92 protein-coding genes, 2 pseudogenes and 1 riboswitch (2 of these 95 cut by a window edge) are annotated in these 115,343 nt (G+C 56.4%); of the genes and pseudogenes, 52 read left to right on the top strand and 42 right to left on the bottom strand.

What is annotated here, in order from left to right; genetic code table 11:
- A protein-coding gene (locus M3223_RS10435; protein ID WP_251561241.1) for an NAD(P)H-dependent oxidoreductase crosses the window boundary here: on the bottom strand, positions 1 to 42 show its start. It extends 540 nt beyond the left edge of the window; the window shows 42 of its 582 coding nt (coding positions 1-42); the start codon lies at positions 40 to 42; its stop codon lies off the left edge, out of view.
- Between the two features lie 130 nt (positions 43 to 172).
- Here M3223_RS10435 and M3223_RS10430 point away from each other — a divergent pair, with 130 nt between their 5' ends.
- The 3 genes from M3223_RS10430 (at position 173) to M3223_RS10420 (ending at position 3,478) form a co-directional block, all read left to right on the top strand.
- Positions 173 to 1,201 (top strand): AraC family transcriptional regulator, encoded by a 1,029-nt coding sequence (locus M3223_RS10430; RefSeq protein ID WP_251561240.1) that lies wholly within the window; start codon positions 173 to 175, stop codon positions 1,199 to 1,201.
- 76 nt (positions 1,202 to 1,277) lie between these two features.
- A riboswitch (purine riboswitch) is annotated at positions 1,278 to 1,381 on the top strand.
- 179 nt (positions 1,382 to 1,560) lie between these two features.
- On the top strand, positions 1,561 to 2,166 hold the full coding sequence (locus M3223_RS10425) for a xanthine phosphoribosyltransferase (RefSeq protein WP_251561239.1): 606 nt from the start codon (positions 1,561 to 1,563) through the stop codon (positions 2,164 to 2,166).
- Positions 2,159 to 3,478, top strand: coding sequence for a nucleobase:cation symporter-2 family protein (locus M3223_RS10420; protein ID WP_251561238.1), 1,320 nt, complete (start codon positions 2,159 to 2,161; stop codon positions 3,476 to 3,478). The genes M3223_RS10425 and M3223_RS10420 overlap by 8 nt, the downstream gene beginning before the upstream one ends.
- 129 nt (positions 3,479 to 3,607) lie before the next feature.
- Here M3223_RS10420 and M3223_RS10415 read toward each other — a convergent pair whose 3' ends face one another.
- Positions 3,608 to 4,417 carry a general stress protein gene (locus M3223_RS10415; RefSeq protein WP_251561237.1) on the bottom strand — a complete coding sequence of 270 codons (810 nt, stop codon included), beginning with the start codon at positions 4,415 to 4,417 and terminating at the stop codon, positions 3,608 to 3,610.
- 341 nt (positions 4,418 to 4,758) lie between these two features.
- On the opposite strand from M3223_RS10415, the gene M3223_RS10410 reads away from it, so the two are divergent.
- The 4 genes from M3223_RS10410 to lepB all read left to right on the top strand — a co-directional run bounded on the left by M3223_RS10410 (position 4,759) and on the right by lepB (position 7,217).
- Positions 4,759 to 5,235 (top strand): hypothetical protein, encoded by a 477-nt coding sequence (locus M3223_RS10410; protein WP_251561236.1) that lies wholly within the window; start codon positions 4,759 to 4,761, stop codon positions 5,233 to 5,235.
- Positions 5,236 to 5,314: 79 nt separating this feature from the next.
- Positions 5,315 to 6,079 (top strand): hypothetical protein, encoded by a 765-nt coding sequence (locus M3223_RS10405; RefSeq protein ID WP_251561235.1) that lies wholly within the window; start codon positions 5,315 to 5,317, stop codon positions 6,077 to 6,079.
- 125 nt (positions 6,080 to 6,204) lie between these two features.
- Positions 6,205 to 6,708 carry a hypothetical protein gene (locus tag M3223_RS10400; protein WP_251561234.1) on the top strand — a complete coding sequence of 168 codons (504 nt, stop codon included), beginning with the start codon at positions 6,205 to 6,207 and terminating at the stop codon, positions 6,706 to 6,708.
- Complete coding sequence (lepB, locus tag M3223_RS10395; RefSeq protein WP_251561233.1) at positions 6,705 to 7,217, top strand: signal peptidase I; 513 nt, start codon at positions 6,705 to 6,707, stop codon at positions 7,215 to 7,217. Before M3223_RS10400 ends, lepB begins: the two co-directional genes overlap by 4 nt.
- A 63-nt stretch (positions 7,218 to 7,280) precedes the next feature.
- Here lepB and M3223_RS10390 read toward each other — a convergent pair whose 3' ends face one another.
- Together M3223_RS10390 and M3223_RS10385 are read right to left on the bottom strand one after the other, a co-directional pair.
- Positions 7,281 to 7,907 (bottom strand): LuxR C-terminal-related transcriptional regulator, encoded by a 627-nt coding sequence (locus tag M3223_RS10390; protein ID WP_251561232.1) that lies wholly within the window; start codon positions 7,905 to 7,907, stop codon positions 7,281 to 7,283.
- A 213-nt stretch (positions 7,908 to 8,120) separates the two neighbouring features.
- Entirely contained in the window at positions 8,121 to 9,140 is a 1,020-nt protein-coding gene (locus M3223_RS10385) for an LLM class flavin-dependent oxidoreductase (RefSeq protein WP_251561231.1), read from the bottom strand.
- Between the two features lie 261 nt (positions 9,141 to 9,401).
- Here M3223_RS10385 and M3223_RS10380 point away from each other — a divergent pair, with 261 nt between their 5' ends.
- Positions 9,402 to 11,495: a catalase gene (locus tag M3223_RS10380; protein ID WP_251561230.1), complete on the top strand. Its 2,094-nt coding sequence runs from the start codon at positions 9,402 to 9,404 to the stop codon at positions 11,493 to 11,495.
- Positions 11,496 to 11,591: 96 nt separating this feature from the next.
- Here M3223_RS10380 and M3223_RS10375 read toward each other — a convergent pair whose 3' ends face one another.
- Complete coding sequence (locus M3223_RS10375) at positions 11,592 to 12,734, bottom strand: GerAB/ArcD/ProY family transporter (RefSeq protein ID WP_251561229.1); 1,143 nt, start codon at positions 12,732 to 12,734, stop codon at positions 11,592 to 11,594.
- A gap of 33 nt (positions 12,735 to 12,767) precedes the next feature.
- Positions 12,768 to 13,952 carry a GerAB/ArcD/ProY family transporter gene (locus tag M3223_RS10370; protein ID WP_251561228.1) on the bottom strand — a complete coding sequence of 395 codons (1,185 nt, stop codon included), beginning with the start codon at positions 13,950 to 13,952 and terminating at the stop codon, positions 12,768 to 12,770.
- A 182-nt stretch (positions 13,953 to 14,134) separates the two neighbouring features.
- Between M3223_RS10370 and M3223_RS10365 the strand changes: the two genes are divergently transcribed.
- The 3 genes from M3223_RS10365 (at position 14,135) to M3223_RS10355 (ending at position 20,751) form a co-directional block, all read left to right on the top strand.
- Positions 14,135 to 15,046 (top strand): LysR family transcriptional regulator, encoded by a 912-nt coding sequence (locus tag M3223_RS10365; protein ID WP_251561227.1) that lies wholly within the window; start codon positions 14,135 to 14,137, stop codon positions 15,044 to 15,046.
- Between the two features lie 294 nt (positions 15,047 to 15,340).
- A complete protein-coding gene (locus M3223_RS10360; RefSeq protein WP_251561226.1) occupies positions 15,341 to 18,397 on the top strand; it encodes an efflux RND transporter permease subunit in 3,057 nt (1,018 codons plus the stop codon).
- A gap of 398 nt (positions 18,398 to 18,795) precedes the next feature.
- Positions 18,796 to 20,751 (top strand): RICIN domain-containing protein, encoded by a 1,956-nt coding sequence (locus tag M3223_RS10355; RefSeq protein WP_251561225.1) that lies wholly within the window; start codon positions 18,796 to 18,798, stop codon positions 20,749 to 20,751.
- Positions 20,752 to 21,148: 397 nt separating this feature from the next.
- Here the strand turns inward: M3223_RS10355 and pepT are convergent, their stop codons facing one another.
- Complete coding sequence (pepT, locus tag M3223_RS10350) at positions 21,149 to 22,387, bottom strand: peptidase T (RefSeq protein WP_251561224.1); 1,239 nt, start codon at positions 22,385 to 22,387, stop codon at positions 21,149 to 21,151.
- 323 nt (positions 22,388 to 22,710) lie between these two features.
- Here pepT and M3223_RS10345 point away from each other — a divergent pair, with 323 nt between their 5' ends.
- Genes M3223_RS10345 through M3223_RS10335 form a run of 3 tightly spaced genes read left to right on the top strand, consistent with a single transcriptional unit; the run spans position 22,711 to position 26,232 of the window.
- The gene (locus M3223_RS10345; RefSeq protein ID WP_251561223.1) at positions 22,711 to 23,544 is read left to right on the top strand and encodes a DUF6492 family protein; all 834 of its coding nucleotides are present in this window, start codon (positions 22,711 to 22,713) and stop codon (positions 23,542 to 23,544) included.
- Complete coding sequence (locus tag M3223_RS10340) at positions 23,541 to 24,797, top strand: glycosyltransferase (RefSeq protein ID WP_251561222.1); 1,257 nt, start codon at positions 23,541 to 23,543, stop codon at positions 24,795 to 24,797. Before M3223_RS10345 ends, M3223_RS10340 begins: the two co-directional genes overlap by 4 nt.
- 43 nt (positions 24,798 to 24,840) lie before the next feature.
- Positions 24,841 to 26,232 carry a sugar phosphate nucleotidyltransferase gene (locus M3223_RS10335; protein ID WP_251561221.1) on the top strand — a complete coding sequence of 464 codons (1,392 nt, stop codon included), beginning with the start codon at positions 24,841 to 24,843 and terminating at the stop codon, positions 26,230 to 26,232.
- Positions 26,233 to 26,239: 7 nt separating this feature from the next.
- Here the strand turns inward: M3223_RS10335 and M3223_RS10330 are convergent, their stop codons facing one another.
- Together M3223_RS10330 and M3223_RS10325 are read right to left on the bottom strand one after the other, a co-directional pair.
- Positions 26,240 to 28,036, bottom strand: coding sequence for a sigma-54 interaction domain-containing protein (locus M3223_RS10330; protein ID WP_251561220.1), 1,797 nt, complete (start codon positions 28,034 to 28,036; stop codon positions 26,240 to 26,242).
- Positions 28,037 to 28,268: 232 nt separating this feature from the next.
- The gene (locus M3223_RS10325; protein ID WP_251561219.1) at positions 28,269 to 29,192 is read right to left on the bottom strand and encodes a proline dehydrogenase family protein; all 924 of its coding nucleotides are present in this window, start codon (positions 29,190 to 29,192) and stop codon (positions 28,269 to 28,271) included.
- A gap of 228 nt (positions 29,193 to 29,420) precedes the next feature.
- On the opposite strand from M3223_RS10325, the gene pruA reads away from it, so the two are divergent.
- The 3 genes from pruA to M3223_RS10310 all read left to right on the top strand — a co-directional run bounded on the left by pruA (position 29,421) and on the right by M3223_RS10310 (position 34,081).
- Positions 29,421 to 30,968: an L-glutamate gamma-semialdehyde dehydrogenase gene (pruA, locus tag M3223_RS10320; RefSeq protein ID WP_251561218.1), complete on the top strand. Its 1,548-nt coding sequence runs from the start codon at positions 29,421 to 29,423 to the stop codon at positions 30,966 to 30,968.
- Between the two features lie 193 nt (positions 30,969 to 31,161).
- Positions 31,162 to 32,565, top strand: a complete 1,404-nt coding sequence (rpoN, locus tag M3223_RS10315; RefSeq protein WP_251561217.1) for an RNA polymerase factor sigma-54 — start codon at positions 31,162 to 31,164, stop codon at positions 32,563 to 32,565.
- A gap of 661 nt (positions 32,566 to 33,226) precedes the next feature.
- Positions 33,227 to 34,081 (top strand): AraC family transcriptional regulator, encoded by an 855-nt coding sequence (locus M3223_RS10310; RefSeq protein WP_251561216.1) that lies wholly within the window; start codon positions 33,227 to 33,229, stop codon positions 34,079 to 34,081.
- A 90-nt stretch (positions 34,082 to 34,171) separates the two neighbouring features.
- On the opposite strand, the gene M3223_RS10305 is transcribed toward M3223_RS10310, so the two are convergent.
- Both M3223_RS10305 and M3223_RS10300 read right to left on the bottom strand, forming a co-directional pair.
- Positions 34,172 to 34,789, bottom strand: a complete 618-nt coding sequence (locus M3223_RS10305; protein ID WP_251561215.1) for a DedA family protein — start codon at positions 34,787 to 34,789, stop codon at positions 34,172 to 34,174.
- A gap of 252 nt (positions 34,790 to 35,041) precedes the next feature.
- Positions 35,042 to 36,502 (bottom strand): catalase, encoded by a 1,461-nt coding sequence (locus M3223_RS10300; protein WP_251561214.1) that lies wholly within the window; start codon positions 36,500 to 36,502, stop codon positions 35,042 to 35,044.
- 378 nt (positions 36,503 to 36,880) lie between these two features.
- On the opposite strand from M3223_RS10300, the gene M3223_RS10295 reads away from it, so the two are divergent.
- The 5 genes from M3223_RS10295 to M3223_RS10275 all read left to right on the top strand — a co-directional run bounded on the left by M3223_RS10295 (position 36,881) and on the right by M3223_RS10275 (position 42,994).
- Positions 36,881 to 38,188 carry an MFS transporter gene (locus tag M3223_RS10295; protein WP_251561213.1) on the top strand — a complete coding sequence of 436 codons (1,308 nt, stop codon included), beginning with the start codon at positions 36,881 to 36,883 and terminating at the stop codon, positions 38,186 to 38,188.
- Entirely contained in the window at positions 38,160 to 39,077 is a 918-nt protein-coding gene (locus M3223_RS10290; protein WP_251561212.1) for a polysaccharide deacetylase family protein, read from the top strand. The genes M3223_RS10295 and M3223_RS10290 overlap by 29 nt, the downstream gene beginning before the upstream one ends.
- Positions 39,078 to 39,273: 196 nt before the next feature.
- Complete coding sequence (locus M3223_RS10285) at positions 39,274 to 40,752, top strand: HD domain-containing phosphohydrolase (RefSeq protein ID WP_353057686.1); 1,479 nt, start codon at positions 39,274 to 39,276, stop codon at positions 40,750 to 40,752.
- 182 nt (positions 40,753 to 40,934) lie between these two features.
- A complete protein-coding gene (locus M3223_RS10280; protein ID WP_251561210.1) occupies positions 40,935 to 41,846 on the top strand; it encodes a hypothetical protein in 912 nt (303 codons plus the stop codon).
- A 62-nt stretch (positions 41,847 to 41,908) separates the two neighbouring features.
- Positions 41,909 to 42,994, top strand: a complete 1,086-nt coding sequence (locus M3223_RS10275; RefSeq protein ID WP_251561209.1) for a DNA alkylation repair protein — start codon at positions 41,909 to 41,911, stop codon at positions 42,992 to 42,994.
- 360 nt (positions 42,995 to 43,354) lie between these two features.
- On the opposite strand, the gene M3223_RS10270 is transcribed toward M3223_RS10275, so the two are convergent.
- The 7 genes from M3223_RS10270 to M3223_RS10240 form a co-directional block, all read right to left on the bottom strand.
- On the bottom strand, positions 43,355 to 44,326 hold the full coding sequence (locus M3223_RS10270; RefSeq protein WP_251561208.1) for a methylenetetrahydrofolate reductase: 972 nt from the start codon (positions 44,324 to 44,326) through the stop codon (positions 43,355 to 43,357).
- A gap of 251 nt (positions 44,327 to 44,577) precedes the next feature.
- Positions 44,578 to 45,087, bottom strand: a complete 510-nt coding sequence (locus tag M3223_RS10265) for a DinB family protein (RefSeq protein WP_251561207.1) — start codon at positions 45,085 to 45,087, stop codon at positions 44,578 to 44,580.
- A 54-nt stretch (positions 45,088 to 45,141) separates the two neighbouring features.
- A complete protein-coding gene (locus M3223_RS10260) occupies positions 45,142 to 46,668 on the bottom strand; it encodes an alpha-amylase (protein ID WP_251561206.1) in 1,527 nt (508 codons plus the stop codon).
- 139 nt (positions 46,669 to 46,807) lie between these two features.
- Positions 46,808 to 47,476, bottom strand: a complete 669-nt coding sequence (locus M3223_RS10255) for a TetR/AcrR family transcriptional regulator (RefSeq protein WP_251561205.1) — start codon at positions 47,474 to 47,476, stop codon at positions 46,808 to 46,810.
- A gap of 48 nt (positions 47,477 to 47,524) precedes the next feature.
- A complete protein-coding gene (locus M3223_RS10250) occupies positions 47,525 to 48,634 on the bottom strand; it encodes an ABC transporter permease (RefSeq protein ID WP_251561204.1) in 1,110 nt (369 codons plus the stop codon).
- Positions 48,631 to 49,413 carry an ABC transporter ATP-binding protein gene (locus M3223_RS10245; protein WP_251561203.1) on the bottom strand — a complete coding sequence of 261 codons (783 nt, stop codon included), beginning with the start codon at positions 49,411 to 49,413 and terminating at the stop codon, positions 48,631 to 48,633. The genes M3223_RS10250 and M3223_RS10245 overlap by 4 nt, the downstream gene beginning before the upstream one ends.
- Before the next feature lie 172 nt (positions 49,414 to 49,585).
- Positions 49,586 to 50,104: a cupin domain-containing protein gene (locus M3223_RS10240; RefSeq protein ID WP_251561202.1), complete on the bottom strand. Its 519-nt coding sequence runs from the start codon at positions 50,102 to 50,104 to the stop codon at positions 49,586 to 49,588.
- A 407-nt stretch (positions 50,105 to 50,511) separates the two neighbouring features.
- Here M3223_RS10240 and M3223_RS10235 point away from each other — a divergent pair, with 407 nt between their 5' ends.
- The gene (locus tag M3223_RS10235; RefSeq protein ID WP_251561201.1) at positions 50,512 to 51,834 is read left to right on the top strand and encodes a GTPase; all 1,323 of its coding nucleotides are present in this window, start codon (positions 50,512 to 50,514) and stop codon (positions 51,832 to 51,834) included.
- Between the two features lie 57 nt (positions 51,835 to 51,891).
- The gene (locus tag M3223_RS10230; protein ID WP_251561200.1) at positions 51,892 to 52,047 is read left to right on the top strand and encodes a hypothetical protein; all 156 of its coding nucleotides are present in this window, start codon (positions 51,892 to 51,894) and stop codon (positions 52,045 to 52,047) included.
- A 77-nt stretch (positions 52,048 to 52,124) separates the two neighbouring features.
- On the opposite strand, the gene M3223_RS10225 is transcribed toward M3223_RS10230, so the two are convergent.
- Together M3223_RS10225 and M3223_RS10220 are read right to left on the bottom strand one after the other, a co-directional pair.
- Positions 52,125 to 52,487, bottom strand: a complete 363-nt coding sequence (locus tag M3223_RS10225; RefSeq protein ID WP_251561199.1) for a hypothetical protein — start codon at positions 52,485 to 52,487, stop codon at positions 52,125 to 52,127.
- 250 nt (positions 52,488 to 52,737) lie between these two features.
- Positions 52,738 to 54,306, bottom strand: coding sequence for a histidine kinase N-terminal 7TM domain-containing diguanylate cyclase (locus M3223_RS10220; protein WP_251561198.1), 1,569 nt, complete (start codon positions 54,304 to 54,306; stop codon positions 52,738 to 52,740).
- 265 nt (positions 54,307 to 54,571) lie between these two features.
- On the opposite strand from M3223_RS10220, the gene M3223_RS10215 reads away from it, so the two are divergent.
- From M3223_RS10215 to M3223_RS10175, 9 genes are all read left to right on the top strand, one after another.
- On the top strand, positions 54,572 to 57,145 hold the full coding sequence (locus M3223_RS10215; RefSeq protein WP_251561197.1) for an ATP-dependent DNA helicase: 2,574 nt from the start codon (positions 54,572 to 54,574) through the stop codon (positions 57,143 to 57,145).
- Positions 57,146 to 57,533: 388 nt separating this feature from the next.
- The gene (locus tag M3223_RS10210; RefSeq protein ID WP_251561196.1) at positions 57,534 to 59,162 is read left to right on the top strand and encodes a phytoene desaturase family protein; all 1,629 of its coding nucleotides are present in this window, start codon (positions 57,534 to 57,536) and stop codon (positions 59,160 to 59,162) included.
- A complete protein-coding gene (locus tag M3223_RS10205; RefSeq protein ID WP_251561195.1) occupies positions 59,159 to 60,652 on the top strand; it encodes a phytoene desaturase family protein in 1,494 nt (497 codons plus the stop codon). Before M3223_RS10210 ends, M3223_RS10205 begins: the two co-directional genes overlap by 4 nt.
- Positions 60,610 to 61,560, top strand: a complete 951-nt coding sequence (locus tag M3223_RS10200) for a phytoene/squalene synthase family protein (protein WP_251561194.1) — start codon at positions 60,610 to 60,612, stop codon at positions 61,558 to 61,560. The genes M3223_RS10205 and M3223_RS10200 overlap by 43 nt, the downstream gene beginning before the upstream one ends.
- Positions 61,557 to 62,423, top strand: a complete 867-nt coding sequence (locus tag M3223_RS10195) for a carotenoid biosynthesis protein (protein ID WP_251561193.1) — start codon at positions 61,557 to 61,559, stop codon at positions 62,421 to 62,423. Before M3223_RS10200 ends, M3223_RS10195 begins: the two co-directional genes overlap by 4 nt.
- Positions 62,407 to 63,222: a lysophospholipid acyltransferase family protein gene (locus tag M3223_RS10190; protein ID WP_251561192.1), complete on the top strand. Its 816-nt coding sequence runs from the start codon at positions 62,407 to 62,409 to the stop codon at positions 63,220 to 63,222. Before M3223_RS10195 ends, M3223_RS10190 begins: the two co-directional genes overlap by 17 nt.
- Positions 63,219 to 64,469: a glycosyltransferase gene (locus M3223_RS10185; protein WP_251561191.1), complete on the top strand. Its 1,251-nt coding sequence runs from the start codon at positions 63,219 to 63,221 to the stop codon at positions 64,467 to 64,469. Before M3223_RS10190 ends, M3223_RS10185 begins: the two co-directional genes overlap by 4 nt.
- Entirely contained in the window at positions 64,466 to 66,031 is a 1,566-nt protein-coding gene (locus M3223_RS10180) for a phytoene desaturase family protein (protein ID WP_251561190.1), read from the top strand. The genes M3223_RS10185 and M3223_RS10180 overlap by 4 nt, the downstream gene beginning before the upstream one ends.
- A gap of 155 nt (positions 66,032 to 66,186) precedes the next feature.
- On the top strand, positions 66,187 to 66,954 hold the full coding sequence (locus M3223_RS10175; protein WP_251561189.1) for a sporulation protein: 768 nt from the start codon (positions 66,187 to 66,189) through the stop codon (positions 66,952 to 66,954).
- A 295-nt stretch (positions 66,955 to 67,249) separates the two neighbouring features.
- Here M3223_RS10175 and dat read toward each other — a convergent pair whose 3' ends face one another.
- The gene (gene dat / locus M3223_RS10170; RefSeq protein WP_251561188.1) at positions 67,250 to 68,092 is read right to left on the bottom strand and encodes a D-amino-acid transaminase; all 843 of its coding nucleotides are present in this window, start codon (positions 68,090 to 68,092) and stop codon (positions 67,250 to 67,252) included.
- Positions 68,093 to 68,621: 529 nt separating this feature from the next.
- Between dat and M3223_RS10165 the strand changes: the two genes are divergently transcribed.
- The 7 genes from M3223_RS10165 (at position 68,622) to M3223_RS10135 (ending at position 74,782) form a co-directional block, all read left to right on the top strand.
- Positions 68,622 to 68,876, top strand: coding sequence for a hypothetical protein (locus M3223_RS10165; RefSeq protein WP_251561187.1), 255 nt, complete (start codon positions 68,622 to 68,624; stop codon positions 68,874 to 68,876).
- A 321-nt stretch (positions 68,877 to 69,197) separates the two neighbouring features.
- Positions 69,198 to 70,400 (top strand): ParM/StbA family protein, encoded by a 1,203-nt coding sequence (locus M3223_RS10160; protein WP_251561186.1) that lies wholly within the window; start codon positions 69,198 to 69,200, stop codon positions 70,398 to 70,400.
- Between the two features lie 194 nt (positions 70,401 to 70,594).
- Entirely contained in the window at positions 70,595 to 71,116 is a 522-nt protein-coding gene (locus tag M3223_RS10155; protein ID WP_251561185.1) for a hypothetical protein, read from the top strand.
- A 466-nt stretch (positions 71,117 to 71,582) separates the two neighbouring features.
- Positions 71,583 to 72,020, top strand: coding sequence for a DUF1641 domain-containing protein (locus M3223_RS10150; RefSeq protein ID WP_251561184.1), 438 nt, complete (start codon positions 71,583 to 71,585; stop codon positions 72,018 to 72,020).
- 48 nt (positions 72,021 to 72,068) lie between these two features.
- Positions 72,069 to 73,247 (top strand): NAD(P)/FAD-dependent oxidoreductase, encoded by a 1,179-nt coding sequence (locus M3223_RS10145; protein WP_251561183.1) that lies wholly within the window; start codon positions 72,069 to 72,071, stop codon positions 73,245 to 73,247.
- A 199-nt stretch (positions 73,248 to 73,446) separates the two neighbouring features.
- On the top strand, positions 73,447 to 73,620 hold the full coding sequence (locus M3223_RS10140) for a CsbD family protein (RefSeq protein WP_251561182.1): 174 nt from the start codon (positions 73,447 to 73,449) through the stop codon (positions 73,618 to 73,620).
- A 181-nt stretch (positions 73,621 to 73,801) separates the two neighbouring features.
- Positions 73,802 to 74,782, top strand: coding sequence for an ROK family protein (locus M3223_RS10135; RefSeq protein WP_251561181.1), 981 nt, complete (start codon positions 73,802 to 73,804; stop codon positions 74,780 to 74,782).
- A gap of 686 nt (positions 74,783 to 75,468) precedes the next feature.
- Here the strand turns inward: M3223_RS10135 and M3223_RS10130 are convergent.
- The 4 genes and pseudogenes from M3223_RS10130 to M3223_RS10115 form a co-directional block, all read right to left on the bottom strand.
- Positions 75,469 to 75,612 carry a hypothetical protein gene (locus tag M3223_RS10130; RefSeq protein ID WP_251561180.1) on the bottom strand — a complete coding sequence of 48 codons (144 nt, stop codon included), beginning with the start codon at positions 75,610 to 75,612 and terminating at the stop codon, positions 75,469 to 75,471.
- A 118-nt stretch (positions 75,613 to 75,730) separates the two neighbouring features.
- Positions 75,731 to 75,832: pseudogene (locus M3223_RS10125) on the bottom strand (sporulation protein YjcZ); the annotation flags it as partial.
- Between the two features lie 263 nt (positions 75,833 to 76,095).
- On the bottom strand, positions 76,096 to 76,389 hold the full coding sequence (locus M3223_RS10120; protein ID WP_251561178.1) for a hypothetical protein: 294 nt from the start codon (positions 76,387 to 76,389) through the stop codon (positions 76,096 to 76,098).
- 196 nt (positions 76,390 to 76,585) lie between these two features.
- Positions 76,586 to 76,756 carry a hypothetical protein gene (locus tag M3223_RS10115; RefSeq protein ID WP_251561177.1) on the bottom strand — a complete coding sequence of 57 codons (171 nt, stop codon included), beginning with the start codon at positions 76,754 to 76,756 and terminating at the stop codon, positions 76,586 to 76,588.
- Positions 76,757 to 77,013: 257 nt separating this feature from the next.
- On the opposite strand from M3223_RS10115, the gene M3223_RS10110 reads away from it, so the two are divergent.
- The gene (locus tag M3223_RS10110) at positions 77,014 to 78,093 is read left to right on the top strand and encodes a Leu/Phe/Val dehydrogenase (RefSeq protein ID WP_251561176.1); all 1,080 of its coding nucleotides are present in this window, start codon (positions 77,014 to 77,016) and stop codon (positions 78,091 to 78,093) included.
- A 92-nt stretch (positions 78,094 to 78,185) separates the two neighbouring features.
- Here the strand turns inward: M3223_RS10110 and M3223_RS10105 are convergent, their stop codons facing one another.
- The 3 genes from M3223_RS10105 to M3223_RS10095 all read right to left on the bottom strand — a co-directional run bounded on the left by M3223_RS10105 (position 78,186) and on the right by M3223_RS10095 (position 81,638).
- On the bottom strand, positions 78,186 to 79,226 hold the full coding sequence (locus tag M3223_RS10105; RefSeq protein WP_251561175.1) for a glycoside hydrolase family 18 protein: 1,041 nt from the start codon (positions 79,224 to 79,226) through the stop codon (positions 78,186 to 78,188).
- Positions 79,217 to 80,092 (bottom strand): sugar phosphate isomerase/epimerase family protein, encoded by an 876-nt coding sequence (locus M3223_RS10100; RefSeq protein WP_251561174.1) that lies wholly within the window; start codon positions 80,090 to 80,092, stop codon positions 79,217 to 79,219. Before M3223_RS10100 ends, M3223_RS10105 begins: the two co-directional genes overlap by 10 nt.
- Before the next feature lie 103 nt (positions 80,093 to 80,195).
- A complete protein-coding gene (locus M3223_RS10095) occupies positions 80,196 to 81,638 on the bottom strand; it encodes an alpha-L-fucosidase (RefSeq protein WP_251561173.1) in 1,443 nt (480 codons plus the stop codon).
- 180 nt (positions 81,639 to 81,818) lie between these two features.
- Here M3223_RS10095 and M3223_RS10090 point away from each other — a divergent pair, with 180 nt between their 5' ends.
- Positions 81,819 to 84,068, top strand: a complete 2,250-nt coding sequence (locus tag M3223_RS10090) for a helix-turn-helix domain-containing protein (RefSeq protein ID WP_251561172.1) — start codon at positions 81,819 to 81,821, stop codon at positions 84,066 to 84,068.
- Positions 84,069 to 84,146: 78 nt separating this feature from the next.
- On the opposite strand, the gene M3223_RS10085 is transcribed toward M3223_RS10090, so the two are convergent.
- From M3223_RS10085 to M3223_RS10065, 5 genes are all read right to left on the bottom strand, one after another.
- Positions 84,147 to 85,772, bottom strand: coding sequence for an extracellular solute-binding protein (locus M3223_RS10085; protein WP_251561171.1), 1,626 nt, complete (start codon positions 85,770 to 85,772; stop codon positions 84,147 to 84,149).
- A gap of 41 nt (positions 85,773 to 85,813) precedes the next feature.
- On the bottom strand, positions 85,814 to 86,725 hold the full coding sequence (locus M3223_RS10080; protein WP_251561170.1) for a carbohydrate ABC transporter permease: 912 nt from the start codon (positions 86,723 to 86,725) through the stop codon (positions 85,814 to 85,816).
- 60 nt (positions 86,726 to 86,785) lie between these two features.
- Positions 86,786 to 87,763, bottom strand: coding sequence for an ABC transporter permease (locus M3223_RS10075; protein WP_251561169.1), 978 nt, complete (start codon positions 87,761 to 87,763; stop codon positions 86,786 to 86,788).
- Positions 87,764 to 88,299: 536 nt separating this feature from the next.
- Positions 88,300 to 88,773 carry an Lrp/AsnC family transcriptional regulator gene (locus M3223_RS10070; protein WP_251561168.1) on the bottom strand — a complete coding sequence of 158 codons (474 nt, stop codon included), beginning with the start codon at positions 88,771 to 88,773 and terminating at the stop codon, positions 88,300 to 88,302.
- Positions 88,774 to 88,885: 112 nt separating this feature from the next.
- Positions 88,886 to 90,139: a glycosyltransferase gene (locus M3223_RS10065; protein ID WP_251561167.1), complete on the bottom strand. Its 1,254-nt coding sequence runs from the start codon at positions 90,137 to 90,139 to the stop codon at positions 88,886 to 88,888.
- Between the two features lie 164 nt (positions 90,140 to 90,303).
- Between M3223_RS10065 and M3223_RS10060 the strand changes: the two genes are divergently transcribed.
- From M3223_RS10060 to M3223_RS10040, 5 genes are all read left to right on the top strand, one after another.
- Positions 90,304 to 90,882 (top strand): class I SAM-dependent methyltransferase, encoded by a 579-nt coding sequence (locus M3223_RS10060; protein ID WP_251561166.1) that lies wholly within the window; start codon positions 90,304 to 90,306, stop codon positions 90,880 to 90,882.
- Between the two features lie 182 nt (positions 90,883 to 91,064).
- Complete coding sequence (locus M3223_RS10055) at positions 91,065 to 93,527, top strand: exosporium glycoprotein BclB-related protein (protein ID WP_285891214.1); 2,463 nt, start codon at positions 91,065 to 91,067, stop codon at positions 93,525 to 93,527.
- 145 nt (positions 93,528 to 93,672) lie between these two features.
- Positions 93,673 to 94,344, top strand: a complete 672-nt coding sequence (locus M3223_RS10050; protein ID WP_251561165.1) for a hypothetical protein — start codon at positions 93,673 to 93,675, stop codon at positions 94,342 to 94,344.
- A 228-nt stretch (positions 94,345 to 94,572) separates the two neighbouring features.
- Positions 94,573 to 95,259 (top strand): queuosine precursor transporter, encoded by a 687-nt coding sequence (locus tag M3223_RS10045; RefSeq protein WP_251561164.1) that lies wholly within the window; start codon positions 94,573 to 94,575, stop codon positions 95,257 to 95,259.
- Between the two features lie 79 nt (positions 95,260 to 95,338).
- Positions 95,339 to 95,872, top strand: coding sequence for a DinB family protein (locus tag M3223_RS10040; protein WP_251561163.1), 534 nt, complete (start codon positions 95,339 to 95,341; stop codon positions 95,870 to 95,872).
- 35 nt (positions 95,873 to 95,907) lie between these two features.
- Here the strand turns inward: M3223_RS10040 and M3223_RS10035 are convergent, their stop codons facing one another.
- The 3 genes from M3223_RS10035 to M3223_RS10025 all read right to left on the bottom strand — a co-directional run bounded on the left by M3223_RS10035 (position 95,908) and on the right by M3223_RS10025 (position 97,779).
- Positions 95,908 to 96,666, bottom strand: a complete 759-nt coding sequence (locus M3223_RS10035; RefSeq protein WP_251561416.1) for a DUF817 domain-containing protein — start codon at positions 96,664 to 96,666, stop codon at positions 95,908 to 95,910.
- 111 nt (positions 96,667 to 96,777) lie between these two features.
- On the bottom strand, positions 96,778 to 97,185 hold the full coding sequence (locus M3223_RS10030; protein ID WP_251561162.1) for a hypothetical protein: 408 nt from the start codon (positions 97,183 to 97,185) through the stop codon (positions 96,778 to 96,780).
- 111 nt (positions 97,186 to 97,296) lie between these two features.
- Positions 97,297 to 97,779 (bottom strand): GAF domain-containing protein, encoded by a 483-nt coding sequence (locus tag M3223_RS10025; RefSeq protein WP_251561161.1) that lies wholly within the window; start codon positions 97,777 to 97,779, stop codon positions 97,297 to 97,299.
- A gap of 278 nt (positions 97,780 to 98,057) precedes the next feature.
- Here M3223_RS10025 and M3223_RS10020 point away from each other — a divergent pair.
- Positions 98,058 to 99,780 (top strand): annotated as a pseudogene (locus M3223_RS10020) (ABC transporter ATP-binding protein).
- Complete coding sequence (locus tag M3223_RS10015; protein ID WP_251561160.1) at positions 99,777 to 101,636, top strand: ABC transporter ATP-binding protein; 1,860 nt, start codon at positions 99,777 to 99,779, stop codon at positions 101,634 to 101,636. Before M3223_RS10020 ends, M3223_RS10015 begins: the two are co-directional and overlap by 4 nt.
- 144 nt (positions 101,637 to 101,780) lie before the next feature.
- On the opposite strand, the gene M3223_RS10010 is transcribed toward M3223_RS10015, so the two are convergent.
- Positions 101,781 to 101,969 (bottom strand): hypothetical protein, encoded by a 189-nt coding sequence (locus M3223_RS10010; protein ID WP_251561159.1) that lies wholly within the window; start codon positions 101,967 to 101,969, stop codon positions 101,781 to 101,783.
- 54 nt (positions 101,970 to 102,023) lie between these two features.
- The gene (locus tag M3223_RS10005) at positions 102,024 to 102,878 is read right to left on the bottom strand and encodes a phosphotransferase family protein (RefSeq protein ID WP_251561158.1); all 855 of its coding nucleotides are present in this window, start codon (positions 102,876 to 102,878) and stop codon (positions 102,024 to 102,026) included.
- A gap of 206 nt (positions 102,879 to 103,084) precedes the next feature.
- On the opposite strand from M3223_RS10005, the gene M3223_RS10000 reads away from it, so the two are divergent.
- Both M3223_RS10000 and yidC read left to right on the top strand, forming a co-directional pair.
- Positions 103,085 to 103,420: a hypothetical protein gene (locus M3223_RS10000; RefSeq protein ID WP_251561157.1), complete on the top strand. Its 336-nt coding sequence runs from the start codon at positions 103,085 to 103,087 to the stop codon at positions 103,418 to 103,420.
- Positions 103,372 to 104,238 carry a membrane protein insertase YidC gene (gene yidC, locus M3223_RS09995; protein WP_251561156.1) on the top strand — a complete coding sequence of 289 codons (867 nt, stop codon included), beginning with the start codon at positions 103,372 to 103,374 and terminating at the stop codon, positions 104,236 to 104,238. Before M3223_RS10000 ends, yidC begins: the two co-directional genes overlap by 49 nt.
- Positions 104,239 to 104,377: 139 nt before the next feature.
- Here yidC and M3223_RS09990 read toward each other — a convergent pair whose 3' ends face one another.
- The gene (locus tag M3223_RS09990) at positions 104,378 to 104,833 is read right to left on the bottom strand and encodes a hypothetical protein (RefSeq protein WP_251561155.1); all 456 of its coding nucleotides are present in this window, start codon (positions 104,831 to 104,833) and stop codon (positions 104,378 to 104,380) included.
- Between the two features lie 165 nt (positions 104,834 to 104,998).
- Positions 104,999 to 105,769: an ABC transporter ATP-binding protein gene (locus M3223_RS09985; protein ID WP_251561154.1), complete on the bottom strand. Its 771-nt coding sequence runs from the start codon at positions 105,767 to 105,769 to the stop codon at positions 104,999 to 105,001.
- Between the two features lie 199 nt (positions 105,770 to 105,968).
- On the opposite strand from M3223_RS09985, the gene M3223_RS09980 reads away from it, so the two are divergent.
- On the top strand, positions 105,969 to 109,187 hold the full coding sequence (locus M3223_RS09980; RefSeq protein WP_251561153.1) for a choice-of-anchor I family protein: 3,219 nt from the start codon (positions 105,969 to 105,971) through the stop codon (positions 109,185 to 109,187).
- 110 nt (positions 109,188 to 109,297) lie between these two features.
- Here the strand turns inward: M3223_RS09980 and M3223_RS09975 are convergent, their stop codons facing one another.
- Both M3223_RS09975 and M3223_RS09970 read right to left on the bottom strand, forming a co-directional pair.
- Positions 109,298 to 110,089, bottom strand: a complete 792-nt coding sequence (locus M3223_RS09975) for a helix-turn-helix domain-containing protein (protein WP_251561415.1) — start codon at positions 110,087 to 110,089, stop codon at positions 109,298 to 109,300.
- 431 nt (positions 110,090 to 110,520) lie between these two features.
- Positions 110,521 to 115,343, bottom strand: partial view of a DEAD/DEAH box helicase gene (locus M3223_RS09970; protein ID WP_251561414.1) — the 3' portion only. 298 nt of this gene lie beyond the right edge of the window; only the last 4,823 of its 5,121 coding nucleotides appear in the window; the start codon falls outside the window, past its right edge — the gene reads right to left on this strand; the stop codon is at positions 110,521 to 110,523.

Raw genomic sequence — 115,343 nt, 5'->3', positions numbered from 1 at the left:
GCTGTCCGGGTGGCCGATGATAAGCGTGATTTTTTTGTTCATGGGAATAATCTCCTTTTTTTACCGTTCTGGGTTATACATTCATGATAAACTGGCAGTAAGCATAAGACAGTGAGTGAAGGCGCGCCGTTCATGATGAAAGGCGCAGTCATGGAATCGGGGGCGTGAAAACATGCAGATGAGCGGGATTACGATTGCGCTGCTGGCGGCTTCCATTCGGAGCATGGCTGCCCGCGGTTATGATACAGAACGGTTTTGCCGCGAGGCGGGAGTGGATCAAGAGCAGCTGCGGCGTGGAGACGTCCGGGTGTCCCATGTGGAAATGGTCCGGTTAATGGACGAGGCGAGCCGTTATACCGGCGACCCGTTGTTCGGGCTGCATCAAGGGGCGTCGATGGAGTTCTCGGATCTGGGTATCCCCGGTTATGTCATGCAGCATTGCGCGACAATCAGAGAGGCTATAGCCTCTCTCAACCGTTATCACCAAATGATTTGCAGCGGGTACGATCTGGAGTTGGCCGCGCTGCCTAACGGGGCAACCGCGCTGCGGTTCCGGGTATGGGATCCGTCGATTCCCGTATCGCGCCATTGCATCGAGGAAATGGTGGCCTCGCTTTACCGCGCCGTATCCCGCCTTGGCGGCCGCTCGTTCCAGCCAATCGGCGCATCGTTTCCGCATAATGCCGCTGCCGAGCCGGAGGCTTACCGCGAAGTGTTTGGCGTGATGCCGGAGTTTGGCACGGATACAATTGAGCTGGTAATTGTGGCCGAGGTGATGGAATGGCCGGTGCTGGCTCGCGATGAACGGCTTTTGCAGGAATTCCGGACGGTCGCCGACCGGGTGTTTGAAACGATGCAGGACGGGCGGAAAATATCACTGTTGCTTTCGCGGTATTTGCTTGATCACACGGGATCGGCGCTGCCGCCGCTGGCCGATGCGGCCCGGGCGCTCGGCATGAGCACGCGCAGCTTGCAGGAGCGGCTGAAGCAGGAGGGCAGCACGTACAACCGAATTGTGACGGGTCTGCGCCGCGAGCTGGCGCTGCGCTACCTGTCGCGTGAGGAGAACAGCGTGGCGGAGGTCGCGTATTTGCTGCATTTCTCCGAGCCAAGCGCCTTTCATAGCGCCTTCAAAAAGTGGACCGGCCTGACGCCGGGCCAATACAGGTTAAACCGGGAGCAGGGACGGGCAAGCGTGTAGGCTTTAGGAGAGGCGAAACTTCCAACTGGTGGCTTTTTGCATCTTGCAAACGTTTGTCGAAGCGTGTAGGATGACAAAAGACAATTGAATGACAGCTCGTATAATCATGGGGATATGGCCCATAAGTTTCTACCGGATGACCAAAGCAATCATCCGACTATGAGTGAGAAGCGCCTGCAACGGCAGCGCCTCGTCTGAACGCGATCAGACGCAGAGCGTGCCGCATGCGGGCGCAGACCGGACTTTTTGAACAAAGACAGATCTCACTTGGGAGCAACAGCCAGGGGGTTCTGTCTTTTTTGCATTCACAGTCCGTTCGATGTCGGAACAATCCAAGGGGAAAAGGGGCGCTGTACAACATGAAAAAGCTAGAGGACCGCATCCGTGAGGAAGGGCGAATTCTTTCCGACAAGGTGCTGAAGGTAGACTCGTTTCTTAATCATCAGGTCGATACGGAATTGGCGCTGGAGATTGGACAGGAGTTCGCTAAAATATTCGCAGGACGCGGGATTACGAAGGTGCTGACGATCGAAGCCAGCGGCATTCAATTCGCCATGGCCGCAGGCATTGCGCTGAAGGCGCCTTTTATTTATGCGAAAAAGAAAAAGGCCGTCACGCTGACGGAGCAGCTGTACACGTCCGAGGTGACTTCCTTCACGCGCGGAGAGACGTATCAGGTTAGCGTTTCGCAATCTTATTTGTCCCCGCAGGACCGCATTCTTATTGTAGACGACTTCCTGGCAACGGGGGCGGCGCTCGTCGGACTGGTTGATATCGTGAAACAATCCGGGGCGGAGCTGTGCGGCGTAGGCTGCGTCATCGAAAAGAGCTTTCAGGAAGGACGCGGCTTAATGGAGCAGCTCGGCGTCGAGGTGCATTCCTTGGCCCGCATCGCATCGATGCGTCCGGGAGAAGTGACGTACGTGCATGAGCTGGAGAACGCCGGGGCGAACGTCCATGTCTAAACCACTTGCTCCGACCAAAATAGCTGCGCTCGGCTTGCAGCATGTGCTGGCGATGTATGCGGGAGCTGTCGTTGTGCCGCTGATCGTCGGCGGGGCGCTCGGCTTGACTCCTGCTCAGATGGCTTATCTGATCGCCGCCGATCTGTTCACCTGCGGAATTGCAACGCTGCTGCAGGTGTTCGGCACCCGCTGGTTTGGCAGCCGGTTGCCCGTTGTGCTGGGCTGCACGTTCACGGCGGTCGGCCCGATGATTATTATCGGGCAGCAGTATAATATGGCGACCGTTTACGGAGCAATTATTTTGTCCGGCCTGTTTGTTGTGCTGGCAGCGCCGCTGTACGGGAAGCTGCTGCGCTTTTTCCCGACTGTGGTCACCGGCTCGGTCGTGACAATAATCGGTCTTACGCTCATTCCGGCAGCGATGAACAACGCAGCCGGCGGCCAAGGAGCGGTGGACTTCGGCGAGCCGCGCAATCTGCTGTTAGCGCTGCTGACGCTGGTCGTCATTTTGCTCGTGAGCCGTTTCGCCAAAGGCTTTCTTCGTGCCGTCTCCGTGCTTGCCGGACTTGTCGTCGGTACGGCTGCCGCTTATGCGATGGGCATGGTCAGCTTTGCCGGCGTTGCGGAAGCCTCCTGGCTCAGCGTGCCGCAGCCGTTCTATTTTGGAACGCCGCAGATCAGTCTTATCGCGGTCGGCACGATGATTCTCGTCAACATTGTCAGCATGGTGGAATCGACCGGCGTTTATCTGGCTGTCGGCAAAGCGACGGACCAGAAGGTCGAGCAGCGCCAGATCGTCAACGGCCTGCGCTCCGAGGGAGCGGCCATTATGCTTGGCGGCGTGTTAAACGCCTTTCCTTACACGGCATTTTCGCAAAATGTGGGCTTGATTACGCTGACTAAAGTGAAAACGCGCAACGTCATTTTTGCCGCTGGCGGCATTATGGTTCTGCTTGGCCTGCTGCCAAAGCTGGCCGCGCTCACGACGGTTGTGCCGAATGCGGTGCTCGGCGGAGCGATGATTGTGATGTTCGGCTCCGTTGCCGCGGCGGGCATGAATATTTTGTCCGAGGTGGATCTGCGCAAGGAGGGCAATCTGATGATAGTTGCTTGCAGCATTGCCGTCGGCCTTGGCTCGGCGACTGTACCCGCTATGTTCGGCAAGCTGCCGTCCGAGCTTTCCATGCTGCTGCAGAGCGGCATCGTCACGGGATCGCTTACGGCGATTGCGCTTAATATTTTGATGAGCCGCCGGCGGGAAGCTTCCGGCGTTTACAAGGAAACGCATAAGGCTGCCGATGCAGCCGGTTAATAGAAAAGGCGGCGCCCGGCCTGATGGACAGGCAGTGCGCCGCAGCAAAAGCAGCCTAATACTATGAAGAGCCACTCCGGACATTCCTGAAACCAGGACGCCGGAGTGGCTCTTTTCATCTTCTAATGGTTATCGCGAACGGTCCCCAGGTCTCATATCGCCGTCGCCGCCGCTCCGCTCAAACTGCGGTCCAGCCGGATGGTTCAAGCTGGAATCGTCGTTATCGTAATAACGGCTGTCCCTTGTGCGCTCCGGCTCGGCGAAGCCGTCGGCGGCCCGATAACTTCCGTCCACTGGATCGCGGTCGCTGCCCATAACGCGCCCGTCCCTGTCGCGCTCCAACGTGCGGTCCGTGCCGGATAAAACATCCCGGACCGGAACAGCGCCCGCGTCTACCGGCAAATCGCTTGCCGGAGTCTGGTTGTACGGCTGCACATCCCGCTCATAAGACGGGGAGTTGATGGAGCCCGTTTTGCGGAAGGCGTCATACACCTTATGGTCCCGTTCCACCCTCGACTCTACAAGCACGAGGATGTTACCGTCCTGCACATATTCATTGTAGAGAGAAGCCTCGTTTTCCGGGATGCCCAGGCCGATCAGCCCGCCGACCAGTCCGCCTGCTCCTGCTCCTACGGCCGCTCCGGTAAGCGCCGCCGCAATCGGTCCCGCCGCCACGAGCGGCCCGATGCCTGGAATGGCAAGCGCTCCGACGCCAACGAGCAAGCCGGTCAGCCCTCCAAGCACGCCGCCTCCAGCGGCTCCAGCCGCTGCGCCTTCCGGCGCCCGCGTCCCGGTTTCCTCCTGAATCGCCGAGACATCCCCTTTATCCCTTGCCAGGATGGAAATATCATCGTTGTCGATTCCCCGCTGCTTCAGCTGTTCAATCGCATGAATCGCCGCCTGCTCCGTATCGTACACGCCAACAATCTTTTTACTCATCGTTCCAGCCTCCCTTTCGCTTAAAGGATATCGTGGACGTTATTAACCTTGTCTTCGCTGCTATAAACGCCGATTTTGGCTGTATTCCCGGCTTGGTGCGGTATCGTATGGCACTTTATGCTACCCCGATATTCTACTTGAGTTAATAAAAATGCTACCTGTTTAGCGATAATTTTCATCGCCGGAGTAACCCGGAGCGTTCCTGTCTGCCAACAAAAATGGGTCTAACTGGAATAGGGAAAAGTATCCTAACGAATGAAGCGTCAACCGGGTTATTCCATCTATACTAATCTCAGACAGCAGGACGAAAGTCCCTAGACAAAAGACGGGGGTGAAACGGAATGAAACGCGCAAGCTTGGCTGCGGGAGCAGCAGCGCTTTTGCTGGCGGCGGCGGTTGGCTCGGGAACAGTCAGTGGAGCCGCAAATGTAAAGGCAACCTTGCACACCTGGTATTTGGACGCTTTCGGGGAGAAAGCCGACGAACTCCGCGGGGGGGCGGAGGCCGAGTCTCGCGAATCAATCCATTCCGCCGCCGACTTGCTGGTCAAGGATTGGCAGCTGACCTTAGGGGAGCAGGCGGACGAGGCCGTTCAACTAGCCCGTCAGGGGACTTTCGAAACTATCGCAGGAAAATACGAGCTGTACGTTAAGGAACTGGATGATTCGGGAACGGAAGCGGCAGATTCAATCGAAAGCCGATTCTCCGAGGCGGTCCATGCCGAAAAAGCGCAGGCTGATGCGGAGCTTGAGCAGGTGCTGGACGAGCTGCTGACGGAGCTGACGCAGCAGGAAAACCCGCCGGAACCGGCGGAATAGCCGGGAAGGCAGCTTACATATTGCAGTAGAATGCAGAGCTTTAACCAACCAAAACCCATTTGAAGAGGAGAAATCAATCATGAAATCTTTGAAAACGAAAATCGCAGTAGGCGTACTGGCAACGGGTATCGTAGCAAGCATGGGCACGGCTTTTGCAGGAGTAGACATTGCAGGCCAATTCAACAGCTGGTACCAAGCGAAGTTCAACCAAGCGACCGGTAAAGTGGTTGCGGACACGACGAAGGACTATGCCAGCAAGCTGAACAGCTACAACAACGAGTACAACACGCTGAAAAACGGCACCGTCAATGAAGTTGTTGTTTCCCAGCAAGAAGAGTCCAAAAACTCCATGCTGAAGCTGAATCAGCAAAAAAATGAGTACATCAGCCAAGTTAACGCTGCAGCTGACGGCCTGCAAGCAAATACAGCGCCTAAATTCGAGCAGTTCGTAAACGACGTGAACGGCGTTGTTAACGGTGTGAAGGACCAAGCTAAAGCTTACGGCGAAAACGACCTGAAAAAATCGGTTGATTCCCAAACGCAAAAAAGCGTAACGCAAACGGGTAAAGACGTTGCCGCTTACCAAAAATCCGCTGTCGACAATCTGACGGCTAAAATTCAAGAGCGCCAAGCTCAGCTCGACCAGCTGATTAAAGATAAAGCAGCAACTTCCGATTCGGAAATCCGTGCACACATCGAAGCCAAAATTGCTGAGCTGCGCGCTGAGCTGACGGCTTACGCCAAACAACAAGCAGACCTGGCTAAAGCAGCGGTTAAAGCTGAAGCTGACACCAAAACGGCGGCAGCTCTGAAAGCTCTGGAAGCAGCAGCAACGATTAAGTAATTGCCTCTTGGCGTGTAGAACGGTTAAGGCAGGAGGGCGGGAGCATAGCGGAAATTCCGGGCAGCAGTTTGGAATTTATGCGATGCTCCTCCTTCTATGTAATAATGAGGGGAGTGATATGGGTGATGAGGAAACAGAGAGGCGGCAGCAGATCGGCCGTGCGCAGCGTATGGAGGCGGCGGGTGCTTGTTGGAGCTGTCGCAATCGGGATTGCAACGGCAGCGACCACAGGAGCGGCTTATGCCGACACCGGCTTGAAAGGCAAAATTCTGGCTTGGATCGGCATTCAGACCGATGCCGCCATCAGCAGCCTGGACACGGCAATCGCGGAAGAGACGGAGCTCCAAAAGCAGCGCATCCAATCGGAGCTTCGGGAAAACCTGCGCCAGCAAGCTGCGGACATGCGGCAGTTCACGGAGCAGGAAAAAACAGCCCGTTTGCAGGAAATTAGAAGCTATGCCGATGAGCTGCTGCGTTCACGCAGCTTCGACAGCGCGGAACAGAAGCAGGAGTATGCTTCCCGCTTGAACGGGATTGTGGATTCAGCACTTTCTGCCATGGACGGGCTTGATGTGCCAGCCGCCGCTCCGACTGTAACAGGAGACGTATATAACGGCGGACAGCCATGAACCGCCGGCTGCTCGGATGGATCCGTTATATCGCCGGACTTGCTCTGTCCCTGTTCCTTCTCACTCATGCGGGAGGTTTGAGCCGTGTTTCGGGCGAATCGATGCTCCCCTCGCTGAACCATACCGATATTTTGCTCGTCAACAAGCTGTCTACGTACATCAATAAGCCGAAGTATGGCGATGTCGTAGTCATTCGCAGCGAGTCTTTAGGTTATAGTCTTGTTAAACGGGTCATTGCGGCTGAGGGAGATTCCGTCGCTATTTCCGATGGGATTGTTTATGTGAACCACAATCCGCTTACGGAGCTTTACTCCATCGGCACACCCGCCGACATGGCTCCTCAACAGGTAGCGGCGGGATATGTGTTCGTGCTTGGCGACAATCGCGACCCCGGAGCCAGTCTCGACAGCCGCAGCCCGCAGCTTGGCCAGGTTCCCGTCAGCCATATTACCGGTTATGCGCTGGTAAAGCTCCTGCCCTGGGGCGCTATTGCATCGCCGCTTTCCTGAACAGGCAATCAAATAAGCCGCTGGACAATTGTCCAGCGGCTTATTTTGGTTTGCTTTTGAAAATTAGCTGCCAAACCGGCTCTGCTGATGATAGAAGAGCGCGGCTTTTGTGCGGTCCGGCAGATCAAGCTTGGACAGCACCTGGCTGACATGTTTCTTGACCGTATATTCCGTAACGACGAGCCGTGCTGCAATCTCCTTGTTTGACAACCCTTCGCTGAGCATTTGCAGCACTTCCTGCTCCTTGGGCGTCAAGTTGGAGGACTTGTCCATCGGCTGATCCGTAAGCCGCGACTCCAGCAGCTCTACATCGTAATATTTGCGTCCGCGGGAGATCATGCGAATAGCGTGTATGAGCTCCTCGGGCAGCGCTTCTTTCAGCACCAGGCCCTCTACTTGCAGCTCCAGCGCCTGCTTCAGCTCAGCTGGACGCATGGACGATGTGAGATAGACGAACCGGCAGGCGGCTCCGGCCTGCTTGAGCTTGCCGATGACGTCGAGTCCGCTCTGCTGGTTAATGCGGTTGTTCATAATGCAGATATCCGGCTTCAAGCTGCCGATTAAAGTTTGAGCCTCTTTGCGGTCCGAAGCTTCGCCGACCACTTGAATGGCCTCGACACCGGATAAGATGGATGTGATGCCTCTTCGCACCAGCTGATAGGGGTCCACGACTAGAATTGAAATTGACATCGGACTGCTTCCCCTCTCCGTGTATAAAGCCTGCCTGCCCCTTAATCCGATCTTAATTAGCAGTAAACATTATACAGTTGCCGCAAAGCCAGTTCAATACCGGATTGCGCGGTTTAAGAGATAGTCGCGAAATGAATGTCGAGCTAATGCCGGATTAATCGACTGAATCATCCGCTGCAGTCCGGATGTTCCATCCGCATCTATCGATTATCTTTATGCAAGCTCCTGTAAGGCTTCAGCCGTCAGACGGCAGGATTGCAAGCGCGCTTCATGATCAAAAATCTGGCTGGCAATAATAAACTCTTGAGCGCCGGTCGCTTGCTGGATTTCCTGCATACGCTGGCGGATCGTGTCCTTCGTGCCGACGATGGAATAGCGCAGCGTGTTCATCAGCGCGGCTTGCTCCTGCGGCGACAGCAGTCCGTCCATGGAGTCCACTGGCGGCTGAAGCTTGCCGGTGCGTCCGCGGATAATGTTTAAAAATTGCTGTTGCTGCGAGGTAGCAAGCCATGCTGCTTCACTTTCCGTATCCGCAGCTATGATGTTGATGCCGACCATCGCATGCGGCTTGTCCAAATGGGCAGAGGGCTTAAAGCTGCTGCGGTACAGCGTAAGCGCAGGCAGCAGATAATCCGGCGCAAAATGGCTGGCAAAGGCAAACGGAAGCCCAAGCTCTCCGGCCAATTGGGCGCTGAAGCCGCTGGAGCCGAGCAGCCAGATCGGAATGTCCAGCCCCTCGCCAGGAACGGCGCGCACGCCGGGGGCCCCGGTGCCAAGCGAAGGATCAAAATATCCGCGCAGCTCGCTGAGCAGCTCCGGGAAATCCTGCCCGCCAGCGGTCAGGCCGCGGCGCAAAGCGCGTGAGGCAGGCTGGTCTGACCCTGGAGCGCGGCCCAGGCCCAGATCGATCCGGCCCGGATACAGCGATTCCAGCGTGCCGAACTGCTCGGCAATCGCGAGCGGAGCGTGATTGGGCAGCATGATGCCGCCGGAGCCGACGCGGATTCGGCTCGTTCCGCTTGCAACATGCGAGATAATGATGGAGGTTGCCGAGCTGGATACGCCGGGCATATTGTGATGCTCCGCCAGCCAGTAGCGGTAATAGCCGAGCTCCTCCGCCAATTGGGCGAGCTCCAGCGTGCGGCGGTACGACTCCGAAGCGTCCGAGCCCTCTGTAACGGGGGCGAGATCCAGGATGGAGTAGCGAATTGATGATGGGTCAGATGTTGTCATCCAGGTTTCCTCCTTAAATTATAAATAACCGGACTGGTCTAGTCCGGGGGAATTTCATTGATGTCTCAATTCGGATCATAGAACGTATGCTGGGGGTATTCTAATATACCCCTCCCCACTATATGAATCATCCGTTGGACTATTCTAACATACCCCTCCCCACTATGCTAGTCTCCGCCCCGACTCGTTGATTGGCGATGATTTCCTGCGGTTAATAAGGACAAGAGTATGTCCATCAACGTCAACAGGAGGAATGATTCCATGAGCGAAAAGCCGGGCGATTCCCGCATCGGAACAGCCAAGGAGGAGCAGCTGCAGCCGTTCACCGTTGACAACGACGGAAAGAAGCTGACGACAAACACAGGCCTGCACGTAGCCGAGGATGAGCATTCACTGAAAGCGGGCGTGCGCGGTCCGACGCTGATGGAGGATTTTCATTTCCGTGAGAAAATGACGCACTTCGACCATGAACGCATACCGGAGCGGATTGTACATGCCAGAGGGTTTGGCGCGCACGGTTACTTTCAGGTGTACAAGTCGATGGCGGAGTATACGGAGGCAGGTTTTCTCCAGAACCCGGAGAAAGAAACTCCGGTGTTTGTCCGCTTTTCGACCGTAGCGGGCTCGCGCGGATCGGCGGATACGGTGCGCGACGTTCGCGGCTTTGCCGTCAAGTTTTATACCGACGAGGGCAACTACGATTTGGTCGGCAACAATATACCGGTGTTTTTCATTCAGGATGCGATGAAATTTCCGGACTTCATCCATGCGGTTAAGCCGGAGCCGCATAATGAAATTCCGCAGGCTGCGTCGGCCCACGATACGTTCTGGGATTTTGTCACGATGAATACGGAGACGGCGCATATGGTTATGTGGGCGATGTCCGACCGTGCCCTGCCCCGCAGCTTCAGCATGATGGAAGGTTTCGGCGTCCATACCTTCCGCTTCATTAACTCGCAGGGCAAAGCCCGGTTTGTGAAGTTCCACTGGAAGCCTGTGCTCGGCGTTCACTCCATGGTATGGGACGAGGTGCAGAAGCTGGGCGGCAAGGACCCGGATTTTCAGCGCCGGGCGATGTGGGAAGCAATTGAGAACGGCGATTACCCGGAGTTTGAGCTTGGCGTACAGCTTTTGGAGGAGGAAGACGAGTTCAAATTCGGCTTCGACGTCCTTGATCCGACCAAGCTATGGCCGGAGGAGCTTATTCCGGTGCAGATCGTCGGCAAAATGACGCTTAACCGCAATACCGACAACTTTTTTGCGGAAACGGAGCAGATTGCCTTTCACCCGGGACATCTGGTCAAGGGCATCGACTTTACGAACGATCCGCTGCTGCAGGGACGCTTGTTCTCTTACACCGATACTCAGCTCTCCCGGCTTGGCGGACCGAACTTCAACGAAATTCCGATCAACCGGCCGATGTGCCCGGTGCATAACAATCAGCGAGACGGCATGCACCGCATGACGATTAACCGAGGGACGACCGCCTATCACAAAAATAGCATCGCCGGCAATTCTCCGGCTCCTTCGCCGGACGGCTATCGTCATTATCAGGAGAAGGTTGATGGGCGCGTCGTCCAGGAGCGCAGCGACAGCTTTAAGGATCATTACAGCCAGGCGGCGCTGTTTTGGAACAGCATGTCCGAGGTCGAAAAGGCCCATATCGTGTCCGCCTTTCAGTTCGAGCTCGGCAAGGTGAAGGACAAGGTGATCCGCCAGCGGGCGGTGGATATGTTTGCAAATGTCAGCCGGCGGCTGGCTGCCGAGATCGCAGATGCAATTGGCGCAACTCCCCCTTTAGAAGCAAAGGGTACTGACGGAACGGAAGCGGCTGGCGGCAAAATGGATCCCGGCGGCATGAGCGGAGCTTCTCCAGCACTCAGTATGATGAATTCCGTGAAAACGGCCCGGACGCGCAAGGTCGCCGTTCTGGCTGGAGACGGCTTTTGCGGTCCGGAAGTACGGGCGACGATGGATGCGCTGCGGGCAGCCGGAGCACAGCCGGAAGTGGTCAGCTTAAAGCTCGGGACGTTAAGCGGCGATGACGGAAGCCCTCTAGAGGCGGCGCACAGCTTCTTGACGAGCGACTCCGTGCTGTTCGACGCCATCTATGTTGCCGGAGGCGCGGTTAGCATCGGCACGTTGGCGAAGGACAAGCGGGCAGCAGCCTTTTTACAGGAAGCGTTCCAGCATTACAAGGCGATTGGCTTCTCGAAGCCGGAGGAAGCGGAACCGCTGCTGCAGCTGGCCGGCCTTCCGGCGGCAGGTCCCGGCCTCATAAGCGGCGGGGATGATTTTGGGAAAGCGTTGACGGAGGCGGTTGCCGCTCACCGTCACTGGGAGCGAAGCTGCTAGAAATCGAATGAACTAACAGGGACCGCCGGGAAGCCGGCGGTCCCTGTTTGCCGGAATGGCTTCCTTTGAAGAAGGCATGCGCCAGGAAAGTGCCCGCTATGTGCCGCCCGGGCCGGCATTTTGCCCGCTGCCGGCCGACAGTCTCTTTTTGACGGCGGGCAGCCCAAGCAGCAGACTCTGCGCGAACGGGAGGAGCAGGCAAGAGACGACATCATAATTAGGGAATATAGCAAGGATGTAGTGGTACTCCGCTATATTTGGCATATTGATGTGGGTGCCGGCAAGCAGAAGGAGCATGAATGGCATGACCATAATTCGGTCATTGCTGAGGCGGAACACCTCGCTTAAACCTTTAGTCGCAGAGTAGCTGAACAGGAGGGCTTTGAAAAACACGGTAATGATCCAGAGAAAGGCGAGTGCGGCTTCCATCCGTTGCAAAAACCCGCCTATCTCAACCAGCTGAGCCAGGTAGAAGGTCGAAAAGTATTTGTGCTTCATCATATCCGCCCCAAGGACAAAAATGCAGAGACTGACAACGACTAGAATAATCAAGCTTCCCATCAAAAAAGCGCTCCGGATCGCCCTGCCCAGAGCTTTGCGGTCCTGATCGACATGCGGAATCAGCATCAGCAGCACAACGCCTTCCAAAAAGCCATAAGCAAATGCGGGATAAGCCCCCTTGATAGGCGGAGCAAATCCGTTTCCGAGAAAAGGAAGCATGTTGTTCAAGTTAATGTGAGGAACGAGACAAATAAACAGCGCCACAAAAATAAAAAGATAGACCGGGTAGAGCAGCTCGCTTACCCGCACAAAGCTCTCCACTCCGTACCGCAGGGCTGCTGTAATGACAATCAGAAATGCCAGGATGATAGCCTCGGAAGGCGTGCCCACCATCAGTTGAGTCGTCATGAACTGGCTGATTTCACTTAATAGCGTGAGAATAACGATGTAGAAAAAAAAGATATGCACCAGTCCGAGGAGGCCGCCTATCCATTTTCCTCCGATTGCAATTGCGCATCCGACAAGACTTTGCCCTGCTTGGCGGCTGGCAATCCAGGCGTAGAGCGAGCCGAGCGCCAGGCCTCCTACAGGAGCAAGCAGAGAGGATATCCATGCATCCTCATTAGCCAAAGTTCCCGTAATGAAAGGCATAATTAGAATTGAATCTCCGATGACACTGAAGAAGAGTATAATTTTGAATTGGCGCATCGTAATATGAAGCTTGTTCGCCAAAAGCATTATTCCGCCACCCAATTTCAAAAGTTAGTTATGCTATTTGCTGCCGGCGCTCTGATTGGAGCCAGTCGCGGCGGCGACGGAGGAGCTTCCGCTGTTTTCGCTGCCTCCGCCTCCGTTGAGCCGTTTTTTAACTGCAGGCAGCCCAAGCAGCAGCGATTGCACTAGCGGAAAGAGCAGATAAGCCACGACATCGTAATTTGTAAAAATGCTCAGAATATAGTTGTAATCCGCGACGTTCGGGACACTGATCTGGCTGCCCGCAAGAATGAGGAGCGTGACCGGCATGGCCATAATGCGCTCGTCTTTTAGCTGGAAAATCTCCCTCAATCCGCTCATCATGGAGAAGCTGTATAAAAGAGTTTTGAAAAATACGGTGACGATCCAGAGAAAAGCAAGCGCCGCTTCTATGCGTTCTAAAAACTCTCCGATTTCAATCTGCTGGGCGAGCTGGAAGGTCGGGTAATACTTATGCTCCATCATGTCCGAGCCGAGTACGAGCAAGCAGAGGACAACGACGGTAAAGAGCAGTAAGCCTCCCATAAAAAAGGCGTTCCGAATCGATTTGGAGATCGCTTTACGGTCCTGATCAACATATGGAATCAGCATGAGAAGACCGACTGATTCTAGAAAACCGAACGTAAAGGCCGGGTAAGTGCCTTTAACGATAGGGAAGATGCCATTCCCGAAAAAGGGGAGCAGGTAATGAAAATCGATTTGCGGGACCAAACATACAAAAAGAAACAGGAAAACAAGCAAAAAGACGGGATAGAGGAGCTCGCTTAGACGAGCAAAGCTTTCAACTCCGTACCTCATGGCGGTAGTTATTGCTATGAGGAAAACAAGGACGATGGCCTCGGAAGGAGTATTCACCATCATCTGCGAGGTCATGAACAGACTAATCTCGCATACAAGCGTAAGAATAACCAAATAGAAGAAAAAAACATGAATTAAGCCAAGAAAGCCGCCAAACCATTTCCCGCCAAGCGCAATCGAACCGCCAATGAGGCTTTGTCCCGCTTGGCGTTCGGCCATCCAGGAATATAGCAAGCCGATCAGAATCCCTCCGGCTAGCGCAAGCAGGCTGGAAATCCAGGCGTCTTCTTTCGCTGAGTTGCCCATAATATGCGGCAGAATCAGGATGGAGTCCCCGATGACAGTGAAGAAGAGAATGATTTTGAACTGGCGCATCGTTATATGAATTTTTCCGGCTGCGGGCATGAGGCATTCACCTGCCTTTCTCAAAAAAGAAACTCTATCGCTCTATGCAGAGGTAGTCTTTCCCAATCATTGGTCATATTATCCAACACGCATCAATCAGACTTTCGTTTACGGCCTGCTCCGCCTGCCCTATACTGGGTCTAACCGGTTGTAGACTTTACCTACTGAGAGGAGGCTTGTCCATGACGCTGCAGCAGCTGCGCTATGTCATTGAGGTGGCGGCGAGAGGCTCGATGAATGAAGCGGCCCGGCGCTTGTTCATTTCTCAGCCAAGCCTCTCCAAAGCCGTGCAGGAGCTGGAGCAGGAGCTTCAGATTACGATTTTCCGGCGGACGAACAAGGGCATCGAGCTTTCCCTGGAAGGAACGGAATTTCTCGCTTATGCACGGCAGGTCGTCGAGCAGGCGGATCTGCTGGAGAGCCGTTACCGCAGCTCACGCCAGGCGCCTCAGCATTTTTCCGTATCAACCCAGCATTATGCGTTTGCGGTTAACGCATTTGTACAGCTCGTGCAACGGCACGGGCAGGAGGAATACGAGCTGGCGCTGCGAGAGACAAAAACGCATGAGATCATTGAGGATGTGCGCCTGCTGCGCAGCGAGATCGGCATTTTGTACCGCAATGAGTTCAACGCGCAGGTCATACAAAAGCTGCTTGTTTCCGCCAGCCTGGAGTTCAACAGCCTGTTTACCGCAGAGCCGCATGTGTTTATCAGCATCCGCAATCCGCTGGCGCGAAAGTCCAGCGTCACGATTGAAGATTTGGAGCCATTCCCGTACTTGTCGTTTGATCAAGGGGAGTACAACTCGTTTCATTTTGCGGAAGAAATTATGAGCACGCTGGCACATCCTAAGAGCATCCGTGTGAGCGACCGGGCGACGCTGTTCAACCTGCTTATCGGCCTTAACGGCTACACGATCTCTACGGGCGTTCTCAGCGCAGATTTGAACGGCAATGAAATCATACCTGTGCCTCTGGAATGCGAGGAATCCATTGAGGTGGGCTGGATCTCACATCGCCAGCGCAATTTGTCCCGGCTGGGGGCGGCCTATGTGGAGGAATTGGAACGGGCGGTTGCCGGGCGCAGGGACTAAATAGAGGAGCGCCGGATTGAGCCGGGCTGCCGGTGTGTGCTACATTCCAGCGCTCTCCCAGTGTCACATCTTCGTTTCTGCAAAATCCCCGTTCGCTCAGCAGCGAGCGGGGATTTTGTTGAGTTTTGGCGTTCCTGTTTTGTTCTCGGTCTGCAGTCCGAGCCGCCCCCCTGCCGCAGTCTGGCCTCAAGACCATTCCCGAGGCGATTACCGAGCTGCTCCGGGCCGATGTACACTTTGTTTGCTAAAGAATTCAGACAGAGACGATACGGACAATTCGGGAGGAGTATGGGGATGAGGTCGTTTATTGAGGGGGCTTTCCGCAACAAGGCGGCGGTATGGCTCTGCGTCGTGCTGGTGCTCGGCATGGGCGTTGCCAGCTATTTTAAGCTGCCTATGGAGTTTATGCCGGAGGCGGATAACCCGCAGGTTACGATTACGGCAATCGGGCCGGGGTACGACGCGGCTTCCATGGAGACGCTCGTTACGAAGCCGCTGCAGGAAGCGACGGCGGGCATAGCCGGAAAGACAGCTTCATTTGCTTCATCGGGAGACAGCTATTCGCAGGTAAATCTCTCTTTTGATGCAAAGACGGATATGAAGCAGGCCAGAACGGATGTGGAGCGTGCGGTCGCATCGGTTCAAATGCCGGAGCGGGTAGCGCCGCCTTACATTATTCAGCTAAATACGTCGATGATTCCGATCAGCTGGGTCACGCTGACGTTCGACGACGCTGTTACCTCTGCTGAGCGCGAGGATGCGGAAAAACAAGTGCTGGAAACGTTCCAGGGCCTGGAGGGCGTAGGTTCGGCCCAGCTGTCGGGACGCCCGTCCCCGGCTGTGACCATTACGCCGGACTCTGCGGCGCTCGCGCAAAAGGGCGTTCCGCTCCAAGCGTTGTACGGCGTGCTGCAGGGCCGTTCCGGCTCCGCATCCGTTGGAGAAAGCATGCTGGACGGCAGCTCCGTCAATTTGAACGTGGCATCCACCCTGCATGATCTGGAGACGCTGCGCAAGCTGCCCGTAGCACCGGGCGTGACGCTTGGCGATGTAGCCAAACTAGAGGAGAATACCAGCAGCGAGGGTGTCAGCCGTCTGGACGGCAAGGACGCTATGGTGCTTGTGATTACAAAAGCGGCCGGGGCCAATGCGGTCACGGTAGGCAACGGGGTTGACGACACGGTTGAGCGCCTGAACGGGGAAATGCCGGGAGCCGAGCTGAAAGTGCTGATGAGCACCTCCAAGCAGGTTGTTCATTCCGTAAACAGCATGATGCGCGAGGTTCTGCTTGGCGCGCTGTTCGCAACGCTCGTTATTTTGGTATTCATGCGCAATATCCGTGCGACGCTGGTCACGATCGTATCGATCCCGCTGTCGCTTGGGCTGACGCTGTATTTGCTGGATCTTTCCGGCGTTACGTTGAACATTTTGACGCTCGGCGGCGTGGCGGTTGCGGTCGGCCGGCTGGTTGACGACAGCATCGTCGTCATCGAGAATATTTTCCGGAGATTGCAAAAAGAGAAGTTTTCCGCTTCGCTCGTCATCGACGCGACGCGTGAGGTCGCTACCGCTATTACGGCCTCGACACTGACTACGGTCGCCGTTTTCCTGCCAATGGGGCTGCTGCGCGGCTCGCTGCAGGACTTCCTGCTGCCGTTTGCGCTGACGGTTACGTATTCGCTGTTATCCTCGCTGCTCGTTGCGTTGACCGTCATTCCGCTGCTTGGAGCTAAGCTGTTCCGCGGCGTGAAGATGACCGAGCATGAGCCGTCGCGCCGTTTCCAGCGTTTCCTGGAATGGAATTTGCGCCGCAAATGGCTGCCGCTGACCGTCGCAGTTCTGCTGCTGGCCGGTTCTATCGGAGCCTATGCGGTTATGCCTAAAGGCGCGATTGATTCCTCCGACGCTTCGAACCTGACCGTAACGCTCGGTTTTAAAGCCGATGCGTCACCGGAAAAAATCGAAACGGAAGGCAAGAAGCTGGAAGCTTACCTGAAGGAGCTGGACGGACAGGATTACGTCTATATGCAGGCGGGCGGCAACCGGGAATCGGCGCAATACGGCGCAGTGACCTCCCGGACTGAGGTTACCTATATGATAGGCGTGAAAAAAGGCACGGACGCAGAGGCTCTGTCCGAGCAGATCAAGGAGCAGGCTCCGTCCTATCCGGACGCGGAGCTGGTTGCCCAGACTGCCAGCATGATGGGCGGCGGAGGCGGCTCGCAAGTGTTTATTGATGTAACGGGACCGAACCTGGCTTCTGTAACCGAGGCGGCGGAGAAGGTCATGACGGACGTCAAGCCGATCAAGGACGTGCTTAAGGTTGAGAGCAACCAGCAGGAGCTCAAACCTGTGTATACGCTGCAGGTGGATGCAACCCGCGCTAAGGCGACCGATCTGGCCCAGCAGCTGCAAGGCATGCTGAACCCCGTTCCGGTCGGCCAGCTGACACAGGAGGACGGGCGCCAAGTGCCGGTTATTTTGCAGCCGGTGTTGAAGCCGCAAAAAGCGGCCGACCTGGATGCGCTGACCGTTATGACCGATAACGGACCGCAGAAAGTGTCCGCCGTAGCTAAATGGGTCAAGGAAGACAAACCGGCCATATACTATTTAAAGGACGGCAAGCCTTACGTGCGCATTACGGTATCCGCTGAGCCGAGCCAGCTGTCGGTTGTCGGTGCGGATATTAACAAAGCCGTTGCCGGATTGAAGCTGCAGGAAGGCGTAAAAGCGCATGTGGGCGGCGCTTCAGCCGATATGTCGCAGGATTTTGCCGATCTGGGCATGATTGCGCTCATCTCCATCGGCATCGTATATCTGATTATGGTGCTGACGTTCAAAACGCTGCGCGCGCCTCTGGCCATTCTGTTCACGCTGCCTCTCGCCGCGATCGGAGCGGTATTAGGTCTGATTGTGACGGGAGTAACGCCGGACTTCACCGCTATGTTCGGCGCGCTGATGCTCATCGGCATCGTTGTCACCAACGCGATCGTATTGATTGACCGGGTAAAACAGAACGAGGAGACGATGACAATCCGCGAGGCGCTGCTGGAAGCAGCCGGCACACGGATGCGGCCGATTCTCATGACCGCTATCGCGACCGTCTGCGCGATGCTGCCGCTGGTGTTCGGCTCTGCTGAGAGCGGAAGCATCGTGTCGCAAAGTTTGGCTATCGTCGTTATCGGCGGTCTCGTCGTCGCTACCGTGCTGACGCTCATTATCGTGCCGTGCATTTACGAGCTGCTGTTCTTCCGCAAGTCGGCCCTCCAGCGGCGGGAAGCTGCAGCAGGAGCAGCGAACGGCAAGGGGCGGGGCAAGGCAGGCGCGACGGAGGCGCCGGGAGCGGGTTAACCGGGATAACGATTATAGACGGGCACGGCTCGCGTTGTTGCGAACCGCCTTATTGCAGACAAAGCCGCCTTTAAATACAAGAAGATCGCCAATCCCGCCTGTCCCGGGGGATCGGCGATCTTCTTCCCGTTTTGGCAGCAAAATCTCGCTTTCTTGTTATGAAATTCGCACCATTCAATATAAAATGTTTAGTTTTCGTTGTTTCGCTATCTGTTAAATCTTTCAAATCTTGTATTAAGCTGATAAATGTAAGCGCTTCATAATTGTTCTCTAGGAGGGATGTGCAGCATTTAGCTTTGCTGTTTACTAAATCTGCTTGAGGAGAGGTGTCGTTTCTTATGTCACACGCGCATGGTCGTTCTTTGCCCTACGTATCAAAAAAGGTATTTTCTGTTTTTATGGCTGCACTGATTGCATTGTCATCCATGCTTTTGCTCGCTCAACCGGCCCATGCAGCGTCCGGTCTAATCGTGAATAATGCGGACCGGTTTGACACCGGCAGCAATCCGATTTGGGCGCAGGGCGGTTGGATAATGCAGGAGGGAAGCATGTTTTACTGGTACGGCATGGACTACTCCGTTCCCAACCGCAAAAAAGTAAACGTATATACATCTACCGACTTTGTGAACTGGACGTCGCACCAGGCTATTGTTGATTTTACTTCCATTAACGCGAAGCTCGATGCGGATGGAAATACAACGACGGGCCGTTTTGCCGACACACAGTGGATTGGAAGACCGCTGGTCAAGTACAACGCGGTTCAGAACAAGTATGTCATGCTGGCCGAATGGGGAGGCAACGGGGACGGAGACCGGAATAAAATAACGATTTTTACAAGCGCTTCCGCAACGGGGCCGTTCACGTACGAAAAATATATATCGAAACCGGCCGGCTGGGGAATGGGCGATCTTGGCTCCATTCTCACGGACGACGACGGCAGCACGTACATTACTTATTCGGACGATAACAACGGCGATACGAACAGCGCAATCCGAATCAGCAAGCTGGCAGCGGACTTTATGAGCATCTCGCAGCATGTGTATATGATTCCGCATAATTTTATACCGACGAATGCTCCTAAAAAGGAAGCCTCCGCGCTGTTTAAAAAGGGCTCTAAGTATATTCTGTTAGCCTCAAGAACGAACGGCTGGACCGCTACGGAAAGCTACTGCTACTCGGCCAGCAGTTTATCCGGTCCATGGTCTGGCGGCAACGGATGCGCAACAAATCCCAACTCCAACGATTCCTTTGATAATCAGGTGGATCAGGTGCTTCCAATTCAAGGAGCGCAAGGAACCGTTTATATGTTTATCGGGGACCGCTGGAACAATATGAAAAACAACCAGGGCCAGCCTGCAAGCAATCAAGCCGGACGCAACAATTGGTATCCTTTGACCTTTGACAGCAATGACAACCCTACCATCAACGGGCATGTCCAATGGTTCCTGGACCCTGTGAACGGCACTTGGAGCGCACCGCCAGCGGCCTCTCCACTGCAATCGTACGCGCTGGTGAACGGCAACTCAGGCAAAGCGATGGGGATTGCTGCTAACTCGTTAACGGACGGTGCAACGGCCGAGCAACGGTCCTATACCGGAGGAATCAGCCAATATTGGAAGCTGATAGACGCGGGTTCCGGTTATTACAAGATTCAGAATACAAACAGCGGCTTGTACCTGGATATGACAAACGCTTCCACGGCGAACGGGGAAAACGCCATCCAGACAGCTGCCAGCGCAGCTGCAAGCCAGCAATGGCAGCTCGTTGATGCGGGAGGCGGCTACTTCAAGCTGAAAAACCGCAACAGCGGCAAGGTTCTCTGCCTTGGCGCTGGCTCGACAGCCGACGGTGCGCTTGTGATGCAGTGGGCGGAAACGGGCACGACGAATCAAACCTGGCGTTTCGATAAGGTTATACAGCTTGATTTGAGCAAAACCTATTCCATTAAAAACAGCAACAGCGGCAAAGCGCTTGGCACGGTTGGCGGTGCTGCCGCTAACGGTACAACGATTGAGCAGCGGACATTTAACGGAGCTGCCAGCCAGTCCTGGCAGTTCGAGTATTCCAACGGCTTCTACCGGATCAAACATGTAAACAGCGGCATGTACATGGATATCTCGGGTGCCTCTGCGGCTAACGGGGCCAACAGCGTCATCGGGACATCTACAGCATCCAGCAGCCAACAGTGGCAGTTGGTTGATGCGGGAGGCGGCTACTTTAAGCTCAAAAACGTGAACAGCGGCAAAGTGCTTGGCATTGGCGCCGGCAGCACGGATGACGGGGCGGCAGGCATCCAGTGGACGGACTTTAACGTAGCGGATCAGAAATGGAGCTTTACGGTGCTCAATCCTTAAAGTCTGGATAGGCGTTGGCACAAAAAAGTTACCTGTTGAAAGTTCTTAACAGGCTGGCGGCTCGCATGGTTGCGAGCCGCTTTTTGCTTTTGGGCAGTAGAGGGTGAATGACACGCAAGACTGGAGCAACAACAGCAAGCAGCAGTCAGCAGAGGAAAGACGTTGGAGGGCGGCAGGGGATATCCGCAAAGCAACGTAGTAATACAAAGTAATTCTAGATAATACTGCTCTTGGTCAAGCTCCGCGGGGAGCGTTCGTTTGGCTGAGAGTATGTTTACGCAGCATCAGCCCCATGTGGAAACGATATGAAGCTGTGTCGATTTCCTGTCGGATTATCGCGCAGCGGCGCGAAAAAAAGACCGCCGAAGCGTTGGCATCGGCGGTCGGGGAAAACAGGTCACGCTTGCTCTTCGGCTAGAGTAGCAATGCGTACAATAACTTCAGCGGCCTTGACCATCGTGTCGGCGGACACATACTCGTAGCGGCCATGGAAATTCTCGCCGCCTGCAAAAATATTCGGCGTTGGCAGCCCCATATAGCTGAGCTGGGAGCCGTCCGTGCCGCCGCGGATCGGCTTTATATCCGGCTTTACGCCGCATTGCTCCATTGCCTGTCGGGCCAGCTCAACGACGCCGAATACCGGCTCGATTTTCTCCCGCATGTTGTAGTATTGATCCTTCAGCTCCAGCTGTACGCTGCCTTCGCCGTAGGTTTGGCGGAACTCTTCCGCAATCGACCGCATCAGATTTTTACGGTGTTCAAAGCTGTCCCGGTCAAAGTCGCGGATAATATAGCGCATCCGGGTCAGATCGACGCTGCCCTCGAAGGAAATCAGGTGGAAAAATCCCTCGTAGCCCGAAGTAAACTCCGGCACCTCGCCTGCTGGAAGCCGGCCGTGCAGCGCCATGCCGACGGCTTGGGCGTTAATCATCTTGCCCTTGGCATAACCGGGGTGGACGTTTTTGCCTTGGATCGTCACAACCGCTCCGGCAGCGTTGAAGCTTTCGTACTCCAGCTCTCCAAGCGCCCCGCCATCCATCGTGTAGGCGAACTCGGCGCCAAAAGCGGCTACGTCGAAACGGTCCGGTCCGCGCCCGATTTCCTCATCCGGCAAAAAACCGATGCGAATGCGTCCATGCTTAATATCCGGTCTGGAGGCTAAATAAGCCATGGCGGTCATAATTTCGGCAATGCCCGCTTTGTCGTCGGCGCCGAGCAGCGTCGTCCCGTCCGTTGTAATCAGCGTCTGTCCCGCGTATCCGGCAAGCTCCGGAAATTCCTTGGGCGACAGCACAACGCCCAGCTCCCGGTTCAGCACAATGTCGCCGCCGTCATAGGACTCGATCAGCTGCGGCTTGACGTTTGTTCCGGTAAAATCGGATGCCGTATCCATGTGGGCGAGGAAGCCGATGGTCGGGACAGCCTTGTCCGTCGTAGCCGGAAGAGTCGCCATGACATATCCGTTTTCATCGAGCGTGATTTCCGTCAGGCCGATTTCTCTCAGCTCGTCTGCAAGCAGGCGGGCCAATTCCAGCTGGCCCGGCGTGGAGGGACAGCTGGCGCTGTTATCGTCCGAGCGGGTGTCCACAGCCGTATAGGCGGTAAAGCGGCGAATCAGTTCTTGTTTTAACTCCATGGGCAGGCTCCTTTAAGTTAAGTGTTCTATCGCTAGTTCAATGGAAAAATCCGTATATACCGTTCACTATACCAGCTGTGCAAACTGGAAATCCAGCGGGAGGGGACTGCCAGGCTCGCACAAACGGCAATGGCAAGAACGGCGCTTCTCCCGTGGCCGTCGTCCGCCGCTGGTTGGCTGGCCGGAACAGGCCGACTCTATCAAAACAGCTCCATTAATAGTGGCGGGAGCCTTTTCGGAGAGCTTGCCCAACCGGGGAACGTCTTTCCGGCATATGTTGTTGCAGAAGCCTGACGAAAACCATACAGGAGATGACATGCCCCATGCCTCTTAAGACCAGCTCTGGAGCTGGCGCGCTCCCCCGTATCGACGTGCTTGTGCCCGCGATTGAGAAGGACCTGCGCACGCTGCCTCATGTAATCCGTTCCGTCCGCACTCATGTGCGGCATCCTATCGGCGATATTGTTATCGTAGCTCCGCGCAAAGACGCCATCGTCTCGTTATGCCGCTCCAACGGCTGGCGATTTGTCGATGAGAACAGCGTACTGCCGTTGACCAAATCCGATATTCATTACCGTTCGGCTCGTTGGGAGCGCTCCGGCTGGCTGTTCCAGCAGCTGCTCAAGCTGAGCGGCGACACGCTTTGCCGGGCGGACTATTTTCTCGTTATCGACGCCGACACGGTGCTGCTCCGACCCCACACGTTCCATGCCGAAGGCCGAACGACGTTTTACACGCGCAGCTGGACGCAGCCGGAATATATGCGCATGTACACCCGCCTGATGGGACGCAAGGCCTCTTCGCCGCGCTCGCTTGTCACGCATTATATGCTGTTCGAAAAAGACCGTCTTCGTGCGATGAAACGGGATATTGAGGCGCGTCACGGGATGAGCTGGCATAAAGCGATTCTTGCCAAGCTCAACCGGAGCCGGCAGTTCGGCTTCAGCGAGTATGAGACGTACGGCAATTTTGTGTACAGCCAAAATCCGGGAGCGGTGCAGCTGAAGCCGGCGCTCAACCGTGCGCTGCATACGGGCGTTGCGAGTCTGACGGCGGAGCGTGCGGGCAAGCTTGCCGCGAAACACCGCTCGGTCAGCTTCCATGAGCGAAAAGGCTACGTGCGCCTAAAGCGGCGCGAGGAAGCGGGGCGGAAATGATTCAAGCGGCGCCGCATCAAAGCTTGCTTGTTGACTGGCGGGGACCGATTCAGCGTCCAGGCGGGCTTGGCGGCGCAAGCCGGGAATATGTGAAGGCGTTAAGAGGCGCGGGGGTTCACGTTACCGCCCGATCAGGCCACAAACTGCCAGCCGGGCAGGAAAGCGGCTCGAAAGCGGAACGTATTCTTGTATATCACTATCTGCCTAATCAGCTTGATTTGGACCTGGCGCGCCGCCGTTATGCCAGGGTGGTGTTGAATACGGTTTGGGAGACGACAAAAATTCCGAGGCAATGGCGGAAAGCGATAAACGGTTTCGATGCGGTAATCGTGCCCTCCAGCCATAACGTCCGCGCGATGCGGGAGAGCGGAATAGCCGTGCCGGTTTACAAAGTGCCCCACGGTGTGGATACGCGGCGTTTTAGGCCCAGCCATCCTCCTTCGTTCATTCCGGGGAGTGAAGGGCGCTTTGTGTTCCTGTCCGTATTCAGCTTTCAGCATCGTAAAAACCCCGAAGCGCTCCTGCGCGCCTATTGGGAGGAGTTCAACGAACAGGATCCGGTGCTGCTCGTCATCAAAACGAACGGATGGGCTGGCGAAGTTCGGCGCAGCATTTCCAACTACCGGAGCTCATTGCGTCTGCCGCATCGTCCTGCACCGATTCATTTGATTTCTGGACAAATTAGCGACAGCAAATTAAGAGGGCTTTATACAGCGGCTAACGCTTTTGTGCTGCCGACACGGGGAGAGGGAGTCGGCATGCCGTTCATGGAAGCGCTGGCCAGCGGCATTCCAGTTATTGCGACGCGCTGGGGAGGGCAAAGTGATTTTCTGAACGACGGCAATTCCTTTGCCGTTCCTTACCGCTTGGCCAGACCTGCGGATACGATGAAACGCAGCAGAGCGATTTCGCGCACCTTCAGTCATTTATTCGCTCAGCCGGACCAGCTGTGGGCGGAAGCGGATCTGAACGGTTTGAAGCGGCAAATGAGAAGCGCAAGCCTGAATCCCGGCCTGTGCCGGATTAAAGGAAGACAAGGGCGGCTGGATATGACGGGCTGTTCCTGGGTGAGGGCAGGGCGCGAGCTCCGCATCGTGCTGGAAGCAGTAATGCGCGGCAGGAAGCGGCGGGAAGGAATGCTGCTCCCGAAGCTTTCCCGGCATCTGCCGCTGGAAGATAGGAGCTTGAAAGAGATGTCGGGAAGAACGGTTCCCGGCCATCCGTCGAAGGTGCTTTTGTTAGGCGGGTCTTGAGCGCAACAGATGCTTTACCGGTTTTAGAGGAGGATGAGGAAATTTGCGAATAATTTTGATGTCGGGAGGTTCAGGCAAGCGGCTGTGGCCGCTGTCCAACGATATTCGCTCCAAGCTGTTTCTGAAGCTGCTGCCCGGTCCGGACGGAACGAGGGAATCGATGATGCAGCGCCTGTGCCGTCAGCTGAGCGAAGCGAATTTGCTGGACGGGGCTATTATTGTGACCCATGACAGTCAGGCGGAAATAACGCTCGCTCATGCCGGGAGCGGCGTCCCGATTGTGAAGGAGCCTGAAAAGCGCGGCACGTTTATGGCCGCGGCGCTTGGCGCGGCGTATTTGAGCGGTCCGGGCGGAGCGGAGCCGGACGAGACGGTATGCCTGCTGCCGGTGGACTTGTTCGTGCAGCCGGATTTTTTTGAGCTGCTGCGCAGGCTGCCGGAGGCGCTCGATCAAGGCGCCGATCTGGCGATGATCGGTACGGAGCCGACATATCCGAGCAGCCAGTACGGCTATATCGTACCGGGACGGACGCGGCGAAGGGGCAGTCAGGCCAAGCGTTCAATGGGCGGGAACGGGGACGCTGCGGCTGCCCGCGGATGGACGGCGGTGGAGCGGTTCGCCGAAAAGCCCGACCCGCCAATGGCGGCGCGGCTCATGAAACAGGGGGCGCTCTGGAACTGCGGCGTGTTTGCATTCCGCTTGGGCTGGCTCTTGGGGCAGCTTGAAGGCAAAGGATGTCCGTCCCAGATGGGGCGGCTGTCGGAGCTCTATGCGGAATTGGCCGACCGGAGCTTTGACCAGGAGATTGCGGAACAAACGGAGCGGCGCATGGTGCTGCGATACAGCGGGGAATGGCATGATCTCGGCAGCTGGAGCACCTTTCTCCGCCAGCTCGGCGACGTACAGCTGGGACCGGGCAGCGTGTCCGGTGAAGCAAGCAACACCCATTTGATTAACGAGCTGGATAGCCCAATCCATATTATCGGGCTGCCGGATGCGATTGTGGCGGCGAGCCCGGACGGCATTCTGGTCGCCAGCAAAGAGAAGTCGGATTGGATTAAGGGAGTGCTGTCCGGTGAGCGGAGACCGCCTATGCAGGAGGAGAAACGCTGGGGAAGCAGCCGCACGCTTGAGCTTGCGAGCCTGGAGAGCGGCGAAGAGATTGCGGTAAGGCGAATCGTTATTCATGCAGGCAAATGTACGAGTTATCATCTGCATCAGCATAAGGGAGAGATATGGACGGTGATTTCCGGAAGCGGACAGTTCATGCTGGAGGATGAGATTGATGTAATCGCTCCAGGCGACGTGATGCGTTTTCCCGCTGGCTCGCGCCATGGCGTCAAGGCAGCGGCCGAGCTGCATTGCATGCTGGTGGAAATCGGCCGCTTGCCTGTCGGCGGCAAGGATATCGAGCGTCTGCTGATGAGCTGGTGACATCCCCCTATAACGGTATGCCGAGCTTTTTCATCCGGTTGTACAGGGTTGCCCGGGAAATGCCGAGCTGCTTGGCAACCGCTTTTTTGTTGCCTCGCTCCGCTTCCAGCAGACGGCGGATCTGCTCCCGCTCATACGCTTCCGCTCCGGCGCGTAAACGATTCCCTGCTCCTGAGTGAAGAGGCGGCGGACTCGCTGCTGATTCTTTGTTGGCCGCAACGTTTAGCGCAGGCGTCGATATAGGAGCAGCAGATACAGTTGCAGACATAGAAGCAACACGTCCGTCCGCCGTGTTTTGCAGCAGCCTTGGCGGCAAATAATCCGCTCGGATGATGCCGTCGGCGGCCAGCAGAACGAGCCGCTCCGCTGCATTGCGCAGCTCGCGGATGTTGCCGGGCCAATCGTACGCGGCCATCCGCTGCACAATCTCATGCGGACAAGCCTCCAGATATCTCCCGTACAGCAGGGCGAACTCGCTGAGAAACAGCGGCAGCAGCTCGTACACGTCTCCCGTGCGCTCCCGCAGCGGCGGAATATCCAAGATGACTACGCTGAGCCGGTAGTAGAGATCCTCACGGAAGCGGCCGGTCTCCATCATTTCCAGCAGATTGCGGTTGGTCGCCGCCAAAATCCGGCAGTCCGCTTTACGCAGGACGGAGCCGCCTACGGCGTAGTAGCTTTTCTCCTGCAGCACGCGCAGCAGCTTCACCTGCAGCTCCAGCGGCATTTCGCCGATCTCGTCGAGAAACAGCGTGCCTCCGGCGGCCAAATCAATTTTCCCCTTCCGTCCCCGGGGGTCCGCGCCGGAGAAGGCGCCCTTTTCATAGCCAAACAGCTCGCTTTCAAACAGCGCCGGTGAAATTGCGCCGCAATTAATTGCGACAAACGGAGTGTCCGGGCCGGATCCGGCATCGTGAATCGCCCGGGCGTACAGCTCCTTGCCGACGCCGCTTTCGCCTAGAATGAGCACTGGAGCTTTGGCGGAGCTGATTTTGCGGGCGGTGTCGATTGTAGCGCGAACAGCAGCGCTTGAGCCTTTAATTGCCGCGAACGGATCGGCAGCCGGGCTTAGCTTGGCGACCTCGCGTTCAAGATGCTGCATTTTGGCTGTCATTTGGAACAGCTGCTGGTTCAGGCGGATTTGCGAAGTCACATCCATCTCGGCGGCAACCGCTCCGATGCGCTCGCCGTCCAGCTCGACCGGCCGCGCATTGATAATCGCATGCATGTCCGGCCTTGGCTGATGCTGGGCTCCGCGCACCGTTTCCCCCGTCGCCAGCGTGCGCAGCACTTGAAGACGCTCCTTTTGAAAAAACTCGTCCGCAGCGCGTCCCATAATCTCCTCGCGGCGAATGCCAAACATGCGCTCTGCGTCGCTTGTCCAGGCGATAACCTCGTTCTGCGCGTTAATGACCGTCACCGCGCTGTCGGTTGTCTCAAGCGTCGCTTCGAAGCCCGCCCGGAGGCTGCGGAACGCTTGCCTCAGCTGAGCAGCAGTCTGGGACAAGCTCAAGCATCCAACCGGACGGCCGTTGTCGTCGAGCAGCAGCGCCCAGGGGCAGCCGCTCGGCAGCTCCGGCAGCTCATCCAGCCGCATGGATGCGGGCAAAGCCGCCGCGGGCAGAAGCTCCTCTTCACCCGTTGCTGTATAATACAGCCAGCCCCAGCCGCCGGAGGTTAGCTCGGAGAACACGGGTACAGCTGCGGCAGCTTCGTCGGGGCCGTTTTGCTGCAACTGATCTGCGTTCCCAATTACAAACGGATGGGAAGGGAGCTGATCGAGACAGGGCAAATTGAGCTTCATGGAATTGCCTCCTTATAGGTGAAATCGGGCTGGAAGAGGTGTAAGCTGCACTGTCTACCTAGTGTATAACAACTTTTACATATGTGTCTAAATGTGTTTAGAAAATTAGACATCCGGCTCTGGCGGGGCCCTCTCGTTATGAGTTTCGTTCCACGCCAAAAAACCGCGCCCGCCCTGGCGCGGAGAGAGCTCTCTCAGCGTCAAGGCAGGCGCGGCGGCAGAGTGATTCAGCTTAGCGGAACATATTTTGCAGCACCATCATCAGGTTGGCTGGTTTCTCCGCCAGACGCCGGGTGTAATAGGGGTACCACATTTTCCCATACGGAACATAACAGCGGACGCGGTAGCCGTCGGTTGCCAGCCGGGCTTGCTCGTTCATCCGCAGCCCATAGAGCATTTGAAATTCAAATTTTTCAGGAGAAATTCCCTTTTCCGCCGCATAGGCTTTTACCCAGCCGATTATATTGTCGTCATGCGAAGCAATGGCCGTGTAGATGCCGCGATCCAGATGCATGCGGATGATTGTTTTAAAGTTGTCGATGACCTCCGATTTTTTCTGAAAAGCGACCTCGGCCGGCTCTTTGTAAGCTCCTTTCACAAGCCGCAAATTAACGCCGCTCGCGATCAGGTCCTCCACGTCGGCGCGGGTGCGGTGCAGGTAAGCCTGGATAACGGTCCCGACGTTGGTCAGCCTTTCCGCATGCAGCCGTTTTACCATATCAATCGTCGCCTGCGTATAAGGAGTGTCCTCCATATCAATCCGCACAAAATTGTTCGATGCCGACGCCTCGCGCACAACCGCCCGAATGTTGCTGTAACAGGCCGCCGCATCAAGCGCCAGCCCCATCTGCGTCGGTTTGAGCGACACGTTGGCGTTTACGCCCGCATCCGCGATGCCGCGCACGAGACGGATGTACTCCTCCCGGTATCCGGACGCCTCGGACAGCGCCTTGATCCCTTCGCCAAGGTGGTCGAGGGTGACCATAATGCCCTTGCGGTTCAGCTCCCGAATGACCTCCAGCGCTGGCTGCAGCTCCTGGCTGGCAATGAATTTTGCGGCAAGTTTGCCGCCATATTTAACGGTAAGCCTCTCCACAAGCGTGTTGCCGGAAATGGTCAGCAGCGTTTTGCGGTACAGCTCGGATCCGATGTCCATAGTGATCTCTTCCCCTCATGAATAGGAATAAAATGATTTCTCGGAGAAATAAGGTAGCAAATTTCATGCCAACTGTGTAGGCTATTACATCCGGCGCGTGCAGGAGCCCAAGAGTTTTTATGGCGAAAAGGAAATCGCAATCCGAGTTGGCACGCTTCTTGCTTTACTATATGAGCGAAGCGCCCCGGGATGCAGCAGGGGAGAACGACAATCCGAGGAGGATGTACGATGAGAATCGATTTTGCCAACGAGCCGTTTACGGATTTTACAAAAGAGCAGGAGAGCGCCGCTTACGAGGCCGCGCTTGAGCTTATATCGGGCCAGCTGGGCCGCACTTATCCTATCGTCATTGGCGGCAAGACCATCGAAACCGGGCGTACGCTGGATTCCATTAATCCGGCGGACAAAAGCCAGGTCATCGGCGTTGTGCATCAAGCCGGCCGCGAGCTGGCGGAGCAGGCGGTCCAGACTGCGTATGAAACTTTCCAGAACTGGCGAGGCACAAGCGCCAAGGAGCGCTCGGGCTACTTGTTTAAGGCAGCCGCAATCATGCGCCGCCGCAAGCACGAATTTTCCGCCTGGCTGACTCTCGAGTCCGGTAAAAACCGCGCCGAAGCGGACGCCGACACTGCCGAAGCAATCGACTTCATGGAATTTTACGCCCGCGAGATGCTGCGTCTCAGCGAGCCTCAGCCGTTAACGCGTCTTCCGGAGGAAGACAACGAGCTGTATTATATTCCGCTCGGCGTCGGCATCGTTATTCCCCCTTGGAACTTTCCGCTGGCGATTATGGCCGGCATGACGACGGCGTCGCTCGTGTCCGGCAATACGGTTGTGCTGAAGCCGGCCAGCCCGACGGCGGTTATCGCGGCTAAATTTGTGGAGCTGCTGGAGGAGGCCGGCGTTCCGGCTGGCGTCGTGAACTTCCTGCCGGGTCCGGGCGGCGAGGTGGGCGACTTCCTCGTCGAGCATCCTCTGACTCGATTTATCAGCTTCACCGGCTCCCGCGACGTCGGCCTGCGCATCAACGAACGAGCCGCCAAAACCGCTCCGGGCCAAAAATGGATCAAACGTGTTATCGCCGAAATGGGCGGCAAGGATTCCATCGTCGTTGACGCCGATGCTGATCTGGAGCTGGCTGCGGATGCGATCACCGCCTCCGCTTTTGGTTTTTCCGGCCAAAAATGCTCCGCTTGCTCGCGTGCGATCATCCATGAGGATGTTTACGACAAGGTTCTGGAAATGGTCGTGGAGCGTACGGGCAAGCTGCGCCTCGGCAACCCAGCCGAACGCGGCACGAACGTTGGTCCGGTCGTCGACGAGAAGGCTTACGCCAAAATTTTGGAATATATCGAGATCGGCAAAGACGAGGGCAGGCTTGCATACGGTGGAGGCACGGGCGATGAGCGCGGCTTTTTTATCGAGCCGACGATTTTTGCGGATGTTAATTCCAAGGCGCGAATCGCTCAGGAGGAGATTTTTGGTCCGGTCGTGGCTTTTATTAAGGCGTCCTCGTTCGAAGAAGCGCTTGAGTTCGCAAACAACACCGACTACGGATTGACCGGAGCCGTTATTTCCCGCAGCCGCGCTCATCTGGAGAAGGCGCGCCGCGAGTTTTTTGCCGGCAACCTGTACTTCAACCGCAAATGCACCGGCGCGCTTGTCGGCGTTCATCCGTTCGGGGGCTTCAACATGTCCGGCACCGATTCCAAGGCCGGCGGACGGGACTATTTGCTGCTGTTTACGCAGGCGAAGCTGGTGTCGGAGAAAATGTAACGTTAGTTGTGTAGTGCAGCAAGCTGCGATTAAATCGCGGCCGAGGGGCTAAGCCTTGAGGCCGCGTATTTTCTCAACCCGATTTCCAATGTAAGCGTTATAATAAGGTGAGAACGATATTCGAAATAAGCAGCGCATTGCGAAGGGACAGCGGCCCGGCCGTCATTCCCGGTCGGCAAAGGAGGCGGCAGTGATGAACGTTCCCGCACTTGTACAGCAAGGAGCGCTCCGTCAGGAGCAGCGCCAGCGCCTCGCGCTGACGGTCCAGATGCGCCAGTCGCTTGCTCTGCTCGCTCTGCCTGTTACGCAGCTGGAGGAGCGCGTGCGGGAGCTCGCGGCGGATAATCCGCTGCTGGAGGTGCGGTCAGCTCCGGCTTTAAGCGGCTTGGGACGGCGCAGCGCCGCCGGCTTCCGGTCCGCTCCGGACCCGCTGCAAAAGGCTGCGTCAGCGCCCCCATCGCTGGAGGGCGAGCTGCTTGGGCAGCTCGGTCAGCTGAGGCTGCCGATGAAGCTGCGCCAAGCGGCTGCTTACCTCGCCGGAAACCTGGACGAGAGCGGATATTTGGAGCTGTCGCTGGAGGAGGCGGCTGTGCAGCTCGGCATCGGAGCCGAACTTGCGGAGGATGCGCTGAAGCTGCTGCAATCGCTGGAGCCGGCAGGCATCGGCGCTCGAGATTTGCGCGAATGCCTGCTGCTGCAGCTGGATCGTCAGCGGCAGGGTGCGCATGTGCCTCAGTCCGCGAACCGAGCAGAGCAGCAGCGGAGTGAGGAGCTGGTTGCATCGCTGGATATCCGGCATATGGCGCAGGTGCGGGAGTTAGCCGACCGATGGCTGCCGCAGCTGGCGGCTCGCCGCTGGGAGGAGATTGCCGCAGGGACGGGCATAGGCAGGACGGAGCTGGAGGAAGCGGCCCGTCAGCTGCGGCGGCTTAATCCGCGCCCTGGTTTGAGCCTGGGAGAAGCGCGGGCGGAAACGCTCATCGCGGATGCCCGGGTCGGTTTGACGGCAGATGGTGAGCTGCAGGTGGAGCTTAATGCTGCCTGGGAGCCGAGGCTGCTTGTGACGGAAAGTACCGCAGGGCTGTTTGCCGGAATCGGCAAACAGCATGAGGCTTATGCGTACGCGGTGAGCTGCCGCCGCTCCGCCCGTTTGCTGTTAGACAGCCTGAGCCTGCGTCGCCAGACGCTGGAAAAGGTCGTGCGTACCATTTTCAACGAGCAGCAGCCGTTCCTGGCGGAGGGCTGGCCTGCTTTGCGGCCGCTCACGATGGCGGATGTCGCCATGACGCTTGGCGTTCACGAGTCTACGGTTAGCCGTGCTGTTGCCCATAAGTATGTTCAAACTCCGTATGGCACTTATGGGTTAAAGTCGTTCTTCAGCGCAACGCTTGGCCGGGACAGCGGGGAGGCAGTGTCGGCTGCTGCAGCCAAGCAGCGGCTTGCGGTGCTTGTTGCGGCGGAGAGTGGAGGCCGGCCGCTGTCAGATCGCGAACTGGCGGCGAGGCTTGCCCAGGATGGAGTTCCGCTGTCCCGCCGAACTGTGGCCAAATACCGGGAGGAGCTGCACATTCCCTGCTCCTCCCTTCGCCGCCGTTAGCCTGCGGAAATTGCGCGCCAATAAGGCGCGCTGAAGGCCGTCTCTGCCGTCATCATATGACGGAGGGGCGGCCTTTCTCTACCTGATCGTTACCGCAAAGCAGAACCAATCTTCTGCTTGAAGCTCTGCATCGCTCAAACAACCGAATCCTGCCACACGGTATCTCTAAGACGCCGACAGGCTGCCCTCCATTAAACAAACTAAACCGCTTCTTCTCCTCTAACGCAGCTGAGACGCCTTAATCACCGAAAAACCCGCCATATTAAACTCTAACGCAGCTGAGAGGTCTTATTCGATGTTTTTAGCGGCTTTAGAGGAGAATTTGGCGCCAATAAGGCGTCTGAGTTGCGTTAGAAGTAGAAAACATGCCATTTACCCGAAATAAGGCGTCTGAGTTGCGTTAGCGCGCCAGTCCTCTGAGCCCTCTTCAGCTTATCGGCATCCGTACATTTGCCGATTGGGCTTAGTCTCATCGGTCTAGACAAAATAGAGCCCCCCAGAAGATAATGGGTGGTATTGGAAATTGCTAATGGCCGCATTTCTGAGCCGGTGGCGACTTTTCCCCGGAGGCGCACGCCTACTATTAGCTGCGGCGCTCTGCCGCGTAACATATCACCGATTTCGCAACAGACAAAGCTTCACTCTGGAGGTGCTTCCCTTAATGAGCGAATCCGATTCGTCCGCTCAGCTTGGACTAAACAACCGCGGCATTTTGGCCGCGAATGGACTGGCGCCGCGATTTCGCGTCGAGCGCCTGCTGCCGAACGGTCCGGCTGCCGCGCTCATCCGCCATTATTGGCTCATCGAGTGGGAGCTGCCGTCCGGCCTGTCCCATGTGCAGGAGGTGCTGGAGCACCCGACCGTCAATGTTGTGCTGGAGCCAGGCTGCTCTGTCGTCAGCTTTCCCAGCCCCGGGCGGTCCAGCCAAAGGCTGGAGGGCAAAGGCCAAGTGATGGGCATGCTGTTTCGGCCGGGAGCGTTTCGAGCTTGGCTGGACGGCGATCCCGGCCAGCTTGCGGGCAGGCGGCTGCCGGCGGATCGGGCGCTCGGACCCGAGGTGCTGGAGCTGGAACATGCTGTTTTTGCCGAAGACAAGCCGGAGCGCCGCGCGCAGTTGGCGGATGCGTTTTGGGCGGAGCGGATGCCGAAGCCGGATCCGAACGCGCAGCTTGTTGACCGGATCGTCACGTCCATTCAGCTCGACCGCAGCCAGCGGCATGTGGAGGGAGTTGCAGACCGATGGGGAATGTCCGTCCGCAGCCTGCAGCGTCTCTTCCGAACCTATCTTGGCGTGAGTCCAAAGGGAGTGATCAGCCGGTACCGGCTGCATGAAACGGTGGAGCTGGCCGCGCAAGACGGCGGGGCTGAGCCCGATTGGGCTGCTCTGGCGCTGGAGCTCGGTTATTTTGATCAGGCGCATCTAATCCGCGACTTCAAAGCTACGTTGGGCATGACGCCGGGCATGTATCGGAAAGCCGCCGCAGCAAAAATGGAACCAGACAATAAGGACTTGTGATCGCAGCGACCGGAAGGCTCTGACGCACGGCATAACCGCAGCAAAAGAAAAAGCCCGGCTGTCCGCAAGGACAATCGGGCTTTTTGCGATTTATTTTCTCTTGGCTTTGAGGCGGCTGCGGTAAAACCAGAACACTCCTCCGAGAACGCCGACCGCGAGCAGTACGTAAACAACGTTGGAGTAGACGTCCATGTAGCCGACAATCGTTTCCCACGATGCTCCGACCGTTGCGCCGACATAGACCAGAACGGTGTTCCAGACTAGGGACCCGATCGTTGTCAGCAGCAGGAACAGCGGAAAGTTCATGCCGGATATACCGGCTGGTATGGAGATGAGACTGCGCACGAGCGGCACAAGCCGGCACAGCAGCACGGCCCAAGGACCATAACGGTCAAACCAGGTGTCCGCCTTGCGCACATCCTCCGGCTTCAGCCGCAAAATATGCCCCCAACGCTCCACGATGCGTTCCAGTCGGTCCGCATGCAGCCAGGCTCCGATGCCGTACAGCACAACCGCACCCAGCACCGATCCGAGTGTCGCGGCAATGATGACGCCGACAATAGTCATGCCCGTATTGATAGTCATAAAGCCGCCGAACGTCAGGATGACCTCAGACGGAATAGGCGGGAAAAGATTTTCGAGCGCAATCAAAATGAACACGCCGGCATAACCGAACTTGTCCATGATGTCTGTAATCCAGGCTTCCAACTTGACTGGCACCTACCTCTCACGGGAGTCCGCATGCGGACATAGCTTCCTCTTATACGATTGAGAGGGTGTCTAGGTTTCAAAAAAATAATCCGCTACAGCATTTTTTTCTAAACATATTAAGCCCTATGAAAAAGCCGTCCGAATATCCATTCTCCGCAAGGGTGAAATGGGATTCGGACGGCGGTATAATAACGCTCCGGCAACCGGGTGGCGGCGGCCGGAAACGGGATTATTACAAGGGCGCTGTCACTAGCTCAGGTGTTTCAGATACGGCGTCAAATCAACGCCCAGCGCGGCAGCCAGCCGCTTGCCAAGATCGGCGTCGGCGCGGTAGAAGTTACAGATGGCGCGCAGCTGCGTGCCAGATTCAACCTGAGCCAGGTCGCCGGACAGATTGCGGATGACGGCATCCTGCTCAGAAGCGGAGTAGCGGCGCCATACTTGACCCGCCTGGCCAAAATCGTTTGGCTTGGCGATGCGCTGGCGTCCAGCCTCCGTGCCAGCCCCTAGCGGCGCTGGCGGCTCCGCATAAGCAGGGTCCTGCTGCGGAGCGTCCTTATGGCGGGTCGGCTCGTAGTTGACAGAGCCGCTCGCCTGCTGCTGCGACATCGCCCCGTCGCGCTGATTGTTGCTTACTTTGGCGAACGGGCAGTTGATCGGAAGCTGCAAGTAATTGGCGCCGATCCGGTACCGCTGCGTGTCGGAGTAGGAGAAGAGGCGGCCCTGCAGCAGCTTATCCTCGGAGGGCTCAATGCCAGGCACAACAACGCCGGGATTGAAGCCAACCTGCTCCGTATCCGCAAAAACATTATCCGGGTTGCGGTTCAGCTGCATTGTGCCGACATGCACGTAAGGAATATCCTCCTCAAACCAGTCCTTCGTCGGATCGAGCGGGTCAAAGTCAAAAGAATCCAGATCGGCAGGATCGAGAATTTGCACATACAGATCCCATTCCGGGAAGTCTCCCCGATTAATTGCCTCCTGCAAATCCCGGGTGGCATGGTTGAAGTCGTTCGCTTGAATGGCCGACGCCTGCTCAGGGGTCAGATTCCGCACGCCTTGCTTCGGCACCCAGCGCAGCTTTGTATAAACGCGGTTGCCGTGCTCGTTAACCCATTTGAACGCATGCACGCTTGAGCCGCGCATCTCGCGGTAGTTGGCCGGTATTCCCTCATCCGAGAACAGATGCAGCAGCATGTTCGTCGATTCCGGCGTCAGCGACATAAAGTCCCAGTAGCGGTCCGGATGCTGAATATTCGTGCTTGGATCAGGTTTAAGAGAGTGCACCATGTCGGGAAACTTCATCGCATCGCGAATGAAGAATATCGGCAGGTTGTTGCCGACAAAGTCATAATTGCCCTCCATCGTATAAAACTTAATCGCAAAGCCCCGGGGATCGCGCAGCGTTTCCGGGGAGTGCTGGCCGTGGATGACGGTGCTGAAGCGGGCGAACACCTTGGTTTCAATGCCGGCATCCTGCAAGAAGGCTGCCTTCGTCCAGCGTTTCATGCTGGCAGCCGTCGTAAATACGCCATGTGCGCCAGCGCCGCGCGCATGCACGACACGCTCCGGCACCCGCTCACGGTCGAAGTGGGCGAGCTTTTCCAGCAGTTGATAGTCCTCCAGCAGCGTGGGACCGTGCTGGCCGGCAGTACGGGAATTTTGATTGTCGCCGATTGGGACTCCCTGGTTCGTGGTTAGTCGGTTCATCGATTCGTTCCCCTTTCTTCCGGATCTCCGGGATAAAATAGTTATGGTTAAGGATATGAGTTTAGTATGAGAATTAGTTTCACTTTACATTTATATTCTATCAATAGTCAATACTTATTTATAATAATTATAATTAATTAGGAAGGTTAAGTACTGTGCCAAAGAGAAAATGCTTAGCAACTGGGACGATCTTCGGAAATAGGCTTTAACAAGGGCGGCTATGCGGCGCGGCAGGCCCTGACGCCAACGTTGGAATTTCAATTGCCGATGAACAAAGCTCAGAGCCAAAGGCCGAGTCTAACCAACCATTCGCAGCTCCGGCGCAGCATTCCATTGGACCTTAGAGCCTTCCGGGCAAAGGAAAGCGGGGAGAACGCCATGCCTTCAACCAGAATGAATTCCAGCTGGATCTACGGGCTGGGCATGTTTGCGATGATGGTTCCCAGCCAGGCCTTTATGTCGTTCTACAGCTTTTATTACGTCGACAAGCTTGGTTTGAGCATTGGACTGGCTACGCTGGCACGCAGCATTTATCTGATCTGGGATGCGGTGAACCAGCCGCTGCTCGGCTACTTTTCCGACCGCACGCGCACCCGCTGGGGAAGGCGAAAACCATGGTTGTACGGAGCGCTGCCCGCGTTCGCCGCGGTGTTCATCCTCCTCTTCTCTGTACCGGGTTCCGTTGCCGACGGCGGGGGATTAGAGTTGTTCTACTGGTTTTTGACAGCGCTCATTTTGTTTGAAACCGCCTCCTCGATTATTTGGGTCAATTACGGAGCGCTGCTGCCGGAGCTTTACAGCGGAGCGGCCCAGCGGGCAAAAGCCTCCGCTATTCAGCAGGGCTTTCAAATTGCTGCCATTCTCATCGGCACGGCCGGAACGCCGCTGCTGTTCCGCCAGCTCGGCTTCGGCGGCATGTCCTATGCCTATGCGGCGATTTTTCTGCTCTGCATGCTGATCTTCCTTCGCCGTCTGCACGAGCAGCCTCAGGCGAGCGCCAAACCGCCGCTTCCTTTCCTTGAGGCATTTCGGGAAACGCTGCGCAACCGGAATTTCTGGATGTTCAATCTGGCAAATTCCTTTGCTCAAACCGTCAACGGCCTGCTCAGTTCCATGATTCCGTTTTATGCCAAGTATGCGCTCGGTATTCCCGATGGAAATGTTTCTCTTCTGCTGGCTTCTATCTTTGTTCCTATTATTCCGCTCGTCGTAGTATGGTATGCTATAGCTAAACGTCTGGGAGGCTTAAAAAGCTGGAGGCTGGCGCTCGCCGTGTACGGGTTAAGCGTAATCCCGCTTTGGTTCGCAGAGGGGCTGGGCGGAGGCATAACGGCTGGAATTGCAGTCGGTTTTGGACTCGCCGGTTTTCTCGTGACGCCGGCTGTATTAAGCGGAAGAATCATTGACCTGGACGCCGAGAGGACCGGACGCCGCCGCGAGGGGGTTTACACCGCGGTCGGCGGGTTCATTACCCGCTCCAGCGGCCTTATTTCGGCGCTAGCATTTTGGATTATCGGCATGCTGCTGGGGTATTCCAGCGGTGCGAACCCAGGACCGAATCCGGAGCTTGCTTTCCGCTTGCTTGTCAGCCTCGTGCCGGCCTGCCTGCTTGTAATTTCGTTCGTTATTTCGTTTCTGTATCGGGAGGAAAGCGTGAATGAGCAGAAAACTGATTCTAAACTGTGACGATTTCGGGCAGTGCCGCGCCGCCAATGAAGCGATTATGGGGCTGCTTGAGGAGGGGCTCGCCAGCTCCGCCTCCATTATGGCCCCTGCGCCAGCGTTCCGCGAGGCGGCGGAATGGTGCCGCAAGATGGGCGAAGGAATCAGCATCGGAGCGCATTTGACGTTAACGAGCGAATTTCCGGGCTGGCGCTGGGGAGCGCTCACCGGGGCGGCATCGCTATGCGACAGCGAAGGGTTTCTCCCGCCCGATCTGGACTTCTTTGAGCAAAATGCCGACGCGCACGATGTGCGGCGTGAACTAAACGCGCAGTTTCGCGCCATTCGCGAGGCTGGCGTGAACGTCACGCATGCCGACAATCATATGGGCAGCCTATACGGGCTGGCGACCGGGCGCAGCTTTTTGCCGCTTGTGCTGTGGCAGTGCTCGCGGCGCGGGATTCCTTTCCGGCTGTTCCGGAGCATCTGGGAAAAGGATGCGTTTCTCGCCTCCATTCCGAATGCGTCCCGCACGCTGTCCAAAATCGTGGCGGTAGCGGACCTGCTCGCAGTTCCGCTGCCGGATTATTTGGTAAGCCATCCCTACTTGCTGGAGGAAGGGGAGACTTACTCCGCTTTCAAGGCTATGATGGTAGCCAAGCTTTACGAGCTTCCTGCGGGCATTACGGAGACGTATGTACATCCCGCGCTCCCAGACCGTGAGATGGAGCGGGTTATTCCGTCCTGGGAAAAAAGAACGTGGGAGCACCGTCTGCTCCGGGACGAGGATTTCCGGTATGCGCTGCGGGATGCTGACATCCGGCTGGCGACTTACCGGGATGTGGCAATCGAGCAAAAACGCTCCCGCTGGCAAGCGGTCCGCCGCCTGCCTCAGCTGTTTTGGTCCAAATAATAGACATCACAATTCGACAAATATATATTTTTTTCGGCAAAATCTAACAAAAAACAGGTGTAAGGGCGATAATATACGAAAAAGCACGAATAGAGGTAATATGCCAACATATCGTTCCTTTATATATCGATTGTTGCGTAATTATATAGCCGGTTCCGGTCTGGCGGTTATCGGAGTAGGCGGCGCCATCGTTGGCATGAGCCTGGATCTGAGGCCGGGCCAACCGGCTGTAATTGCGTTTATCCTGCTGCTGTCGGCCATCTGCATGGCGGCCATTGAGGGCGTCGTAATGTACCGGCACCTCAAGCCGATCCGGCAGCTGTTTCGGATGGCGCAGCCGGATGCCGCTGCCGTAAGGCATGCTTATTATCGGACGCATCGCCTGCCTGGGCTGGCAGTCGGACGTATTATGGGCCCGCATTTGCTCGGCTTCGCCCTGCCGGCTGTCATTTTAACGCTGACCTTTCGGCATCTTGAATGGATTCATATCCCGACAAGCCAACTGATTATTGCCTGTATTGCTTCTGTTTTGATTGCGAGCCTGCACGCGTTGGTCGAATTTTTTCTGACGGCGCAAGCCATCCGGCCGCTGCTGCTGACCATCCAGTCCTATGCCGATACCGGTTCGCGCATTGACTTGTCGCTCAAAGGAAAGGTATTGGTGCCGATACCGATCAAGTTCCAATGGAGTATTTTTGTTATCGGCACGCTTCCGGTCATTCTATTTGTGCTGTCGACGCAGGTTCGATTGTCGGCAAGAGGGGAAAGCAGTACCGGGTACTGGGCCTGGAGCGCTCTTGTGCTTATCGTCAGCCTCGGCTTCGCTTCGTTTGCCGCTTGGCTGCTCGGAAGAAATGTGAAGCAGCCCATCGAGGAGCTGTACGGGATGATGAAGTTTGTGCGTAAAGGAAATCTGAGCGTTGCGGTGCCGGATCTTTATTCGGACGAGTTCTCCCGCCTCGTAGACGGCTTCAACCATATGGTGCACGGGCTCGCCGAACGGGAGCGGATGAACGAGCAGCTGCTGCAAAGCTATTTCTCGACGCTGGCGGCGGCGCTTGACGCGCGCGATCCCTATACGGCGGGCCATTCGCAGCGGGTGGCGGCCTACGCCCTGATGATCGGACGCGCGGAAGGGCTGGGCAGCGCCGATCTGGATGTGCTGCACAAGACCGCGCTGCTGCATGATATCGGCAAAATCGGAGTCCGGGACAGCGTGCTGCTTAAAGAGGGCAAGCTGACCGAGGAGGAATTCGGCCAAATCAAGCTGCATACGGTCATGGGCGAAAATATTTTAAGGCAGATCGAGCCGCAGGAAGCGATGGCTGTTTTCCTGCCCGGCGTTCGCTCTCATCATGAACGTTACGATGGAAAAGGATATCCTGACGGACTGAGCGGAGAGGAAATTCCGCTGATGGGGCGCATCATAGCCGTTGCCGACGCCTACGATGCCATGACCTCGGATCGTCCTTACCGAAAAGGCATGCCTGCAAGCCGGGCGCTGGCAATTTTGGAGGAAGGCTGCGGAACGCAGTGGGACCCGCAGTTTGCGCAAACGTTTATCCGTTCTATGGGCGGTCTGGAGCAAGCGTTTCCGGCAGCAGACCTGGCTGATCGGGGCGGAGCGGAAGCCAGCCGAGAGTCTGACACGGTTAAATTCAGCAAGAGAGCATGAACGGCAGACTGAACAACCGGCGAATTGCATGAATAGAAGGGGTTTGGAAATGGCGGCTGGCCGCGATTGTCCGAACGCCTTTTTTTTGTTGCGTATGGAATGGAGCGGACTGCTTTCCTGACAGACTGTTGTCAGTAATTGCGGTTATACTTATGCTATAAAGCTTGCAGGAGGACGGAGCAATGGGGCTAGGCGGTACGCGGCAGACGAATAGGGCTGCACCTTCCGAATCAGAGAGTGCTGGAGCGGAGAATGACAGGAACGCCGTTCCAGGCCGGTATAACACGTCCGATCTGGCGAATCTTCGCCATCCGGAGCGTTTTTTACGGGCTGCGTCTTATATGGCGGAATTGCCGGATAAACCGTTGTACAGCAGGGAGGAGCTGCTTGTGCCGGAGCTTCTGCTGGAGCGCTCCGGTCCTCTGGAAATGTATTATGCGCCTCATAATGAGCTTGCCGGCGGTGCGGCTCGAATTGTTGTAGCCGGACTGACGCCCGGCTGGCGGCAGATGGAGATTTCCTTAAGAGTAATGAGACGATGCCTGGTCTCCGGCGGTACGCCGCTGGAGGCGTGCCGGGAAGCGAAGCGGCAGGCCCGTTTTGCAGGATCGATGCGGACAGGCTTGCTTGATATGCTGGAGAAGCTGGGCCTGCGGGAGCAGCTTGGGAGAGTTATGCCTTGGCCCGATGAGGCATATGACGAGGGCTTGTCCGGCCCAGCCGATTTGCTGGATCATCCGATGCTGCATACGACATCTGTGCTGCCCTGCCCGGTATTTCGGAATGGCGCTAATTACAGCGGCCATCAGCCGCCGCTCCGGCGCGATTCATGGCTTTGGAACATCTCGCTTAACCATATGAGAGATGAGCTTGGACATATGGCTTCAAGCCCTTTGCTGGTGCCGCTTGGAAAAGCTGTGGAGGAGGTCGTGCAGCAGCTTGTACATGATGGTGAACTGACGGATGAGCAGGTGCTTTGGGGGTTTCCCCATCCGTCTGGAGCCAACGGTCACCGCCATCGCCAGTTTGAACAAGCTTTCCCGGAGCTGAAGCGCCGGTTGAAAAGCTTTACGGGGAGCGTTGAATCGAATTAAAAACGGAGCAGCTGCTGAACCCGGGAAGAATGAGATGAGTTATTGCAGGAGGAATGACAAGAATGGAGCCTCTCCGATTTTTATATCATGAAGAAATGCTGTTGAAAGTAGGGAAGGTTTTTCAAGAGCTGGATGCGCAATTTGATCCCGAGGTTTTTGCCGCTCATGCGATGCGGGAGCCATGGGATGACGCTTCCTTTAAAGAAAGGATGCGCCTGGTCACGCTGGCTCTAGGCGAGATGCTTCCTCAGGCATACGAGGCCGCAGTTGAATTTGTGTGCCGGGCGGGGGAACGTTTTCGGGGCATTGAGTATATCTTTTTCCCGGATTATATCGAGGTATATGGCAGGGAGAATCCGGAGTTGTCTCTGGAGGCATTAACAAGACTTACACGCTACTCCACATCGGAATATGCCATTCGCCCTTTTATCGAGCGGGAGCCGGAAGCGGTCATGCAAAAATTGCGCAAGTGGTCCCTCTTTTCCGATGAGCATATCCGGCGCCTTGCGAGCGAGGGCTGCCGCCCTCGATTGCCTTGGGGACAGCGGCTTCCTGTATTTGTGCGGGACCCTCGGCCGGTGCTGGAGCTTTTGGAGCCGATGCTGCAGGATGAGAGCGAATATGTCCGCCGCAGCGTCGCCAACAACCTCAATGATATTGCCAAGGATCATCCCGAGCTTGTCATGGACTTGGCTGAGCGGACGTACGGCCGGGACAGCCGGACGGATTGGATTCTGCGGCACGGCTGCCGCACGCTGCTCAAGCAGGCTCATCCCAGAGCGATGGCGTTGTTCGGTCTAGGTCCGGCTGCCGGGGCTTCGGCGCAGGAGCTGAAGCTGTTAACGCCTGTTGTACCCTTTGGGGAGCGTCTGGAGTTTTCATTTAATATCGTCAACGAAGAGAAGCCGATGATGCTTCGGCTGGAATATGAGATCGGGTTTGTGAAAGCGAACGGCACTCTGGCCGGCAAACGCTTTAAGCTGTCCGAGCGGGAATATCCGCATGGCCGAACCTCTGTCACGCGCTCCCATGCGATTAAGCCGATTACGACCCGCCGCTATTATCCCGGTATGCACAGTTTGACCGTGCTTGTGAACGGTGTGGAACAGGCTTCTCTTTCCTTTGAATTGACAATGGATCTCGATTAATAGCAATCATAAGCTGATTTCGAACAGATTTCGGAATCAGCTTTTTTTAGTTTTAGTTTAAATAAGTCTGATACAAATGAACATTCTCTTATTTCGGTTTGGTACTTGATGAAATTTAAAGTTTTTTTTGGATAAAAATAAACAAAATCTGCAAGAGGGGTTTTTTCTAAAAAAGTTTAAATTGCGCAATGATAATTGCGGGTGTCCTCTTCTGCAGAGCTTCAGATAACGGAAAAATCCAATATTTTAGGGGTTTTCATGTGTGGAGGAACAATTTCTCTATATAGAAAAAGGTTTAAAATAAGAAAAACCTGCGGAGAAATACCTCCGCAGGTTCGCTTATACTAACGCTATCACAAGCTACAGGACAGCTGGTTGGGCCGTCTCGTTTAGCTGCGCCGAGAGTTCATCCATATCGCTGCGAATGTCCTTCAAGAGCTGAATCGAAGCTTCTATCTCAACCTTGCGGGTCGATACGCTTTCGACGCTGCAGCCGATTGGAATGCCTTTTTCCACGCCAAAACGGTACAGCTCCCGAAATACTTTGCGGGAAAGCTCAACGGACTTGTCGAGAATATCCTGCGAATGAACCAGCTCGTTCTCCAGCCATTTCGGAATGCTGATGCCGAGCCATTTCATGAACTCAAGCGTTTTGGCGGAGCCGCATGGAGCGATGTTGAACAGAATCGGCACCATGTCCAAGCCGTTCTCGCGGCTGTGGTAGTAATAGTCGGACAGAAAGCTTTTGGAGGCTTCCACGTCGTAAGTGGCTTGAGAGATAAAAAATCCGCAGCCCGATTCCTGCTTCGCCCGCGCCCGCAGATGCTCGTCGCCTTTGCTGCGATGCCGCTCAGGAATAACAACGCCGCCCGGAAGCAGCTGCTCGTTCAAAATGCCGCTCATCCGGTACGCTTCCGGCAGGCGGATCTGCACCTGCTGCCGGCTGGAGGATGCTCCAACATACACCGTAAAGCGCTGTTCGTCGCGGTCCTGCAAAATCCACTGCGCCAGCTTGTCCGGGCCCTCATTCGCCACGCAGTGATAAATAATGGCCGGAATGCCGAGCTCCTGCTTCAAATAGTCGCGGTAATACTCAGTAGGATCAAGCGCTTTTAAATAGGGAAACGGGCGGTCCTTATCGGTCCGCTCGGCCTCGTCCTGCACATCGTACAGAACAAGCCCGTCAATGCCGATGTCCTTCAGCCGCTCGATCTGTTTGTCGGCGATTTCGCGGATCTTCTCAGGCGTATGGCTGCTTTTGGGCGGGGTCATGCCGTAGGTTATAATGCCGCTCTGTTTATGGAACAATTTATCTTTAAGGGTTGAGCTCATAAAGCCTCCTAGCCGGTTCGCGAGCTGATGCCGTCCCGTTGGGTGTTTTCCCTAGTATACCACTTTGGATTTGACTCCTGCATCGCTTTTCCGTGAAACAGCTATAAGGATATGTTAGAGCTGGCTATGGCTTGTTGTTATAGGCACATAGATTTTTCCTGCGCGAAAGAGGCTGCCGGAATGTCCCGACAGCCTCCAGGGGGTTCTAATTCAGCTCTGCAAAAGCCACAAGGCAGGGACGTTGCTCGGTTCTAGGCTTGTTCAACCTGCCGCAACGTTTCCCGAATTTGCCCCAGATGCCTCAATTCATGCAGCGGAATGAGCTCAACCCACTGGTCCGCGCTCACAGGGCCGAACATGGGATGCGTAAAGCCGTGTTTATCCATTCTTTCGGTTCCGAGATCGGAGGCGACAGCTTCCAGCAGTTTTTGCCGTGCAGCAGCTAACGCCTGCTCCGCCTCAGCCAGCGTGCTGACCGCTCCGGACGGATGGACTTGTGGCGGTGCCTGCGCTTTGCGGGAGCGGTCCCGCACCAGCTCAAGCGGGGCGCGCACCAAGTCGGCGCGCTCTGGTCCCTGCAAAGCAGCGGAGAGCCGGTCGGCAATCGCGCTTTCCATTGCCGCCAGATGCTCGAGAATTTCCAGGACGGACCAGCCGCCGTCTGCGGGCTCCGCCTGAAGTGTTTCAGGGGGTAATCCCCGAACCGTTTCCAGCAGCTCCGAGCGGGTCAATTCCAACTGATTCAGCACATGCTCTTTCATCTGCTCATCTCCAATCTTTAAATTGAACTGTTCGTTTTCAGCTGCGGCACGGCTTCAGTCCGTCTGTTCCTCATTCATTTGGTCGACGCCGGCGTCATCGCCATCCTCGGCTTCCGGTTCTAAGTCGAACTCCGGCAGTGCCCAGACGGACACACTGCCGCCGTTAACCGGGAAGTCGGCAAAGCCGTCCTCGCCGATTACGATCCGCTCTTCGCGCGTATTGGTCAGATCGACCCACACTTCGCCGGATCGTTCCTCCCCGACAAACATGCGTTTGGCGCCCTCATCGGCATTGCAAACGACAACGGCGCAGCCGGAGCGCTCAAATTCCGGTACGCCCCGGCGCACCCAGCCGATCAGGTTCGAGTCGTCGAAATAGTCGTCCTGATCGCCGTAAGCGCGATGATAGCGGGCGTACAGCAGCGGGTCAATCGCAATTTTTTTGCCCTCGATTGGCTCCGGGCCTTCAATTCCGTAATAATCGCCGTAAAAAACGACGGGATAACCGTCCCGGCGCAGCAGAATGAGCGAATACGCGATTTGTTTGAACCAGTCGCCGACCCATGATTCCAGCGCTTCTCCGGGCTGAGTGTCGTGATTGTCAACAATTGTTACCGCATGCTGCGGACGCTCCATGACAAGAGAGCCGTCGAAAACCGTACGCAAATCGAATTCCCTTCCGGCGTCCGCCGCTTCCTTGAGCCGGTAGTGGAGCGGGACGTCGAACAGGCTGAGCTGATGCTCCGTCGCCTCCAGAAATGCTGTGCACTCCTCCGTAATGCTGTTCCAAAACTCGCCGACGATATAAAAATGCTCCGGCGCTTCCTCTTTCACCGCTTGGCAAAAGTCCCGGATAAACGTGTGGTCGATATGTTTAATCGCATCGAGCCGGAAGCCGTCCACGCCGGTTTCCTGGATCAGCCAGCGGCCCCAGGAGATCATTTCCTCGCGGACAGCGGGGTTGTTATAGTCGATGTTGGCAAACATCAAATAATCGAAGTTGCCGAACTGGTCGTCGACGTTTTCGTTCCACTGTTTATTTTCGCCGATGATCCGGTATACGCCCGTTTCATCCCGCTTGGCGTCAAAATCCGTTCCGTTGAAATGGGTGTAATTCCACTTGAACGCCGAGTAACGATCGCCCCGGCCCGGAAAGTGGAACCGTGTCCAGCCCTCGATTGTGTGGGGATCGGATATTTCCTCCTGGCGGTTGTCGCCCTCTACCTCAATGACCTTAAATTTCTCTTTTTCGTCGGCTCCGGCTTTATGATTCATGACCAGATCGGCGTAAACGGCAATTTCATGCTCACGGCAGGCTGCGATTGCCTCCTGCAGCTGCTGTTTGGTGCCGTACTTGGTCCGCACGGCGCCTTTCTGCTCGAACTCGCCTAGATCGTACAAATCGTATACGCTGTAGCCGTTGTCTTCCGGAGAAAAGGCCTTCGTAGCTGGAGGAATCCAGACGGCATCGATGCCGGCGGCCTTCAGCTCGGCGGCCCGTTCCTTGAGCCGCTGCCAGTGGCGGCCGTCTGCCGGCACATGCCATTCAAAAAACTGCATCATCGTATGATTGCGTTCCATCTCTCCGGAATCATCCTTTGCCTTCGTAGTTGACTCTCTATTACCCGCAAGGGGTGGGGAGCCAATCACGGGGGAAACCAAACAGCCCGGCGGATGCCGGGCTGCTTGAAGGCAAGCTATTGAATTGCTGCGCAAAGTCTCAAGGGCGCAGCCCTTTGACGATGAAATCGATCGTAGCTGAAAGCTCGCGCTCATCATTCCACTTCGTCGACGCGCTCTCCTGCGCGATGTAACGTGCGGCGGCGTAGCCGAGCAGGGAGGAGGCGGAGAGCCGCAGCACGGTTGCCGGCGGCAGCGGGATAATTTCTCCCTGCTGCTGAAACCGGATGACAATTGCTTCCGCTTGCGCGATGACGCGGCTGAACACATGCTCCCGGAACTGCTGCTGCAGCTCGGGGTGGAAAGGCAGCTCTTGAATCAGTATTCGGACCAGCCGTTTGTTCCGGTCGAGAAATTGGATGCGGTTCGCGGCTAACGCGCGCAAAAAGTCGCCGTAACTGCTGTAGCTGCTGCTCAGCACATCCTTGAACTCCTTAAGCATAAACGGCGCCAGCAGCTTAATCATCGCCGGACGGACGATGGTGAGCAGCAGCTCTTTTTTCGTTTTGTAATGGCGAAAAATCGTGCCTTCCGCAACTCCGGCCATGGCGGCGATTTCGCTTGTGGAGGCGGACGCGTACCCTTTGCCCGCGAACAGCTCAACCGACGCTTCCAAAATCCGGATCTGCTTGTCGGTCATCCTTTTGTCCGCCGCTTCTCCAATCAGTTCAGCCAGCCAAGGCTCCCTGGGCTCGTTGGTTTGGCTCATGCTGCACACTCCTTTGTGCCGTCATCGTACCATAACAGCGCTGTTGAATTAAATGGAACGCTGTTTCTTGAGCGCCAGCACGTTCAGCAGGGCAAAAACAGCCGAAAAGCCAAACAGCACCGACAATCCGGGAAGGCTTTCCGTCCAGCCTTCTCCCCGCAGCATGACGCCGCGCAGCACATCGGCCCCGTAATAGATTGGCATAACGGACTGGAGCAGCTGCAGCCAATCTGGCATGCCGTCGAGCCGGAACAGGCCGGAGAAAAAAACCTGCGGCACGATGACGACAGGAATGAACTGAATGATCTGGAACTCGCTTCCCGCGTATGTGGACAGCAGAGTGCCGAGCGTCAGCGCTGTAAAGCTCAGCATAATATTAACGAGCAAGAGCAGCCAGATGGAACCTTCCAGCCTCAGGCCGAGCACCGATGTGGCAAAAGCGGCGATCAGCGCAGCCTGAACGGCGGCAAACAGGCCGAAGCCGGCCAAGTAGCCGAGCACAACCTCCGTACGGCGCACCGGGGTAGCCAGCAGCCGCTCCAAAGTGCCGGTTGTCCGTTCCCGCAGAAAGGAGACTCCAGCGAGCAGGAATACGAAGAAAAAGGAGAACAGGCCGATTAATACCGGCCCGATGGAGTCAAACAGCGTCATGCTGCCATCTCCGTGCAGGTAGCTTATATGCGGTGAAGGCGCGTTTCCGTTCGAATGGTCGGTCTCGGCGTGGGTATTGCCGTTGGACGAATCGGTTGGTGTAGCAGTGCTGCCGCTCAGCACTCCCTGAAGCAGCGACATGGCTGCCCGGCTGCGGGACGGGTCGGTGCCTTCAAGCACAATCTCGGACGGCCCTCCTGGCGGCTTAACGATAACCAGCGCGTCCAGAGATCCGTCCGCAAGTGCGGTGCGGCCAGCATCTTCGTCCTTGTAGGAGAGAGTTCGCGCTCCGGCCTGCTGCAGCCGCTGTTCGGCCTGCTGGAGCTGCTGTGCAGAGCTTGCCGTTTCACCAACGGTTAACCCGATGACCGGTTTGGCTGGCTGATCCTTAAAAATGAAAAAGAAAAGACTTAGTATGAACAGCGGTGCGACAAACAGCAGCGCCAGCGTGCGCCGGTCGTTGCGGAACTGGCGCGCGATGCGCAGAGCGATGGAGCGGATTCTCATCGTACGTCTCCCCCTCCGAGCGAAATGAACGCTTCTTCAATGTCGGCTGCGCCGCTGCGCTCCAGCAGCTCGGCCGGAGAGCCTTGCGCGGTGAGCCTGCCGTCGCGGATAAAGGCGATGCGGTCGCATTTTTGCGCCTCGTCCATCGCATGGGTTGTCAGCAGAATCGAGACGCCGGAATCCCGCAGCCGCAGCAGCTCCTGCCAAATAATGCGGCGCAGCGCGGGATCAATGCCGACAGTAGGCTCGTCGAGCAGCAGCAGCTCCGGTTCATGCAGCAGCGCAATCGCGAGCGACAGGCGCCGCTTCATGCCGCCGGAGTAGGCGGATACCCGTTTGCGAAGATGGCTTTCCAGGTCGGTAAGCTTCATGACGGCGTCAATCCGCTCCTTGAGCCTTGCGCCGGACAATCCATACAGCGAGCCGAAAAATACCAGATTGTCTCTGGCGCTGAGCTCGGTATACAGAGCGTCGTTCTGGGCCATATATCCGCAGCGGAGCAGCACGTTTCGCTCCGGCATGGAGCGGCCGAGCATGGTAACCGTACCGCTGTCCGGGCGGGACATGCCTGTAAGCAGCTTGACGAGCGTCGTTTTGCCGGAGCCGGAAGGGCCGAGCAGTCCGAGCAGCTCACCGCGGCGAAGCTGCAGGCTAAGCTCGTGAAGTACGGTTTTTCCTCCGAGCAGGCGTGTCACGGAATCCAGGCTGGTGGCGGGTCCGGCCTGCGAAACGGCATCGTTTGCAGCGGGGGAGGCGTCAGAGGAGAGCTGCTTCAACATCGATCATCTCCGTTCAAAAAAAGTAAGTGATCACTCATTTTTCATCATACGCTCGCCGCTTCACTTTGAACACAGGCAAATTTCGCTGGAGATGCCGCATAATAAAGCGGCATCTCTGCGGGCGGGCGGAACAATTGACCTGCCGAGAGGTCTGGTCATTGCAGCTGAGCCGTTACCTGTTTCCAGAGATATCCGCTTTGCGCCACAGCTTCGTTAAAGGGCCGCTTTTGCCGTAAACCGGATCGTTCTCCGGGAGCGGAACTCGATTGATTTCTTTAAGAGACAGCTTCCTTTCTTCGGGAGTAGCGCGCCGGGTATTGTAGTTCATTCCGCCGGGATATCCGCCCGCGATCCGAAAGTCTCCGCTTGCCGACAATCGCATATGGCCGGTTCCGGCAGGCAGTACAAGCACGTCCCCCGCTCTTGCCGTGACGGCTTCCCCTTCCGGTCCGCCAAGCTTCAGAATCGCGCTGCCGCTAACAACTCCTAGCACCTCGTGCGTATTGCTGTGATAGTGGTGATAGTTATAAACGCCGTCTGTCCATGTATTTCCCCAGCCGTTAGAGGCGAACGACTGCTCCATGTCCAACGGGTTGTCCGCTGCCGAACGGTACACAAGCACAGGAAGAAAAGGGTGGTTCGGAATCAGGCCGTCGTCATGAAAATAAAAAGCTTTTGGTTCCGTTTGCATCTCTAACCTCTCCTCACGTTTGAAGACGGATGAAAAAGTGCGGAGCCAAAGATCGAGCTCGGAGAAGCGCCAGCGTTCGCCTTTGACGTCGGATTTCTACCACTATCGTGCTATAAATTCATAGAAATCTGAGGTCAACAGCGATCGGAGGGCCGATCTTTGGCGCAGCATGCATTGTTCACCAGTCTTTCATTATCTATGCAAGTCGATACCCGAATCCTCGTCCCGGGTAACGCCCGGGAAAGAAGCGAGACGAGATTCAGAGCGCGCCCCGGCGAGGTAAGTACTATTCAAACAGCTATACGGAACATCCCGGAGTATCGGGAACGGCTGCGGTGTAAGAGCCGCGGCAATTCCGCATCCCGTATGGCGAATCTGGCGCCGGAAGGCGGAAGGAGCGGGGAACGGTGGAGCAGAAAACGCGCGACAAAGGCAGGCATGGCGGAAGTCCGGAGTGGCTTGGAGCGGAGCAGTCGGGATTGCCGGTTGCAGTGGAGGCCGTATCCATGGCAGAACCAAACTCGATGACGGAGGCGGGTGTGACGGGGAATCTAGAGTTAGAGTCATACCCGGTAACACTGCTGAAGGACCGGATTTCGCCTTCAGGGCCAAAGGAGGGATTACCGGGTAATTCCGAACCTGAGGTTCAGCCCGTAACGGCACGGGCCGCACAAACGCTCCCGGCCGAACACGGCAGCCGTTTGGACGCAATACTCCCAGCCGGAGCCGGATGGGAGAAGGAGTGGCGCCGATCGGCAGAAGCCCAGTACGACCAGCATATGGCGGATATTTCGCGGGAGCTGGACCAGGATATTCTAATTGCGCTGGTCGGTGATGTGAACGCTGGCAAGTCCTCTACGCTCAACCGAATCGTTGGGGAGGAAGTGGCGGGCGTCGGAGCGGAGCCCGGGGAAACGACGGAGGTACGGCCGTATCTGTTTAAGGACCGGATCTTTTTTGTCGATACGCCTGGATTAAATGACGTGCGGCTCGAAAACTCGCAGACTACGATGGACTACTACCGCAAAGCCGATATCATTCTGTTTTTTCTAAACGCAGCGGGCACGGTCTATTCGGAGGCGGAAAAAAGAAGCTTTGAGGCGATTCGGGATGCGAACCCTAATTTACTGATCGTTCTGAATAAAATAGACGCGGCGGATGACATTCCAAGGCTAGCGGAGCGGGTGAGAAAGGAGACGGGAGAGCGATTCCGGGTCATCCCCGTCTCATCCCGCACCGGTGAAAACATTGAGGTGCTGCGGGCCGCCATTTTAGAGCTGCTGCAAAAAAAGTCCAAGGACCTGCTGTTCGCCCGGAATATGAAGGAGAAGTCGGCGGCGGCTAATAAGTGGATTCTCGGAGCTGCGGCTTCCGCAAGCGCTATAGGAGCGGCGCCAATACCCGGTGCGGATATTGTGCCGATATCAGCAGTGCAGATCGGACTGTTGACCCGGCTGGCCGTCCTTTATGGCCGGCCGATCAGCAAGGAAACGGCGAAGGAGCTCGTTATCGCTACGGTCATCGGAAACCTTGGCAAAAGCGTATTCCGCCAGGTCATCAAGCTGTTTCCGGGAGCAGGCTCAATCGCCGGAGCATCGGTGGCGGGGGCAATGACGCTTGCGCTCGGTTACGCCGTCAAATACGCCTATGAAAACGATATGGAAATCAACCAGGCTACTCTTGGCAAGCTTTACGGCATGTTCCGCAAACAAGCGGAGGCTTCGCATTGAAACCCGCCTGCAGCGGGAAGGCTAGACATAACAACGACGTGAAAGGGGAGCTTGGAGATGAAACATGACAATGAAGCTGAAAAGGACAAGGCGGTTCGCGAGGAAAACAAACCGCAAGAAGGACGCGAGGTGCCGGCCGAAATTGTGGAGCAGCAGGATGACCCTGAGACGGAAGGCGGCAAAGCGAGCGGGCAAGCGGGTCTTGGCGGATAATCTCAAGGTGAAAAAGAGCGGCTCTATGTTCCTGTGGAACTAGAGCCGCTCTTTGTATCATGCGGCGGTCGCCGCATTCAGCCTGCCTGATGGCCATGCTCCCGCAGCGGGCCGAGCTCGCCCGCCCGCAGCAGAGAAGCGAGCCTGGCCCGCTCTTTTTTGAGCTGCCAGGCAGCGTTCCACAGGCTGCTGCGCATCGAGCCGCTTTCTTCCTCGCGAAGCCGGTGATAGATATCCTCCATCTGCCGGGATATTTCCTCTAGATCATGTCTTAACTGGTCGCGGCGCTGCTCCAGCAGCTCCTGCTCGCGCAGCGTCTCGCCTGCCTCCAGCTGGTGAAGGATGGACAGGCGCCACTCCTCGTCCCCGATAGCCGCAGCGTAATTGTACAAATCCAGCCAATCATCCGTCCATCTTGTCCTTCTAGCAGCGCCGTTCATCCTCAACACTCCCATCTTTAATTAACTATATACCAATCGTTATACTCGGGTATTGAAGATTCGCAATTCTTTCCGCTCTCCGCTCCACGGGACGTCAAGGGAGGACAGCGGAAGGAATGGCAGTTAAGGTTGCCAAAAGCAACTCCTGCAACGAGTGGACCGCAACCGCCCCTTAATTTTAGGAGCAGCCCGTCAAGAATAACCTTCAATGCCAGAATATTCGTAATGAGGCCCGATTAGACTAGCTATCTTAATTCCGATCGGCAAGGATGACCCGGTTGCGCCCTGCTTCTTTGGCCTGGTATAGCGCATGATCTGCGCGACGAAACATTTCCTGATAATCCGGCACCCGGCCGGGCGCTGTGTCAGCGGCTCCGAAGCTTGCGCGTATTTGCACCGGACGCCCGTCGGCGCTGTCGAACCTAGCCTGCTCCGCGGCGATACGGATGGTTTCGGCCAGCTGAACCGCTTGTGCGCCGTCCATTCCGGGCAGCAGCAGAATGAATTCTTCGCCCCCGTAACGGGCGAACAGCATGCCGGGAGCGATGATCTGCCGGCAAACCTCGACCATTTTCAGCAGCGCGCGATCACCGGTTTCATGGCCGTACGTATCGTTGATGACTTTGAAATGATCCAGGTCAAACAGCAGCAGCGAGCAGGGGCGTTTCTCGCGGACGCAGGCAGCCAGCGACTCAGCCGCTCCAGACAGGAAGGCGCCACGGTTCAGAATGCCGGTTAACGAATCCAGGGAAGCCATGCGCTGCAGCTGTTCCTGCAGCTTCTGGCGCTCCGTCGTATCGCTCAGCACGAGCAGATGGCCGCCGCTGCGTCCGCTTCCCCGCTGCACGGGTGCGGAGTAAACCTCGAAGTGCGCGGTGCTGTCGCCGGTTCCTCTCGCAAAGGAAACCGGCTTGCCGGGCGCTTCCAGCGCGGTATGGAAGGCGGCGGAAGCCTCTGCGGGCAGTCCGAGCTCGCGGATGCTGCCTCCGATGGCGGCCCGGTCGAGCTCCGGCAGCAGCTGACGGGCGGAGCGGTTGCTGTCGAGCAGCCGCCAGTCCGCGTCCATGACGAGCACGCCTTCCCCCATGCTTTCCATAATCGTATCGCGCGCCACCGGGAGAATGGACAGCATGTCGGCCCGCAGAAAAGCCCACGCATACAAACCGCTTGTAATGCAGAGCACAACGGGCACGGGATCTATATCATAGGGGCTCCATCCAAGCAAATACGCTAGAGAAGCGCTGACCGGCAGGGCGATGCCGACGGCTACTGCGGCCAGTTGAGCTTTGAATCCGGCAGACGGTTTCAATAGACGAAACAGCACAAGCAGGAAGCTGAGCATCAACACTCCCGACGTGTAGCTGCCGTGCACGACATACCACTCGCCCATGACAAAATCTACGCTGCGAACGGCGCCGTCTTGGCGGAAATAAAGCTCGCGGTAGAACAGATGGTGATAAGGATTGGTGGCGACCAGCATAAACGTCAGCTTGGGAATGACAAACAGCAGCAGCTTGCCCGTCCGCGACAGCATATCCTGCTTGCCAAGCAGCTCTAGCACCATGAGCAGCGTCAGCGGAGCGGCAAAGGGCATGCCTGCATATTGCACGGTTGTCCAGAAATGGACGGCTTCCAGGCTGGTCGACGCTTTTTCGAATGCAGCTCCAAAGGCGTACAGAATAAACGAAGAGCATAACAGCAAGTAAATTTGGCGGATGGACACCATGCCGCGCACCATCAGCGCGTAGAGGGCGATGAGAACGTTCAGCACGCCGCTAAGCGCAGCCAGCACAATATAAGTAGGTGTAAATAAAGGCATAGCATGACATCCTTGTCGGATAATGTTGGACTCTATTTCCAGCGTAGCATAATCGCGGCTTGAATAGGAATGCAATCTGCGTCAAATTGTGTCGGCATTCCAGCATGAGCGGGATCGGACGAGACCAAACGCCGCTCATTACAAAAAGCCCTTCCGTCAGCCAGTGCAAGCCAAGCGGTAAGGACGATGAGGCTTTCCGGCGTGGAGCCGGAGCGGGGATGATGATACAATAGACGGCAAACGGATGTTCGGGAGGTGCTGCGGCATGGCGCAGATGGAGCTGGAGACGGATGCGGTCATAGAGAGCGGAGGGCTGCGTATCGCGGTTCGCGCGCTGGCGGAATACGCCTGTCGCGGCGGCAGCATCGTGTACGGCTTTCGCAGCGCGGTTGCGATGACGGAGGGAGCGCGGATCCATAAGGAAATTCAGGCGGCATATGGCGAGCAGGATGAACGGGAGCTCTTTTTGCGCGAGCAGCTGGAGCATGCCGGGGTGAGATGGACGATCGAGGGGCGCTGTGACGGGCTGCTTCGCGAGGAGGGCATGGAGGCTGTAGACGAGATCAAGTCGGTGTCCATGCCGCTTGGAGAACTGCCGGAGGACGGTTTTCGCGTCCACTGGGCGCAGGCGATGGGATACGCCTACATGTTTGCCGTGCAGCAGGAGCGGGAGCGGATGCGGGTTCAGCTAACCTATGTGCAAAAGGACACAGGAGAAGTTCGCCGGCTGAGCCGGATTTGCTCCATGGAAGAGCTAAAGGCATCCATGCTTTGGCTGTTGGAGGCTTATGCTCCATATGCTCGCATGATGCAGCGGCACCGCGAGCGGCGGGACGCCAGCCTGGGCGGGCTGGACTTTCCGTTTGGGCGGTTCCGGCCCGGTCAGAAGCGGTTGTCCGCAGCGGTCTACCGGACGCTGGAAACACGCGGCGGCCTGTTCGCCAAAGCGCCAACCGGCATCGGCAAAACGATGTCGGTGCTTTGGCCGGCGGTGCGCTCGCTTGGCGAGGTTTCCCGTCTGTTTTACTTGACGGCGCGCACGACAACACGGGCGGCTGCCGAGGATGCGCTGCGTCGTATGGAAAAGGACGGGCTGATTGTTCATGCGGTGACGCTAACCGCGAAGGAAAAAATCTGCCCGCAGCCGGAAGTGCGCTGCGACGGGGCGGAATGCCCGTTCGCCGATGGATATTTCGACCGGATTAACGGAGCGGTGCTTGATCTGCTGCAGGAGGAAACGCTCATTACCCGCGAGACGGTGGAGCGTTATGCCCTGAAGCACCGGGTCTGCCCGTTCGAGTTTTCACTCGACGCAGCTTATGCGGCGGATGTGATTATCGGGGATTACAATTATGTGTTTGATCCGAAAATATCGCTGAAGCGGCTGCTGGCGGAGCAAGCGCGCCGGTCGGCGCTGCTCGTGGACGAGGCGCATAACCTGCCTGACCGCGCCCGCGCCATGTATTCCGCTGCGCTGGACAAAGCGCCGTTTCTTGCGCTGCAGCGCAGCTTCAAAAGCGGCGCTCCCGCGCTTGCGGCGGCAGCAAAAGCCGTCAACGCGCAGTTCATTGCGCTGCGCAAACAGATGGACGCCGGCGGAGAGGGCCCGGCGGAGCTGAAAGCTGCCGGCGCGGGCATTTTCACCGGCGAAGCGCCGCCGCAGGAGCTGCTCGCGGCTGTGAGCGCCTTCGCCGAGACAGCTGCGGCCGCGTTAGCCGCCGGAGAAGTTGGCGGAAGCGCCGGAATCATAACCGCTGCGGCGGATGGAAGACCGGCAGAAGCGGAGGCGGTTTCAGTCGCTGCACGTTCCGGTGCAGCGGATGAAGGGGCGGATGCTCATGCGCCCGACGCTTCGAAGCTGCTGCTGGAGACATACTGGGCCGCCAAGTCCTTTGAAGCGGCCGGCGGCTGGTACGACGAGCGGTTCGCCTTTATTGCGGAACGGTCGAAGGGAGGCTCGGTTAAGGTTACCCTTCAGTGCCTTGATCCGTCGCAGCTGCTGCGGCAGACGGCCAAGCATTATGGCGGGCGGGTGTTCTTTTCGGCGACGCTTTCCCCGCTCTCCTTCTATATGGACCAGCTGGGCGCGGATGAAGAGGACCGGTCGCTGACGCTGCCGTCCCCGTTTGACTCCGGCCAGCTGGATGTGGAAATTGTGCCGTATTCAACCCGTTATGCGGATCGTGAGACGACGCTGCAGCCGCTTGTCCGCAAGCTGCTTCAGGAAACCTCCGGGAGAGGCGGCAATTGGCTCGTGTTTTTCCCTTCCTACGCTTATATGAATGCGGCATTTCGCCAACTGCTCGCGGAGCTGGGAGCGCCGGATGAACCGGACGCAGAGGACGCGGCTGAAGACGGCGTGTCCAAACGATTTCAGCCGGGGGCCGCCTATACGCTCGGAAACGGAAAAGAGCTGCGGCTCCAGCTGCAGCGGCCGGAAATGTCGGAGGAGGAGCGGGACGGCTATCTTTCGGTCTATGAAACCAGCGAAGCAGGCGCGGTGCGGGTCGGCTTTGCGGTCATGGGCGGCGTTTTCTCGGAGGGAGTCGACCTTACAGGGGACAGACTAACGGGAGTGGCCGTTGTCGGCGTCGGTTTGCCGCAGATCGGCTCGGAACGTGACTTGCTGGCCGCTTATGAGCAGCGCCAGGGCCGCAGCGGCTTTGACTATGCGTACGTCTATCCGGGCATCGGCAAAGTGCTGCAAGCGGGGGGCCGGCTTATTCGCAGCGAAGAGGATCGCGGGGCGCTGCTGCTCATCGACGACCGTTACCGCCAGCCCCGCTATCGGCGTTTGCTGCCGGAGGAATGGCTCCAGGCCGCCGACCGCAGTCATTGAGGCACATTGTTTAGCAGCATGTTGCATGATTAGAACCCGAGTCCGCCAGAGCGCGGTCCCGGGTTCTTTTTTTTGCGCACCAAGGCTGCCGTCCGCTTTCCCGCAGATGCAAATGAAGCAAAAGACAGTGTTGCTCAGCCGTTCTTTTTTGGCAGCGGCTCCCATATATTGAGTACAAACTCAGTCATCCGTACAAGCCTGAAGCCGGTTGTTTGGCCTCAATCCGCTAACTTGAATCTATTTCCTGAACTGGTGTTTATTTAATATACCCAACGGTTAATATTTAGTGACGGAAGGCCGAACGGGATCGTTATGCCCTAAAGCCGCTGGAAACGAAAAGGGAGAAGAGCAATCAAGGGGAAGCGGGTGACATACGGTGGGGAAAAGGTTGGACATAGCCGTGGTCGGAGCCGGACCGGGAGGGCTGGCGGCGGCGATGCTGCTGGCAGCTAACGGCCATAACGTAACGGTGCTGGAAAAACAGCCCTATGTCGGGGGGAGGACCTCTGCGCTTAGGCTGGGAGACTACCTATTTGACCGGGGGCCGACCTTTCTGATGATGCTGCCGGTGCTGGAAGAGCTGTTCGCGCTGGCCGGACGGCGGCTGCAGGACTACATGGAGCTGAAAAAGGTCGATCCCTTGTACACGCTGAAGTTTGGCGATCTGGAATTTTCGCCGGGCGGCAGCCATGAGGACACGGCTAAAAGCATTGAGGAGCTCTTTCCCGGAAACGGCGAGCGTTATCTCCGCTTTATGAGCCGGGAACGGGACAAGCTGTCCCGTGTGCTGCCGCTGCTGAAGCGCCCTTTTACGAGCGCGGGCGGGTATTTATCAGCCGATATGCTGCGGGCTCTGCCGCGTCTGGATGCGGCCGATACGGTGTATAAGCGGCTCTCGCGCTATTTTACGGACGAGCGGCTGCGGTGGGCGTTCTCCTTTCAATCCAAATACCTTGGCATGTCGCCATGGGAATGCCCCGGCACGTTCACGATGCTGAGCTTTCTGGAGCATGAATACGGCCTGTACCATCCCGTCGGCGGCTTAAACCGGATTACCGAAGCGATGGCGGAGGCGGCTCAGGAGCACGGAGCGGAGCTTCGTCTGGCAACGGGCGTGCGGCGCGTGCTCGTCCGGAACGGACAGGCCAGAGGGGTGGAGCTGGATAACGGCGAGCGGTTGGAAAAGGACGCGGTCGTCATCAACGCTGACTTTGCCCATGCGGCGGCAAATCTGTTCGAACCGGGCGTTTTGAAGGCTTACTCCCCAGCTAAGCTCATCCGGAAAAAGCTGTCCCTGTCCACCTTTATGCTCTATTTGGGAATCAATTCGGAGCTGCCTCTGCCCCATCACAAAATCGTGTTTGCCGCCGACTATCGGAGCAACGTCGACGATATGACCAAACGAATGGTTCTCTCGGAGGAGCCGTCTCTGTACATTCATCATCCTTCCCGGCTTGATCCGACATTGGCTTCGCCCGGTAAATCGGCGGTGTACATGCTGATGCCCGTCCCGAACAACCGCTCCGGCATCGATTGGAACGCTGAAGCGCCGTCCATTCGCAAGCTCATGCTGGAAAAGCTGGCAGGGGAATGCGGCTTCGCCAGTGCAGCCGGGCTGGAGGCGCTCGTGGAGGAGGAATTGATGTACACGCCGCATGATTGGGAGCAGCGCTCCTACGTGTACGAAGGCGCTACGTTCAGCCTAGCCCACAGCTTGGACCAGATGATGTACCTGCGCCCGCATAACAAATTCCAGGAGGTCGACCGCTGTTATCTGGCAGGAGGAGGAACACATCCCGGCAGCGGACTGCCAACGATTATACAATCGGCCATAATCAGCGTGCGCCTGCTGGAGCAGTCTCAAGGCGGGGCAGCGCCCGAGCGGAGATTTTTGGGACGGTGGAGGCGCGGTCAGGCCGGCCCGGAGCGAACGGCTTCGGGAGCGAAGCCTGCTGGCGCGGGTGCGGAAGCGGGACTTGCAAGCGCCCGTGCTGCCGCTGCGGAGAGCCGGCCATGAAGATAGCGGTCATCGGATCGGGTGTCGGCGGCCTGACGGCAGCGCTGCTGCTGCGCCGCCAGGGGTACGAGGTGGAGCTATACGAAAAGGACGCGAAGGTTGGCGGCAGGCTGGCTTTTGAGGAAGACGGCACCGGTCGTTTTCGCGTCGACCAAGGGCCGACCATTGTGCTGCTGCCGGAGCTGCTGCTGGACATTTTGGAGGAGGCGGGAGTGCCGCGCGGCGAGATCGAGCTGCTGCGAATCGACCCGCTGTACGATTTTTACTACCCGGACGGATCACGCTGGACAAAATGGCAGGATGCCGGCCAGCAGGAGCGCATTATGGAAGCGGCTTATCCCGGAGGGGGAGAAGACTTCCGCCGGTATATGCAGGACATGGAGGGGCTGTTCGATTACGGCTTCCAAGCGTTTCTTTCCCGCACGTTTGACGGCCCGCGCTCGTTTCTTACACCGGCGAACCTGGCCTTTCTGCTGCGTTCCCGCGCCTATCGGGGGCTTCGTCCCTGGACGGCGGATTATTTTCGCAAGGAGCGCATCCGCGACGCCTACTCCCTGCAGTCGCTTTATATCGGGGGCTCACCGCAGCAGTCGCCGGCACTGTACGGGCTTATTCCTTACAGCGAGCATAAACACGGCATCTGGTATTTAAAAGGCGGCTACGGCACGCTGGCGGCAACGCTGGAGCGCGCTTGCCGGGCTGCGGGCATCACGCTTCATCTGGAAACGCCGGTAGACCGCGTGCTGACGGAGTCGGGCCGCTGTACGGGGATCGAGTGCGGCGGCCAGCGGATCGGCTACGACGCTGTTGTATACAACGGCGATTACCCCGGTCTGAGCAGCTTGCTGGAAGGGGGGCGCGCCAAGCGGCGGAGCTATGTTCCTTCCTCCGGATGTCTGCTCGTTTATTTGGGGCTGGACCGGCGCTGGGAAAACGCCGGGGCGCATCAGTTTTTCATGCCGGATCGGCATATGGAGCATATGCGGGATGTTTTCCGCCGTGGAAAGCTTAGCGCTGCGCCTTCGTTTTACGCGTTCAATCCCGCAGCCGTTGACCCGGATGCCGCCCGTCCCGGAGAAAGCGTGCTGTACTTCCTCATTCCCGTCCCGGCCGACGAGGACCTCGATTGGGACGGCGAGGGAGCGGAGCTGATCGAATCTGTGCTGGAAAGGGCGGAGCAGCTCTGCTTTCCCGGATTAAGGGAGGCAATCCGCTGGCGGCGAGTCCGGACGCCGCGCGATGCGGCGCGCGCAGGCCTGTATCGCGGAGGCAGCTTTGGCATCGCGCCGGTGCTGCGCCAGTCCGGCGGCTTCCGGCCGCAGGTGAAACCGCTGCCCGTTGATCGGCTGTATGCGGTCGGGGCGTCGGTTCATCCCGGAGGCGGCATTCCGATTGTGATGCAGGGAGCGCGGCTGCTCGGCCGACTAATCGAAAAGGAGTTGGGGTCATGCTGGAAGCCCGCCTTGCCGCTCAGTGCGAAGCGGTCATGAAACAGAGCTCTGCGAGCTTTTATGAGGCGTTCCGCCTGCTGTCGTCTCCGCGCAGGGAGGCGGTTTTTGTTATCTATGCGTTCTGCCGCATGATCGACGATTCCGTCGACGAGCCGGAGCGGGCTTTTTATACGCTGGAGGAGCTGGAGGAGAGGTTTGACCGTCTGGAGGAGGCGGACGGGCATTTTATTTGGCCTGCTCTGCGCTGGCTGCTGGACAGCTTTCCGCTTGGCAAAGAGCCGTTCCGCACGCAAATGGGCGGCCAGCGAATGGATCGTTACCGCACCCATTACCGTTCGCTGGAGGAGCTGGAGGATTACTGCTACCGCGTAGCGGGTTCCGTAGGAGAAATGCTTTTGCCCGTGCTGCATGAGCAGCCGGATGCTGTCATTACCGAGGCGGGCGTTTGGCTTGGCAAAGCGATGCAGATCGTCAATATTCTCCGCGACGCGGGTGAAGATCGGGAGCTGGGCCGCCGGTACATTCCGCTGCAGCTGATGGAGCGGTACGGCTATAGCGAGCATGATTTTGACGCAGGATTGGTGGACGAGGCGTTTGCCGGAATGGCGGAAGAGCTGGCGGCGCTGGCAGACGATTGGTTCCGGCGCGGACTTCAGGGCATCCGAACCTATCCTGCGGACAGTGAATTTGCCGTTCGGCTGGCTGCGGCCTACTACGGGGCAATTGTGGATGCGGCGCGCTCGAACGGCTGGGACGTATTTACGAAGCGGGCCTACGTCACGGGCGACGCCCGCAGGCTGCTGCTGCGGAATGTAATGCTGGACATGGCGTCGGAGCAAACACGAGAGGCCGGGTCTGCGGAAGAGAAGGATAGAACGCAGCGGGCGCAGCGCGACCATGGCGAGCGTAGTTTGCCGGAGGATCCGGCTAAGCGGATGGCTTTGTGAGCCAGGGCGTGGGTCGCGGGAGCGCGGCTTATGATGCGGAGCAGCAGCGGCCCGCAGCGGGAAGCGGCGCAGACGGATCGGCAGGGGCGGGTGGCGTTGATGCGGCTCCAGCAACAGCCGTTCGCCGCCTTCTGGAGCGGACGCAGCTGAGCGGGCGGCCGTTCAGCATGCTGTTTCTCATCTGGTATGCGGTTGGATTTGTCCTGATGGTGTTTGGCGAGGTTCCTCGCCAGCTAGAGTTCGCCAACGGCGTGTTTCTGGCGCTGTTCGCGCTCAGCCTGAGCGAGCTGGCTGCCGAAGGGCTGGGCTGGAGGCGGCTTGCCCTGCCGCTGCTGCTGGTCAGTCTCGGAACGTTTGCGGTGGAATGGGTCGGCACGCATACGGGATTTCCTTTTGGCGAGTATACGTATGCCGATATGCTGGGCTCGCTTGTTTCCGGCGTTCCTTGGACGATGGGGTTAGCCTGGGTTGGCGTCATGCTGTGCGGAGCCCTTCTGTCCACGGCGCGCAGCCGGGTGTGGCGGGCCATTGAGACGGGAGCGTGGGTGCTTGCGCTGGACGCCGTGCTGGACCCGGTCGCGGAAGCGAGAGGATTTTGGGACTGGGCGGGAGGCGGCTTCTACTACGGAATTCCAACGGCCAATTTTATCAGCTGGTTTGTCATCGGCGCGCTGCTGTCGCTGCTGCTTCCAGGGCTGCGAACGGGCCCGGAAGGGCGGACGCTCTCCCGCCGCCTGTACCAGCTCATGCTGCTCCTGTTCGGTTTGCTGGCTCTGAAGGCGGGACTTTATGCGGCCTTTACTCTTTCACTGCTGTTCATCGCTGCTTCGGAAGGGAGGAGCCTCCTTGATTCCCGCCGCTAAAAGCCGGCTCTTTAGGCATATATTCGCGCTCTATCAGAGTGTCTATTTGTTTCCCCGCTACCTGCACGGCGTATACCTGTCAGGCGAGCTGGACGCTGCGGCGGATGTGGCAGAAGGCGCTAATTCTGCTCATTTCGATCCTGTTGTGCAAAATATTCCCTCCTCCGCGCCAGTTCAGCGCAAGCAGCGGCTGCCGGTGCTTTATGCCGCCAACCATGTTTCCTGGTGGGACGGGCTGGTGCTGTTTCAGCTGACGGAACGGCTGACTCGCTCCGATCCGTACATTTTGATGGATGAGCGGGGCTTGCGCCAATATCCGTTTTTCCGGCGTTTAGGCGCTTTTTCAGTGAACCGGGAACGCCCCCGGGATGTGCTGGCGGCGCTTACGTACGCGGAGCAGCGCCTGCGCAGCGGCTGTCCGGTCTGGATTTTCCCGCAAGGGGCGATTACGCCGCCTGAGCTTTCGGTTGAGGCGCAGAACGGAATCGGACAGCTGCTATGCCGCCTTGGCGCTGCCGAGGTACGTCCGGTTACGCTGCATTATGTGTTAGGCGATCACCAGAAGCCGGCGGCTACAGTAAAAGCGGGCCGCCCGCTAACGCTTGACTGGAGCGGATTAAGCCGGGCGGAAGCGGCGTCGCTTGTTGCGGACCGGCTGCAAAACCAAGCGGAGGAGCATCGCCGGGAGCTTGCCGAGCATCCGCTTCCGGACAAAGGCGGTAGCTTTCGGCTCGTTTTAAGCGGCGGACGCTCCACCTCGGACCGTTACCGCAGCTGGAAGGAGAGATGGGGCCGATGACGGCTTTTTTTACGGTCGTAACGGGACTGTTGGCACTGCAGCTCTGTTTCGTTTGGTGGAACCGAAAATACTATGTTCCGCTAGGCGAAGAGGCTCCTTTAGGTATAGGCGCCTCCTCCACTAGAAAAGCTGCAGCTTCTAATTCTGCTCATACCTCTTCAAATCTCGATCTTACTTCAAATATCAAAAAAAGTAATTCCAAGTATTCCGAAGTATTGCCTAGTGATATTTCGATTCTCATTCCAGCCCGAAACGAAGAGCGCAACATAAGCGGCTGCCTGGAAAGCCTGCTTGCGCTGCGGGAGCCGCCGCTGGAAATTATCGTGCTGGACGACCACTCGGATGACGGAACAGCTATTCTTGCCGGGGGGCTGGCCGCCCGGCCGGAGTCCCGCATTCGGTTGTTGCAGGGAAGCGAGCTTCCGGCAGGCTGGCTCGGCAAATCGTACGCCTGCTCCCAGCTGGCGGCAGCTTCCCGCGGACGCTGGCTGTTATTTATCGATGCGGATGTGCGTTTGGAGCCGCATGCTCTGGAAGCGGCGGCGCTGGCGGCCAGCTCTCAGGGGAGAGGGCTGATCAGCGGTTTTCCCCGGCAGCAAACCGGCACCTGGCTGGAAAAGCTGGCTGTTCCGATGATGATGTTCACGATTCTCTGCCATTTGCCGCTCAAGCTGGTCGGCGGCTCTAGCGACCCTAGATTTGCTGCGGCGAACGGTGCTTTTATTCTCATGCAGCGGGACAGCTACCGGCTTACCGGGGGGCATGCAGCCGTCCGTTCATCCCTGCTGGATGATATGGAGCTGATCCGGCAGGCGAAGCGCTGCGGCGAGCCGGTCCGGCTGGCGCAAATCGACCGGCATTCCTCCATGCGAATGTACCGCAGCGCGCCGGAGGTGTGGGCGGGATACCGTAAAAATCTGTTCCCCGGCATGGGGCGCAATCCGCTTCTGCTGGCGTTTGTTGCGATGATGTACAGCCTGCTCTATGTTGCCCCGGCTGCAGGGCTCGTTGCCGCAGCTGCGGCGATGGCAGCTGGAAGCACGCCCGGCTGGGCTCCCTGGGCAGCTGCCGCATGGGTGCTTGGCGCGCTCATCAAGCTGTCCGTGGACCGGATCAGCGGTTTGCCAGTCTGGCACTGCCTGCTGCTGCCAATGAGCATAACGGTCGTTTTGCTCATTGGATTCGACTCGGCCTGGAGGCATTACCGCCGAAAAGGTTATGAATGGAAGGGGCGGCGGTACGCATGATAAAGGACGCAAAACCGGGTGCGGTCCGCGCTAAGTTATCCCCGCCAGCAGCCCGGCCGCGAACGGCGGAGGGGAAGGTTGTTGTGATCGGCGGCGGTCTGGGAGGCCTGTCCTGCGCCATTCATCTTGCTGCCAAAGGCTGCCGGGTGACGCTGCTTGAAAAAGAGCCGGAGCTTGGCGGCAAGCTGCAGCGCGTGGAGGAGGCGGGATACCGCTTCGACAACGGTCCCAGCACGATGACGATGCAGCCGGTGTTTGATGCGGTATTTACTGCGGCGGGACGGCGCCGGGAGGATTATTTGACGTTTCATCCGCTTGACCCGATCGCCCGGAACAGCTTCCATGACGGTACTGTTGTTGAGGTAACGCCGGACGCGAGTGTAATGGAGGAGCAAATTGCGGCGTACAGCCCGGAAGACGCCCGGAATTACAGGGCGTTTATGGAGGAAAGCCGCCGTCTCTACCGTCTGGCGGAGCGGGAATTTTTGAGCGGGCTGATGCTGAATTGGCGGGATAAGCTGCGTCCTTCCCTATTGTCCGGCTTCTGCCGGATCAAGCCGCTCACCTCCATGGAGCGGACGCTGCGCCGGTACTTCCGGCATCCGCACACATTGGCGATGTTCGGGCGCTACGCGACTTATGTCGGCTCCGCTCCGCAGCAGGCGCCGTCCATTTTTAACATGATGGCCCATGTCGAGAGCGGCCTCGGCGTGTTTGCCGTGCAGGGCGGCACTTACTCCATTGTGGAAGCCTTTGGCCGTCTGGCGAGCGAGCTGGGGGTGGATATCCGCACCGGTGTTGAGGCGCGGCGCATCGTTTCGGAGAACGGACGGGCGGTCAGCGTGGACACGGATGAGGGGGTTTTCCGGGCGGACGCCGTTGTGGTGAATGCCGATCCTCTGTCGGCGCGGTTAAAGCTGCTGCCGGAGGACCGGCTGCAGACCGCTGCAGCCGAACGGAAGCTGGAGCGGCTTGAGCCGTCGGTAGCCGGTTTTGTGCTCCTGCTTGGCGTGTGCGAGGATTACGGGCTGCTTCGCCATCATAATGTATTTTTCCCGGAGCATTATGCGCGTGAGTTCGACGATCTGTTCCGACGCCGCCAGCTGCCGGAGCAACCGGCTATTTATGTGTGCAGGTCCGGCGGCGATGCGACCCGCCGCAGCCTGTTTGTGCTTGTGAACGCTCCGGCCTGCCGGGAAGGCCTGAATTACGAGGCGATAAAGGAAGATTATGCCGCCGCCATCGTTTCAAGCCTGGAGCAGCGGGGTCTGCACGGGCTTGGCCGGGCGATTCAGCCTGAGCGCGGCGGCTTCAGCCGCATTTTGACGCCAGATGATCTGGAGCGGCGCACCGGCGCATGGCGGGGAACCATTTACGGGGCATCCTCCAACAGGTTCAGCCAAGCTTTTTTCCGGTTTCCGAGCCGGGATCGCGACGTTCGCGGCCTGTGGTATGTGGGCGGCTCGACCCACCCCGGCGGCGGAACGCCGATTGTCACGATGGGCGGACGGCTTGTCGCCGAGAGGCTGATCGGGGAGGAGCTTGGGCTGCAGCGCAGTTAACAGCCAAGCGGGATGAACAAATCCGGGAAAGTTGGTTGAAACTTTTGACCGTTTAACGGCGTATCAATTTCCAGTTCCATTCCCTCGGCTAGCACCCTTGCGTGACAGACTCGGGCTTGCGGGATGGGCAACTTCGGCTAGGGGAGTGTGCGGGAATGTCCTTTTTCAAAAATATGATGGCTTCAATGGGGATCGGTTCGGCTCAGGTGGATACGGTGCTGGAGGTGCCGCAAAGCGGCGTCCGTCCGGGCGACACTATTACAGGGCATATTATCGTTAAAGGCGGTTCGGTTCCGCAGCAGATCAACGGCATTGAGCTGCTCGTTATGACGAGTTACATCAAAGAAGTGAACGACACGAAGGTTCGCGAAAATGTGAGTTTGGCCCGTCTGCCGCTGCGCGCTTCCTTCCAGATTGGAGCGAATCAAATCGAGGAATTTGATTTTAACCTGGAGCTTCCGCTGTACACGCCGGTGACCGCTGGCGGCACGCAGGTATGGATCAAAACTTCGCTTGATATCGCCAGCGCGCTCGACGCCGGAGACAACGATTATATCCGGGTGCTGCCGCATCCGCTCGTAGAGGATATTTTGGAAGCGGTCGACGAGCTCGGCTTCCGTACCCGCGAGGTAGAGTGCAAGTACGCGCCGCATTCCCGTCTGGGAACGCCGATTTTGCAGGAATTCGAATTTGTTCCGCGCACGCGCAGCTTTGGCCGACTCGATGAGCTGGAAATGGTTCTTGTGCCGGCGCAAGGTTACGTCGATGTGCTGATGGAAGTGGACCGCCGCTCCGGCGCGCTGTCCGAATGGCTGGGCACCGACGAGTCGCGCACGCTGTTCCGTCTGAGCGAATCGGAAATCCGCCGCGGCCGCAGCGCTTTGGCTAATGAGCTAGAGCAGCGCATCCGCCGTTTTATGTAAAGTGAAGAAGCCTCTTCCCGGCCGGGAGGAGGCTTTTTTTTATTTCGTAGAGCGGGATGGCGGGCGCAGCCGAGCAGGGAAAGCGGAACATAAAAATAAGACCAATTTTGGATTTAATTGAGCCGGTTTTTGAAGAAATAGGCGGAATAGGACCATTCTTTGGTCTTAATTCGGTCTGTTTTCCGGTTTTCAGAACAAAGTAGTCCGTTATTGGTCTTAATCCGATAAGCCAAACGGGCGGCGGTTATCTTTTCAGATCATATCCGACTGTTCTGCGGTTCGGCGTTAATTTCTATTACCGGGCGGTCGTCAAAGCGCTATACCGCCGGTGCAGCTCTTGGGATACCGGACCCGGCGACCCGCTGCCAATTATTCCTTCGCCGCGCACTTTCACAACAGGAACCACTTCGATACCGCTGCTCGTTAAGAAAACCTCATCGGCTTCCAGCAGCTGGGCAGGCGTGAATGCTTCCTCGACAAATGGAATGCCGGCAGCATCCGCCATGCGTCGCACTGCTTGCCGGACAATTCCGCCTAGAATCAGATTCGAGAGCGGATGAGTCTGAATAGCGTCGTCACGGACCAGATAAACATTGGAGCTCGAGCCTTCCGTCACCATGCCGTCCCTCACGAACACAGCTTCAAAACAGCTTTGCTCCACGGCGGTTTGCTTCGCCAGCAGATTCGGAAGCAGATTGAGAGATTTGATATGGCAGTTCATCCAGCGCTCGTCCGGCAGCAGCAGCACCTCAGCTCCTGTGTCGCGCAGCTTTGGCGGCAGCGTGTAGGATGGCTTTATTGTCATTGTGACCGATGGAGGGGTCGTCGGAAAAGGATGGTTGCGGGGCGCAATGCCTCGCGTCACTTGCAAATAAATGTCGCTGTCAGCCAGTCCGCTGCGCCGGATCAGCTCATATACCGTGTCCGTTAACTCCTCCCGGCTCATCTGGATTTCCAGCCGAATCAGGGCAGCGCTGCGATAGAGCCGATCCATATGCTCCTCCAGCATGAAGGGGCGGCCGCCGTATACGCGCAAAAACTCATAAACGCCGTCGCCAAACTGGTGTCCGCGTTCCTCAATTGGCAGAACCGGTTCATCCAGCGCTACATAACGTCCATTAAAGTAAGCAAGACTCATTGCGTATCACTCCTATTTTGCTTTTTGATAAAACAGAGCCGGAGAAACGAGCAAGTTGTTGTCCAACTTCAATTGCAAAGCTGAAACCTCGCGATTGGCCGGTGAGCATGCCTTTGCTGCAAGATAGGTGCGCTAACTTCTGCATTCCTCAGTAGTCTATAGCCAGAATACTTCAGCGCCATTAGTAGAGACAAGCGCAGGAGAAAAGGGCGGCCAATGAAAACAAAACAGCCGCCTGCTGCGTCTTAAATTTAAACTCCGGTGAAAAGGATTGAAACCGGAGCTCTAGAAGTCAACGGTTCAACGTGGAGGAACAATGCGCATCGGAGACCGTTTTTGGCAAACCGGACCTAGCTAACCTGCATTCTAAAAGAAAACTAACAAGGCGGCGAAAGCCGAACACATTTCCCCTTACTTCGACATCAAAGCTAGGTTACACTTGGTATGCCTCAATAATCTGTCTGTATGTTCTGACTATTGAATGCGTTTACTTGCGGGCTTCGAGATCCGATCAAAGGGGGAGATGCCTGTGGAACTGTTCGCAGCACTGCTGTTTTTGCTGATCTACGCGCTTGTTATCGGGGTGCTGCTCTACCGCATCCGCAAAGGAACCTACCGGAAGCTCGGCAAGGAAAATACAAGCTTGCTTGCGCTGGTGCTTATCCAGCTTCTTATTTTTGAAGGCAATATGTATGTCAAAGCGGGACTGGGCAGTGTGCTCGTTATCGTTTATGCGTCAGGCTGGCTGCTAGTGGAAAGAGGAAGACAACGGGGACAGCCATAGCAAAAATCCGGATAATTATCCTGAAAATTCAGTCTATTCCCCAGGAAATATCCGCCACAATGGGGAACAAGTTGTGAATTTCGCGCGGTACGGAAGGAAATTTCCGGCTGCTGTCGAATGATATTACCAAGCATTACCGAATGGCTGTTTAAGGCGTCTGTATTTTCGAGCTGCGAGGAGCGGTTCTTTTGCGGAATCAGCCTCGCACACGGAATCGTGCAGCCGCGCTTGCAGCGACGCTCAGTCGTTAAAGTCCAAACATTCCGGCTAAATTGCCGGCGAAACGCTCTCCCTGAACAGAGAGACGAGGAGGAAACAAAGGTGAAGGTACATTTTCAGGTAGGCAACGACAACGGCAACAGCGAGCATGATCTGTTCGTGGACGGAAAGCTCATTCGCCAGCCCAATGTGTGCTGCCGGGTGGACAAGCTTCCTTGGAGTGACGAGCTTCCGCCGGAAAGCTTCATCCGCAACTTGCAAGACCAGCTGATTGTAACGATCGACTCCCCTGCGGCGCGTCCCGGGATGTATTATATCGGGAAGTTCGCGCTGATGAGCGGCGAGCTGCTGGAAAACCTGCAAATCGGAATCGATAACAAAGCGGACATGGATCTTCCGATCATCAACACGCTGGCGCAGGTAGCTGCGGTTGCCGTACAGCGCGCTTATGACGAGACGAAAGGACTGCCGAGCGAGCCGATTGAAGTGACGATCGATATGGCAACGGCGCTGCCGGTAACCCAGCATACCGACGACAACGCAGCCAAGTTCGAATCCAAGTTCATGGACGGCACGCATCGCGTTACCGTGCATCTGAACAAGGTCCGGGTAGCTGTGACGGTTGAATTCGAGTATGTCAAAGCGATTCCGGAAGCGACTCCGGTCGTATTTGCGCTTCAAAAGGACCGCGAGGGCGGATGGCGCTCCGGCGAGATTTTTGACGAATTCGTTGAAGCGTACGATCTGGGAGCGAAGTTCTCCGGCCAGTACTTCAAGGACAAGCGTATTCTGCATACCGATATCGGCGACGGATCGACGGAATATCCGATCACCGAGGGCAATAAGTTCCTGCGCCAGTTCGTGCACGGCAGCCATCACGGAGCCGGTTATGCGATCGAGGAAGCGCTCGACGACTTCAACCGTCTGGTTTATTTGCCGGACAGCCCGCGCCAGTTTTTCAGCGACGTCATCAAAAATCCGCAGCATAAGTACCACAGCCGCGCGATTCAGACGCTGCGCCGCCCGCTGGAGGGACAAGCCCGCCACATCGTACAAAATATCCGCAAACAGCTGACCAAAGCCCGCAATGAGATTGACGTCATTTGCGTCTATGGCGGCGGCAGCGTGCTGATGAAGCCGATTTTGCAGCCAATGCTGCTTGAGCTCTGCGAGGAGCGCGAAATCAAGCTGCTGTACATTCCGGCTGAACATGCGGTGACGATGAATGCCGAAGGTCTGGATGCCTTTGTACGCGGCAAAATTTTTGAGGCGCTGAAGGCAAAAGGGCCGAAGCAGCCGGTTTAAAAGACGATCTGAAGGCTGCTGCTAGCCGGCGAGTAAAGCAGGCATGGAGCTCCGGCGGACCGACGTAAGCGCGGATGCGCGGAGCGGAAGTGCGGCTCAATTAAAATGGGGACGGCTTGGCTGCCGCCAGGCTGGACCCATTTTCCATTTGCGGCTCGAGCAGAGCTTCACGCAAGTACAGGGGGTGAGACCGGGTGAAGAAAATCAAGCAGCCCGGAGAAAATATCAGCCTGAAAACGAAAAAGAACGAGTCCCCCGAGGTGATGGACTGGATCAACGGCCAGTCCAACCTGATGGACTCGATTCGCTATCTGGTTGAAAATGAGATCCGCGAGCATGGCGTGCGGAATCTGCAGCTGTTCATCCCGGCCGAGAGAGGCGTTCTCGTGGCCGGGGGAGCGGCGGGCCGCGCTGCGCAAGGCGCAGCCGGCAGCGAGGCCCTTGGCGGCGGCGCGGCGATTGCCGCCGCCGCAGCGATGGCTCCGGCGCAGCCGCAGCCCGCGGCGGAGCCGCCGCAGGCTGCGGCGCGCGAAGCCGCTGCAGCCGCGCGCGAGAGCGCCGCGGCGGCGGAGGCGCCTGCGGACGGGGACGTCGTCCCGTCCGAGGCGCTGCTGCCGCAGCAGGCTGCCGCTGCGGCGGAGCCTGAACCGGAGCCGGCGCAAGCGGCTCCGGCGGAAGATGATATCGATGACGATGACATCGATAGCTGGATGTAACCGCGCGTGGCGTTAGCCCGCGCGGGAGGGCCCCTAAGCCGCCGCGTGATGAATGCGGCGGCTTAGGGGCTTTTTTGGCCTGCACCCTATAAAAATGAGCGAAGCAGCAAAAACTTTGTTGAAAATCCTCATTTTTCTTTTGCAGTTCCAGCCGTTAAGTTGTAAACTAACCAATAGATGTTCCGGGCCGTTTACGGGCCGACAACGCATAGACCGGAAAGCGTCCGATCTCGTCGTTCGCTGCCGGGTGCAGAAGGGCGATTCTGCGTTTCCGGCACAATTGTGCCGCGATTTGTGAAATTTGGTACAAAGACGCCAAACGCATCAAAAGCGCCCTGCTGCACCCTGCAGCGAAGCGAATTGCCTCCCCGACCGCCAGACCGGAGAATGCTGTCTGCAGGCAGCTTCTCCGGCATACGGCACGGGGGCGGAACCGCATTTCCAGAGTAAAGGAGGAAATATTTCCATGTCCGACAACCAATCTACTCCAGCGGTGGCGACTCAAGAGCCAGCCTCCGTGCAACAGCGCGACATCCTTGATCAGCTCATGAAGCCGGAAGTGCAAGAGTCCCTCACGGTGCTCGTCGACAATCTTCCAAAGCTGGCCGAAATCGTTACTCTTTTGACCAACTCCTATGATGTGGCTAAGTCCCTCGCAACGGACAAAGTGCTCATCAACGACTTCGGCGGCGGTCTTGGCGAAATGGTAAAGCCAATCGTCGACAAAACGAAGACGGTTGCTCAAGCAGCTATCGAAGCTGGCGACCAAGCAGCAAACGAGAACACGTCGGTCGGCCTGTTCGGCCTGCTGCGCATGCTGAAGGACCCTAACGTTCAGCGCACGCTGCGCTTTACGCAAGCGTTCCTCGACAACCTCGGCGAAAAGCAAAAAAACCAGAACTAACCGCGTCCTCCCGCGGGGAGGCCGATAGAACGTGAATGGAGGATGAACATGGCTAAGCATATTCTTATCCTGGGTGGCGGATACGGCGGACTTCTGGCCGCTACGACGGCGCGTCAGCACTTCACGCCGGCTCAAGCCCAGATTACGGTCGTTAACCGCATCAACGCGCATCAAATCATCACCGAGCTGCACCGTCTGGCCGTCGGCAACCTCTCCGAAGGCAACGTTGCGCTGCCGCTGGACAAGCTTCTGCGCGGCAAAGACATCGATCTGAAGATTGGTGAAGTTACTGAAATCAAGCCGGATGAGAAATCCGTCAAGCTCTCCACGGGTTCGACGCTGACTTATGACGCGCTTGTTATTGCGCTTGGCACTGAAACGGCCTTCTTTGGCATTCCGGGCCTGCAAGAAAACAGCTTCACACTCAAATCCGTTGCTGACGCCAACAAGCTGAAAGCGCATGTGGAAGCAAGCGTTGCGAAGTTCAAACAATCCGGCAACAAAGCAGACCTGACCTTTGTAGTCGGCGGCGGCGGCCTGACCGGTATTGAGCTCGTAGGCGAATTTGCCGACATGCTGCCAGGTTTTGTGAAACAGCACGGCATCAGCTACGACGACGTTTCTCTGTACTGCGTCGAGGCTGCTCCGACTATTCTTCCGGGCTTCCCGGCTGAACTCGTTGAGCGCGCGACAACTTCCCTGGAAAAACGCGGCGTTGTATTCAAAACCGGCCTGCCAATCACGGAAATGAAAGGCACGACCGTTTCCCTGAAAGACGGCAGCACGATTGAATCCAGCACGGTTGTTTGGACTGGCGGCGTACAAGGCACAGCCGTTGTCGCTAACTGCGGCATTGAAGTTAACCGCGGACGCGCAACCGTTACGGAAGGAATGCAGTCCACCTCCCACCCGGATGTGTTTATCGCCGGCGACAGCGCCGTCGTTATGGGTCCTGAAGGCCGTCCATACCCGCCAACAGCACAGCTGGCTTGGCAAATGGGCGAGCTGATCGGCTACAACCTGTTCGCTTACTTCAACAACTATCCGATGGATTCGTTCTCGCCGGTATTCTCCGGTACGCTGGGCTCGCTCGGCCGCAAGGACGCAATCGGCACGATCGGCGGCAACCAAACCCGCCTGAAAGGTCTGCCGGCAACGCTGATGAAGGAAGCTTCCAACATCCGTTACCTGTCGCATATTAACGGCCTGTTCTCCCTCGCTTACTAAAATCATCCTGCATGCTGCTTCAGCAGCTGCGATATCTACAAGCTTTCCAGCTTCGGCTGGAAAGCTTGTTTTTTTATGCTGAAATGGCCCGGCAGCGGAAAGCCATCCTAAAACCGCGTCGTTTCGTGTTCCGGCGGGAAGGGTAAGTAGAACTATAGCGAGTCCTAAGCTAATACTATTTCCAAAGGAGCGATGTACCATGCCAGATGGTCTGAGCGATAAAGTAAAAGGTGCTGTCAACAAGGTAAAAGGCGAAGCCAAGGATCAATGGGGCAACGCTACGAATAACCGGAGCCTTCAAGCGGAAGGCAAGGTCGATAAAGCTAAGGGCGAGGTGCAGCAGAAGGTCGGAGAGATTAAGGACCGGCATTAAAAGCTGACTTGCAGCCCGTAAAAAATAGGAAAATTCCTCTTGCAGCATTGCTGCAGGAGGAATTTTTTTCGTTTTTTGGCAGAAATACAGGCATGAAAAATCCATATTTACTCTTCAATTCTCCATTACACATAAGAATGGGTTGGTTTACAATGAGTCCACGGCGAAAGGGGGAATCAAGTTGAAACGTTATATCATTGGAATTGATCTTGGCGGGACAAATATCAAGTCGGCTGTGTATTCGGCTGCGTTTGAAGCCCTTGTTGAACGGAATGACCCAACGGAAGCGGCAGCCGGTCCCATATTTGTTTTGGACAAAATCAAACGGATCGTGGTAGACATGCTGGCAGAGCTTAATGCGGCGCAGGAAGAAGTGAAGTGTATGGGAATGGGCATTCCCGGGCTATTAAACCCCGCAGAGGGCTTATCGTATTTCTCGCCTAATTTTCCGGAATGGGAAAATATTCATATTGTTCAGGAGATGCAAAAAGTTTTTTCTTTCCCGGTTTTTATTGATAACGACGTACGAACCAATCTCTATGGGGAGTGGCGGTTCGGAGCCGGGGCTGGCGTAAAAAACTTGATGCTGCTCACTCTAGGCACTGGGCTTGGGTCCGGAATCGTCATGAACGGAGCGGTTCTTTACGGGGAAACGGCTAGCGCCGGGGAAATTGGCCATATGAACATGTACCGGGAAGGGCGTCCTTGCCGCTGCGGAAGCTCGGGATGCCTGGGCAGATATGTCTCTGCGGTGGGCATGGTTAGAACTTTCACCGAACGGCTTGCAGAGGGAAGGTCGAGTATGGTGCAGGAACGGATCGATGGCAAAATTGAAAACCTAACGGCCCAAATGATTTCCGATGCTTACGACGCTGGAGACGGTCTGGCTATTGAAGTCATGCATGAAACCGGGCAACTATTAGGCTTTGGCCTCGCGACGGCAATCAATCTTTTTAATCCCGGGCTTGTCGTTATTGGAGGCGGAATGTCCGCCGCCGGGGAGCGCTTGCTTGCTTCCGCACGGGAAATCGTCACTAAGCGCAGCCTGCGCGTTTCTTCTCAAGCCTGCACAATCGTTACGGCTCAATTGGGCGGGAATGCCGGAAGGGTTGGCGCAGCTTTTTATGGCAGTGGCAGGTTATCTGGGGAGATCTCCGTCTAATGTCCGGGAGGAAGGAGCGTTTTTACGGTTAACGTTTAAAAACGCTTCTTTTTTTTGCTTGAATCCGAATTTTCAATTAAGAAATCTTGATAAATGTTCGTAAATAAACCTTCCTCTCCCTCTTTTTCTGAACATTATTGACCAAAAAAGCCCAAAATCGATGATTTTCCCGTTCGTTTCTCGCTTCATTCTACATTTTGTGCGGTTTTTGGCTATTTTTCGTTGCTGCTCAGTCATTCCGCACCGGCTCGTTTCGTTCAGCCTGAATCTCATTTAGTCCGGTCCGTCACAGATTCTATATGTTGTTTGCTCAACTTTTGAATGATTCGGCTTCGATTGAAATTCATGTTCGTTTGTCATTGATGTTCGTTTGTACTTGCAGTCCGGATTTTACTGGCCGATCTTGAATCATTGTATCGTTGCTGCCTGCAAATTAACAAGCTATTGTTCAAGGGCTGAAATTAAAACCCCAGTGAAAGTCCTGTTGGAAATACAACATATTTAAACTCATAGGTATGTATCATTTATTTATTTAAATGAATTTCGTTTTATTAAATTAACTTAAATAAACTTTTTGTTCTCGGCGAGTCTAACGATATATAAAGTTTAAAATATGCAAAAAGCCCCTGCCGGGGCAGAGGCTTTTTCGCTAATCGCTGCAAGGCGAAGAACGGATTACCGTTCGACTAGCAGAGGAAAGCTTTGCTGATAATAACCAGCAGGATGAACAGAACGAGGATAGCGCCAATGCTGGAGCCGCCGAAGCCGCCGCAACATCCTTGACCGTAACCTACGCCGCCTACTGCAGTTGGACCTACACCATAATTCATTTGAAAATCCCCTTTCGTTTTGGAAGAGATATTGTAAACAATAGATTCTTTGTGAAATCAGCCATGACGAGCTTTGGTGCATCGAAGTGATGAACCTAAAGCACTCATTTCATGCGAACTAGTAGAGGAACGCCCGGCTGATGATAACCAGCAGGATGAACAGGACAAGGATTGCTCCCGTGTTCGTCCAGAGACCGCCGTATCCAAGTCCGCCACAACCTGCTCCTACTCCGCCTACACCGCCAACGCCGTATGACATTTGTCAAATCCCCTTTCGCTTGAGATAAGACATCATACGCGAACGGCCCCCGGGATGTTTGGGCAGGAAGGTCATTTGCTCATAAATAGGCATATGCCGAGAAAGCCCCCTGTTCACAGGGAGTACGGCAATAACAAGAACAGCGCCGCCCGCGGTTTTCACCTTCGGACGGCGCTGATCTGAAGCGGTCTTAACATGACTAAGGCTGCTTTAAGCCAGATAAGTTAGTCGGCTTGTTGATTAAATTTGCTGCAGAACACGCATACGATAATGACAAGCAAAATAAACAGTACAAGCACGACGCCTGTGTTTTTGCCGCAAGCCGCTTTATTAATGTAGCGGCCTTGGGCTGCATCCAAAATCCCGTTGTTCAGTGCGTCATAAGCAGCGGCGTTGTACGGAGGATAAGCAGTCGGGTAATATGCTTCCTCCAGCGCAAGCTCCTCAATTGGTTCTGGAAGAGGAACCGGAATTGGCCTATCCCCTCCATTGCAATTATAACGATTAAATCCACCCATCTTTTAACTCTCTCCTTTTCTACTAGGATAGGATAAGATATTCCGCCTCCCTTGCTAGTGTTTGGACGCGCAGAGAAATGTGCGTTTGCAGCAGATGCTTCCTTGGCAAGCGCCGAAACAGCAAACATCCCCTGCAGCATCAGCTGCAGGGGATGGAAGGGTTCTGATTAATCGAGCAACCCGCGTTCGCTATGAACTAGTACAGGAATGCGCGGCTAATGATTACCAGCAGAATGAAGAGAACCAGAATGGCGCCCATGCTGGAGTAGCCCCAGCCGCCGCCGCAACCGCCCCAACCTCCGCCGTAGCCTGCACCGCCGACACAGCCTGCGTCAACACCGCCAACACCGCCAACTCCGTAATTCATGGTGTCAATCCCCTTTCTTGTGGTATGCCACATCATACGGGGCAGCTGGCGGAAAGGTCTGGGCAGATACCATAAATGTGCAAACGCTGATTTTTCCATTCGCCCAATCCGGTCAAGCCGTCTCCAGCATAAATGCCTGCTGGCATAAGCCCTTGCGCTCGTGCCGGACCGGGGACGATGACTTTTGGATGAGCCGAATATCCTTGCTGGTACTCCGCATAAAATGTAGTCCGCGAAGGGGCAGGGAGGGGCTTAAGGTGAATATTTTCCGGGAAATAATTGCAGGTGGTTACGAGCAGGTAATGCTGTGTCATGATCCGGCTGCCGGTCTTAAAGCGATTGTTGTCCTGCACGATACCCGGCGTGGACCGGCGTTAGGCGGCTGCCGGATGAGGTCATATGCCTCGGAGGAGGAGGCGCTGCAAGATGCGATGCGTCTAGCCCGGGGAATGACCTTTAAAAATGCGGCTTACCGTCTGCCGTACGGTGGAGGAAAGGCGGTCGTTTGGCAAGAGGAGGCTCCTTCCCGCATGATAGCGGCTGAACAAGACGGAAAAGCGGATTCCCGAAACAGATTGTTTCAGGCATTGGGCCGGAAAATCGAATCGTTGGGCGGAAGATATATTACCGGACTTGATCTCGGAACGACAATTCAGGATATGGATGCGATCCGCATGCAAACCGCGCATGTGACCGATACGACCGGCAGCCTGATGGCGACGGATGATTTTACAGCTGAGATGACCGCCTACGGCGTTTATAAAGGGATGCGCGCAGCAGTGAAGCGCAGACGCAATCTGCCGACTCTTTATGATTTGAAGGTGCTTGTGCAAGGATTGGGCAAAGTGGGAAAACGGCTGTGCAGGTATTTATATGAAGATGGAGCGCGTATTCTCGTCTCGGACTTGAATTCAAAAGCGGAGGCGGAGGCGATTCGGCTCTATGGAGCTCGCAGGGTGAGAGCCGACCGTGTATACAGCACCGCTTGCGATATTTTTGCGCCTTGTGCGGCAGGGGGCATATTGGACGACCGGACAATTCCGAAGCTGCAGTGCTCCATTGTTGCGGGGGCTGCGAACAATCAGCTCCGCATGGAGCGTCACGGGTTAATGCTTCAGGAACGAAACATTCTTTATGCCCCTGACTTCATTATCAATGCCGGAGGCATCATTATTACGGCTGGAGAGCTCCAGGGAGGCGGACGGGAAGAGCTGCTGAGAAGTGTAGACGCGGTTGGAGAAACGCTGCTGGAGGTATTGGAGCTGGCGGCAAACAGCGCTCTGCCGACTTCGGAGGCTGCGCTCAGGCTGGCGGAGGCAAGATTGTCGGAGCTTTAAACCGGAACATAAAAACGGCTTGCCAGACCGCTTTCAACCGGTCCTGCAAGCCGTTTTTGCTGTTGTGCCGCATCGTTAATGCAGCTGAAAGTCTATGAATGGCCAAGTCCGCGGCTCATAGCCGCAATCAGACGGCCGGTCCGGTCAAGTCCGTACTCCCAGAACATAAGGCCGCCAATGCCTTGCTCGCGAATATAGGCGCATTTGGCTTCAATGGACTGCTCATCCTCATAAGATACAAACGTATCCCCGTTGAACAGGTAAGGAGCTTGCGCTTCCTCGTCCCAATAGCGGCGGAAACCTTGCACATCGATGTACTTCTCGGCAAGATCGGTATAATTAGGGCCGTAGCCGCCGGTGGAAGAGGCCATCTGATGCAGGCCGTTGTTAATATCGGGCACGCCTGTCCACAAACGGGAGTAGAACGCGGCTCCGAGCACGATTTTGGCATGAGGCACTCCTGCTCCTGTGAACAGACGCACGGAGGCGTCAGCGCTAATGCGGAACAGATCGCCTGGCGGCGTGTACAGATTTGTATGATGACCTGTAAGAACCTGGAAACCGCCGCGCATGTCATAGGTCATCAGCTGGATAAAATCCAGAAGCGGATGAACTTGATCTATTTCGGTGCCATCCAAATAGTACTGATCCGCTCCAGCGGCGATTGTCAGCAAATAACGGCGGCCTTCAGCCGCCCCTTTGCGGTCGAGCGCCTCACGCAGCTCGCGCAGGAGCAGAGTGAAGTTCTGTTTATCCGCTGTGCTGCTGGCAATGCCGGCAACGCCATAACTCGGATATTCCCAATCGAGATCGATGCCGTCCAGCGGCAGCTCCTTCAGCGCGCGCAGCGCGGAAGACGCCATGGAGGCGCGGCCCTCCGCCGTGGAAGCCGCTTCGGAAAAGCCTCCTGCGCTCCAGCCGCCGATGGACAGAATGATTTGCAGCTGAGGATAATCCGCTTTAATCCGGCGCAGAACATCGATATGCTGCAAATGAGAGATGATAATTTCGTCATTATTGACATGGCCGAAGGCCAGATTCAGATGGGTCAGCTGCTGCAAGTCATGCTCGGTCATTAAAGGCAGATGGCGGTCATTGACATAACCCGCCCGAATATATGTTGTCACTGACATTCCTCCCAGAGCCTGCGGACGTTGTCCATTGCGATGCGCGACGCTTCGCGGCATTCTTCCATGCCCTCAAATTCAACCGTAATATACCCGTCATAGCCGGACTCCTTGACCAGCCGGATCAGCTTGCGGATTGGCAGATCGCCGTGTCCGACGATTGCGCCGCGCATGTAATTGCCGTGCGAGGAGCGGAACCAGTAGCCGCCTCCCGGATTCTGATCGAAAGGACGCAGATAAAAATCCTTAAAGTGGACAAGGGAAGCATATGGAAGATTATTCATGACGCCTACAATCGGGTCCTCGTCCACGCAAAGGAAGTTGCCGACATCCAGTGTCGTGCGGAAGTTCGGACGGTCTACGGCGCGCAGAATGCGCTGGACGCGATCGCTGGATTGAGCGCTGAAGCCATGGTTCTCAATCGTTGTTGTAATGCCGAATCCGGCGGCATAGTCGGCGATCTGCCGTGATCCTTCCACCATTTCCGCCAAATGATCGTCGAACCAGTCCATGCTCATCTGTTCCTTCGGGATCGTAAAGGCCGTCACATCATGGCGCATATGGCGGACGCCCATGCGGGCGCACAGATCCACATGCTCCTTAATCCGCGCCACTTCAGCATCAAAAGCCTCCGGAGTGTCCTGAACAAAGTTGGCCGGCATGCAATAGTTGGACAGATCGATGCCGCGCTCGCGGGCTTTTTCGCGGACGGCGTCAGCCAGCTCCGGATTATCGACAAGCGTGTAGCCGTAAGGGACCATTTCCATATGCTCACCGCCGTTGTCGGCGATCCAGTCGATGGCGTCCAATACGGTCATTTCCCCCGCCTTAATGGCGTTCAGCAGGCTGTACGTGCTAAGTCCCAGCTTCATTGCTTCTCCTCCTTTGTGTGACAAGGCCACAAGTGCGCAAGCTGGGCCAAGGGCCGGCTCTGCGTTGCAGCGGCTTCGGCCTTTGGCTCAGCTTAAAAGCATATTAACGAGTAAGGCGAACGGACAGGGCAATCGGTGCTTCGCCGGAGCGAATTGCTTCCGGCAGTTTGACGGACCAGCCTAGCTCCGTTTTCTCCAGCTCAAGCTGCGTGCCTGCGGCATCGCCGAAGCCGAGCAGCTCAGCGCGTGCAAACGATCCGTCCAGCGGCAGCTCCAGACGCTCTTCCATCGCCTCGCCTTCCGCATAAAGGCGGATTGCGTACACATCGCTGCCTTTAGACGTAAAGTTTAGCTTGCCCGCTTGATACGGCGCAATCGGACGCGTGCCGTAGATCGCATCGCCGTTTTCCTTCAGCCAAGCGCCAATGCCTTTCATGCGCTCGATGGCTGTTTTCGGCAGGCGGCCGTCCGGCTGCGGAGCGACGTTGAGCGCCAGGTTGCCGCCTTTGGCTACGATTTCGACGAGCAGGTGAATGAGATGGCGAAGCGATTTGTAATCGTCCTCGAAACGGAAGCTGAAGGCTGTGCCCATCGTAATGTTGCTTTCCCAAGGAATGAACAGCGGGTCTTTCGGCAGTGTTTGCTCCGGCGTGACGAGATTTTCGTATTTGCCGCCGATGGTGCGGTCTGCGCAGAGCAGCCAAGGCTGAATCTGGCGGGCTTTCTCAACAACCTCGCCAAGGCGAATGTCTTGTCCGCTGCGCGGGCCTACCCATCCGGCGTCTAACCACAGCATATCGATGCGGCCGTAATTTGTCATCAGCTCCATGATTTGCTCATGGGTAAATTGGATAAACTTCTCCCACAGCCATGGATATTTAGCCGGGTCGTACGACGGGCCGCGGTTCGTTTCTTTATGCGGCATGTCCGGGGACCAGTAATAAGGCGTGTGCCAGTCGGCCTTGGAGAAATAAGCGCTGATAGCAATGCCGCGCTCGCGGAAGGCGTCAAACAGCTGGCGGCAGACGTCGGCGTACCGATGCGTATGGAAAGGCGTATCTTTGCCCGTAACGGAGTAGTCGGTCGTTTTGGTATCCCACATGCAGAAGCCGTCATGATGTTTGGTCGTGAACGTCAGATAACGGAAGCCGTTGTCCGCAGCAAGATCGGCCCACAGCTCCGGCTGGAAACGAAGCGGGTTGAACGTGCGGTTCAGTCCATAAACCTCGCGGCGGATCTGCTCGGAGTCCGTCGTCCAGTCTACGCTTTCGCGGGACCATTCCGCGTCGACATCGTCAAGCGCCCAGGATTCCACGATACCGAGCTGCGCATAGGTGCCCCAGTGCATCATAAGACCGAGCTTTTGATCGCGGAACCAGTCCAGACGCTCCAGCAATTCCGGCTCCTCCGGCCATACATAGTCTTTTTCCTCGGTGTAGTTGTGCACGCCTTGGACAACGATATCTTCGCCTTCCAGATCGGTTTCTGCGGCTTGTTGGACTGGTGTTTCCAGCTCGGATTGAACGTCTTGCTGCTCTTTGCTCATAGTTGGTTCTCCTTCCGCAGGACTCCGCTACGCGCAGCCCTGATTCCAATTTGTCTATAGGCTCTGTTATCATGGAACTATATATTTCGTAAATTCTGTTAGGCTGTTAGGCCGATATATTGAAAAACATAGATAAGCCAGCGATTTAAGTTAGGCTTATCAGGGGAGGTCCGACTGGCGGTGAACAAGAGTTACTTGAAATCACGCCTGTTTTTGAACTATGCGCTTTCTTATCTGCTTGTTCTGCTTGTGCCGCTCGTTTTGTTTGCGGTTGCGATTTCGCAAAGCGCCTCAAACAATCTGCGCAGCGAGGTAGAACGCGCTCATTTTAATCAGTTAACCCAAGCCCGCAATACGGTTGATTCCCGCATGAGGGATCTGCTGACGGTTGCGTCGCGCATTTCCTATGATACAAGGCTGACCGCGTTTCGTTCGCATGATCCGTACTTCGGCAATGAAGCGATTAAAGCGCTGGACCAATACAAAGCGTCGAACGAGATGATCGGCGAGTTGTTTCTCTACTTCCGCGGCGACGACAGGGTGTTTTCTTCCGTGGGCATGTCGACTCTCGATGTATTCCATAGTGGATACGCTTTCCGCAACTGGGAGAAAACCGAAGTGGAGAAGGCGTTGAACGAAGTTCGGTTTCCAACGCTAAGCCCTGCTGATCTCGTTCGCCGGAACGTGGGTCCGGAGCAGTCCATGATGGCCTATATGGTTCCGATTACGCCCAATCATCCCAACCCTAATGCAACGGTCATGTATTTGATTGAAGAGTCGCAGTTTAACGGCCTGATTTCATCCATCCTGGGCAATTATCAAGGTCTGACTTACGTGTTCGATGAAAAAGGCCAAGTGCTGACTTCAACAAGCCGCGGCGAGAGCGTAAGCAATGCGGATGTTGACCGCCTGTTTAAACAGCCCGAAGGCATTCACAGCCTGAAGCTGAACGATACCACCCATTCCGTCGTATCGGTTAAGTCCGAGCAGAACGGGTGGACCTACGTAACAGCTATGCCAAGCAATCAGTTTTTCTCGAGTGTCGTCAAGCTTCGCAGCATTATGATTCTAGTCCTTGCCGCATTTGCCGCCGCCGGGATCGCTGTAGCGCTGCTGCTTGCCCGCCGCCTGTACGGCCCGATTTCCGAGCTAGCGGCGTTTGCCAGCTCGCGGGTGAAGCAGCCGGCGTCGGGCGGTATGCAGCGGGACGAGCTGAGCCGAATCCGCAGCGTGCTCCAGCATTCCAGCCGGATGGCCGATCTGCAGGAGCCGCATGCGCGGAGTCACGCCCTGTTAATGCTGCTTAAGTACGGCGGCCCCGCCAGCATGACGGAGGAGCTGCTGCAGGCGCTCAAGCTGAGCTTCGATCAGGATCGTTATTCAGTCATCGTGCTGGGCTGGGAGGATGAGCAAGCGACCGATCCCGCTATTTACGCCGGTCTGCAGGAGCTTGATCTTCCCTCAGCAGGAGCAAAGGTGTATGGCATAGAGCTTCCAGAGCCGCGCCGAATGGCGTTAATCGTAGGCTTGGCGGCTGGAGGGGCAATTGAACCAGGAAGCAATGACCCGCTGCAGCATGTTCTGGACGAAGTTCAGCGGATTTCCGATGAGGCAGGGTTATCTAAGCCGTCAATCGGAGCCGGGCGGTTATACGACAGCCCGAATCAGCTGAGCCAATCCTATATTGAGGCGCTGTCTGCCTTTGAATCCAGACATGCCTCGGGGGCCGGAACGGTGAGCCGGTTCGACGCTATCCCGCAAGGCCGGGAAGAAGCGAGCTGGCTTCCGCCGGGATTGCTCATGAAGCTGACTCTGGCCTTGAAACAGGGCAGCTACGAAGTAACGGCGCCTACCATAAAAGAATGTCTGAATTACATCGCCGAGAGCGGCGCATCGCCGCAGCTTGCGCGGGCAATGAGCTTTGATGTGCTGAACACGATGCTGCGGGCCGCTTCGGAGCTTGGCATGCTGACAAGCGACATTCCATCGCTGATCTCCTTCCGCTCCGTGGATGCGCTGGAGGAGCCGATGCTGGCGCTTGCCAGCCGAATCTGCTCCGAGGCGGAATCGAGAGCTCAGACAGAGGAGAGATCGCTGCTAGACCGCGCTTTAACCTACATTCATGCCCATTACGCCGACCATTCGCTTAGTCTGGAATCCGTCGCCGACGAGCACGGGTTGTCTCCTTCTTATTTCAGCCGCTCCTTCAAGGAGAAAACCGGCCAAAACTTTACCACCTACGTCTGGCAGTTAAGGGTGGAAGAAGTGAAACGGCTGCTGGACGAAACGAACGAGCCGATTAAAGACATTATCCCGCGCGTCGGCTACCTGGATGCGCCGAATTTTATCCGCAAGTTCAAAAAGGAAACCGGCATGACGCCTGGCCAGTACCGCAAACGCGGCAGCGACGCAGGTACAGAAAGCGAATAAATGCGTAGAAAACGCGTGCGGCCAGCCGCACGCGTTTTCTGTGTCTTCTCTAAAGCTGAAGCGATTGGTTTGGCTCGATTATTTCGTCGAGTTCCAACGATCGTAAGCCGTTTGGTAGATTTCCACGACGCGGTCGCTGCCCATTTTCTTCAGCTGAGCAACATATTTGTCCCAGTTCGCCAGCGGCTCTTGGCCGGTAACAAACTTCGCTTCCATTTGCTCAACATACGGGTTGAGATCGGAGAACAGGGCCGTAATTTCCGTTTGCTCTTCCGGCGTCAGGAATACGTTTGGCATAGGCGTTTTAGCGTATGGCTCGATTTTGTTTTTCAGCTCTTCTTTGAACCAAAGGTCAAAATCGGATTCCAGGCCTTTTTTCGTTTCCGGCAGGTTGATGCCCGGAGCTACGATGCCATAGTTAGGCGTAAGCTTGCCTCTGTAGTCGTCGTATTTCTCGCCGTTTGGAACCGGCAGGAATTTTTTCTCTTTTGTTTCTTTGTTCGTGTACTCCCAAAGCGTGCCCTCTGGACCAAGATCCATCAGAGCCGCGCCGTCTACGCCGTACATGTAGTCAACCCAGCGCATTGCCGCCTCAGGATTCGGGTTCGTCTTGGAAATCGCGAACTGGCCGTATGCGGATTGGCCCGGGTGTTTGCCGTATACCGGAGAGTCGGCAATTTCGCTCTTCACCAGCGCCATCATAGGATGTTTCGTGTTTTGGTCTTCTTTGAACGGCATGTAAGGGTGGTATGCGTCAAATACGCCGACCTGGTTGTTTTTGATTTTTGCTTCTTTTTGCTCGTTCGTTTGCGAGAACGTTTCATGGTCAAGCAGGTCTTCGCTCCACAGCTTGTTCAGGAACGTCAGATAACCTTTGTAGCCTTCTTCTTGCGGCGAGTAGTGTACTTTGCCTTCTTTGTCGGCATAGTATTGCTCGTTGTACATGCCCCAGAAGCCCATGAAGAACATGCGCAGATCCGTCAGCTTAACCGAAGCGAGCGGGATTTCGTCGGCTTTGCCGTTTCCGTTCGGATCTTCGGTTTTTACGCGCTTCAGGTAAGTGTATAGCTCATCCGTCGTTTTAGGCAGCTCTTTGATGTTCAACGCTTTCAGGAAATCGCCGTTGTACCACATCGGGTTGCGGTAAAGGACAGCAGTCGGATTGATGAACGGCAGCGCGAAGATATGGCCGTCCGGCGTTGTGATATTTTTGCGGATGTTCGGATTCGCATCCAGAATTTTTTTCAGGTTAGGCGCATATTGGTCGATCAGATCTTCCAGCGGAAGCAGAACGCCTTGGTCGCCGTACGTTACTTGCTCAGACGGCAGAAGGTCAGCCGCGTAGAACATGTCCGGGTAGGTGCCGCTGGCGAAAACGAGGTTCTTTTTCGTTGCAAAGCTGTCGCTTGGAGCGTTTTGGAACGTCAGCTTGATGTTTGTCAGCTTCTCCAGTTCTTTCAAAGAAGCCATATCTTCCCATTTGGCATGACCTACGTCAGGAGCCATCAAGGACAGGGTAAGAGGTTCTTTCACGATAGGCATTCCATCTTTGGAAACGTTGCTTTCCGCGCCGGCTCCGCCGGTGTTATTTGTGTTGTTTTCTGCGGAATTTCCGCCCGAACAAGCAGCCAGTGTTGTTGCAACAAGGCTCAGGCCGATTACGGAAGCCATAAGCTTGCTCAGGTTTTTGCGAGGTTTCGTCATTGTCGATATCCCCTTTAGTGTAGTTGAACTCTATATTATCATCAGCCCTTAACGGAACCGATCATAACCCCTTGAACAAAGTAACGCTGCAGGAACGGGTACACCACGATAATTGGCAGCGTCGAGACGATAATGACCGCATATTTGACCAGCGAGGCGAGCTCCGCCTTGTTGTTCATCGCTTCCGCCGTCGAGCCTTCAATCATGCCGCCGGTTGCAGCGGACATTTGCTGCAGGACGAGAATTTGCCGCAAAACCATCTGCAGCGGATAGCGCGCCTCGTCATTTAGATAGATCAAAGCGGAGAAGTAGCTGTTCCACTGGGCAACGCCGTAGAACAGGGACATGACCGCAATAATCGGCATGGACAACGGGATGATGACGGTGAAGAACAGACGCGTCGTCGAAGCGCCGTCGATCTGCGCCGCCTCTTCCAGCTCCCGCGGAATGGTGGACTGGAAGAACGTCCGGGTAACGATGATGTTGTAGATGCTTGCGGCACTTGGAATGACGATGGCCCAGATCGTGTTGATCATGCCAAGATCCTTAACGAGCAGGTAACTTGGGACGAGGCCGCCGCTGAAGAACATCGTAACCATGAACATGCCCATGAAGAAATTCCGTCCGACAAAATCCTTCCGGGACATCGCATAGGCGGCTGGAAGCGTTATGGCCAGGCTGATGGCCGTTCCGAGCACGGTGTAAATAATCGTATTGAGGTAGCCGGTCCAGATCTTTCCTTCCTGGAAGACGCGTTTGTAGCCTTCAAACGTCAGATCCTTCGGGAAAAGCCACATCTCGCCGGAGTTCACGTATTGCGGATTGCTTATGGATGCGCTGACGATGTAGATCAGCGGATAAGCGACGATAATCAAGGCGATCGTCAGGTAAATATAGTTGGCGGCGAGAAAGAGGCGGTCTCCTTTCGACTCCTTGATTGCAGTGGTTTGCATAAAGCCTCAGCCTCCTTTCCTTGTCATGCTAAAAGCTAATGGACGAGCATTGCCGCGGAACTACCAGAGGCTGTTCTGGCTCATGCGGCGAACGAGCTGATTAATGGTGATAAGCAGGATACAGTTGATGACCGAGTTGAACAGGCCGACAGCAGTGGAGAAGCTGTATTGCGCATCCACAAGACCGGATTTGTAGACGAACGTAGCGATAATGTTCGACGATTCCATGTTGAGCGGATTTTGAAGCAGCAATACTTTCTCGAAACCGATGTTGAGCATGTTGCCGACGTTCAGGATAAGCAGGATCGTCATCGTCGGCACAATGGTCGGAATGTTGATATGACGCATCCGCTGCCAGCGGTTCGCGCCGTCGATAATCGCGGCCTCATGCAGCCCTGGATCGACGCCGGACAACGCGGCCAGATAAATAATCGTACCCCAGCCGGCACCTTGCCACACGCCGGACAAGACGTACATCGTTTTAAACCAGGCCGGATCGGTTAGGAAGTCCGGAGGGTTAATTCCAACCCACTCCATCATGTGGATCAGGATGCCGTTCGAAGGGGACAGGAACGTAATGATCATGCCCGCCATAACGACGACGGAAATAAAGTGAGGCGCGTAAGTTATGGTTTGGACCAGCTTTTTGAAGAAGCCGGTTCTCACCTCGTTGAATGCAAGCGCCAAAATAATTGGAACCGGGAAGCCGATAGCCAGCTCGTATACGCTAAGGGACAGCGTATTCCAGATAATGTCCCAGAAATAGTAGGAATCAAAGAAGCGGGTGAAGTGGTCGAAGCCGACCCATTTGCTTCCGGAGAATCCTAGTGTTGGAACGTAATTTTTGAATGCAATCTGGATGCCGTACATTGGTCCGTACGCGAAAATGAGGAAGAAGAAGAATGCTGGAGCGATGAAAATGTAGAGCTCCCAGTTTCGGGTAACCCGCCTCCAGTTATTCCGACCTTTAGTCTTAGATAGCTGCGCATTGTCATTAGGAGACGAAGCGCCTTGATTGGAGTATGGGGTCGATTGCATTCGTTCACCTCCTTTAATGGGATTTGGCGGCAATACTATGCTTTAGCTTTCCAATCAGAACGGAGTTCCATTCAAAAGCAGCATCGCTAATGTTAGGAACCTAACTGTTAGCCCGTTCGGAGTGAAGCGGTGCATGTAAAGCGTTTACAAACACTATACCGGGACTTGCGGAGGATTGAGAATATGTCTTTTTTACGTTCTCGTAAAGGCGGAGTTAAATGTGTTGATTCTGATGAAAAATGTGAAATTGTCCTTGATATATAAGGGTTTTTCAGACGATGTGTCGGTTTTGACAACTGCGGTTTTGTGGGAATGACAAATTGAACCCATCCAAAAAGCTTGGCCTAACTAACAATGTCATGCCAATGTTAGCCCTGTTGCTTCCAGAGAAAGGAGGTATTGGAGAATTGCCTAACTTACATATTTATGACAATTGGAGGGGGAGTGAAGTGAATCGAAAGAACTAGGCAAGCGGGAAAAGGCTGCGAAAAATAACAAAACAGCCGGAGCGGCAGGCTCCGGCTGTGCTGTGTAAATCAATATTTGTATCGTTTGGTTAACAATTGACTGTCGACATGGGTGACGCCGGGAATCGGGTATAAGCGTTCTTGCATAAAGAGCTCCATTTCGGCCAAATTTGCAAACAAAGCATGCATATGAAGCCGGTTAGGTCCGGTCAGGCGGCTAAGCTCCGTTACGGCTGGTTCAAGCGCGATCCGTTCGGCCGCTTCATGAATTTGCTTAGGCTCCACCTCGATCAGAAAAAAGGCGTTTACGCCAAGTCCGATTTTTTCCGGGTGCACGAGCAGCGTAAAGCGTTCGATGACGCCATTTTCGATAAGTGCATTTACTCTTGCTTGGACGCCGACCCTGGAGATGCCGACCTCCTTGCTAATATCGGTATAAGACATGCGGGAGTTGGCCCGCAGCAGTTCTGTAATGCGGCGGTCAATCTCATCCAGCTTGGTCAGCGGAATAAAGGCTCCAGGCCGCGTAGGCAGGGATGACATAGCAATCGTCTCCTTCGTGCAGGCGGTCAGAATAAACGAATGGAAATGTTGGGTCTTACTGCCTAATGATAGCTTGTAAACGGTTGCTTGACAACTTACTTCCTTATTATTCCTATAAAACGATCAGCCGATGGAGCGCTTCTCTAAGCATTGACCACCGTCCCGAAACGGCCAGCGCGGAGCGCTGCGCCTCGAAATGCTCCCGCCCCGGACTGCCCGGAGGACAGCCGGCATGAGTGAGCAGATTGGACACCGGCTGATTAAAACGAAGCAGGTATCCCGCAGCTTCCAGCATAGAGCGGAACGTACCGATTAAAGGAAGATAGATGCCGGAGCTTTCGGCGTCAAGCCGGTAAACTTCATCGAGCACAAGATGAACGTGATGAATTCTCATTGGATTGGGGATGTAGCAAAGCAGCAGTACGAGCAGACTGATTTGCCGGTATTTTTGCTGAAAAAGAAAAAAGTTCGTTTGCGCCTCGATGTTGACAGAGGGATATACCGGATGCTCCTGATGGTACACATAAGGATGGCGGATATGGGCGAACCGGAATCCCTGCAGATGCAGACGATAGCCAAGCTCCAGATCGTCCCATCCGTAACCGGAGTACTCCTCAAACAGCCCGAACTGTTGAAACACGGTTCTTGCCACCGAAAGATTGCCCGTATGGCTAATGAGCCAGGGGAGATGGAAGCCGAGCAATCTGTCTCCGTGCAGCTGCAGAATCTCTTCTTCATAGTGGGCTTCAAAAGGCTTTTGCACGGCGAGCGTACGGAAAGCGCCTCTGTGAATCTCTTCGCGTCCAAACAGCTGCTGAGGTTTGCCGGTTGCGATAAAGTCATTCCAAAAGGAATGAAGCGAGGGCTGCTGGCTCAAAAGCCGATATGCTTCATTTAATTGACCCGCGTTAAAACCCGGATCTAACTGCGTATAAACCCCCTTCATCGTCAGCACGCCGGATGCAAGCAGCCTGCTGTCTTGCTGATGAAGCGATAAATGAGATTCAAGAAAACCAGGCTCCACAAGGACTTCGGCATCGAGGAAAATAACGATTTCTCCTTCTGCGATGCGGATGCCTGCATTTCGCGCCGCCGGACGCCCCGCATTGACAGGAAGCTTAAGCAGCCGCAGCCGGTACGGGAAGCTCCAATTGTGCGGAATGTCCGACGTTGAGTCGGAGGACGCGTCGTCGATAAGAATCACTTCATATTGATTTGGCGGTACGGTTTGTTGTTCTAGCGAAAACAAGGTGAGTAGATTCTGGGGGAACTTGTTGTGGCTGGGAATAATGACGCTGATTAACATGGCGTAGTGATACACCTCCTGATCGTTCGGATGCTCTCTTCTCTTCTCATGCAGCGCCAAATGGAACGCCGGCCTTTTATAGCAGTCTATGGATTAATAGAGAAAAGGGGCATGGCCGAATGCAGCCGTTCATTCGCCCTTCTTGCAGTTGGACAAGGCGTTCGCCGGGGCCTGTACCGTGCTTGGGAATATGCTGTTGTATGGAAAGGCAAGGAGGGAGCATATTGATCCAGGAGACAACAAACAAGCGGTTTCTGAAATATTTGAAACGTTTGATCGCAGGCGCAGACACTCTGCTGGATATCGGCAGCGGTCCGGGCCATTTGCTTAAAGAGATGAATGCCCGTATGATCGTCGCGCTGGATGTGCATCGTCCATATTTGGAAAATATGGCGGCGCATTCAGCTTTTATCATTCCGGTGAATGCAGACGCCAAGGACGTCAGCAAGCTGTTCGTCAGCCGTTCCTTTGACGTTGTAACGCTTATTGACGTGCTGGAGCATTTTACAAAAGAAGACGGTTTGGAAGTGCTGCGGCAGGCGGAGAGTGTCGCGAAAGAAAGGGTCGTGCTGTTCACTCCACGGGGATTCTTTCCGCAGTCTGGCATAGACCATTACGGAATGAACGGAGAGGTTTATCAGACGCATCGAAGCGGCTGGGAGCCGGAGGAGCTTGAGGAGCTCGGATATGATGTGATTATTATGAAGGGATTGCATGATCGGTCGAACCTTGCGTTTCTTGAAGCGTTTGGCGAAGATCACGAGCCTGTGGATGCTCTGTTTGCTGTGAAGCATATCAAATAGCAAGGATTTGGAGACCCCGGGTCGTAGCCGGGGTCTATTTTTGTGCGGAACGTTGCTCGGATAATAACAATCATTCATTTTTTGGTAACAAATAACTTTTATTTACAGGAATGTAAAGCGGTGTTGGAACAAGCAGGACGCACATAAATTAGAAACAGTGTCATCATAGGAGGCGATTGTCATTGGACAGAAGGTATTTATTTAAGGCGAACAGGCGGCCGCATAAGGATGATGATTGCAAGCCGCATCGAAGGAGCGGATTTATTCCGTTTAGCCCGTATCAGGCGGATCAAATGGAAGAGGTGTTAGAGGGATTTATTGCGGCGCTGCAGTTATTCCCTGAACCTCCGTCCGGCTCGCTGTCAGCCGTATTAAGACAGCTGCAGCAGCTTGTAGACGGCTTGCGCATGTCGATGAGCGACAAGTCCGAGCTGTTGGCAGCCGCAGAGCTGGATATTGTTATTTTTGAGGACTCCGAGGGATGGAGCCCTGCGCTTCAGGCCGCAGTGCAGCAGGTACTGTCGGAGCTGCTGGCGCTTATTCTGGTGGCAGGCGTTTCGAGTCCCGTCAAGGATGATTGGGTTGCATTGGCCAGAACGGCCGCTTCTCTGCTTGCGGCCATATCCGACGCCGGCGGCGGGGGAGGAACCGGAGCTACTGGCGCAACAGGCGCTACCGGCCCGCAGGGCGCGCCGGGCGTTCAAGGGGCGCCTGGAGTCCAAGGTCCGCCGGGAGTACAGGGCCCGGCAGGTACAGCGGGAGCAACCGGAGCCACTGGGGCGACCGGTCCCGATGGAGCGCCGGGCGGTACGACGGGATCGACTGGAGCGACAGGCTCGACGGGCGCAACAGGAGCAACCGGCGCGGGCGCAACCGGCCCGACAGGGGGCATCGGGGCAACCGGCGCGACCGGTTCTACTGGACTCATAGGGCCAACAGGAGCCGGAGTGACTGGTGCGACTGGAGGGACTGGACCGACCGGTGCAACCGGTATTGCTGGGCTCATAGGACCAACAGGAGCCACGGGAGCGGGAGTGACCGGAGCAACCGGCGGTATTGGAGCGACAGGAGCGACGGGTGATACCGGGGCAGCAGGAGCGACCGGAGCCACGGGAGCGGGAGTGACCGGAGCAACTGGCGGTACTGGAGCGACTGGGTCGGCGGGAAGTACCGGAGCGACTGGAGCAACGGGAGTGGGAGTGACCGGTGCAACTGGGGGAACTGGAGCGACTGGGTCGGCGGGAAGTACCGGAGCGACTGGAGCAACGGGAGTGGGAGTGACCGGTGCAACTGGGGGAACTGGAGCAACCGGATCGGCGGGAAGTACCGGAGCGACTGGAGCAACGGGTGGTACTGGAGTGACCGGAGCAACTGGGGGAACCGGAGCAGCAGGAGCGACCGGAGCCACAGGAGCGGGAGTGACAGGTGCGACTGGAGGAACCGGAGATACTGGAGCAACCGGAAATACTGGGGAGACTGGAGCAACTGGAGCGACCGGTGCAACGGGAGGAACCGGAGATACTGGAGCAACTGGAAATACTGGTGCGACAGGAGCAACTGGAGCGACCGGTGCAACGGGAGGAACCGGAGATACTGGAGCAACCGGAAATACTGGTGCGACAGGAGCAACTGGTGCGACCGGCGCAACGGGAGGAACCGGAGATACTGGAGCGACCGGAGATACGGGCGCGACAGGAGCAACTGGAGTGACGGGAGCAACGGGAGGAACCGGAGATACTGGAGCAACCGGAAATACTGGGGAGACTGGAGCAACTGGTGCAACAGGTGCAACGGGAGGAACCGGAGATACTGGAGCAACCGGAAATACTGGGGCGACAGGAGCAACTGGAGCGACCGGCGCAACGGGAGGAACCGGAGAAACTGGAGCGACCGGAGATACGGGCGCGACAGGAGCAACAGGAGCAACGGGAGGAACGGGAGGAACCGGCAGCACTGGAACAACCGGAGCAACAGGAACAACCGGGTCAACGGGAGCAACTGGAGTGACGGGAATTACAGGAGTTACCGGAGCAACAGGGGCAACAGGAGTTACCAGTGCCACTGGCGCTACAGGAACAACCGGAGCCACTGGAGGAACAGGAGCGACCGGTGCGACGGGATCCGCAGGCGGAGGAGCAATAATTCCGTTCTCAAGCGGAGTGCCGATGGCATTAACTACAATAGCCTTGGGGTTGGTGGGGACATACGGATTGGTCGGCTTCGGAAGCGCAGCCGATAGCCTTACAGTTTTAGGGGCCACGATTGACTTAACTGGTGCTGCCGGCACGCTGCTTAACTTTGCTTTCTCTGTACCCAGAGCGGGCACGATTACTTCTCTTGCCGGCTATTTCAGCACAACTCTCGCGCTCAATCTTGTAGGTACAACGGTTACTGTCACAGCCAGTTTGTACAGTTCCTCGACTCCTAACAATATTTTCTCGCCAGTTCCTGGCGCGAGCGTAGTTCTGCCTTCTATTTCAGGAGTAATTGCGATTGGGTCGGTCAGAAACGCTATCACGACCGGATTGAGCATCCCGGTTACGCCACAGGAGCGACTGCTGCTTATTTTCACCGCTTCGGCATCGGGACTAAATTTAATTAATACTGTGGCGGGGTATGGAAGCGCGGGCTTAACGATTGTGTAACGGGTAAATGCAAGGCCTTTCAGCTCCGGCTGGAGGGCCTTTTCTCTTGTATGGAGAAGTTGCTCTATATTTGAACTAGAAGAATGGATTAAACAGGATCGGTTTATAAATAGTTATGGAACGAGTCGCGTAAAGGAGGGATACGATGAAACCAATTCAACGAACTACAGGCTGTTGGCTGGCTGCCTGCACGATTTTGCTATCCGGCTGCGGTACGATTGCGCAGGAGACTGCTCCTCCTGTCCCGTCGGACGCTTTTGTAAATCCGTCAGCGAGTCCGACGGTGCAGCCGCCCCCTTCCGTCTCGGAAGCTCCTTCGCAGGAAGAGACAATTAAGGCCCGCAGCGCCGAGGCGCTGGCGGCTTTGCGCGACGAGAATTATGCCAAGCTGGAGCAGCTTGCCCATTCGGACGGCATAACATTTTCCCCCTACGCGGCTATTCAGCCTGACCGGGCCATTACGCTTACGCCGCAGGAGGCGGGACGACTCAAGGAGGATAAGGAGAAAAAAGTATGGGGAGAGGCGGACGGGACCGGCGATCCGATTGAGCTGGCCTGGCCGGAATATCGCAAACGTTTCGTTTTCGACCGGGATTATACAAAAGCGGAGCGGAGCTCCTTTAATCAACGAATCGGCCAGGGAAATTCGCTGGATAACGCACGAGACACGTATCCCGGCTCTAATGTGACGGAGTATTATTTTGCAGGCACAGAGGAGAACGCCAATATGGACTGGTCCGCTCTGCGGCTCGTCTGGCTGGAGGAGGGCGGGGAGTGGAAGCTGCGCGCAATTGTGCACGACGGCTGGACGATTTGAAGCTGGGCCTGACACAAAGCGACAGGGGGCGAACGGTGCAGGAGCGGGGGAGCGCGAGGCTGTAAGGCAGGCAAATTCACCCTCCCTCTTTTGGCGCGGGGGCAACTATGCTATGATGGATCAGGTTTTTCGGCAGGCAGGAGACGCGACTCCATTGCTGCGGCTTCTGCAATAAGCTGTCGGACGCGGTTCGTAACCATCCCGCGTTACCAAAACTAGGGGGGACTCATGTTTAACTTTTTATGGGGCGTATTGTTCGTCCTGGTCAATTTTGCATTGTTTCTGGCCTGCTTCCGGCTGTTTGGCAAAATGGGGCTGTACGCCTGGATCGGCTTTGCCACGGTGCTGGCCAACATTCAAGTGACGGAGACGATCGAAATGTTCGGCATCGTCATGACGCTGGGCAACACGATCTACGCTTCGCTCTATATGACGACTGACCTCATTAATGAGCGGTATGGCGGCAAGGATGCGCGCAGAGCAGTCTGGTTCGGCTTTTTCATTTTGCTTGCCACCACGGTGATGATGCAGATGGTGCTCAAGTTCGACCCTGCGGAGTCGGATTTTGCGCATGAATCGCTCAGCACGATTTTTGGCCTGATGCCGCGTCTGGCGCTGGCCAGCCTGAGCGCTTATCTCATCAGCCAGTATCTGGACGTTCGCGTCTTCTCGGCGCTAAAGCGCAAGTATAGCGGACGCAACCAGTTCTGGATCCGTATTAACGGCAGCACGATTTTGAGCCAATTTATCGACTCGCTCGTGTTCTGTACGATTGCGTTTGCGGGGGTCTCCGGTTATACGTGGGACATTTGGATTCAGATTTTCCTGACGACCTATCTGCTCAAATTCGTCATTTCGGTTGCATCTACGCCGGTGTTATATATCGCACGCTCCTTCCGTTTTAAAGACGAGTAAGCCGCCGTTGAACAATATGCCTCCAGGCAGGATTCCGCAGATTCTTCGTTGAAGAGGTTGTATGGAGGTGTTTTGTTTCATGCGACAAAGACCCGACTTGTTGGTTGCGCCGGAATTTGTGATTCCTTATGTCAAAAGAGTGCCGGATGGCGATCTGATTGAGCTTCTCGCGCTCCAGAAAGCCGAGACGATCCGGCTGTTGGGCACGTTGGACGAGGAGAGAGCCGAGTTCCGCTACGCGCCGGGCAAATGGAGCGTTGTTCAGGTGCTTGGGCACATAACGGATAACGAGCGCATTATGAGTTACCGCTTGTTGCGTATTGCGCGGGGCGACAAGACGGAGCTCCCGGGTTATGACGAAAATTTGCTTGTGGCTGAGGGGCCTTTTGACAGCTGGAACATGGACGCCGCACTGGCCGATTACGCGGCCGTCCGCAACGCCACGCTGACGCTGCTGCGCGGCCTGCGCCCGGGAGACTGGGAACGGGAGAGCGTTGTCAACGGCGCTTCGCAATCGGCGCTGTTAATTGCCAGCGTGCTCTGCGGGCATGAGCTGCATCATTTGCATGTGCTGCAGGAGAGGTACGGTGTTGGAAGGAGCGGTCAGCTCTAGCTTGTTAGCTTCGAATTAAAAAAACCGCCTGATCCTCACGGTTTCGTGAGGCCGGGCGGTTTTTGGCTTTTTAATGAGGCTACGAGCAGAATGCTGAGAATGACGAGCAGGAACCACGAGCTGAGCTTGCCCCAGTGCACGATGGTCCAGCTTATTCTCTGATCCGGGTAGGCCCAGGCGCCGAGGAAGGTGGATATATTTTCGGCCAGCCAGATGAACAATGCAATAAGCAAAAAGCTGAGCAGCACCGGCATGCGCAGGCGTTGCCCGGCCACGGTGTAGTGCACGCTGGATCGCCAGAACACCAGGACGATGAGCCCGGTCAGCACCCAGCGGAAATCCGGCAGCCAATGATGCGTAAAAAAATTGATGTACAGCAGCGCGGCTATGCCCGCAGCCAACCGGGTGTCGGGCCAATGATTAAAGCGGAGGTCGAGCCTGCGCCATGCCTGGCAAATATAACTCGCGACGCTGGCATACATGAAGCCGCTGTATAGCGGAACGCCGCCAATCTTGCTCCAGCCTTCCCCGGGATAGCTCCATGAGCCCATATGCACCTTGAAGAGCTCCAGCGCCAGGCCGATCAGATGGAACGCCATGACAACCTGCAGCTCACGCACCGTCTCCAGCCGTGTCAGCAGCATTCCGACTTGTGCTGCCAGGCAAAGCAGCAGCAACAGGTCATACCGGGCAATGCCAGGTATGGCGACCAGCTTCGTCAAGCCTAGAGAAGCGAAGATAAAAACCGGAAATACGCAGCTCAGCGCCTGCTTCCAGCCGAAATCAAGCAGCATGGCTGCTTTGAGCTGAAGCGTTCTTTTACCGGCGGAGACCGTCCCGACCATGCGATCGCGCTCCTTTTCCTTTATGTTCACATTTGGGAACGAATGGGAGAGCGCAAAAGTTTAGCGGATAGTCTCCGGCTTGGGAGCATGTTTCATTTCCTCTTTCACTTCTGCTCCGAAGCGATGAAGCTGCTCGGCAGTGGCTTTAAATACGACTTTACAGCTATGGATAAGGATAAGGACAGAATACACCTTTGTTTCCTTATTGAGGTACCAAAGCCACTCAAACGGATCATCATAATGCGAAAAGTAACCATCGTACCGTTCCATTGGGAACTGTTCCAGCATGGTAATGAACTGGTTTAAAATATGATTGGTCCAGCCGAATTTCGTCGTATTTCCCGTAATACCATTGTCGCTGCTAACGGTTACGGAAAATGTGCAGCCCCGGTCGGATTCTGGATGACGGCTAGTAAATACAACCTGCAATTGGTGTTCCGGATTAAAATGGTCTTTTAAAAGAGCCAAACAATCACTCCTTAAACAGGCATGTCATTATCTGGATATTATATAACTCAAAAGGCCTTTCTAGAAAATCCCAGAAAGGCCTTGGTGTAGTGTATGGGTCATCTACCGGTGTTAAACGTTGGCTGTCAGAACGGCGGCGAAGCGCTCCAGCTGCTCCCGGTCAATGTTGTCGAAGCGTCCGACCGACGGGCTGTCGATGTCGAGCACGCCGAGCAGCTCTCCGTTTGGCGACAGCAGCGGTACGACAATTTCCGAGCGGGATGCCGCATCGCAGGCGATATGGCCGGGAAAAGCGTGAACATCCGGAACGAGCATCGTTTCTTTGCGCTCGGCGGCTGTGCCGCAGACGCCGCGTCCTACCGGAATGCGCACACAGGCCGGAAGGCCCTGGAACGGCCCCAGCACAAGCCCTTTTTCGTCGAGCAAATAAAATCCTACCCAATTAATATCCGGCAAAAACTGGCCGAGCAGCGCGGAGGCATTGGCCAGATTGGCGATAAAGTTCGGTTCGTCCTCAATCAGCGCCTTGAGCTGTGAGATGACGGTATTGTATTGTTGTTCTCGCGTTCCTTCATATGTGGCGACTTGAAACATACGGATTCCCCTTTCTGTACGCTTCATTATACCGCATTCGGAAAGCCGGTTGGCATGATCGTTATGTCAGGGAATTCCTGACAGCCCGTTGTCAAAGGCGGATGTTAATTTAGCTGTTATATAGGATTCCGTTTGCCAAATATAGCTTAACTCAATCTTGGCATTGACGGGCCCCGGAAGGCTGGGATAGAGTACGGAAGGAAGGATGTGTTCGCATGTCAGGGGAACGGGACAAGGCAAGCAACAAAACAACCGGCGGCTGGGCGGTTTACCGGGATATGTTCGTCCGGTACGTGTTTCCGCAAAAAGGGCTGTTGGTCTGGCTGAGCGTTTTGCTGCTCCTTTCGATTGGACTGCAGCTTATTAACCCGCAAATTATCCGTTATTTTATTGATGCGGCTCAAGGGCAAGGGGCGCTGGATCCGCTGTATTATGCGGCCGGTTTTTTTATTTTGTTTTCGCTGCTGCAGCAGGGAGTGTCGGTTGCCGCTGCTTATTTCAGCGAAAATCTAGGCTGGGCGACGACCAACAAGCTGCGCGCCGAGCTGGCGGAGCACTGCCTGTCGCTGGATATGAGCTTTCACAAAACGCAGACGTCCGGCTCCCTGATTGAGCGGGTGGACGGGGATGTGAACGCGCTGGCGAATTTCTTTTCCAGCTTCATTATCCATCTTGTCGGCAACGTCCTGCTCATGATTGGCATTTTGGCGCTGCTGTTCCGCGAAAATATATGGATCGGACTGGCGATGAGCTCTTTTGTCGTGATCGCTGTATTTGTCATTCAATGGATCCGCGGTTTTTCGGTGCCGATGTGGAAGCGCTGGAGAGAGGTTAATGCGGATTTTTACGGCTTCATCGGCGAGCATCTCGAAGGTACGGAGGATACTCGCGCAAATGGTGCGGCGGGATATGTCATGGAGCGGTATTACGGCTTTGTGCGGCGCATGCTGCCGATCCGGCTGCGGGCGTTTCTCGCTTTTGCAACGATGTGGAGCACGACGATTCTGGTGTTTACGCTCGGCAACGCGGCAGCGTTCCTGGTGTGCGCGTGGCTTTGGAAAAGCGGCCAGGGAGGGCTGACCATCGGCTCCGTCTATCTGGTGTTCTATTATACCGAGCAGCTGGCGAAGCCGATAGAGAAGATCCGCACCCAGCTGGAGGATTTGCAAAAGGCTGACGCCAGCCTGATCCGGGTCCGCGAGCTGATGGCGACGAAGCCGAAAATTCAGGACGGTCCAGGCGCTGCGCTGCCGGAAGGTCCGCTTTCTGTCGAGTTCCGCGATCTGGAGTTCGCTTACGACGAGGAGGGACGCAACACGCTGCATCGGCTGCAGCTTAAGCTGCAGCCGGGACAGACGCTTGGTCTTCTCGGCCGCACAGGCAGCGGCAAAACGACGCTGGCCAGACTGCTGCTGCGGTTCTACGATCCGCAGCAGGGCGGCATTTTTCTGAACGGCACCGATATTCGGCAGTTTAAGCTGCATCAGCTGCGCAGCAAAGTCGCAATGGTAACGCAGAATATCGAGATTTTGGAGGGCACGGTGAGGGATAATCTGACGCTGTTTGACAGCGGCATTCCCGACAGCCGAATTTCGGGTGCTGACTGAAATTGGATTAGGGGCTTGGCAGGCTGCGCTGCCGGATGGACTGGACACGGTGCTGGCTTCCGGCGGCGGCAGCCTTTCGGCCGGGGAAGCGCAGCTGCTGGCATTTGCCCGCGTCTTTCTGACAAATCCCGGGCTTGTCATTCTCGACGAGGCCTCGTCGCGTCTTGATCCGCTTACGGAAGCCCGCATCGAGAGCGCCATTTCACGGCTGCTCCAGGAAAAAACATGCATCATAATCGCCCATAGGCTGGCGACCGTGCAGCGGGCCGACCGGATTCTTATCCTCGAGAATGGGCGCATGCTGGAAAGCGGAGCGCGCGAGCAGCTGGCAGCGGATCCGCAATCGCGCTTCAGCCGCATGCTGGCGGTCGGATTAGAGGAGGTGCTGGCATGAATCCAAGGGAGTATTTTTGGCGGCTGGTCAAATACCGCCCCGGTCTGTACCTGCTTAATTTGCTCGCCTGGTCGCTGGTTCATATGTTCCCGCTTTTGCCGGGTCTGCTGACCAAATGGTTTTTTGATCATCTGGAAGGGACGTACACCGTCCCTTATGGCGTATGGGCCATTGCAGCATTGCTCGTCGCAGCGGCGCTGGGCCGGATTGCGGTCATCTTTCTTGGCTGCGCGGCAGACGTGAATGTGCGAACACGTGTCAGTATGCTTGTGCGGCGCAACATGCTGGCCCATGTGCTGCGGGAGCCGGGAGCAAGGGCCATCCCCGTTTCTCCAGGCGAAGCCATTAGCAACTTCCGCGATGACGTGGAGCAGTCGGAGGAAGCGGTCAGCTGGTCGGTCGATTTGCTGGGACTGGTCGGTTTTGTCGTTGCGGCAAGCTGGATTCTAATTTCCATTGATCCACAGCTTACGCTGCTTGTTTTTGTCCCGCTCATTCTGGTCATTACGGCTGCGCAAGTCGCCACCTCCCGCATTCAGAAGTATCGCGCTGCGAGCCGGGAAGCGACCGCAAAGGTAACGGGTTCGATTAGCGAAATGTTCTCAAACGTGCAGGCGATTCAGGTTGCGGGTGCGGAAAAACGCATTGTGGAGCGTTTCGAAAAATTGAGCGAGAACCGCCGTCAATCGATGGTCAAGGATAAGCTGTTTACCGAAACGTTAACCTCGGTATTCACGAACTCTGTTAACATCGGAACGGGTCTTATTCTTGTGCTGGCTGGTTACAAAATGCGCAGCGGCGACTTTACGGTCGGCGACCTGTCCCTGTTTATTTATTATTTGACTTTTGTGACTCAACTTATTAACAATGTGGGCAACTTTATGACATTCTACAAACAGCTTGTCGTCAGCTTCGGCCGGATTAAGGATATGCTGCAGGGAGCTCCGGCTACACTGCTAACTAAGGCGGCTTACATTGGTCTCGGCAAACGACGGGCGGTCGGCACAGGGACGGTGCCGCAGGAGGCTGAACTCAGCCCGGCGGATGGCGGAGCTGCCCAGGCTGAGTCAGACTGGAGGCGGGCAGAGGCTGACGAAGAATCATTCATGCCTGTCGTGCAGGCTCCTCCGCTGCAGGTGCTGGAGGCGCGCGGTTTGACGTACCGGTTCCCGGAGACGGGACGCGGCATTGAAGGCGTCGATCTGACCCTGCGTGCAGGCTCCTTCACCGTTGTAACAGGCATGATTGGCAGCGGCAAAACGACGCTTGTGCGGACGCTGTTAGGCCTGCTTCCAGCGGAGTCGGGCGAGATTTGCTGGAACGGCGAAATCATCGAACGGCCTGCGGACTTTTTTGTGCCGCCGCAGAGCGCTTATACAGCGCAGATTCCGCGGCTGTACAGCGATCAGCTGCGCAATAATATTTTGCTCGGCCAGCTGGAGCGTCCCGGCAGTTTATCTCGGGCGCTGCATGCCGCTGTAATGGAGGATGATATCGGCGGGCTGGAGCAGGGGCTCGATACGATGGTCGGCCCGCGCGGCGTCAAGCTGTCCGGCGGACAGGCGCAGCGGACGGCGGCGGCGCGAATGCTGGTGCGGGATGCCCAGCTGTACGTGTTCGACGATCTGTCCAGTGCGCTCGATGTGGAGACAGAGCGCCGTCTGTGGGAGCGGCTATTTCAGGAGCGGGGCGATGTCGCCTGCCTTGTTGTTTCGCATCGCAAGGCTGCGCTGTCCCATGCCGACCATATTATCGTGCTTCATGATGGACGCATCGAAGCACAGGGCAGCGCAAAAGAGCTGCTTCGCACCAGCGAAAGCTTCCGCAGCCTGTGGCATGGCGAAGAGACTGGCTGAGGCGGTTAAGCTGGCGGCTGCAAGGCCGATTTCGTATCGCATCATGCAGCAAAAAGTCTCGGCTCCTCGCAGCCCTGTTCCGTAAGGACAGGCGGCTGCGGGCCGAGACTTTGTTTGTGCAGCGGAGGGTTGTTCAACAGCTCTCTAATGCAGATACGTGTATATATAAGTTCTGCCGCACATATTGCGCATATCGGCGTCATATACCCGTATACGGAGAATGTCGCTCACAGTCATGGACCGCAAATAGTCATTAAGCTCCGACTGGCGCTGAAATACAAGCTCCTGCTGTTCCTTTTCGTCGCTTGTATAGCGCAAAATCCAGGTGGACATCGTTGTATCCTTCCTCCAGGCAAATTCAGATAAAATCTAGTGTAACCGTTTCCTTCAAAGCCTAATCAATGACGCTTCTATCGGGTGCGATTCGTCAATCAAGCGCTGTACAAGCTTTACCAGCGCCAGCTTTTCCTCCGGAGACGGATCTTCATGCAGCCGAGCCGCTGCCAGCGGCAGCAGCCATGGCTCCAGATCCTCCGCCGTCAGGCCGCTCAGCCGAAAATAAGTTTGGGTGTAACGGCGCAGCAGAACGGAGCGGATCGCGCCAATCAAAAGCGCAGCAAGCCGCGAATAATCATCCGGCACAACCGCTGTTCGCAGCACGAGCAAAGTGCGCGCCGCATCAGCGGCCGGGTGGCCCGCTGACGCTGTCATCCAGTCGATGATGACCTCGCCGTCCGCCTTTATCAGAACATTGCCTGGGTGAAAATCGCCGTGGCATAACTGTCCGCCGTCAGGGAGCTGTTCCAAACGATGCAATACGGCTTGTTTTTCAGCCTCGCTAAGCAGCGGCGCGGTTTGAATTCGAGCTTTCAGCCCTTCGCGCAGGGAAGGCAGAGCTGAACCGGGCCCGGCTTCTATCCGGTTTACGGCGGTTTGGAGCTCTGCCATCCGGGATCCGAGCCTGCCCGCTTGCCAAGGGCGCGCCATCAATCGCCGCAGCAAGGAGCCGCCGGGAATCCGCTCATAAGAGATCGCGGGCTTTCCGTCCCACTCCATAAGCTCTACCGCTTTGGGAACCGGCAGTCCTGCAGCCCAAGCAAAACGTGATGCCCGAAATTCCTGCTCAGCGAACGAGTGCGGGAATTGTTTTCGGAACACCTTCAGGACTCGATCCGCGCCATAGGTATACAGTTTTGCGGTACGGCCTTGAGCGAAGAGACCACCCGGCATTGGCTCGGTCATACGTCGGTCCTCATTTCTGGTAAGGTTGATCATGCCTAACGGCCAGCAGGCTTGGTTATAGCAGTTCTGCAAGCGGATGTTAATTCCTTTTTGACAGCAGCTGGACCATACCTTGGAATAACTGCTTTAGTTGCCATGCATTGAAAGCTGGCGTGCGGCTTTGCCGTATGGTACGCTCTATTCATAACTATGCGGGAGGTGAAAAAATGGTTGACGTACATGAGTTTTTATCCTGGATCTGGTCTATCGGTCTTGTCTGCTCCGCAGCGTATTATTGCCTCGTCTGGCTTCATTCTGACGGACGGAACGCCTATGCGCTTCCGCGCGCCGCCGAAATCGGGGCACCTTCGGAAATTCAGCCGGCCTTGGACATTCGTCCTATCGGCCAACAGCTTGTGCGCCTGATGAAGCGCAAAGAGTCTCCTGACGATGATACGTCCGCCTGTACAGCCCTTGTCGATTGCCGTTTGGCCAATGACAAGGGAGGATACTCATGCAACCATTATTTCCAATTCCGCGGTTCGGCAAAGCCGGAAAGCTAGCCGTTGCAGCCGCTTCACTGCTGCTGTTAGCCGGCTGCGGCGCTCACGGAACCATCGACTCCGACACTCCGGGGATGTTCAATCATTATGTTGTTTTTCCGCTCGCATGGCTGCTTCGCACACTGGCGAACGGGCTGCAGGACAACTACGGGCTGGCGCTGATCGGAGTTACGCTGCTTGTCCGGCTCGTGCTTATGCCGCTGATGCTGCGGCAATACAGAAGCCAGCAAATTATGAAGGGCAAGATGAAGCGGATGCAGCCTGAGCTGGAGGCGCTGAAGGCCCGGCATAACGGCAAAGGGACGGAAGCTCTGCAAAAGCAGCAGCAGGAGACGATGGAGCTCTACAAAAAGCACGGGTACAATCCGCTGGCAATCGGCTGCCTGCCGATGCTCGTGCAGCTGCCGATTTTGACCGGCTTGTATTACGCCATTCGGATGAGTCCCGAGCTGTCGAGCCATTCATTTCTCTGGTTCCAGCTTGGCCAGCCCGATCTGGTGCTGCCCTTTCTGGCGGCGGGTGTGTATTATGTGCAGGCGAAGCTGTCCCAGCGCGGCGTTGAGATGAACGATATGCAGCGCCAAATGAGCTGGATGGTCTATCTGTCGCCAGTTATGATGGGTGTGTTTTCCTTCACCGCTCCGGCGGCGCTTCCGCTGTATTGGACGGTCGGCGGCTTGATTCTCATTGCGCAAACGCTGCTTGGCCAGCGGTTGTACCGCCATTTGGCCGAGGAACCGGCAGCTCAGCCGGAGCTGGTGCTTTCCGGTAAGCCGAGCGCTGCCGCCGGGCAAGCAGGAGCTAAAGGTACTCGTTAACCGGATTTTATGATCAAGCCTACGGTTCATGTAATGGGGTTAAACCAAAAAGGCATTTCCAGCCGCGAATGGCGGAGGAGATGCCTTTTCTGTTCTGCAAATGTCTGGCAATGTTGCTTAGACCATGTGGAGAGCTCGATTACACGTTAACCTCAATCGGCTCGTCCCGTCCTTTAAGCTTCACGAGCATAAATTCCACGTTTTGCGAGCTGCCGAGATTGACGTTTTTAGCGTCGAATTCGATGACATTTTCAATGACGAGGCGGCCGTTGTTCTCCACCGTCTGTACAAGCTCCGTCCGCAGGGAGCGGTCAGGGTCATTGAGCAGCAAATTGCTTTTCAATACTGGCTCGACCCACTCTACCTCCTGCGTTTCGCCGCTTACATTTTGCAGCGTAACCCGGTAAGTGACTTTTTTCCATTTCTCTTTGCCGGGGATGTTATCCAGCCCTTCCGTGGCTGAAATTGACTTCCATCCTTCCGTCACGGGAGAGGTGAAGTTGCATCCGGCTACGAATAGGGCGGACAGCAGCAAAATCAGCGGGGTTAAGTGTATCCAACGGGAGGCGGCGCGGCCTCTACGGATCATTTTCAACAGGCTCCAGCTCCTTATTAGCGAGTAGGTATAGAATCTATTGTATCCGCCGCGCAGAAAACGAAGCAAAGGATATCCTGTGACAATTAACCCCCGGGCGCGGGATAAGGCAAAGCTGTGACAAAACGGCATGCGATAAGGCAGCAAGAGCCGGGGGAGATCGTGCTATAGCGCCCGGACATACACCCGCCCGTCATGGCGTTCTACCGCGACCTGCGCTTCAAAAAACTGGCTCAGCGTTTCTTGAGTTAACACCTTGGATACGAGGCCGCTGCTGAACGTTTTGCCTCTCCGTAGCAGCAGGGCATGGCCGAATTCAGGCACGATCTCCTCCGTATGATGGGTAACGTAGATCAATGTGGGCGCATCCGGTCTGCCGGCGAGCTCGCTGATGCTTGAGAGCAGCCGTTCCCTGGAAAACAAATCAAGTCCGTTGCAGGGCTCGTCCAAAATGAGAATGCGCGGAGAGGCCATCAGAGCCCGGGCGATTAACAGCTTCTGCTTTTCGCCTTGCGAGCATGTGCCGAACTCGCGATCCCATAGATGGGCGCAGCCAAGAGAGTCCATCAGCTCTTTTGCGCGCTGTTCATCCTCATCGGATACGCCGTCATATAACCCGATTGTGGCGTGTTTGCCGCTAATGACAACAAGCTGGGCGCGGTCTGTCCGATAGAGCTTGTCCTGCAGCGAGTTGCTGACCCAGCCGATCGACTTGCGCAGCTCCCGCAGATCAACCTCGCCGTATCTGTGCCCCAGGACGTTTACTTCGCCGCTTGTCGGCCAGATATATCCGCAAATCATGTTAAGCAGCGTTGTTTTGCCGGACCCGTTCAAGCCGAGCAGTGCCCAATGCTCTCCGGACTGCACCCGCCAGTTGACGTCGTCAAGTAAAGTCAGCCTTTCTCTTTTCCAGGTTACATGCCGCAGGTCGATCATTCCGGTTTCCTCCGCATCCTATCTTTTCCTCATTGTACAAGATCGCGCAGAAAACGCCACGTCTACAATATCTTCATATCACGCTAATTCCGTCTTTACATCCCCTTGATAAGCTTGCTACCAGTCACGCATGGCGGGTTCCTTTTTTTGTCCGCTGCGCGACGATCCGTTTGCAGACGCAGCTCAAGGGGGATCTCACATGAATCGGAAGGCAACAAAATGGAGCAAATCGCTTAGCTTAAGCCTTAGTCTCAGCACAGCTATGATGACGGCGCTGCCGGCAGCCGCACTCGCGGAAGGGACAAGCCAGGACGTATCAGCCGTTCAAAACGGCGGTAATAGCGAAGCTGGCATTCAGTCCACCGTTGCGGAGCAGGTATACGCCAATTCATTTGGCATGACCAAAATCGGGGAATACCGCGTCGGAATGTCCAATGAAGACGGCGGTGTTGCCGAGATCGTTAAATACAACCGGGACAACGGCCGTTTCTATCTGGTTAACGGTTCAGCCAATCCTCCGAGCCTGGATATTGTAGAGCTGCAGCAAGGGGCAATGGAGCTGCATGCTCGAGTTGATATTAAAGCGCTCGCCGAGCAAGAGAACGGCTTCAAATTCGGCGACCTGACCAGCGTAGATGTGAATACGGAAGCTAAACGCGTTTTCGTTGCGGTTCAAGCGGAGGGCGCAGGCGACGCCGGACGGATTCTGGAGCTCGACTATGAAGGTAATCTGGTTCAAGTCTACGTGGCGGGAATTCAGCCGGATATGATCAAGTCTACGCCGGATGGACGTTACGTGCTGACGGCCAACGAAGGTGAACCGCGTGATGGAGCTGCAGGATCAGATCCGGAAGGCAGCGTAACCATTGTCGACCGCAGCGCAGGCACCTCGCGTCATGTGAAATTCGACGATTCTTCAGTTATCGGCGAAAGCGTGCATATTCGCGGCGCAGCGGACGCGGAAGGGCAGATTACCGGTAAAGGCGATAAAAGCAAAGCGCTGACGGATTTGGAGCCGGAGTACATTACCCTTTCCTCAGATGCAAAAACGGCTTACGTGACGCTTCAGGAAAATAACTCTATCGCAGTTCTCGATATCGAAGAGGGCCGTTTTAGCTCTGTACAAGGGCTCGGTCTTAAGGATCTCAGCCTGCCGAAAAACGCGCTCGATCTGAACGCCAAGGACAAAAAATACGTTCCGGTTACAGCCGATGCTTACGGTGTGTACATGCCGGACGGCGTTGCATCGTTCCAGTCCGGAGGCAGGACCTATCTGGTGACGGGCAACGAGGGAGACGCTACGGAATGGCCGGACATGACAAATGTCTCCAAGGTAAAGAGCTTGAAAGGCTCGCTGGATCCTGCATCTGCCGCGGCGGCGTTTTTTGGCGGAACCACCGCTTATGACGATGTAGAAGCAATGAGTGACTGGGGAAGCGGCGGCATTTATTTGTACGGAGCCCGTTCGTTCTCCATTTGGGATGCCGAGACGATGAAGCAGGTGTACGACAGCGGCAACGCGTTCGAGGCCATTACAGCGGAGCGTTTGCCGGATCACTTCAATGCCTCCAACAGCAATAATAAATTTGATTCCCGAAGCACCAAAAAAGGACCGGAGCCGGAAGATATTAAAATCGGCCGGGTAGGCGAGCGGACCCTTGCCTTTACTGGACTGGAACGGATAGGCGGCGTCATGACCTATGACGTCACATCGCCAGAAGGAGCGGAGTTTGTCAATTACACGAATACACGCGACTTCACCGCTGTTGGCGGCGAGAACGCGATGGAGACGGATTCGGCACCGGAAGGGCTTGAATTCATTTCCGCCGAGGACAGCCCGACGGGTCAGCCGCTGCTGCTGGTTGCTTACGAGGTCAGCGGTACGGTCGGCCTCATGCAGCTGGACACAACTCGTGTTGAGCTGGACCGCGAGGAGCTGCGTATCGCTGCCAATGGAGCTGCGGTGCAGCTGAATGCAGCCGTAACTCCAGGCTCCGGTACGGTCGTATCGGTCACGTACTCGTCCAGCAATCCGGAAGTAGTCTCCGTGAACGCCGCCGGACTTGTTACGCCGCATAAAGCGGGCAGCGCGGTCATTACCGCTGTCAGCTCCGACGGTTATGGCCTGGACAAGCTGAACGTGACCGTGGTCGAAGCATCCGTCCCAAGTGCGCCGCCGTCGTTTACGCCGACTCCGGCGCCAAGCGTGTCGCCAACTCCAACGCCGTCCCAACAGCCGTTTCAAGTGGACGTATCGGAAGGAACAGCTTCCGGCGTATGGAAGCTGGAAGCCAAGTCCGGTGACAAAGTGCCGACCGCCGAGCTGACGCTGGAGCAGGCAACTAAAGCGGCCGATGCCTTAAAAGCGGCCGCTGCAGAACGCCGCGTCCTGGAGCTGCAGCTGAACGTGCCCGCAGGCGCAGCAGCCTCGGAAATTCACATTGCAGCCGACGCCGCTGCCAAGCTGGCAGAGTCTGGATTGGATGCTGTACGGTTGAATGCTGGAGTTCTCACGGCGGAGTGGACGGGTGAAGCCTTCCTTCAAGCCGTAAAAGCTGCGGCAGGCAAGCCGTTATCCCTGAAAGTAGAACGCGCTGGCGGTGCTAACGGCACCAGCTTCTCGATTCGTCTTGCAGCTGGAGAAGCTCTGCTGCCCCTTGAAGCAGGCGGAAAAGTGCGCCTTAGCCTGTCGTATTCCCCGGCCGGCGCAGAAAAGGCTCGCCCTGAAGCGTTGGTTGTGCTGGGCGCAAACGGAAGCCCGCTTGTTCTCAGCCAGTTTAAAGAGGGTACCTTTGTTGTAGAGGGAGCCGAGTCTGGAACATACCGGATCGCACATGATCCGGCCTCCTTTAAGGACACGGCAGGGAAGTTTATGGAGCAGGCTGCTGTTTTCCTCGCCGCTCGCGATATCGTCAAAGGAACGTCTGCGGACGGCTTCTCACCGCAGCGGCAGCTCACTCGCGCGGATCTGGCCGTTATGCTGAGCCGAATTGCCGGGCCGGAGGCTGTAGCAGATGCGGCAGCAGGAGCTTCGGGCAGCTTTAAAGATGTTCCGGCCTCTTCTTACTATGCTGCCGCAGTTAGCTGGGCTGCTGCCGAAGGTATTACCGGCGGAACGGGCAGCGGCAAGTTCTCGCCTAAGGAAGCCGTAACCCGCGAGCAACTGGCGGCTATGCTGCTCCGCTTCGCAGACGCTTCCGGCTGGAAGCTCGCAACGGAAGCGAAGGACGTTCTCTTCTCGGACGCGGCGCAAATTTCCGCTTATGCGCGTGATGCCGTTGCCGCTCTGGCATCTGCCGGCATCATTTCCGGCCGTCCGGCTGAAGACGGCTCCGCTGCGTTCGCGCCGAACGCTGCAGCTTCGCGCGGTGAGGCCGCAGCGATGCTGGCGGCGTTTATCCAGAACTTCCTTCGTTAATAGGTAGAGGCAGTTGTTACATTCTAGAATTTAAACGAAGAGCTTGCAGAGAGGAATGTCCTCATCTGTAAGCTCTTTTTCATGCCCATGGTGCAGAACCGACTGCTCATTCATATGGAGACGCCGGCTTTTTGCCGCATTAAAAACTGATTCATCAGCACCGGCAAAGAAATGAGAATGGGCGGGTCATCGGGACTTGGCTCATGCAGCAAAGTATGTAAGTAGGGCACCGGTTCTCCCGGTTTGACTGTAATTGGAGAGCGGGTGCGGGTTCGCAGCGTTGCTTGAGGCAGCAGCATATCTACGGCGTCCATGCCCCAGTTCAACGTCGTTGCCATTAAGTAATAGGTGCCGGGTTTAACTCCGCTGAAGCAAAACGGGCCTGGTTTGGGAAGGAGGGTTCCGTAAGGGGGCAGCCCTTCCGGAATAGGCTTGGCGAACAAACCGATGAGCACAAAACCGTCGAAAGGCACGACAGGCTCAACCTGTCCGTGCAGCTGCGCCCAGGCAGGCAGATGCGGCTCGCTGAGCAAAGTGACGGCAGGATCGTCCCATGTCGGGAGATTTTGCAATTCTCTGGCATGGCGGCTCGCCTCGGAACGGGATTGCCGGAATTCCGAAGGCGTGACGCCAACTCGTTTGGTGAAGCGGGTCGTGAAGGTGCCCAAGCTCTGCTGGCCTATCTCAAGGCTTATGTCTCGAATGCTGTAATCCGTCGTCAGCAGCAGATGTTTCGCCCGGCTGAGACGCAGCGAGGATATGTAATAGAGCGGCGATAAACCGGTCTTTTCTTTGAACAGGCGGGTAAAATGGGACGGGCTGTACGAAATATGGCTGGCCAGCCGCTCCAGCGGCATCGGGTCAAACAGGTGTCGGTGAATATAACCGATCACTTGGTCCATTTCGGTCTGCTGCACCTGATCCTCCTCCTGCTCCATCCGATTGCGCGACATTAGGCGCAGAGTCGGGTTAAGCATCATAATAGGAACGTTTGTTCTTATTATATCAAGACATCGACCGGTTGAAAAGACTTCATTTCCGAATTTGGGAAGTTTACCTAAAATTATTGGGCAACTGCCCCGAAAATTCTAACGCAACTGTAGAGCCTTATTCGCTGGAATTCCCCCCGTTTTAAAACGTAACGCAACTGAGACGCCTTATTGCAGCCGAAACGCGCCTAATCGGCCCGTAAACCGCAATATAACGCTTCACAGTTGCGTTAGCTCAGAAAATCGGTCCGCCAAGGCCAAATAACGCGTGTGAGTTGCGTTAGAGCTTGGCGGAGGTGAAGCGGGGAGCCAACGGCTCCAGCCCGCCGCTGTGCATTAGCTCACTAAATGCGCGTAAGCTGACTCTTCCAAAGGACAAAACGGTGGCGGTCCCGCTCAGCTCCTAGCTCCTTGAGCAGTTCAGCGCCTTCAGACTCGTCTACGGGTTTGCCGTTCCACTGCTCCACGGTCACTTTGGCGAGACCCTGCCTGGCTGCCACGGCGGCCAACATCTGCCGCACAGCCGACGACGTCTCTTTAAGGCCGGATGAAGGCGCAGCTGCGCCGGATTTGGGGGGCTGCCCTCGTCGCTTAGGCGTATCAGTGCCGAGCTGCTCAAGTCGGCTGATTCGCCGCCCGTTATTTTCAATCCAGTACAGCCAGCGTCCGTTTTCCAGCACGAGGTAGTTGCCCGGCTTGCGGGAGAAACCGCCCGTTTCGCTGCCGGGCCAGTCCGCGATCAAACCGAACGGGTTGGCGGGATCGGCCGCGCTCAGCACGGTAAGTCCGCTGTTTTCGCTCTCCAGCAGCGGACTGCGGATAGCCTCCGCAATCTCACGCGTCGTGAATTGCATAGCGGGCATGCCTTCGATTAAATGCCCCCGGACGAGCACGCCCCATTCCTCCAGCCTTTTGAGCAGCGGCAGCAGCTCATCCCAGGAATAGGGAGAGGCGGAGGCTGCGAGATCGCGTGATACGATGCCGTACGTATCCAGCAGGCGGTTAATCCAGCGGACAGCCGGAGAGCTTTCCGAGTCCGCCTGCATCTCATGCGACAAACGAAGCGAGTCCGCCCGCATCTCGTTAGTCAGACGCGAGTCCGCCCGCATCTCGTCTGTCAGACGTAGCGAGTCCTGCTGTTTGCCGAGAGAGCTGCGGGGAGGTGGGGGCTCATTGTGCATCAGCGAGCCGGTCCAGAACCAGCGTCCAAGACCGGAGCCGCTCCAGGCAGCCGCGCGGCCGCTTTTCGGCTTGGAGCTCTTGCTGGTGCCGGAGCTGCGGAGCGGAGCGAACTGGTCATTGGATACATGGCCTTCCCACACGAGCTCGATCAGCTGCGCCTGCACCTCCGAAGGCTGGCGTCCCAGCTCGCGCGCCATCCGGGTCAGAAACATCGCGCCGCCATGTTTGAGCAGCTGCAGCAGCTCGGGATGAGAGGAGGACTCCTCTTGCGGGAGACAGGGCTCGTACAAGTCCTTGGCATCCGGCAGGAAAAAGGCAATCTTGCCTTCCTTTCCGCCGTCGTCGCGGCGGCCCAGCCATAACACCTCGCCGGAGGCGCAGAGCAGATCCAGCTCTTCGGGACGATAGGCGGCGAGCCTTGAGGGGAGAATGAACGACTCCCAGTGCGACAGCGGGAAAAAGAAGCCCTGCAGCTGTTCCAGCACCTGCAGCAAGCCATGCTCGCCGCGCAGCTGCGTACCCTGCAGCGCATGCTGACGTCCGGCGATCAGGCTGCACCAGCGGACGGCATCCACCGCTTCGCTCCGTCCGCGCGCCGCCTGCACCGATAGCCGGACGATCCGCGCAGCGGTCAGGCTGGAAGAGTAGAGCCGCTCGCCGGGCTCAGCGAACGGCGCCCGCTGAATCCGGTCGGCCTCCAGCAGCCGGGCGGTCAGCCGCTCCGCCTCTGCCAGCCGGAGGACGGGATAACGCTCGGCCAGCTCCTCGGGAGTGAAGGCGATCCGAGTGGACATGTAACGTTCGGCGACATAGGTCTCGGCATCGGGGTCTGCCGGGAAGCGTTTATAGGTTTCCGCTTCATCGCAGCAAATAAAACGAGACGGCAAACCTTGACCCGGCTCGTAAAGGGAGATTTTGCGCCGCTCAAGCAATTCCTTCAGCCAAGCGGCTGCCTGTCCGGCAACAGCCAAATCATCCATGCTCCGGGCTTCGGCTGCACCGAAGTCAGTGCCATCCGTATTCCGCTCAACGTGAAGCAGCAAAGTCGTCGAAGCGGGGGGTTCCTCCATTTCCCCATCCTCGCCAGCGTCCGCCGCAATTTTTTTCAAATGAAGTGCAACAAGCCGCAGCAGCTCCTGCTCCGTGCTGTCGCCACGCTGCTTTAGCAGCCGGTACAGCTCGTCCGCGTTGCGCAGGCTCAGCCCGTCCGCATCTTCCAGCCGTTTGCGTTCAGAGGCCAAAATCCCCGGATCGATCGCTCCCGCGAGAGCCTCTTGTCCGAACAGCTCGCCTGCCAGCTCCCGGCTCATTTGCAGCAGCTGGGCTTGAACGGCCCGATCCAGGCCTTCTCCCTCGTAGATGCGCATGTTCACATAATCGGCCGCGAACTGTGAAGCGAGCGGGGAAGGGCGGTCCCGGTAATGGAGGGAAAGCGAGATTTCTCCAGCCTTCATCCGGTCCAGCAAGCCCGCTAGGCGGGGCATGTCCAAATAAACATTTAAGCATTCCCGCATCGCCTCTTCTAAATAGGGGAAACGGTCCGCATAGGGGAGCGCGGCCCTTAACAGCTCTTCGCCGCGAAGCCGCATCTGCCACATGGGCATACGGGTGAAGCTGCGCGTAAGCAGGAGCGAAGTTTCCGCAATGCGGCGGAACGCGACGGCTAGCAGCGGCGAGCCGGGGAGCGCCTCCATAAGCAGCGAGGGCAGCGTGTCCGAGGTAACGCCCTGCACGGCCTGCAGCCAGGAAGGGTCCCAATCCGGCAGCACAAATTCGATTCCATTGTCCTTGGCGTTGCCGTACAAACGGTAAGGCAGGCCAGCCTCGAACCGCCGCTCAATCGCAAGCTGCCATGTCCGGTTGACGCGCCGGCCCCAAGCGTTATGGATGACGATATGCGTTTGTCCCGAAATATCCTTATAAATCTCCACAGCCAAACGGGAAGCGGTCGGGATGACGCCCGTCGCCATTTGCGCCTTGGCAAGCGAAGTCATCGAGCGAGCCGCCCGGTCGTCCAGACTGAACTCTTCCCGCAGCTGCAGGATAACCTCCTCCTGAGCCGCACTGAACGGCATGTCTCCGTCTACGCTTAACGCATCGGCTCCATCCGCCTCAGTGCCGGTTAGAAGCTTGGAATCATCCCCGAGCTCCGTTCTATTATCCAGCTGAAGGTGTGCGTAGGTACCGCCCTCGCCGGAATCCAAGCTTGAAGCGAGGTCTGCCGCTCCGCCGTTCAAAATAGCTTGGCCATCTGGTCCCGGTTCGGCCTTTTGCAGCCTGTCCATCAGATCGGTCCAAAGCGCGGCGACACGCTCCCCGAGCAGATAAGACCGGGAGCCGGATTCATTTTTCCAAAACGGGATCTCACTCAGGCTGTTGCTTGCTTCCGTCACATAAATCCGGTCGCGGTTGATCTGCTGGATCATCCACGAATTGGTGCCGAGCTGAAACACATCGCCGACTCTGCTTTCATGCACAAACTCCTCGTCCAGCTCCCCGATATGGGAACGGCTGTCGATATGATGGACGGGATAAGCGCTGCTTTGCGGGATCGTTCCGGCGCCCGTAATAGCGGCCATACGGCTGTTGGAACGGGCGCCGATTCGATTCGCCTCGCGGTCCCATTCCAGCAGAGGACGGGCAAAAGGGTAAAATCCGGCCAGCACAGCCAGCATCGATTCCAGGCGGGGCCGGGGAAAAGCCCGGTAGCTGTCGCTCCCGGCAATGAGCTGATAAAGCTCCTCCAGCGTCCAATCCCCGTCCGCCGCCATCGCCACCGTTTGCTGGGACAGCACATCCAGCGCATCGCGCGGAACCTCGATCGGCTCAATATCCCTCTGCGCGATCATGCGGCTGAGCACGGCAATTTCCGGCAGAGACCCGCGCTGGCGCGCCAAAATAACGCCTCTGCTCACGTCGCCAACGGAGTGTCCCGCCCGGCCGATCCGCTGAATTCCGGCCGCCGCCGACAGCGGCGAATCAAGCTGAATGACAAGATCGACATGTCCGACGTCAATGCCAAGCTCCAGCGAGGAAGTGGCGACGATGCAGCGCAGCTGTCCTTCTTTTAATAGCCGCTCCACCTCAAGACGCCTGCCGCGGTCCATGCTGCCATGATGGGAGCGGCACATCTCATAACCGGTGTAATCGTTCAGCCGCAAGCACAACCGTTCCGCCAAGCGCCGGCTGTTCACAAAAACAAGCACCGACCGGCAATCCTCCATCAGCTGGAGCAGCCGATCCATAATCGGGAACCAGACGGATTCCCGGCTGCGGTGCAGACGGCTGTGATCCGGCATTGTGACGGACACCTGCATGCTTTTTTTCATGGCGCTTTCAATTATGACGACCGGACGGGGTGAATAGCCGAGAGGGTGAGGAGGAAGCGGCTCCGCTGCTTGTAAGCTCGCTCCCTGGTTAGCAAGCTGAACCGCGTCTAATTCTGATGCCTGCTTCACATGCGCAGCGGCCTTGCCGGAATCCTGTTCCGCAGTCAGGCCAGTAGAAGGAGCGTCCTTAGCCGCTGCGGCTCCATGAGCCCAGCCCCCGAGAAACCGGGCGACCCGGTCCATTGGCTTCTGTGTCGCCGACAGGCCGATGCGCTGCAGAGGACGTCCGCACCACGCCTCAAGCCGTTCCATCGTCAATGACAGATGCGAGCCGCGTTTGTCACCGGCAAGATCGTGAATTTCGTCGACAATAATCTGCTCCGCCGATTGCAGCATCGCTCTGCTTTTTGCCGATCCCAGCATAATGAACAGCGATTCGGGTGTCGTGACAAGCACATCGGGAGGGCGGCGAAGCATGGCGGCGCGTGCGGAAGCAGAGGTGTCGCCTGTGCGCACCGCACAGGTAATCCCGGGTATTGCTTTGGGTTTCTTTGTAAGCTTATTTGCTGGCTCGGAGTCTTGTTCATCGGCATTGCCGCTGGAGGGAAGGGACGAATGGTAGAGCCGCCCGATCTCCTCCACAAAGTCGGTGACAT

It is taken from the genome of Paenibacillus pasadenensis (assembly GCF_023715725.1).
In the GTDB taxonomy this organism is placed as follows: domain Bacteria; phylum Bacillota; class Bacilli; order Paenibacillales; family Paenibacillaceae; genus Paenibacillus_O; species Paenibacillus_O pasadenensis_A.
Note: the sequence above shows the minus strand (reverse complement) of the source record. Positions and strands in the feature narration are given on the sequence as shown.

What these genes read in the sequence shown, in the direction of transcription:
- M3223_RS10100 (WP_251561174.1), bottom strand. Translation starts at nt 80,092, where the DNA reads ATGAAGCTGGGACTTAGCACGTACAGCCTGCTGAACGCCATTAAGGCG.
- M3223_RS10045 (WP_251561164.1), top strand. Translation starts at nt 94,573, where the DNA reads ATGTTTAACTTTTTATGGGGCGTATTGTTCGTCCTGGTCAATTTTGCA.
- M3223_RS10275 (WP_251561209.1), top strand. Translation starts at nt 41,909, where the DNA reads ATGGAGCCTCTCCGATTTTTATATCATGAAGAAATGCTGTTGAAAGTA.
- M3223_RS10240 (WP_251561202.1), bottom strand. Translation starts at nt 50,104, where the DNA reads ATGCAAACGGAACCAAAAGCTTTTTATTTTCATGACGACGGCCTGATT.
- M3223_RS10010 (WP_251561159.1), bottom strand. Translation starts at nt 101,969, where the DNA reads ATGTCCACCTGGATTTTGCGCTATACAAGCGACGAAAAGGAACAGCAG.
- M3223_RS10340 (WP_251561222.1), top strand. Translation starts at nt 23,541, where the DNA reads ATGATTCAAGCGGCGCCGCATCAAAGCTTGCTTGTTGACTGGCGGGGA.
- M3223_RS10050 (WP_251561165.1), top strand. Translation starts at nt 93,673, where the DNA reads ATGAAACCAATTCAACGAACTACAGGCTGTTGGCTGGCTGCCTGCACG.
- M3223_RS10380 (WP_251561230.1), top strand. Translation starts at nt 9,402, where the DNA reads ATGAGCGAAAAGCCGGGCGATTCCCGCATCGGAACAGCCAAGGAGGAG.
- M3223_RS10000 (WP_251561157.1), top strand. Translation starts at nt 103,085, where the DNA reads ATGGTTGACGTACATGAGTTTTTATCCTGGATCTGGTCTATCGGTCTT.
- M3223_RS10330 (WP_251561220.1), bottom strand. Translation starts at nt 28,036, where the DNA reads ATGAAGCTCAATTTGCCCTGTCTCGATCAGCTCCCTTCCCATCCGTTT.
- rpoN (WP_251561217.1), top strand. Translation starts at nt 31,162, where the DNA reads ATGAACGTTCCCGCACTTGTACAGCAAGGAGCGCTCCGTCAGGAGCAG.
- M3223_RS10185 (WP_251561191.1), top strand. Translation starts at nt 63,219, where the DNA reads ATGACGGCTTTTTTTACGGTCGTAACGGGACTGTTGGCACTGCAGCTC.
- M3223_RS10300 (WP_251561214.1), bottom strand. Translation starts at nt 36,502, where the DNA reads ATGAACCGACTAACCACGAACCAGGGAGTCCCAATCGGCGACAATCAA.
- M3223_RS10220 (WP_251561198.1), bottom strand. Translation starts at nt 54,306, where the DNA reads ATGCCTTTATTTACACCTACTTATATTGTGCTGGCTGCGCTTAGCGGC.
- yidC (WP_251561156.1), top strand. Translation starts at nt 103,372, where the DNA reads ATGCAACCATTATTTCCAATTCCGCGGTTCGGCAAAGCCGGAAAGCTA.
- M3223_RS10285 (WP_353057686.1), top strand. Translation starts at nt 39,274, where the DNA reads ATGAGCCTGGATCTGAGGCCGGGCCAACCGGCTGTAATTGCGTTTATC.
- M3223_RS10130 (WP_251561180.1), bottom strand. Translation starts at nt 75,612, where the DNA reads ATGAATTATGGTGTAGGTCCAACTGCAGTAGGCGGCGTAGGTTACGGT.
- M3223_RS10180 (WP_251561190.1), top strand. Translation starts at nt 64,466, where the DNA reads ATGATAAAGGACGCAAAACCGGGTGCGGTCCGCGCTAAGTTATCCCCG.
- M3223_RS10120 (WP_251561178.1), bottom strand. Translation starts at nt 76,389, where the DNA reads ATGGGTGGATTTAATCGTTATAATTGCAATGGAGGGGATAGGCCAATT.
- M3223_RS10345 (WP_251561223.1), top strand. Translation starts at nt 22,711, where the DNA reads ATGCCTCTTAAGACCAGCTCTGGAGCTGGCGCGCTCCCCCGTATCGAC.
- M3223_RS10375 (WP_251561229.1), bottom strand. Translation starts at nt 12,734, where the DNA reads ATGCTTTTGGCGAACAAGCTTCATATTACGATGCGCCAATTCAAAATT.
- M3223_RS10400 (WP_251561234.1), top strand. Translation starts at nt 6,205, where the DNA reads ATGAGGAAACAGAGAGGCGGCAGCAGATCGGCCGTGCGCAGCGTATGG.
- M3223_RS09985 (WP_251561154.1), bottom strand. Translation starts at nt 105,769, where the DNA reads ATGATCGACCTGCGGCATGTAACCTGGAAAAGAGAAAGGCTGACTTTA.
- M3223_RS10270 (WP_251561208.1), bottom strand. Translation starts at nt 44,326, where the DNA reads ATGAGCTCAACCCTTAAAGATAAATTGTTCCATAAACAGAGCGGCATT.
- M3223_RS10070 (WP_251561168.1), bottom strand. Translation starts at nt 88,773, where the DNA reads ATGTCATCCCTGCCTACGCGGCCTGGAGCCTTTATTCCGCTGACCAAG.
- M3223_RS10310 (WP_251561216.1), top strand. Translation starts at nt 33,227, where the DNA reads ATGAGCGAATCCGATTCGTCCGCTCAGCTTGGACTAAACAACCGCGGC.
- M3223_RS10105 (WP_251561175.1), bottom strand. Translation starts at nt 79,226, where the DNA reads ATGTCAGTGACAACATATATTCGGGCGGGTTATGTCAATGACCGCCAT.
- M3223_RS10260 (WP_251561206.1), bottom strand. Translation starts at nt 46,668, where the DNA reads ATGGAACGCAATCATACGATGATGCAGTTTTTTGAATGGCATGTGCCG.
- M3223_RS10150 (WP_251561184.1), top strand. Translation starts at nt 71,583, where the DNA reads ATGTCCGACAACCAATCTACTCCAGCGGTGGCGACTCAAGAGCCAGCC.
- M3223_RS10295 (WP_251561213.1), top strand. Translation starts at nt 36,881, where the DNA reads ATGCCTTCAACCAGAATGAATTCCAGCTGGATCTACGGGCTGGGCATG.
- M3223_RS10225 (WP_251561199.1), bottom strand. Translation starts at nt 52,487, where the DNA reads ATGAACGGCGCTGCTAGAAGGACAAGATGGACGGATGATTGGCTGGAT.
- M3223_RS10255 (WP_251561205.1), bottom strand. Translation starts at nt 47,476, where the DNA reads ATGAGCCAAACCAACGAGCCCAGGGAGCCTTGGCTGGCTGAACTGATT.
- M3223_RS10075 (WP_251561169.1), bottom strand. Translation starts at nt 87,763, where the DNA reads ATGCAATCGACCCCATACTCCAATCAAGGCGCTTCGTCTCCTAATGAC.
- M3223_RS10365 (WP_251561227.1), top strand. Translation starts at nt 14,135, where the DNA reads ATGACGCTGCAGCAGCTGCGCTATGTCATTGAGGTGGCGGCGAGAGGC.
- M3223_RS10175 (WP_251561189.1), top strand. Translation starts at nt 66,187, where the DNA reads ATGTCCTTTTTCAAAAATATGATGGCTTCAATGGGGATCGGTTCGGCT.
- M3223_RS10080 (WP_251561170.1), bottom strand. Translation starts at nt 86,725, where the DNA reads ATGCAAACCACTGCAATCAAGGAGTCGAAAGGAGACCGCCTCTTTCTC.
- dat (WP_251561188.1), bottom strand. Translation starts at nt 68,092, where the DNA reads ATGAGTCTTGCTTACTTTAATGGACGTTATGTAGCGCTGGATGAACCG.
- lepB (WP_251561233.1), top strand. Translation starts at nt 6,705, where the DNA reads ATGAACCGCCGGCTGCTCGGATGGATCCGTTATATCGCCGGACTTGCT.
- M3223_RS10205 (WP_251561195.1), top strand. Translation starts at nt 59,159, where the DNA reads ATGAAGATAGCGGTCATCGGATCGGGTGTCGGCGGCCTGACGGCAGCG.
- M3223_RS10420 (WP_251561238.1), top strand. Translation starts at nt 2,159, where the DNA reads ATGTCTAAACCACTTGCTCCGACCAAAATAGCTGCGCTCGGCTTGCAG.
- M3223_RS10200 (WP_251561194.1), top strand. Translation starts at nt 60,610, where the DNA reads ATGCTGGAAGCCCGCCTTGCCGCTCAGTGCGAAGCGGTCATGAAACAG.
- M3223_RS10230 (WP_251561200.1), top strand. Translation starts at nt 51,892, where the DNA reads ATGAAACATGACAATGAAGCTGAAAAGGACAAGGCGGTTCGCGAGGAA.
- M3223_RS10215 (WP_251561197.1), top strand. Translation starts at nt 54,572, where the DNA reads ATGGCGCAGATGGAGCTGGAGACGGATGCGGTCATAGAGAGCGGAGGG.
- M3223_RS10425 (WP_251561239.1), top strand. Translation starts at nt 1,561, where the DNA reads ATGAAAAAGCTAGAGGACCGCATCCGTGAGGAAGGGCGAATTCTTTCC.
- M3223_RS10430 (WP_251561240.1), top strand. Translation starts at nt 173, where the DNA reads ATGCAGATGAGCGGGATTACGATTGCGCTGCTGGCGGCTTCCATTCGG.
- M3223_RS10385 (WP_251561231.1), bottom strand. Translation starts at nt 9,140, where the DNA reads ATGACAACATCTGACCCATCATCAATTCGCTACTCCATCCTGGATCTC.
- pepT (WP_251561224.1), bottom strand. Translation starts at nt 22,387, where the DNA reads ATGGAGTTAAAACAAGAACTGATTCGCCGCTTTACCGCCTATACGGCT.
- M3223_RS10265 (WP_251561207.1), bottom strand. Translation starts at nt 45,087, where the DNA reads ATGAAAGAGCATGTGCTGAATCAGTTGGAATTGACCCGCTCGGAGCTG.
- M3223_RS10035 (WP_251561416.1), bottom strand. Translation starts at nt 96,666, where the DNA reads ATGCTGCTTGATTTCGGCTGGAAGCAGGCGCTGAGCTGCGTATTTCCG.
- M3223_RS10115 (WP_251561177.1), bottom strand. Translation starts at nt 76,756, where the DNA reads ATGAATTACGGAGTTGGCGGTGTTGGCGGTGTTGACGCAGGCTGTGTC.
- M3223_RS10390 (WP_251561232.1), bottom strand. Translation starts at nt 7,907, where the DNA reads ATGTCAATTTCAATTCTAGTCGTGGACCCCTATCAGCTGGTGCGAAGA.
- M3223_RS10370 (WP_251561228.1), bottom strand. Translation starts at nt 13,952, where the DNA reads ATGCCCGCAGCCGGAAAAATTCATATAACGATGCGCCAGTTCAAAATC.
- M3223_RS10250 (WP_251561204.1), bottom strand. Translation starts at nt 48,634, where the DNA reads ATGAGAATCCGCTCCATCGCTCTGCGCATCGCGCGCCAGTTCCGCAAC.
- M3223_RS10085 (WP_251561171.1), bottom strand. Translation starts at nt 85,772, where the DNA reads ATGACGAAACCTCGCAAAAACCTGAGCAAGCTTATGGCTTCCGTAATC.
- M3223_RS10355 (WP_251561225.1), top strand. Translation starts at nt 18,796, where the DNA reads ATGGCTGCACTGATTGCATTGTCATCCATGCTTTTGCTCGCTCAACCG.
- M3223_RS09980 (WP_251561153.1), top strand. Translation starts at nt 105,969, where the DNA reads ATGAATCGGAAGGCAACAAAATGGAGCAAATCGCTTAGCTTAAGCCTT.
- M3223_RS10290 (WP_251561212.1), top strand. Translation starts at nt 38,160, where the DNA reads ATGAGCAGAAAACTGATTCTAAACTGTGACGATTTCGGGCAGTGCCGC.
- M3223_RS10015 (WP_251561160.1), top strand. Translation starts at nt 99,777, where the DNA reads ATGAATCCAAGGGAGTATTTTTGGCGGCTGGTCAAATACCGCCCCGGT.
- M3223_RS10410 (WP_251561236.1), top strand. Translation starts at nt 4,759, where the DNA reads ATGAAACGCGCAAGCTTGGCTGCGGGAGCAGCAGCGCTTTTGCTGGCG.
- M3223_RS09975 (WP_251561415.1), bottom strand. Translation starts at nt 110,089, where the DNA reads ATGGACCAAGTGATCGGTTATATTCACCGACACCTGTTTGACCCGATG.
- M3223_RS10040 (WP_251561163.1), top strand. Translation starts at nt 95,339, where the DNA reads ATGCGACAAAGACCCGACTTGTTGGTTGCGCCGGAATTTGTGATTCCT.
- M3223_RS10325 (WP_251561219.1), bottom strand. Translation starts at nt 29,192, where the DNA reads ATGGACATCGGATCCGAGCTGTACCGCAAAACGCTGCTGACCATTTCC.
- M3223_RS10140 (WP_251561182.1), top strand. Translation starts at nt 73,447, where the DNA reads ATGCCAGATGGTCTGAGCGATAAAGTAAAAGGTGCTGTCAACAAGGTA.
- M3223_RS10415 (WP_251561237.1), bottom strand. Translation starts at nt 4,417, where the DNA reads ATGAGTAAAAAGATTGTTGGCGTGTACGATACGGAGCAGGCGGCGATT.
- M3223_RS10280 (WP_251561210.1), top strand. Translation starts at nt 40,935, where the DNA reads ATGGGGCTAGGCGGTACGCGGCAGACGAATAGGGCTGCACCTTCCGAA.
- M3223_RS10145 (WP_251561183.1), top strand. Translation starts at nt 72,069, where the DNA reads ATGGCTAAGCATATTCTTATCCTGGGTGGCGGATACGGCGGACTTCTG.
- M3223_RS10245 (WP_251561203.1), bottom strand. Translation starts at nt 49,413, where the DNA reads ATGTTGAAGCAGCTCTCCTCTGACGCCTCCCCCGCTGCAAACGATGCC.
- M3223_RS10005 (WP_251561158.1), bottom strand. Translation starts at nt 102,878, where the DNA reads ATGACCGAGCCAATGCCGGGTGGTCTCTTCGCTCAAGGCCGTACCGCA.
- pruA (WP_251561218.1), top strand. Translation starts at nt 29,421, where the DNA reads ATGAGAATCGATTTTGCCAACGAGCCGTTTACGGATTTTACAAAAGAG.
- M3223_RS10095 (WP_251561173.1), bottom strand. Translation starts at nt 81,638, where the DNA reads ATGAGCAAAGAGCAGCAAGACGTTCAATCCGAGCTGGAAACACCAGTC.
- M3223_RS10405 (WP_251561235.1), top strand. Translation starts at nt 5,315, where the DNA reads ATGAAATCTTTGAAAACGAAAATCGCAGTAGGCGTACTGGCAACGGGT.
- M3223_RS10025 (WP_251561161.1), bottom strand. Translation starts at nt 97,779, where the DNA reads ATGTTTCAAGTCGCCACATATGAAGGAACGCGAGAACAACAATACAAT.
- M3223_RS10360 (WP_251561226.1), top strand. Translation starts at nt 15,341, where the DNA reads ATGAGGTCGTTTATTGAGGGGGCTTTCCGCAACAAGGCGGCGGTATGG.